The following is a 111,371-nucleotide window of genomic DNA, read 5'->3' on the forward strand; positions in this document are numbered from 1 at the left end:
CCGAGCGCACGCCTTGCGCCAGGCCGCTGACCAGCGTGGCGACGGCCTCGGCCGGATCGGCGGTCTTTTCGCCCTTCGGCCCCAACACATTGGCGACAGCATTGACGATCGCCGTGCCGACGACCACGCCGTCGGCATTGGCGCCGATGACGCGCGCCTGTTCGGCGGTCTTGACGCCGAAGCCGACGCAGACAGGCAAGTCGGTGTGACCCTTGATGCGCTTTACCGCCGACGCCACCTTGCCGGTGTCGGCGAGTGCCGCACCGGTGATGCCGGTCATCGAGACGTAGTAGACGAAGCCGGACGTGTTCTGCAGCACCTTGGGCAGGCGCTTGTCGTCGGTGGTCGGCGTCGCCAGCCGGATGAAGTTGATGCCGGCCTTCAGCGCCGGAATGCACAGTTCCTCATCCATCTCCGGCGGGAGGTCGACGACGATCAGCCCATCGATGCCGCTCGCCTTGGCGTCGACGAGGAAGCGATCGACGCCGTAGATGTAGATCGGGTTGTAGTAGCCCATCAGCACGATAGGCGTTTCGTCATCGCCGGCGCGAAAGTCGGACGCCAATTTCAGCGTCTTCACCAACGTCTGGCCGCCCTTCAGCGCGCGCAGGCCGGCAGCCTGAATCGCCGGGCCGTCGGCCATCGGGTCGGAGAACGGCATCCCCATCTCGATCACGTCGGCGCCCGCCTTGGGCAGCGCCTTCATGATCGACAGCGAAGTTTGATAGTCGGGGTCGCCACCCATGAAATAGGTGACGAGCGCCGGGCGGCCTTCGTTCCTGAGCTTCGCCATGCGGCGGTCGATGCGAGTGGTCATGTCTGGCCCTTTGGACGAATTTTGCTCATAATCAACTCCCAAATCGAAACTGTCCAAAGGGCCTAGATCTCCATACCCAGCATCGAGGCCACCGTGTGCACGTCCTTGTCGCCACGGCCGGACAGGTTGACGATGACGATCTGGTCCTTGTCCATGGCAGGCACGATCTTCATCGCGTGCGCAATGGCGTGCGCGGATTCCAGCGCCGGGATGATGCCTTCGACGCGCGTCGTCAACTTGAAGGCTTCGAGCGCCTCGTCGTCGAGGATCGGCACATATTCGACACGGCCCGCATCGCGCAGCCAGGAATGCTCCGGGCCGACGCCGGGATAATCGAGGCCTGCCGAGATCGAATGGCCGTCCATGATCTGGCCGTCGGCGTTCTGCAGGAGATAGGTGCGGTTGCCGTGCAGCACGCCTGGAGAGCCGGCATTCATCGAGGCGCAATGCTCGATGCCGTCGAGGCCGCGCCCGCCGGCCTCGATGCCGATGATGCGGACTTGCCTGTCATCGAGGAAAGGATGGAACATGCCAATGGCATTGGAACCGCCGCCGACGGCGGCGATGATGGTATCGGGCAGCCGTCCCTCCTGTTCGAGGATCTGCGCGCGTGCCTCCGTACCGATCACCGACTGGAAGTCGCGCACCAGCTCCGGATAGGGATGCGGACCGGCGGCGGTGCCGATCAAATAATAGGTGTCCTCGACATTGGTCACCCAATCACGAAGGGCTTCGTTCATGGCGTCCTTCAGCGTGCCGTGACCCGCGGTGACGGGCCGCACTTCGGCGCCGAGCAGCTTCATGCGGAAGACGTTGGGGCTCTGCCGGGCAACGTCGGTCGCGCCCATATAGACGACGCAGGGAAAGCCGAAGCGGGCGGCGACGGTGGCGGACGCCACGCCATGCTGGCCGGCGCCGGTCTCGGCGATGATGCGCTTCTTGCCCATGCGCTTGGCCAGCAGGATCTGGCCGAGGCAATTGTTGATCTTGTGCGAGCCGGTGTGGTTCAAATCCTCGCGCTTGAAATAGACTTTCGCGCCGCCAAGATGCTTCGTCAGACCTTCGGCGAAGTAGAGCTTTGACGGCCGCCCGGCATAGTGGGTGGACAGATCGGTCAGCTCGGCCCTGAAATCCGGATCGTTCTTGACCTCGTTCCAGTTTTTCTCCAGGTCGAGGATGAGGGGCATCAGCGTTTCGGCAACGAAACGTCCGCCGAAAATGCCGAACATACCCTGCTCGTCGGGTCCAGTACGGAAGGAATTGGGTGTCGCCGGCTTGTTCATCGCCGATCTCCTAGATCTGTACTTTGAGCATGTCCTTGTCGGAAACCGGTTCCCACTTTTCCGGGACATGCTCAGGGTTCGAAATTTGTTCAGGCGGCGCGGTCGTCGCGCGCGGCCCTGACGGCCCGGAAAAACTGTTCGATCAGCGCCGGATCCTTGACGCCCGGCGCACTCTCCACGCCCGAGGAAATGTCTATTCCGGGCGGATTGGCAAGGCGAAGGGCATCGCCGATGTTGGCGGCGTTGAGCCCACCGGAAAGCATGTAATCGATCCCGGCGTCAAGGCCGGCAAGGATACGCCAGTCGAAGGCGATGCCATTGCCGCCTGGCAGTTCGGAGCCCTTTGGCGGCTTGGCGTCGAACAGGAAACGGTCCGCGATGCCGGCGAACGGCCTTATCCGTTCGAGATCGGCAGCCTTGCTGAGCGGCAACGCCTTCATCACCGGCAGGCCATGGCGGACTTTCAGTTCGGCCACTCGCTCGGGGGTTTCGGAGCCGTGCAATTGCAGCATGTCGGGCCGCATCTTTTCCACGATTTCAGCGAGGAAGGCGTCATTGGCGTCGACGGTAACGGCAACCGCCAGGGCCTTGCCGCGCGCCGCTTCGCGCAGACGGCCAGCTTCGGCCGGTTCGACATAGCGCGGGCTTTTGGCGAAGAAAATGAACCCGACATGGCTGGCGCCGCCGGCCAGGGCCGCAGCCATTGCCTGATCGGTCTTCAAGCCGCAGATCTTGATGTCGAGCGCCATGGCGCGGGAATTGACATGAAAAGCGCCAAGAGTCGAGAAAAAGCATGCTGTTTGCCGGCAAGGCCAAAGGCGCTACCTATTGATGGACAGCATGCAAGGCGGGAGCACAGCCATGGCCGACCAGAGCGTTGCCGAACTGAAGCAGAAGATCGCGCAGGCGCGCGAGGTGATCGCGCATCTCATAGACAAGGCCGCCTTCAACGGCGCCGAAGCGCATCGGGCGCTGGATTATTTCGGCGGCGATGCCTTCGACCGGAACTTTCTGCCCTGGCCGCATACCGACGAAGGACTGCGCCCGGAGGAGCTGAACGCGGCGAACGATGATTGAATGCGTGGCCGGTAGCTGAAACGCCGCCGTCCGCTATCCCTATTCGAAAACGATCGCCTGCAGGGCGCCGCCGTTACGCTTCAGCCAATCCTTGCAGCGGTCCGTGTCGGGGCAGAGCTTTTCGCACAGTTTCCAGAATTTCGGGCCGTGGTTCATCTCCTTGAGATGCGCCACTTCATGCGCGACGAGGTAGTTTATGACAGGCTGCGGCGCCATCATGATGCGCCAGGAGAAGGACAGATTGCCTTCCGAGGTGCAGGAGCCCCAACGGCTGGAGGTGTCCTTGTAGCGGATCGCCTTGGCGCGCTTGCCGAGCGCCTCCGTATGCCTCACCACCAGCTTCTCGATATCCTTCTTGGCCTCGCGCTTCAAAAAATCGGCGATGCGGCGCGGCAGATGGATGCGCTCGCCATGCACGATCAGCAGCGGGCCGCGCTCGTCTCGCGATATGGTGACGGTGCCGCGCTTCGACGGTTCGTGGACAATGCGGTGCGGCACGCCGCGCACCGGGATCTTGATACCGGGCCTAACCTGCGGACGAGCCGGCACCTTGGCCAGGCGCTGCTCCAGCCAGTCCTGGTGGCGGTCGAGGAACCTGTCCACCTCGCCGCGGCGCAGGCCTGGCGGCACGGTGATGCGCAGGCCCTGCCCGCCGGAATCGATGCGCAGCGTCAGGCGCTTTGCCCTGGCGCTCTCGACGATCTTGAGCGGCAGCGTGCGCCCGGCGACACAGTATTCCCGTTCCACGGCAGGCGTGGGCTTGGGCTTCGTCAGATTGCGGAAGAACCCGATGGTCATGGCGGGACGATACGCGATTCGAGGAAAACGAATAGAACAAAAAAGAAACGGCGCCGCTCGCGCGACGCCGTTATCATACCTTGGCCCTGTCGCTGGGCCTCAGTCGTCGAGCAGGTTCGAGCCTTTGCCACGCTTGGTGGGGGTCGTTGCGGTGCTCGGGTCGGTCTTCGCCGGAGCCGTCGACTTGTTGCGGTTGGCCATGAACCGGTCGAACTCGTCCTGGTCCTTGGCGCGGCGCAATTCGCGAGCGTACTCGTCGAACTCGGTCAGCATGTCGTCGAGCTTGCGGCGTTCCTCGGCGAGGCGCTCAAGCTCCTTTTCGCGCCAATCGTCGAAAGCGACGTTGCCGGTGCGGGCGGAGCCATTGCCCCAGCGCGCGGCCTTGTCGGAACCACGGCGGCAGCCGGCGAAGATGCCGTCGGTCGCACGGTTGACGTCACGCTTGAAGCCCTCGAGCCGGTCGCCCCAGATGATGTAGGCGAGCATGGCGAAGCCGAGCGGCCAGAACACCATGAAGCCGATCACCATCAACGCGATGGTCGCCGGCGTCCAGGCCGGGCGGATCAATGCAGATGTGTTCATTTTCTCCCATTCCTTCGGTTGGAGACAGCCAGGACCGGCTGCGTGGAATCGAAATGGGAAGACGAAAACGGCGATTCAAGACAATGTCCGCCAAAACCGGACAAGGTTCTGAAATGATTATCGCTTTTTGAGCATATCGAGGAAAAGCACGACCAGCCCGGCGATCAGGCCCCAGAATGCCGCGCCGACGCCGAACAGCGTCAGCCCGGAGGCGGTGACGACGAAGGTGACGGTGGCGGCCATGCGGTTGCCTTCGTCCTTGAGCGCGATTGCCAGCGCGTTGGCGAGCGAGGCCATCAGCGCCAGGCCCGCCACCAGCACGATCAGGCTCTGCGGCAGGACGGCGAAGATCGCCACCAGCGAGGCGCCGAACATCGCGAAGATCAGATAGGCAAGCGCATAGAACGGACCCGTCTTCCACCGCTCGGCGGGGTCGGGATGAACGTCAGGTCCGGTGCAAATGGCCGCCGAGATCGCCGCCAGATTGGTGGTTCCGGCCCCGAACGGCGCCGACAAGAGCGAAAACAGGCCGGTGATACCGATCAGCGGTCCAGGTTCAGGGTGGTAGCCGGCCGCCCGCAGTACCGCCAGCCCCGACAGGTTCTGCGAGGCCATGGTGACGAGATAGAGCGGCAGCGCCAGGCCGATGATCGCCTTGGCGGTGAAATGGGGAGCAATAAACGTCAGTGTCGACAATTCGGGCGCAGGCAAGCCGCCGACACGGCCGGTGAGAAAGGCGGCAAGGCCACCGCCGACCAGCACCGCCAGTACCGACAGCGCCGGATTGAACAGCCGGATGACAAAGAACGCCGCGATCAGCGGCAGGATGAGCCAAGGATCCGCCGGAATGGCTTTCATGGCATTGATGGCGAAGGTGACGACGATGCCGGCCAGCATGCCGGAAGCGACCGAAGCCGGTATTCTCGATATCAGTCGGGTCAGCGGCCCAAACAGGCCGGTAGCGACCAACAGCACGCCCGTCACGATATAGGCTCCGACGGCCTCGCCCATCGAAAAGCCGCTCGAAGCAGCGACCAATGCCAGGCCCGGCGTCGACCAGGCGGTGATGACAGGCATTTTCGTGCGCCATGACAGCAACAGGCACTCGACCGTCATTGCCAGGCAGATCGCCGTCACACCGCTCGCCGTCTCGACCTGCGTCGCGCCGACCGCCTTGGCTGCGGCGATGACGATGGCCAGCGTGCCGCCGAAACCGACGATTGCCGCGACAAAAGCGGAGATCGGGATGGAAAGGCGCATCGTCACTTGCCTCGTCCGGCGATGTCGCCGACCGCCCGCACCAGCATGTCGAGATCTTGCGGGCGCGACAGGCGATGGTCGCCGTCGGGGATCAGCGACAGCGTGACATCGTCGGCCGGCAGCAGGGCGGCGAGCTTCAGCGCGTGGCTCGATGGCACGTCCGCATCGGCCAGCCCCTGCAAGATGTGAACCGGGCAATGCGTGTCGATCGGCCCGGTCATCACCCGGTTTTCGCGCCCGTCGTCGATCAGCGCGCGCGTGTAGACATAGGGCTCGGCGGAATAGTCCGACGGCTCCGAGAAGAACCCCTTTTCGGCGAGGTCGCGTTTCTGCGCCTCGGTCAGCACCGGCTCGATCAGGTCGCTGGTGAAATCGGGTGCCGGCGCCAGCAGCACCAGGCCGACGACGCTTGCATCGCCTGCCTTGCGCAACTCCTGCACCATGCGCAGCGCGATCCAGGCACCCATCGATGAGCCGACCAGGACCTGATCGCCCTTGGCGAAATGCCGGAAAACCGCAAGGCTTTGCGCAAGCCATTTCGAAATCGTACCGTCAGCGAAGGCGCCGCCGGATTCGCCATGGCCCGAATAGTCGTGGCGCAGGAAGGCCCGGCCTTCCCGTGCCGCCCAGTCCGACAGCGTCTCAGCCTTCGTGCCCAGCATGTCCGACTTGTAGCCGCCGAGCCAGACGATGCCGGGCGTCGAGCCACCCGCATGGCGCACGGCGATATCGGATCCATCAACATCAAGAAAGGTCGGAGCGGCGGTCATGGCTGTGGGGCGGTCCCGGTTTTTTTCACGCCTCGCTTTTGGCACGGCCAAAGGCAAGGCGGAAAGTGCTCGCGATGTTTCTTTGCTTGGCACAGGCTCGTGATCAGGTGATTTCTTGAGAACGCTGTGCTATTGACTTGCGCCGCGCGCTTCCCACATTGGCGCGTCCGCACACAGATTCATACGAACCCTGAACGAAACGGCCAAGGAGACCACGACCATTCGCAGACCTTTCAAAGCAGCGGCGCCGACCAAGGATGGGCCGCGCTCCAACCGTGACATCCGGGTTCCCCGGGTCCAGCTTATCGACGCCGAAGGCCAGAACCGCGGCGATGTTTCCATCAACGACGCATTGCTGCTCGCCGAAGAGGCCGGGCTCGATCTGGTCGAAATATCGCCCAACGCGGTGCCGCCCGTCGTAAAAATCCTCGATCTCGGAAAATTGAAATACGCCAACCAGAAGAAGGCGGCCGAGGCGCGCAAGAATCAGAAGGTCATCGAGATCAAGGAGATCAAGATGCGCCCGAATATCGACAGCCATGACTACGAGACCAAGATGAAGGCGGTCCGCCGCTTCTTCGAGGAAGGCGACAAGGTCAAGCTGACGCTGCGCTTCCGCGGCCGCGAGATGGCGCATATGGAACTCGGCATGCAGCTTCTGAACAAGGTGCGCGAGGAAGTGGCGACCATCGCCAAGGTGGAAGCCGAGCCAAAGCTCGAAGGCCGCCAGATGATGATGGTGCTGGCGCCGCGCTAAGCGGACTCCGCTCGCTTCGCAACGCGTCGTCTGCATAGTTTCCATGGTTGTCGCGGGTTCTCACCGCAAAACCGTGGACACTTTTGCGGAACCCGCTTGGATCACGATGACGTCACGCCTCGTCATCGCGCTAAAATCCGCCTGAATTGTGCTACAAGGCGTCCCGACCGCCGGCGGGACGCCTATTCCTGGCTAGAGCTGCGATCGCCGGCCAGGCTCCTCGACGATCGGATCCCAATCTTGGACACAGAATACAAACACGGGCTGGGCAACTACCAGCAGATGCGCCGGCTGGTGCTTGCCGTGCTCGTGGTGGTGCTGTTTCTGGCACTGCTGTTCGGCCAATCGACCTTCCCGCCGGACACGCCGGTGCATGAATCGATCGAGATGTTCGGCGTGCTCTTGATTTTCCTCGGCATCGTCGGGCGCCTGTGGGCGACGCTCTATATAGGCGGACGCAAGTCGTCCGAGGTGGTGACCGGCGGGCCCTACTCGATTACCCGTAATCCGCTCTACGTGTTCTCGACCGTCGCCGCCGCCGGTGTCGGCGCGCAGATCGGCTCGTTCTCCGGCATTATCCTTTTCGCGGTTCTGTGCGCCGGTGCCTTCCATATCGTCATCCTGCGCGAGGAGAAATTCCTCAAGGAAGCGCTCGGCGCACCCTATGCGGACTATCTGGCGCGCGTGCCGCGCTTCTTCCCCAAGCTTTCGCTCTATCAGGAAGGCGATACCGGCAGCTTCAAGCCGCGCCTGCTTTTGACCACACTGCTCGACGGGCTGGTGTTTCTCATAGCGCTGCCGGCTTTCGAACTGATCGACGGCGCGCAACAGTCGGGCGTGCTGCCGGTGTGGTTCACGCTGCCCTGACCGGGGACAGTGCGTCGCACGGCCTGAGGTGTTGCGCCCGCGCCGTCTTTGATCTATAGCACCGCCGTTCCAAGAAAACCGCCCGGCAGGGCATGCCGTGGCGGTTTCATTTGCTTTTCGGGCTTTGGTCGGCCCGAAGCGAACAAGAAGCGCGATCGTGCGCCAACAATACGGAGTAGCAAAATGCCCAAGATGAAGACCAAATCGGCCGCCAAGAAGCGGTTCAAGATCACAGGTACGGGTAAAGTCCTGTCGGCTGCGGCCGGCAAGCGTCACGGCATGATCAAGCGTTCCAACAAGTTCATTCGAAATGCCCGCGGCACGATGGTTCTGGCTGAACCGGATGGCAAGAAGGTCATCAAGAATTTTCTGCCGAACGGCCTCTGAGCATTCGGTCTGGACAGCGTTTTAAGGAGATCATGACATGGCACGTGTAAAGAGAGGCGTCACCGCTCACGCCAAGCACAAGAAGGTCCTGAAAGCCGCCAAGGGCTTCTATGGCCGTCGCAAGAACACCATCCGCATCGCCAAGCAGGCGGTGGAAAAGTCGCTGCAGTACGCTTACCGCGACCGCAAGAACCGCAAGCGCGCGTTCCGCGCGCTGTGGATCCAGCGCATCAATGCCGCGACTCACGAGCACGGCCTGACCTATGGCCGTTTCATCGACGGTTTGAACAAGGCCGGCATCGAGATCGATCGCAAGATCCTGTCCGACATGGCCATTCACGAGCCGCAGGCTTTCGCCGCCCTGGTCGCCAAGGCCAAGGTGGCACTCGAATATCTGAAGAACACCACGCCGAACGCTTTTGAAAGCGCTGTCGCCTAAGACCAGCGCTTCCCAAGCATTCGCAATTCTGATTATGGGGAACCCGCGCTGGCACGGCTGGCGCGGGTTTTTCTTTTATGGCTGAACTTTCACTCCGAACGTGACTTTCACGCCCAGAGTGATTTCCAACGCAGCGAGCTTGATCGTGAACGACGCAACCATTGGCCTTGATGCACTCGAAAATTCCCTGATGGCTGACATCGCTTCAGCCGCCGACGAGGCGTCGATCGAGGCCGTGCGCGTCTCAGCGCTTGGCAAAAAGGGCTCGGTCTCCGAAATGCTGAAGACGCTTGGCGCGATGAGCGCCGAGGAACGGCAGGTAAAGGGCCCGGCCATCAATGGCCTGAAGAACCGCGTCACCGACGCGCTCGCCTTGCGCAAGGCGGAACTGAAGGACGTGGCGATCGCCGCCCGGCTTGCCGCCGAAAAGGTCGACGTGACGCTGCCTGTGCGGCAGTCGCCGGCCGAGCGCGGCCGCATCCATCCGATCAGCCAGGTCATCGACGAGATCGCCGCAATCTTCGGCGATCTCGGCTTCTCGATAGCCGAAGGTCCCGATATCGAGACCGACTACTATAATTTCACCGCGCTGAATTTCCCGGAGGGCCATCCGGCGCGTGAGATGCACGACACCTTCTTCTTCCAGCCGGACGAGAAAGGCGAACGCAAGCTGTTGCGCACCCACACCTCGCCCGTGCAGATCCGCACCATGGAGAAGCAGAAGCCGCCGATCCGCATCGTCATTCCGGGCAAGACATACCGCCAGGATTCCGACGCCACCCATTCGCCGATGTTCCATCAGGTCGAGGGGCTGGTGATCGACAAGTCGGCCAACGTCGCCAATATGAAGTGGGTGCTGGAAGAGTTCTGCAAGGCCTTCTTCGAAGTGCCGCAGGTCAAGATGCGCTTCCGGCCGTCCTTCTTCCCGTTCACCGAGCCGAGCCTCGAGGTCGACATCCAGTGCGACCGCTCCAGGCCAGGCGAAGTACGCTTCGGCGAAGGCTCCGACTGGATGGAGATTCTCGGTTGCGGCATGGTGCATCCGAACGTGCTGAGGGCCGGCGGGCTCGATCCCGACGAATACCAGGGCTTTGCCTGGGGCATGGGCATCGACCGCATCGCCATGCTGAAATACGGCATGCCGGACCTGCGTGCCTTCTTCGACGCGGATGTGCGCTGGCTGTCGCATTACGGCTTCCGGCCGCTGGACATGCCGACGCTGTTCGGAGGCTTGAGCGCGTGACACCCCTGAAGACTCCTGCTGCCAGCCATTACGGAACAGCCCAATGAAATTCACCCTCTCCTGGCTCAAGGATCACCTTGAAACCGATGCCACGCTGACCGAGATCGTCGAGCGGCTGACCTCGATCGGCCTCGAGGTCGAGCATGTCGACGACAAGGCAGGGCTGAAGCCCTTCGTCATCGCCAAGGTGCTGACGGCGGTGCAGCATCCCGACGCCGACCGGCTGCGGGTGCTGACCGTCGATACCGGTGACGGCAAGCCGCCGGTGCAGGTCGTCTGTGGCGCGCCTAACGCTCGGGCCGGCCTGATCGGCGCCTTCGCGGCGCCCGGCACCTATGTGCCCGGCATCGACGTCACTTTGGCGGTCGGCAAGATCAGGGGCGTCGAAAGCCACGGCATGATGTGTTCCGAGCGCGAGCTGGAGCTGTCCGACGAACACAATGGCATTATCGACCTGCCCGAGGATGCGCCGGTCGGCACCAGCTTTGCGTCCTATGCCCATCTCGACGATCCTGTCATCGAGATCAATCTGACGCCGAACCGGCCCGATGCCACCAGCGTCTACGGCATCGCCCGGGATTTGGCGGCGAGCGGCCTCGGCCGCCTCGTCGGCGGCGCGATCATGCCGCATGTCGGCAGCGGCATGTGCCCCGTGAAGGTGACGATCGAGGCGCCGGAGCTTTGCCCGGGCTTCGCGCTCAGGCTGGTCAAGGGCGTCAAGAACGGGCCGTCGCCGAAGTGGCTGCAGCAGCGCCTGATCGCCATCGGGCTGAGGCCGATCAGTGCGCTGGTCGACATCACCAACTATGTCACCTTCGATCGCGGCCGGCCGCTGCACGTCTTCGACGCCGCCAAGGTCGCCGGCAATCTGGTCGTGCGTCGCGCCAAGGATGGCGAAAAGGTGCAGGCGCTCGATGGGCGCGAATACACGCTGACGCCGGAAATGTGCGTGATCGCCGACGATAATGGCGTCGAATCCATTGCCGGCATCATGGGCGGAGAGCATTCCGGCTGCGACGAGAACACGACGGACGTGCTGATCGAATCCGCTCTCTGGGACCCGATCACCACGGCCCGCACCGGCCGGACGCTCGGCATCATCACCGATGCACGCTATCGCTTCGAGCGTGGCGTCGACCCTGAATTCATGGTGCCGGGCGTCGAACTGGCGACCAAGCTGGTGATCGACTTCTGCGGCGGCACGCCCACGGAGATCGAGGTGGCCGGCTATGCCAGGCATCAGCCAAAAATCGTTCCCCTTCCGCTGTCGGAAGTGAAGCGGCTGACCGGCATCGAGGTGCCTAAGGCGGAGAGCCTCGACATCCTGTCGCGTCTCGGCTTCCACGTGCAGGGATCGGGCGACGTCGTCGACGTGACCGTGCCTTCCTGGCGTCCCGATGTCGACGGCAAGGCCGATCTGGTCGAGGAGGTGATGCGTATCCATGGCGTCGACAACATCGCGCCGCAGCCGCTCGGCGCGCATGACGTGGTCAACGGCAAGATCCTGACGACGCTGCAGATCCGCACCCGTGCCGCCAAGCGTTCGCTTGCCGTGCGCGGCATGATGGAGGCCGTTACCTGGTCGTTCATTCCGGCCAGGCACGCCGAACTGTTCGGCGGCGGCCAGACGGCGCTGAAACTCGCCAACCCGATCGCCGCCGACATGTCCGACATGCGGCCCTCGCTGCTGCCGGGGCTGATTTCGGCCGCGCAGCGCAATGCGGACAAGGGCATTGGCGACGTGGCGCTGTTCGAGGTCTCGGGCACCTATGAGGGCGATCGCGCCGACCAGCAGCGGCGCGTCGCCGCCGGCGTGCGCCGCGGTACGGCCAAGCTCGACGGCTCCGGCCGCAACTGGGCCGGCAATTCCGGTCCGGTCGGGGTGTTCGACGCCAAGGCCGATGCGATCGCCGCACTGGAAGCCTGCGGCGCGCCTGTCGACCGGCTGCAGATCGAGGCGGGCGGACCGGCCTGGTACCATCCCGGCCGTTCCGGCACGATCAAGCTCGGTCCGAAGACCGTGCTCGGCACGTTCGGTGAGTTCCATCCGAAGACGCTGGAAGGGCTCGATGTCTCCGGGCCGCTGTGCGGCTTCGAAGTGTTCGTCGACGCCGTGCCCGAGCCGAAGGCCAAGCCGACGAAAACCAAGCCCAGGCTGGAGCTCTCCGCCTTCCAGGCGGTGAAGCGCGACTTTGCTTTCGTCGTCGACAAGGCGGTCGAGGCCGGCACGCTTGTTCGCGCCGCACTGGCCGCCGACAAGAAGCTAATCACTGGCGTCTCGGTCTTCGATATCTTCGAGGGTGCGTCGCTCGGCGCCGACAAAAAATCGATAGCCATCGAAGTGTCGATCCAGCCGGTCGAGAAGACACTGACCGACGAGGATTTCGAGGCGCTGGCCAAGCGCATCGTCGAGAATGTCGGCAAGCAAACGGGTGGCGTGCTGCGGGGATAAAGGATTGCGGGTAGATGGCGAATCGACCTCCAAAGGGCGATGAACCATCTGCGTCATTCCGGGCTCCCGTTTGAGAAACAACGAAGAGCGTTTCTCGGCATCGTCGCGGCCGACCCGCTGCTCGCCGAAACGCTGGCACGGGTGCGCGCGTTTGCCTTGCCGGATTGGCTGGTGGTTTCCGGCGCGCTCTACAACAGCGTCTGGAACCACCTGACCGGCAAGCCGGCGGGCTACGGCATCAGGGATGTCGATCTCTTCTATTTCGACGACTCCGACCTGTCCTATGAGGCAGAGGACGCGGTGATCCGCCGGGCGGCGCGGCATTTCGAGGGACTGCCGCTGCCGGTCGAAGTGCGCAACCAGGCCCGCGTGCATCTGTGGTATCCGCAGAAGTTCGGACAGCCCTGCCCGCGTTATACGAGTGCCAGTGAGTCCGTCAGCTATTTCGCCTCGAAGACACATGCGGTCGGGGTACGCTACGACGCCGATGGGCAATTGGAGCTGGTGGCGCCGTTCGGGCTCGACGATCTCTTCTCGTTTCGCATCACGCCTAACCGGGTGATGGACAACCAGCGGACGCATGAAGTGAAGGGCGCGCGGGCGCAGGAAAACTGGCCGGAGATTACGGTGATGGCCTGGTAGGGAGAGAGGTTGGCGCGAGGCTCCCCTCTCTGTCCTGCCGGACATCTCCCCCTCAGGGGGAGATCGGCAGCTTCGGCGCTCTGCCCCTTCTCCAACGCCGACGATTGGCGAAAGCTGAAACTACATCCAATCTCCCCCTTTAAGGGGGAGATGTCCGGCAGGACAGAGAGGGGGCCTCGCACCGACCTTCGAAAAAGGGACGCCGAAGCGCCCCTTTTGCTCACCCATTCACCAGCGCCAGCAACTCCTCGGTGTAGCGCTTGCCAACCACCTTGTCCGGCGACAGCGCGTCGCCGATTGCCGCCACCTCGGCCACACTCAACTCGATCGCGGCCGCCGCCGTGTTCTGCTCTAGATGGCGGATTTTTCGGGCGCCGGGGATCGGGACGATGAAATCGCCCTGGTGCAGCACCCAGGCCAGCGCCAATTGCGCCGAGGTGACGCCTTTGTCGGCCGCCATCTTTTCCAGCGTGGCGATCACCTCGGCATTGGCGGCCATGGCATCGGCCTGGAAGCGCGGCAGGACACGGCGCCAGTCATCGTCGCTCAAGGTCTCCGGCTTGGCGATAGTGCCGGTCAGCAGGCCGCGGCCGAGCGGGCTGTAGGGCACGAAGCCAATGCCCAACTCGCGGCAGACAGCGAAGACATCGTCTTCAGGGTCGCGGCTCCACAGCGAATATTCGCTCTGCACGGCCGCGATCGGGTGCACGGCGTGTGCCCGGCGGATGGTCGCGGCGCTCGCCTCCGACAGGCCCAGCGCCCGCACCTTGCCCTCACGCACCAACTCGGCCATGGCGCCGACCGTGTCCTCGATCGGAACGTTCGGGTCGACACGGTGCTGGTAGTAGAGGTCGATGACATCGGTGCCGAGCCGCTTCAGCGACGCTTCGGCAACAGCCTTGACGTGCTCGGGGCGGCTGTCGACACCGGCCATGCGATTCATGCCGGTGCCTTCCTCCAGGATCTTGAAGCCGAATTTGGTCGCGATCGTCACCTTGCGGCGAACCGATTTCAGTGCCTTCCCCAGCAGGATCTCGTTCTCGAAGGGGCCGTAGACCTCCGCCGTGTCGAAGAAGGTGACGCCGATCTCGACGGCGCGGTGCAAGGTGGCGATCGCCTCGGCTTCCGGCTGGCCGCCATAGGCAAAGCTCATGCCCATGCAACCAAGGCCGACCGGGAAGACTTCGAGTTCAGTACCGAGTTTGCGGGTTTTCATCACGCGTCTCCTTGTTGTGATGCGGCAGAAGTAATGCCTTGCGGTCCGTTCGATAATCGGCTCTTCTTAGTACGGGTCGTTCCAAGAAATAGATCAATGAACCGAGCGCATCTCTCACAGCTTGCTGTGCTGGCAACCGTTGCCCAATGCGGCAGTTTTCGCGGTGCGGCCAGGGAATTGGCGATCGCGCCTTCGGCGGTGAGCCACGCGGTCTCCAGCCTGGAAGCACGGCTTGGCGTGCGCCTTTTGGCGCGCAGCACGCGCAGTGTCGCCCCGACAGAGGAAGGCGCGCAATTGCTGGAGCGATTGCGGCCGGCGCTGTCCGAGATCGACCTGGCGCTGGAAACAGCGGTCGAGGCGCGCGACCGACCAGCCGGCAATCTGCGGCTGACCGTGCCGCGCACGGCTGCGCATCTGACGCTGACGCCGCGGCTCGGCGCCTTTGCCGCCGCCTATCCCGAGATCGTGCTGGAGATCGTCATCGAGGACCGCTTCACCGACGTGGTCGAAGGCGGTTTCGACGCCGGCGTGCGGCTCGGCGAAAGCCTGCAGCGCGACATGATCGCGGTGCGCATCGGCCCGGATCTTCGCGGTGCCGTCGTCGGCGCGCCGTCCTATTTCGCGACGATGCCGAAACCTCGCCATCCGCGCGAGCTGGCGGACCATCGCTGCATCCGCTTCCGTTTCTCCAGCGGCGTCCTCTACCGCTGGGAATTCGAGAAGGACGGCGAGGAGATCGAAATTGCCGCGCAAGGACCCCTGATCCTCGACGAGGATCATCTGATCGCCCAGGCGGCGGTCGACGGCGCCGGGCTCGCCTTCGTCTTCGAGGACTATGTCCGCGCGCCGCTCGCCGACGGCCGGCTGATCCGCGTGCTGGAGGACTGGTGCCCGCCCTTTGAGGGATTCTTCGTCTATTACCCCAGCCGCCGCCAGATGCGGCCGGCGCTGAGGGCTTTCGTCGATTTCTCCAGGGTGAGCGGGTAGGCAACTCTCCCGCTTGGCGGCAAGGGGAAGAAACCCAGCCTGGCATTCGTTCGCCTCCCATGCAGAACATCACCAACACCACGACCCGCTATGGCTGGGCAACCATCGTCCTCCACTGGCTGATCGGCATCATCTTCATCGGCCAGTTCATACTCGGCTTCGTCATGGTCAGGACCCAGAGCCAGCGTACCGCCTTCGAATTGATCCAGCTGCATAAATCCCTGGGCTTTCTGCTGCTTGGGCTCATCATCCTGCGTATCGTCTGGCGGCTCGGCAACGCTGGGCCGCTGTTGCCGCCTTCAGTCGGCGCCCTGGAGCGCCGCTCGGCGCCGCTGGCGCATCTGGCGCTGTATGTCTTCCAGCTCGCCCTGCCTCTGTCCGGCTGGGCGCTGGTTTCGGTCTCGACGCTGGAAATCCCCAGCATGCCGTTCAACCTGTTCGTCATGCCGAACCTGCCGCTGCCCGAATCCGACGCCGCCGAAAATTTTTGGGCGTCGGCGCACTGGTATCTCGCCTATGCCGGCATCGGGATGGTTGCGCTGCATGTCTGCGCTGCCCTGCGCCACCATTTCCTGCTGCGCGACAGCGTGCTGACACGCATGATCACGCCTTCGTCAGCCGGGGAATAGAACGGGCCCTGATCTCGTTTGTGCGGTGAGGACGCGAGAGAGCGTTGCCTCCGAACAAGGAACAATCCAATGCGTGCGCGAATCCTCGGATTGGCGGCTGCGGCCGCCTGTCTTGCCATGCCCGTCTATGCGGCAGTGGTACTCGGCGATGCCGCCGGCAGCTATACGATCAGCCAGGCTGGTTCCGCGATCCGCTTCACCATCGGCAAGACCGGCGGCGGCGGCTTCGACGGCGCCTTTGCCCGCTTCAAGGGCACGATCCGCATCGAAAACGGCGATGTCGGGCGCTCGAAAGTCGACCTCACCATCTATCCGGAAAGTGTGGGCACCGGCCAGGGCCGCATCGATGCCTTCCTGCGCTCCGATGCGGTGTTCGATGCGGCCAACAGTCCCGAAATCCAGTTCCGCTCGACAAGCGTGAGCCGCACCGGTGACACGACGGCGCTCGTCACCGGCCGGCTGACGGCGCGCGGCAAGACGTTTCCGGAAAAATTCACCGCCGATCTCGACGGGTTGAAGGGCGGGACGATCAAATTCCATGTCACCGGCAAGGTGCTGCGCTCGCGCTATGGCATGGATGTCGGCACGCCGCTCTATTCCAACGTCGTCGATTTCGACATGACGCTGGTAGGGAAAAAGGGATAGGCGCGGCCTGGTTCCTCGCCCCCGCTTCGTGGGGCGGGAACAGAGCACCCGCATTGGCTTTTCCGGCGATTTCAGGCAAACCTCCTTGCCTGTAACCGACATGGAGAAGCGCGATGTTCCGATGGGGTGTGTTGTCGACGGCCAAGATCGGCCGCGAGCAATTGTTGCCGGCAATCGTCGAGGCGGAGAACGGCGTGCTGTCGGCGATCGCCAGCCGCCACCTGTCGAAGGCCAAGGCGTTGGGCGACCGCTTCGGCGCGCGCCACGCCTTCGGCTCCTATGAGGAGTTGCTCGCTTCCGACCAGGTCGACGGCGTCTATATCCCCTTGCCGACCTCGCAGCATGTCGAATGGACGGCCAAGGCCATCGAGGCCGGCAAGCATGTGCTGGTCGAAAAACCGCTGGCGCTCGACGCCAAGGACATCGCGCCCCTGATCAAGCTGCGCGATGCCAAAAAGGTGCTGGTCTGCGAAGCCTTCATGGTCATCTACCATCCGCAATGGATCAAGGTGCGTGATCTCATCGCCAGCGGCGCCATCGGCCGGCTGCGTCATGTGCAGGGCGCCTTCTCCTACTACAATGTCGATCCCAACAACATGCGCAACAAGCTCGATCTCGGCGGCGGCGCGCTGCCCGACATCGGCGTCTACCCGACCGTGTCGACGCGCTTCTCCACCGGCAAGGAGCCGCTGCGCGTACAGGCGACGATCGAGCGCGACAAGACATTCGGCACCGACATCTATTCCTCGATCCGCGCCGATTTCGGCGATTTCGAACTGTCCTTCTACCTGTCGACCCAGATGGCGGCACGCCAGGTGATGGTGTTCCACGGCGAGAAGGGTTTCATCGAAGTGTTCTCGCCCTTCAACGCCGGGCTGTACGACCATCACCGCGTCGAACTGCACAACCAGAACCACACCGAGGCGCAGGTGTTTCGCTTTCCCGGCACGCAGCAATACAGGCTCGAGGTCGAGACCTTCGCGCGGGCGGCGCAGGGCGGCAAGGAGCGGGTCTTCACGCTGGAAGAATCCGTGCTCAACCAGAAAGTCATCGACGCCATCTTCCGCGCCGGCGACACGGGCGGCTGGGAGACCGTCTGAGCCATTGTTTGACGCAATTCCCTAGGGAAAGCGCTACGCGCTTTTCCCGGGAAAACCGCCTCACACTTTTCCTGGAATTGCTGCCGGTTAACTGGAGGAAAAATGGCTGACGACGCGGATGTGATCATTGTCGGCGCCGGCCTTGCCGGGCTGGTCGCCGCCGCCGAGCTTGCCGAGGCCGGCAAGAAAATCATCATCGTCGACCAGGAGCCGGAGCAATCGCTGGGCGGCCAGGCGTTCTGGTCGTTCGGCGGGCTTTTCCTCGTCGATTCCCCGGAGCAGCGGCGCATGCGCATCCGCGACTCCCATGATCTGGCGCTCGAGGACTGGATGGGCACGGCCGCCTTCGACCGGCCGGAGGATTTCTGGCCGCGCAAATGGGCGGAGGCCTATGTCGGCTTTGCCGCCGGCGAGAAGCGCTCGTGGCTGATCGAGCGCGGGCTGAAGTTCTTTCCTGTCGTCGGCTGGGCCGAGCGCGGCGGTGGCAATGCCATCGGCCATGGCAATTCCGTGCCGCGCTTCCACATCACCTGGGGTACCGGTCCCGGCGTGATCGAGCCTTTCGTGCTGCGTGTGCGAGAAGCGCAGAGGCGCGGGCTGCTAAGCTTCAAATTCCGCCACCGGGTCAACGAGCTGACGCGGACGGGTGCGGCCGTGACCGGCGTGTGGGGCGACATCCTGCAGCCGAGCAGCGTCGAGCGCGGCCGGAAAAGCTCGCGCGAGATAGCCGGCGATTTCGAGTTGCACGCGCAAGCGGTGATCGTCGCCTCCGGCGGCATTGGCGGCAATCATCAGCTGGTGCGGGAAAACTGGCCCAAGCGGCTGAGCAACGCGCCGACGCGCATGATCACCGGCGTGCCCGACCATGTCGACGGCCGCATGCTGGCCATCACCGAAAAAGCCGGCGGCTCGATCATCAACCGCGATCGCATGTGGCACTATGTCGAGGGCATCAAGAACTGGGCCCCGATCTGGACCGATCATGCCATCCGCATCCTGCCCGGACCGTCCTCGCTGTGGCTCGATGCCCGGGGAAAACGCCTGCCGGTGCCGCTTTATCCCGGTTTCGACACGCTGGGCACGCTCAGCCACATCATGAGCACCGGCTTCGATTATTCCTGGTTCATCCTGACCCGGAAAATCATCCAGAAGGAATTCGCGCTGTCAGGCTCGGAACAGAACCCCGATCTAACGGGAAAAAGCTGGCGCCAGGTGCTCGGCCGCGCAACGTCCGGCATCCCCGGTCCCGTCAAGGCGTTCATGGAAAAGGGCGAGGATTTCATCGTCGAGGCCGATCTTTCGAAGCTGGTGGCGCGCATGAACGCGCTGGCCGGCGGCGAACCGCTGCTCGATGTGGCAGGGGTCGAGCGCGAGATCCGCGCCCGCGACATGCAGCTCGACAATCCGTTCTCCAAGGACATGCAGATCACCGCGTTGCGCGGCGCGCGCGCCTATCTCGGCGACCGGCTGATCCGCACGGCAAAGCCGCACAAGATGCTCGACCCGGCGAACGGACCGCTGATCGCGGTGCGCCTCAACATCCTGACCCGCAAGACGCTGGGCGGCCTGCAGACCGATCTCGACAGCCGCGTGCTGGGTCCCGACGGCCAGCCGGTACAAGGCCTTTATGCCGTCGGTGAAGCCGCCGGCTTCGGCGGCGGCGGCGTGCACGGCTACGCGGCGCTCGAAGGCACGTTCCTTGGTGGCTGCATCTTCTCGGGCCGCAGCGCCGGACGGGCGGCGGCACGTTCGGTGGGGTGAGATGGCGGCGTCTTGCAGGCGCTTGGCCAAGCCGATGCCATCGACCGTGCAACCAACGATCCGCAGTTTAGGGAAGATTTGGCGCGCCCGAAGAGATTCGAACTCCTGACCCCCAGATTCGTAGTCTGGTGCTCTATCCAGCTGAGCTACGGGCGCGCATCAGGCCATGTTTTCAACGGCCCCGCGATCCGATCCGAAAGACCGGCCGCGAATGTGTGCAGTTCCCTAACGACTGAATTTGCGAAAAGCAAGCCGATCCGGCAAAAGTTTTGTCGCAGGCGCTTTCCCCTGTGCAGATCAAGGTGTGCTGGGATTGAGCTCAGGCCGAGTCGAAAATGGCGGCTTCCGAGAACCGGAGCGGAGCGTACTTTTGGTACGTGAGCACCGGAAGCGCAGGAAACCACCATTTGCAGGCTGGCCTCAGCTCATTAGCAACACACCTTAAGCCGGGCGGCGCAGGCTGCCACGGGCCTGATCGAGGCGCACCGGCTGGTCGGGGATGGTGACAGCGAATGTCGTGCGCCCGCCAATCGACTCGACCAATTCCACCGTGCCGCCATGCGCGCGGATCAGTTCATGCGCGATGGCCAGGCCAAGGCCGGTGCCGCCGCTGCGCGCGGAGCCGCGGAAGGCCGCGAACAGGTTTTCGCGCGCCTTCGGCGGCAGGCCGGGGCCGGTGTCGGTGACGGCGATGCGGCTGACACTGCCCATGCGCTCGGCCGAGACCGCCAGCCGCCGCACGACGGCGCTTTCGGTGTCGGCCGCCATCGCCTGCACCGCGTTGCGGCAAAGGTTGGTGAGCACCCGGAACAGCTGGTCGGAATCGGCGTCCACCTCGAAAGCCGTCTCGACGGCGTTGATGAACTCGATGCCCTCCTCGATCGCCAGCAGGCCGTGCACGTCCTCGACAAGCTGGCGCAGCCGCACCCTGCGGCGCGAGGGCGGCGGCTCCTGCGTGCGGCCGTAGTGAAGCACGCCCTCCGAATAGGCGACGGCGCGGTCGAGGGCGCGCACCAGTTTTGGCGCGAAGGCCTGCACGGTCGGATCCTTGACCTGGCGCAGGCGGTCCGACATCAGCTGGGCCGAGGCCAGGATGTTGCGCATGTCGTGATTGATCTTCGATACGGCGAGGCCGAGGTCGGCCAGATGCTTCTGCTCGGCCAGCATCTTTTGCAGCCGCTCCTGCATCTGCGACAGTTCGCGCTCGGCCACGCCGATCTCGTCGGCGCGGTCGGCGGGGTGAATGATCCGCCCGGGATCGTCAGGGGCCTGGGAAAAGGACAGCATCGAACGCGTCATGGCGCGGATCGGGCCGATCATGATCAGGTCGATCGCGGCATAGACCAGCATGGCCGTGAACAGCGAGATCAGGAGCGAGACGAAGGCGACGTTGCGCGAATAGATGAGCATGGCCTTGCGCAGGGAGTAGTCCGGCATGATCAGCTCGAACTCCTTGTCGCTGTCGCCGACTGGTCCGAAAACCCGCAGCATCCTGTCGCCGCCGAAAAACAGCGTGTCCAGCGCGCCGGTCATGCCCTTGACCATGCCGATGCTGGCGAGATCGATGTGTTCGTCGACCTGCGGCGGCATGTCGGCCACCACCAGAAGCCGCGAGACGCCGCCGTCGCGCACCGCGATCGCCTTGGCGCCGATGGCCATCAGCACGTCGTTCTGGGCCGTGCGCGACAGCGAAGTCGGCTCGCCCTGCACCAGCACGATCGACACGGCGGCGGCCGTGCTCAGCCTCTCCTTGAGCCAGCTCAGCCTATAGCTGGCGATCCAGGGCAGGAAGATCAGCACTTCGGCCAGCAGCACGAAAACGATGGTGAGCAGCAGCAGCTTCGTCGACAAACCGCGCGACAGGGGTACCGTACGGACAGCGGCTGACGCCGTTCCGGTCCCTTCCCCTGCTTGGCTGGCTTCGCTCATGCGACTCGATCTTCACAATCACTTGATCAGCCAAGATTAGGCGATTACGGCTTTTTTGCCAATTTCTCCCTTGGTCGGAAAAATAGATGCTCCAGAAGAGGTGCGTCTTTAGCGCGCCGACGCCGGATTGACTTCCAAAACCCTTCTTTCTATAAGCCCGCTCACGCTCGGGCCATTCGTCCCGGCGCGGTTTCGATCGCGCCAAAGCCGGCCCGGCAAAGCTCCTGTTACAGAGTGACAGAATCAAGAAGGGCCGCACCCCGCGGTATTAAAACAAATGAAGCGTACCTACCAACCGTCCAAACTCGTCCGCAAACGCCGGCACGGCTTCCGTGCCCGCATGGCCACCAAGGGTGGTCGTGGCGTCGTCGCAGCTCGCCGCAACCGCGGCCGCAAGCGGCTCAGCGCCTAAGCGAGACGAGATCGTTGCCCGCAACCGGCAAGCCAGTGGGGCAAAATCCCAAGCGGCTTCTGAAACGCGCGGAATTCCTGGCCGTCCGTCGTGGTGAAAAGCGACGCGGACGGTTTTTCCTCGTCGAGGTCCTCGACCGCGGCGACGGCGGGGTACCGCGCGTGGGCTACACCGTCACCAAGAAGGTCGGCAACGCTGTTGTGCGCAACCGCGTCAGGCGGCGGCTGAAAGAGGCCGTCCGCGTCCATGCCGCAGATGACATGGTGCCCGGCAATGATTATGTCATCGTCGGGCGCGATGATGCGCTGCGCGCCCCTTCGGCCAGTTGAAGGCCGAACTCTCCCGCCGGATTCGCGGAACACGATAGGCCAAGGGCTCTCGATGGAAAACAACCGGAACTTCTTCATCACCATCGCCCTGTCGGTGCTGATCCTGGCGCTGTGGCAGTATTTTTATGTCCTGCCGCGCAGCGAGCAGCAACGCGAGGCGGCTCGCATCGAGCAGCAGCGCGTGGAAGAGCAGAAGAAGGCGGCCGAGGCGGCCAACCCGGGTGCGGCAACGCCCGCCCCGGCTCCCGGCGCCATTCCCAGCGCGCCCGGCGGCGACGTCGTTACCGCGGCCGGCCGCGACCAGGCGCTGGCGGCTTCGAAGCGCGTCAAGATCGATACGCCGAGCCTCGAGGGCTCGATCAATTTGACCGGCGCGCGCCTCGACGACCTCAAGCTCAAGCACTACACCGAGACCGTCGACAAGAATTCGCCCGAGATCGAACTGCTCAACCCGCAGGCCCTGCCGACCGGCTATTTCGCCGAGATCGGCTTTGTCGGCAACGACAAGACCGGCGCGGTGCCGGGTGCCGAAACGGTGTGGAGCGTGGACGGCAATCCGACGCTGACCCCGTCGACGCCGGTGACGCTCACCTACACCAACGACAAGGGCCTGACCTTCAAGCGCACCTTCTCCGTCGACGCCAACTACATGTTCACGGTGTCGGACACGGTGCAGAATGCCGGCTCGAGCGCGGTTTCGCTGTTCAACTATGGCCGTGTCACGCGCTACGACAAGCCGGCCGTCGCCAGCACCTATGTGCTGCATGAAGGCCTGATCGGCTTCACCGGGACGGAAGGCCTGCAGGAACACAAATACGCGTCGGTCGAGAAGGACAAGCAGTACCAGCCCGGCAAGTCGACCGACGGCTGGCTCGGCATCACCGACAAATATTGGGCCGTCACCCTGGTGCCGACCGAGAAGCAGCCGTTCCAGCCGCGCTATGCCTATTTCGAGGATGGCCGCCACCGTTATCAGTCCGACTTCCTGACCGACCCGATCAATGTCGAGGCCGGCCAGTCGGCGACCGTAGAAACCGAGGTCTTCGCCGGCGCCAAGGAAGTCGCCAAGATCAACGCCTATGCCGAAGATCGTCACATCAAGCGGTTCGATCTCCTGATCGACTGGGGCTGGTTCCACTTCATCACCAAGCCGATGTTCTGGCTGATCGACACGCTCTACAAGTTCCTCGGCAATTTCGGCCTGGCGATCCTGGCCACCACCGTCATCGTCAAGGCCATCTTCTTCCCGCTCGCCAACAAGTCCTACGCGTCGATGGCGAACATGAAGAAAGTGCAGCCGAAGATGCTCGAGATCCGCGAGAAATACGCGGACGACAAGATGAAGCAGCAGCAGGCGATGATGGAGCTGTACAAGACCGAGAAGATCAATCCGCTCGCCGGCTGCTGGCCGGTAGCGCTGCAGATCCCGGTCTTCTTCTCGCTCTACAAGGTGCTCTACATCACCATCGAGATGCGGCACGCGCCGTTCTTCGGCTGGATCCAGGATCTGGCGGCGCCCGATCCGACCTCGCTGTTCAACCTGTTCGGCCTCATTCCGGTCACCCTGCCGCACATGCTGATGATCGGCGTCTGGCCGCTGATCATGGGCGTCACCATGTTCCTGCAGATGCGCATGAACCCGACGCCGCCGGATCCGACGCAGGCCGCGATCTTCACCTGGATGCCCGTCATCTTCACCTTCATGATGGCCGGGTTCCCGGCGGGTCTGGTCATCTACTGGGCCTGGAACAATACGCTGTCGATCCTGCAGCAGGGCGTGATCATGAAGCGCCAGGGCGCCAAGATCGAGCTGTGGGACAATCTGATGGCGCTGTTCCGCAAGAAACCTTCGCCGGCCGAATAGCCGGCGCGTTCCCTCCTCAAAAGGCCCGGCTCGTCCGGGCCTTTTTGTTTGCCCAAGGCATCGCTTCACGATCCCGTGATCGGCGAAACTGCAATCACTCGAGGGGCGTGACTGCGTGTGCGTTTCCAAAGGCTATCAATCCCGATCAGCCCTCACCCGGAGGAAGACCACATGCGCTTGCCCACATTCAGGACCATCGCCATATCAGCCCTCGTCGCCGGCATGGCGATTGCCGCTCCAGCCTTTGCCAAGAACCCGAATGTCGGCGGCGCGCCGATGTACGCCACCAAGACCATTGTCGAGAACGCGGTCAAGTCGAAGGACCACACGACGCTGGTCGCAGCCGTCAAGGCCGCCGGCCTGGTCGACACGCTGCAAGGCGCCGGCCCGTTCACCGTTTTTGCCCCGACCAACGAAGCCTTCGCGGCGCTGCCGGCCGGCACGGTCGACACGCTGCTCAAGCCCGAGAACAAGGACAAGCTCACCAAGGTGCTGACCGCGCATGTCGTGGCCGGCAAGATTTCGGGCGCCGAGATGATGAAGAAGGCCAAGGCGATGGGCGGCAAATACGAGATGAAGACCGTCTCGGGCGACACGCTCACCGCCGAAGTCAAGAAGGGCAAGCTCTACATCATGGACGAGTCCGGCGGCGAGTCGAAGGTGACGATCGCCGACGTCAACCAGTCGAACGGCGTCATTCACGTCGTCAACAAGGTTCTGTTGCCGAAGTAGCGGCTCCCGGCGAAAAGGGGGCGTCGGCGGATCGTTGGGGCTTTCTCGGTCCGCCATCCCCGCCTCATGACGAGGTGCCATGTTTCTTGGGAAGCCGCATCGGCGAGGCCGGGGTCCTGTAGTCCCTCACAGGACCCCGGTTTCTTTTGGTGAGGCGCTGAGCCTCGCCGTTCGAAGCTCGACCGCTTCTGCCACATCACTCCATGACGGCGCTGTGGTCGACCTTGGCCGGCGTACCCGGCTTGCGCAGCAGGAGCACCAGCGGGATCGCCGCCAGCGACAGGATCATCATCAGCTTGAAGTCGTTCATGTAGCTGATAACAGTCGCCTGCAGCGTGACCACGCCGTCGAGCGCGGCGCGGCCGGCGGCGGTATAAGGGTTCATCGCCTTGAAGATCGCCGGATCGCCGAACGCCTGGTTGAAGGGCGTTACATAGGTGGCGATGTTGGCGTGGTTGATCTGCACATTCTGCGTCAGAAGCGCGGTGACCACCGATATGCCGACGCTGGAGCCGATGTTGCGCGACAGATTGTAGAGGCCGGTGCCTTCCGCGCGCCGCTCCGGCGCCAGCGTGGCGAAGGTGATGGTGGTCAGCGGCACGAACAGGAAGCCCAAGCCCGCCCCTGGATGAAGCCGGTGGAGATGATGGTCCACTGCGAAACATCGGGCGTCCAGCCGGTCATGTCGTACATCGCCCAGGCGGTGATCAGCAGGCCGATGAGCAGCAGCCAGCGCGTGTCGACCTTGCCGATCAGCCTGCCGACCAGGAACATGCAAGCCATCGTGCCAAGCCCGCGCGGCCCCATGACGATGCCGGCCGTCACCACGGGGTAGCCCATCAGCGTCTGCAGGTAGGGCGTCATCAGCGCCAGCGAGGCGAGATAGGTGATGCCGATGATGAAGATGAAGATCATGCCGACGGCGAAATTCCGGTCGAGGAACAGCCTTGGATTGACGAAGGTGTTGCGGGCGGTGAAGGTGTGGACGAGGAAGATGTAGAAGGCCGACGCGCAGATCAGCGCCTCGACGATGATCTCGGATGACGAGAACCAGTTGAGCTGCTCGCCGCGATCAAGAAACATCTGCAAGGCGGCGATGGTGATGCTGAGCATGCCGAAACCCAGCCAATCCAGCCTTGCCTTGAAATCCAGCTTGGTTTCCAGGACGTACAGCGACACGCCGGCGAAGGCCAGCGCGCCGATCGGCACGTTGATGTAGAACACCCAGCGCCAGCTGACATTCTCGGTCAGCCAGCCGCCGATGACCGGCCCCAGAACCGGCCCGACCATCACCGAAACGCCGAACAGCGCCATGGCGGAGCCGCGCTCTTCCACACTGTAGATATCGAGCAGGATGCTCTGTGACAGCGGCACCAGTGCTGCGCCGAACAGGCCCTGCAGCAGGCGGAAGCCGACGATCTGCGGCAGCGACTGCGCGAAGCCGCACAGCACCGAGGCAACGACGAAGCCGGTGATCGAGGTCAACAGGATGCGCTTGCGGCCGAAGCGGTTGGCAAGGTAGCCCGAAGGTGGCGTCATCACCGCCGCCGCCACGATGTAGGAGGTCAGCACCCAGTTGATCTGGTCGGCGCTGGCCGAGACGCTGCCCTGGATATAGGGCAGCGCGACATTGGCGATGGTCGTGTCCAGCGCCTGCATGATGACGGCCAGGATCACGCAGGCGGTGATGGCGCCGCGATTGGCGACCACCGGCGTGGCACCTGTCGCGGACGCGCTGGTCATGACTTTTGTCCGAACAGGCCGATGAGATTGGTGACGAAGTCCGGCAGGCCGCGTGCATGGCCCGTGTCGACGTCGACCACGGCGCTCATGCCGCCGCGCAGCGGTGGTTTGCCATCGATGCCATCGATCGTGACGCGCATCGGGATGCGCTGCACGACCTTGACCCAGTTGCCGGTGGTGTTCTGCGCCGGCAGCAGCGAGAAACTCGACGACGAGGCGGGGCTGATCGAGGCAACTTTGCCGTGCCAGACGGCACCGGGATAGGTGTCGACGCTGATCGTCGCGGTCTGTCCCGGCCGTACATAGGTGAGCTCGGTTTCCTTCGGTTCCGCCGCGATCCACAGATCAGTCGACGAGACCAGGCTGAACGCCGGCTGCGAGGCCGGCAGGTACTTGCCGACCTGCAGCGCGTCGACATTGGTGACGATGCCGTCGAACGGCGCCTTGACCACGGAATCGGCGAGGTTGCGCTGCGCATCGTCGACGCCCGACTGGGCCTGGAGGTAGAAGGGGTTCTTCTCCACCGGCTGGTTGGCGTCGCCGCCGAGCTGGGCGAGCGTGGCCTGCGCCTGCGCCTTGGCGACGGACACTTTCTGGCGCGCGGCGACGAGATCATGCTGGGCGCTGTCGAAAGACGCCTTCGAGGCGGTGGAGGTCTTGAGCAGATCCTGCTGCCGCTGGAAAGCGGCCTCGTAATAGGGAATGTCGGCCTGCGCCTGCTCGATCTGCGACAGTGACTGCTGGTAGCTCGCCTCCAGGGTCAGCACCTGGTTGCGGACGGTACCGAGCTGGGCCTGGGCGGCAGCGAGAGCGGTTTCGAAGGAGGCCGGCCGCAGGCGAAACAGCACGTCGCCCTTCTTCACCGCCTGGTTCTCATGCACGTCGATCTCCTGCACCGTGCCGGAGACGTCGGTGGAGACTCCGAGCGACTGGGCCTGGATATAGGCATTGTCGGTCGTCATCAGCTGACCGCCGGTGACATAATAATAACCGCCGACGACAAGCGCGACGGGAAGCAGGGCAAAGAGGACGGGCCGCGTCAGGCTGCGCTTCGGTTTGACCGGAACAGGAGGGGCGACGGCGGCGGGGGCCTGCCGTGGCGGCGACTCCCTGGCCGGAGCCTCGAGCGCCGCCGGCTCCAGCGCGACCGGCGCTTCCTGCTCGTCATCTTCGATGACGACACTGGCCCGCCGCTGTTCGCGCTCATTGTCGAGCTGGATAATCTGGTCGGTCCGATTCGCCGGTGTTTCGTCTCCGGCAGGCTTCTTGGGGGATGTCGATTCAGCCATGTACTTTCTCCCGGTCGACGGCTGGCTGGGTGCAAGCCGCGAGCAGATTGGATTTGATCAAGCTTAGGGTTTGCAGCAGATGCTGCTGTGTTTCGGACGAAAGGCCGGCGAAGGCCTCGTCTCGTGTTTTCTGGCCGTTGCCGCGCATGATCTCGAGCAGCGGACGGGCCCGCGGTGTCAGGTAAAGCAGCCATGCCCTGCGGTCGACGGGATCGGGCCGGCGCTCGATGAAGCCACGCGCCTCCATCTTGTCGAGCAGCCGCGCGAGCGTGATCGGCACGATCTCGATGAGGTCGGCGAGCTTGTTCTGGTGGATGCCTTCATGCAGCGAAAGGCAGGCCAACACCTGCCATTGGGCGCGGGTCAGCCCCGATGCGCGTGACCGCTGCTCGAACCGCTTGCGAAGCAGGCGCGCGACGTCGTGCAGCACGAAGCTGATATTGGGGGAAGAGGGCATGGGAGGGGGTCGGGGTCGGCTGACAACTTTCGTGAGCATGCTTATTATCATCATGCACATAATCCTGCTGGACACCCCGCGCAAGACCGTTTAAGCCCCGGGGAAGAAAAAAACGCATGGGCCACGGCATGCAAAAGCCGCCTAGCGATGGGGATTTGCCGGCAAGGATTTTCAGCGATGAATTGGATCAGGGTCACGGCCGTCACGGCTCTCGTTGGATGCCCGGGCGCCGCGGCCGCGAAGGATGCGGTCAGCTGTGGCGGCGCCGCCATGCTGGGCGGCGCGCAGCTCAACTGCAGCCATGTCGAACCCAAGGCGCCGCCGCAGTTCTGCACGTTTAGCTGGGATCTTCACAGGATGGCGGGAGATCAGAAGGTCGTCGAAGGCAGCTTCATGCTGCCGCCCGGAGCGTCGAACGTTCAGGTCTATCAGGGCAGTGGTTTCGACAGCGCGCTGTCCAACCCGATCGTTATCTGCCGCGGCAACAAATGAGCGTGGCGAGCAAGGAAGGCTCGCTCGTCAGCCGATTGGTGCTATAGGGCGGATCACGTTATTTTGACCAGGCGCGCGGATTGCGGATCCGCGTGGCTATCACTTCCTGGACGGACTTCGACATGGACGGACCCAACCCCAGCATCAAGCACCCGATCCCGATGCACACGCGCGTCGGCTTCCTGAAGCCTCTGGTGACAGAGCCGAACATCGAGATCGGCGACTTCACCTATTATGACGACCCGGACGGGCCGGACAAATTCGCCGAAAAATGTGTGCTGCATCACTATCCCTTCATCGGCGACAAGCTCATCATCGGCAAGTTCTGCGCCATCGCCGAAGGCGCGCGCTTCATCATGAACGGCGCCAACCACGCCATGTCCGGCTTCTCGACCTATCCGTTCAACATTTTCGGCCACGGCTGGGAAAAGGGTTTCGACCCCCAGACATGGTCGAAGGAAGTACGCGGCGACACGATGGTCGGCAACGATGTCTGGATCGGCATGGAGGCCGTGATCCTGCCCGGCGTGGAAATCGGCCATGGCGCCATCATCGCCGCCAAATCGGTTGTGACGCACGATGTGCCGCCCTATGCGATCGTTGCCGGCAACGCCGCGAAAGTGGTCAAGATGCGTTTCGACGACAGGACGATCCGGCGGCTGCTGGCGGTGGCATGGTGGGACTGGCCGGTGGACAAGATCGGCCGCAATCTCGACGCCATCAGGAGCGCCGATATCTCTCTTCTGGAGGCAGCAGCTTGAACGTTCCCAACAGCACCGCGATCCACACCGACCTGTTCACGCGCGGATGGATCTTCATCCGCGGCGTGCCCGCCATGAAGTTCCTGCCGCCGGAAGGGCCGCCGGAGATCGCCTTTGCCGGCCGCTCCAATGTCGGCAAGTCGTCGCTGATCAACGCCCTGGTCAACCACAAGGGGCTGGCGCGCACCTCCAACACGCCGGGGCGCACGCAGGAACTCAACTATTTCGTACCGGACGGATTTTCGGGCGAGGGCACCGACCTGCCGCCGATGGCGCTGGTCGACATGCCGGGCTACGGCTACGCCACCGCGCCCAAGGAGAAGGTCGACGAGTGGACCAAGCTGGTCTTCGACTATCTCAAAGGCCGTGTCACGCTGAAGCGGGTCTATGTGCTGATCGATGCCCGCCACGGCATCAAGGCCAAGGACGACGAGGTGCTGTCGCTGCTCGACAAGGCGGCGGTATCCTACCAGATCGTGCTGACCAAGACGGACAAGATCAAGGCCGCCGGCGTGCCGCGGCTGATCGAGGAGACGCTGCAAAAGATCAAGAAGCGTCCGGCGGCGTTTCCGTTCGTGCTGGCGACATCATCGGAAAAGGGCGAAGGCCTGGAGGAATTGCAGGCTGCCATCGTGCTCGCGGCGAATGGCGGCTAGTCGTCGTGCGCGCATACGTTGACCGCGCCCCGGCTATCGGTCAACATCGCAGTGCCGTTCGAGGGCAACCGGATGCGTATCGTTTTTCGTTGTGATCCCGCGCTTGCCGAAATGCTGCCCCGGCCGGTTCCCGCGCGTGGCGTCCTGCCTGATTGGCTCCGCAAGATGCCTCCGAAAGCCTATTCGGAAATCCATGGGCGAGAGATCAGGACAGTAAAACAGTGTCCGCCCTTCGTCGATGCCATGACACATGGCTTCATGATCCTGCTGCCATGCGATGTGACAGTTGAGAACGGGGCCTTTGAATGGCGGTGGGACATCGCCGAGCCATCAACGAAGGGCCACCCGCGTTCGCCGCTCAGCTTCCATGTCGCCGAACAGCTCGCCGGCGCACCGTTGTCGAATGGGCTGGCGGCGATAAAATTCAACAGTTTCTGGACGATCGAGCTGGAGGAAGGCTGGTCCCTGTTCGCCACCCATCCCGTCAACCGCGATGATCTTCCTTTCCGCCTGGTGACTGGTGTCGTCGATTCGGATCACTTCCAGGACGCCGGCATCAATTTCCCGGCGATTTGGATTGACCAGGATTTCTCCGGCGTGCTGGCGAAGGGCACGCCGATTGCGCAATGCTTTCCCGTGCCGCGCGCCGCGCCCGAGCTCGTTTTCGAAAGCTTCGATGTCGCGCGCAAAGCCTCCTATGAAAAACCGTCGCCGATGTTCTTGCCGAACCCGGTGTCTACCGTAAGCAGTTTCGCGTGAAACGCGCCCGCTAGAGCCCGGTCCGAGTGCTGCCGCTCCAAATGCGACCCGACCTAATTTTTGTTTTTACCAAGCACGCCCTTCAGCGTTTCGCGATCGATCCAAAGCTTGCCGTGCGGCGCTGACGCCAGGGCCATCGCGATGACGCCAAAGGTTGTGGCGCGCTGCCCGTAGGCCGTTCGATAGGCCTCGATCGCGGCGTCCATATCGCCGGCTTCCTGAAGCGCTACCCCCAGATTGACCGCCGCCTCGGCGTCGTCGGGGCGTATCTCCAGCGCTTTGCGATAGGCGGCCGCTGCCCCCACATGATCATGCAGGTCCTGCCTGACAAGGGCGAGGTCGAACCATGCCGATGCGGGCGCGCTCCCCTTTACGGCCCGCTCCAGCAAGGGTGCCGCATCGGCGGGCATTCCGTCCTCGAACAGCATGCGGCCCAGGCGCGCTGCCGCCTCCGCCGACAAGGGATCGGCAAGTGTCACCTGTCGCCATACCTCGAGCGCATGGGCCCGGTCGCCTGCCTGATCAAGCGTTCGCGCCTGCTCGATAAGCACAGCGGCGCCAGGCGCCAATTCCGCCGCGCGTGAGAGATGGAACAGTGCTTGGTCAAAATCCCGTGCCGCCCGCGCCAAGCGGCCGGCGAGCAATTGAGCTGATGCATTGTCGGCCCGGATCGCCAGACTTGCCTGAATATGGGCGCGGGCTTCCAATATCTCTCCCTTGGCGAAAAGAACGGCAGCCATAAGGTGGTTGAGGGCAGGGTCGTCAGCCGCCTCGCGAAGAGCCTCCCCGCAAAGCAGCCGTGCCTGCTCGTGGCGACCGGCGTTGAAGTCTGCCACGATGAGTCGCATCTGATTCTGGAGCTTCGGAACGCCCATCCCGTCCTGCCTTCACGCTCGCGAACGAGAACCATTCCCGCCGAATGATCGGTTCTACCCAGATCCAGACGTTGACGCTCCGCGCCTTGAGGTCAAGCCGGCCTCGGCAAAAAATCGGCCACTTGACGGCCGTTCCGGAGAGTCCTGTCAGGACGAGTGTGAGCTCTTTTCTTCCTCTGCCAGCCTTTCCGTGCCGTAGGCCTTGAGGAACATGCCGACGCCCGACCTGACAATGTGGTCGATCTCGTCCTGGGTCGGTGCCTTGGTGCGGTAGGCGAAGATGCACTGCCGGAAAAGACCGGCCAGGCACAGTTCGGTGAACTGATAGGCGGCGAGGTCGACATCGTCGATCTCGAGCAGGCCGCGCTCGATGGCGGCGTTGAGGAAGACCACCACCTTGTCATGGCCGCGCTTGGGCCCGCGTTCGTAAAAGCGCGCGCCCATGTCCGGTATCCTGTCGGAGGCGCCGATAACCGTGCGCTGCGCCTGGATGACCCTGGCCGAGGTGATCTTCATCGACAGCACCTTGCCGAACTTGACCAGCGTCTGGCGCAAATCGTCGGCGCGGTCGAGCATGTCGTACATGTTTTTGAAGATGGTGCCGCGCTCTTCCTCGATCAGCGCCTCGAACAGCTCTTCCTTGTTGGCGAAGTAGACATAGATGGTGCCCTTGGAGACACCGGCCTGGCGCGTGATGTCGTTCATCGAAGCGGCCTCGAAGCCCTTTTCGATGAAGACGCGGCGGGCTCCGTCGATGATCTGGCTGCGCTTGACCGGATCCTGTCCGGCCGCCGGGCGGCCACGGCGCAGACCATCAAGCAGATCCTCGCACTGGTCGGCTTCGGCGTTGCGCACAGTCTCCACCATAAAAGTCACACCTCGAAAATAATTCGAACCAACCGGTTCGATTGCCCCTTGATATGGTCCTCTTTACGCGCTATGTCAACGCCCAGATCGAACCGAACGGTTCAGTATTATAACTTTAGAGAGATGTCATGTCCTCGAATACGTCCGTCACCGCCGAAGTCCGCCCTTTCCCCAACGCCAAGGTTGCCCCGGCGACGGAAGCGCCCGATGTGCATGTCCAGCCAGTCGTCGCGCCGCCGCCGGAGGCTGAAGCTCCGGCCAAGAAGAAGCGCTCGGTGCGCTCCTTCCTGCTGCCGATCATCGGCCTTGCCCTTTTGAGCGGCGGCGCCTGGTACGGCTATGATTACTGGACCACGGGCCGCTTCATGATCTCCACGGACGATGCTTATGTCCAGGCCGACATGGCGTTCGTCTCGCCAAAAATTTCCGGCTATGTCGATCAGCTCCTGGTCAGCGAGAACCAGCAAGTCAAGGCCGGTGATCCGCTGCTGACGATCGATGCCGGCGACTACAAGATCGCGGTCGCCCAGGCCGAGGCGCAGATCGCCACGCTGGCCAAGACGCTCGACCGCATCGACGCGCAGACCAAGGCAGCACAGGCCTCCCTGCAGCAGGCGCAGGCGCAGAAGGTCGCCGACCAGGCCGCCGCCGACAATGCCGGCCGTGCCCAGCAGCGCGCCGCGCAACTGGTCAAGACGCATGTCGGCACGCAGGCACAGCTGGACGACGCCCAGACCGCGCTCGACCAGGCCAAGGCCGCTCTCGTCGGCGCCGACGCGCAGATCGCCGCCGCGCAGGCCAATATCGGCGTGCTCGAGGCACAGCGTGCCGAGTCGGCGAGCACGCTCGCCTCCTTGCAGCTCGGACGCGACAAGGCCGCGCGCGATCTCTCTTTTACCGTACTCAAGGCGCCGTATGACGGCGTCGTCGGCAACCGCTCCGTCGAACAGGGCGATCTGGTCAGCCCCGGCCAGAAGCTCGCCGTGGTCGTGCCGATGGACAAGCTCTACATCGTCGCCAACTTCAAGGAGACGCAGCTTGCCCGGCTGGTGCCCGGCGAAAAGGTCAACATCTCGGTCGATGCCATCGACGGCCATCCCATCCAGGGGACCGTCTCCTCGCTGGCGCCGGCGTCGGGCGCGGTGTTCTCGCTGCTGCCGCCGGAAAACGCCACCGGCAACTTCACCAAGGTGGTGCAGCGCGTGCCGGTCCGCATCGACGTGCCGGCCGATGCGCTGAAGACCGGCAAGCTGCGCGCGGGCTTGAGCGTCGTCGTCGCCGTCGACAGCCGCACGGCGCCTGCCGCGAGCACTAACTGATCGCTTTTCGGAGGGCGGCTTGGTGGCTGATTGAAGCACCGAGCCGCCCGGCCTGCCTCAACGAGGCCCCAAGGAGGGCCATGGAATGGCAACCGCTACCATCACCGCAGGATCGCCACCGGCCATGCCGGCGGTTCCCGACACGATTTCGACGCGCCGCGTCATTGCCTTCCTGGCGATGGTGTTCGGAATGTTCATGGCGATCCTGGACATCCAGATCGTCTCGGCCTCGCTGGCCGAGATCCAGGCGGGTCTCAGCGCCAGTTCCGACGAGATCCCCTGGGTGCAGACAGCCTATCTGATCGCCGAGGTGGTCATGATCCCGCTGTCGGGCTTCCTCAGTCGGATGCTGTCGACGCGCGTGCTGTTCACCGTCGCGGCCGCGGGCTTCACCGCGGCCAGCGCGCTGGCCGCGACCGCCACCAACATCGACCAGATGATCGTCTACCGCGCCGTGCAGGGCTTCATCGGCGGCGGCATGATCCCGAGCGTCTTCGCTGCCGCCTTCACCATCTTCCCGCCGTCGCGCCGCGCCATCGTCTCGCCGATGATCGGCCTGGTGGCGACGCTGGCGCCGACCATCGGCCCGACCGTCGGCGGCTATATCAGCCACGCCTTTTCATGGCACTGGCTGTTCCTGGTCAATGTCGTGCCCGGCATTCTGGTGGCGACCGCGGCCTGGTCGTTGATCGATTTCGACAAGCCCAATCTCAAGCTGTTCTCGAAGTTCGACTGGTGGGGCCTCGCCAGCATGGCCGCCTTCCTCGGTTGCATGGAGTATGTGCTGGAAGAGGGTCCGAACAATGACTGGCTGCAAGACCAGGCCGTGTTCATCTGCGCCATCATCATGACCATCGGCGCGGTGATCTTCTTCTGGCGTGTCTTCACGGCCGAGGAACCGATCGTCGACCTCAAGGCCTTCAGCAACATCAATTTCGCCTTCGGCTCGCTGTTTTCCTTCGTCATCGGCATCGGTCTCTATGGCCTGACCTATCTCTATCCGGTCTTCCTCGGGCGCATCCGCGGCTACGATTCGATGATGATCGGCGAAGCGCTGTTCGTCAGCGGCCTGGCCATGTTCTTCACCGCACCGATCTCCGGCATCCTGTCGAGCAAGATGGATCTGCGGCTGATGATGATGATCGGCTTCTTCGGCTTCGCCACCGGCACATGGTGGATGACGCACCTGACCGCCGACTGGGATTTTTATGAGTTGCTCATCCCGCAGATCCTGCGCGGCTGTTCGATGATGCTGTGCATGGTGCCGATCAACAACATCGCGCTCGGCACCTTGCCGCCGGACCGGTTGAAGAATGCATCCGGCCTGTTCAACCTCACCCGCAATCTCGGTGGTGCGGTCGGCCTTGCCCTCATCAACACCGTGCTGATCGACCGCAATGCCTTCCACTACGCAAGGCTCGCCGAGCACGTGCAGTGGGGCAGCGCGGCGGCCCAGCAGAAGCTGCAGAACATGACGCTCAACTTCGAGCAGACATCAGGCCTGGACGCCACCAGTGCGGCAATCTCCAAATTGTCGGGCATGGTCCATCAACAGGCGGCGCTGCTGTCTTTCATGGACGTGTTCTACATGCTCACGGTGCTGTTCGCGACGCTTGGCCTGTTCACCATGCTGATCAAGAAGCCGGCCGCCCCCGGTGGTGGCGGAGGCGGCGGGCACTGAAACAAAGAACCATACGCGGCAGCGGTTTCGGGAAGCTCCTCCAGTCCACGCCTGAAACTCTGACAGCGCAAAAAAACTCCGGGCCGCAAAGCCCGGAGTTTTTATTACCCTTGGTATCGTCAGGCGGTGGCGGGCTTAAAGGTCAGCGCGACGCCGTTGATGCAGTGGCGCAGGCCGGTCGGCGCCGGGCCATCATCGAAGACGTGGCCGAGATGGCCGCCGCAGCGGCGGCAATGCACTTCGGTGCGGGTCATGCCCAGCGACCGGTCCTCGGTCTTGCCGATGCCGTTGGCGATCTCCTGCCAGAAGCTCGGCCAGCCGGTGCCGGAATCGAATTTCGTCTCCGAGGGATAGACCGGCAGGTCGCAGCCGGCGCAGGCGAAGATACCCTTGCGGTGTTCGTTGAGCAGCGGGCTGGTGCCTGGATACTCGGTGCCCTCCTTGCGCAGCACGTCGAAGGCGGCCGGCGACAGGATGGCCTTCCATTCGTCGTCGGTCTTGGTGATCTCGAATTTCTCGGCGGCTTGCGCGGCCTGCGGGCTGCCCATGCGAAGCACCGTGGCTGCGGCACCGGCTACGCCGATCGCGGCGGCACCGCTCAAAAGAAAGTCGCGACGGTTCATGACCAGTTCCTCCTGTCCGTTTTGCCAAACTATACCCGCCACGCAAAAGTCAAAAGCCGGTGACGGTTGCCCCCAAACGACACTCCGCGCCGTTCACGGCTGACCGTGGAACGGCGCGGAGCAGGCGTGTCGATTGCGGATCACGGGAGCGAGACGACGCGATCGACCGAGAGCTCTTGCCTGCAGTTTCGTCCGCGGCAAGCGCCTTGTTACATTTTCGGCTCCATCACATTTTCGGGAGCAGGACCTTGTCGATGACATGGATGACGCCGTTGGACTGTTCGACATCGGCGATCGTCACATTGGCGACATTGCCGTTCTCGTCGATGACGGTGACCTTGCCGCCATCGGCCTTGAGCGACAGCTCGCAGCCGCCGACCGCCTTGACCTTGTGCGTCCCGCCGTCGGCCTTGGCCATCGCGGCCACATCCGCCCCCATCGCCTTGGCGCCGATAACGTGGCAGGCCAGGATCTTGGTGAGCTTGTCCTTGTTCTCGGGCTTGAGCAGCGTGTCGACCGTGCCGGCCGGCAGTGCCGCGAAGGCTTCGTTGGTCGGCGCGAAGACGGTGAACGGGCCGGCGCCTTGCAGCGTCTCGACCAAGCCGGCGGCCTTGACGGCGGCGACCAGCGTCGTGTGATCCTTGGAATTGACGGCGTTGTCGACGATGGTCTTGTTGGCAAACATGGCGGCGCCGCCGACCATCGGATTTTCTGCATAAGCGGCCGTGGCAAGCGCGGAGACAGCGATCGTACCGGCGAGCAAAAGGGTAGCGAATCTACGCATGATATTAGACTCCTCGGGTTTCTCTTCCCATTTTTGGGGACGCGAGGAGATACGGAACACAGATGCGTGAGTTTCAGACTATTTCTTGATTTTTAGATTTATTTGCATTGCGGAAAAATTTTCGAGCACGGCGGTTTTCCGGCTTACTGGCCTATTAGACATATGTGATGGAAGATAGACTGGATAATTTCCATCTTGGGTCACAATCCGAAGAGTCGATCAGATGCCCTTCAGATCGCCCGCGGCAACAACGGGGCCGGTCGGCTGGCCGGTCGGCGAGCCTCCGGCAGGCTCGAGGCTGACGGCCAGCACGGCGCCCTGCGCCAGTTTCCGCTGCGTGGCGGGCGAGACACCGATGTGCGCCGTCGCGCCGGCCGGGATGACGCCCATGGAGATCGGCGCGTTCTTGCCCTCGATCATCCACAGTTCGAAGTCCTTGCCGGAGGCGAGCGCACCGGAAACATGCGAAAGGCTGACTTCATGCCGTTCGGAATCATAGACGGCGAGATATTTGACGTCGCTGCCGTCGGCGGCCAGCGAGGCGACCAGTCGCGCCTGCGGCTGTTCAGCCGGTCGATTGACATAGGGAACGGCGACATAGAGCGCCAGCGCGGCAACAGCCGCCACGGCAAGACCGCGCCAGAAGGCGAGGCTGGACCACAGGCCGGCGCGCGGTTCGGCGGGCGCGGCGGCGGCGGATGAAAACAACAGGCGGTCGATCGCCGGCTTCACCGAAGCAGGTGGTTCGATCTCCGGATAGCCGGCGGCCAACGGCGAGAGGTGAACTTCCCAACCATCGACGAGCCGCGCGAACTCTGTCTCGCTGTCGATACGCCTGGATGCGATCTGCCGCTCTTCCGCCGGCAGAACGCCAAGAACGTATTCGGCGGCGAACAGGTCGTCGCCTCCACGTTCCGGTCCATTGTCCTCCGCCAGCGTCATCTTTCCAGACATTCTCTAAGTTTCATCAGGCTGCGGCGCAGCCAGGTACGCATCGTGTTCAACGGCACGCCATGGCGCTCCGCCAGTTCGGCATAGCTTTCGCCCTTGAGATAAGCGCCCCGAACGGCCGCCGCCCGATCCTTTTCCAATTCATCGAGACAGTGGTGGATGCGTTCGGTCTCATCGCCCGCCACCGCCATCGCTTCTGGTCCCGGCGCCGGATCGGCCACGTCGAGCGCGGCATCGATATCGACTGCAGGCTTGCGCCGCGCTCGGATGCGATCGATCGCATGGTTGCGCGCGATCGCCACCAGCCAGGAGATCGGGCTCAGATCGGAGACGGCAAAACGATCCGCCTTCGTCCATATCTTGACGAAGACTTCCTGCAACGCTTCTTCCGCGTCTCCCCGGTCGTTCAATACACGAAGGCACACGCCGAAAAGTTTCGCGCTGGTCTGCCGGTACAGCAGGTCGAACGCAGCCCGATCCTTCATCGAAGTCCGAACGATCAGCTTGGTGATGTCCTGCGGCGTCATGCGGGCCAAATTAGGCAATTGCGATGTATTTGCAACGCGGAAATATTCCGCACACCTAAAGTTCGGCGTCCATGCGCAGGCTGCGATTGCCAAGGGAATTGCCGCTGACTAGCTTGGCGGCAACGGGGGAGCGCGCATGTCCGTCGGACGAATCCTTTGGGAAGAAGACGCCACCGGCCTTGCCGGTCTGGTGCGCAAGGGCGAAGTGTCGGCGATCGAACTGACTGAAGCGGCAATCGCCCGCGCCGAGGCCACTCGCCCCGAAATCAATGCCACGGCCGAAACGCTCTATGACGCCGCGCGGGCGCGGGCGAAGGCCATCGACCGCTCCTTGCCGCTGGCCGGCGTCCCCTTTGCCATCAAGGATCTCGGCATTGCCATCAAGGGTGTGCCCTCGCATGGCGGCAGCCGTATTCCGGCGTGGCTGCCCGATTTCAATTCCGTGATGACCGAACGCTATCTCGCCGCCGGGCTGATCCCGATCGTCACCTCGACGTCGCCCGAGCACGGGCTGCGGCTGATGACGGAATCCAAAGCCTTCGGCATCACCCGCAATCCCTGGAATACCGGCCACACCACCGGCGGCTCATCGGGCGGTTCGGCAGCCCTGGTCGCCGCCGGCGTCGTGCCGGCGGCGCATGCGTCGGATGGCGGCGGCTCGATCCGCGTGCCTTCGGCCTGCAGCGGGCTTGTCGGTCTCAAGACCTCGCGCGGCCGTGTCCCGCTGTCGCCGCTGGTAAGCGAAAGCTGGTACGGCATGGTCGTCGATCACGCCGTCACCCGCTCGGTGCGCGACTGCGCGCTGCTGCTCGACCTGACCCATGGTCCAGATGCGCTGGCGCCTTATGCCGCGCGACCGCCAAAGGGTCCGTTCGCCGCAGCCGCGGCGCGCGATCCCGGCAAGCTCAAGCTGGCCGTCTATCGCAAGTCGCCACTTGGCCTGCCGATCTCGCCAGAGACGCTCAAGGCGCTCGACATTGCCGTGGCGCTCGCCCGCGAGGGCGGCCATACCGTCGAGGACATCGAGCTGCCCTTCATCGGCCGCGATTTCTTCGCCGATTTTTGCACGACGGTCGCCTCCGCCGTCGCCGGCTCGTTGCGGGGTGAAGCGCTGCGCGTCGGCCGCTCGGTGACGGGCGACATCGAGCGCGCCACGCGGGTGCTCGGGCGGCTGGGCGAATTGATCTCGGCCGGCGAGGTCTATGCCGGCCTGCAGCGGCTGCATGCCGCGTCGCGCCGCCTGATCGAGGACACCGCGCGCTACGATGCGGTGCTGATGCCCGTCATCGCGCACCCGCCGCTTGCCTGCGGTGCCATGGATCCCAAAGGCGCCGACGAGTTGATCGAAAACCTGCTCGACAAGCTGCGTCTCACGGCGCTGCTCAGGATCAAACCACTGTTCGGCCAGTTGATGGACAAGAGCCTTTGGTTCACGCACTGGCCCGCGATCCACAATGTCAGCGGCCAGCCGTCGATTGCGCTTCCCGTCCATGTCACGGACGCCGGCCTGCCGCTCGGCATCCAGGCCGCCGGCCGCCCGGGCGACGAGGAAACGCTTTTGTCGCTCGCCGCGCAGATGGAGAAGATCTCGGGCTGGCTGAAGCGGCGGGCGCCGCTGATGGTGCCGTCACAATGACGACACCGTGAACCGCTCGAATATGACAGCAATGCCATTTGCGGCTCGCGTTAATTCCCGCTAAGACGCCGCCGTTCTTACCTGATGCATGTCGCCCAAAAGTGCCCAGCGGTTTGGGACAACGACATGCATAAAACCAAAAGCCAGGGAACCACGCCGATGACGGACGTCGCCGCCACCGCCGAAATGCAGGCCGCCCTCTTGTCGCGCGCGCTGCCCTACATGCAGCGCTACGAGCACAAGACGGTCGTGGTGAAATATGGCGGCCACGCCATGGGCGATCTCGAACTCGGCAAGGCCTTCGCCCGCGACATCGCGCTGTTGAAGCAGTCCGGCGTCAATCCAATCGTCGTCCATGGCGGCGGCCCGCAAATCGGCGCCATGCTGAACAAGATGGGGATCGAATCCAAGTTCGAGGGCGGCCTGCGCGTCACCGACCAGAAGACGGTCGAGATCGTCGAGATGGTGTTGGCCGGGTCGATCAACAAGGAGATCGTCGCACTGATCAACGCCGAAGGCGAATGGGCGATCGGCCTGTGCGGCAAGGACGGCAACATGGTGTTCGCCGAAAAGGCGCGCAAGACCATGATCGACCCCGATTCCAACATCGAGCGCGTGCTCGATCTCGGTTTCGTCGGCGAGCCGGTCGAGGTCGACCGCACGCTCCTCGACCTGCTGGCACGCTCCGAAATGATCCCCGTGCTGGCGCCGGTGGCGCCCGGCCGTGACGGTCACACCTACAACATCAACGCCGACACTTTCGCCGGCGCCATCGCAGGCGCCTGCAAGGCCTCGCGCCTTCTGTTCCTGACCGACGTGCCGGGCGTGCTCGACAAGAACAAGAAGCTGATCGACGAGCTGACGGTCACCGAGGCGAAGGCGCTGATCAAGGATGGTACGGTCTCGGGTGGCATGATCCCCAAGGTCGAGACCTGCATCGAGGCGATCGAGCGCGGCGTCGAGGGCGTCGTCATCCTCAATGGCAAGACGCCGCATTCGGTGCTGCTCGAACTGTTCACCGAACACGGCGCTGGTACACTGATCGTTCCGTAAGGATCGATCAGCCGGCTAATCTCCTTCCCTCGGGTGCGGGCAGGCCTTCGATGACGGGCAGCGCCGGCTGGCGCGCCGGGCGCCGGACAGCCATCGATTCCTCCTCGGCGTCCTGTGGCGCGCCCCAGAATTCGGCGAGCGTCGGGCCGCCTGTCACCCGGTTGTCGGTCACCAGGAAACCCCAGACCTCACGGAACCAGACGCGGCGGCCCATTTTGGTGTACCAGCGCATCGAATGCCGCTGTTCGGGATCCCGGTGGAACAGGATGCGCGCCAGCGCCTTCGGCCGCGACTGCACCGCCAGTTCGATCAGCTTGACCGAGAAGAACAGCATCCATGGCTTGAGGCGCGTCATGTGCAGCACCTGGTGCTTGTAGTCCCACAGGCGGGCGTCCTTTTGGATGACCCTGCGATCCCGCGCGATGCGGAAGAAGGGCGTCCACCGATGCGGCGTCACATAGAGCGCCTGGATCTGGTCCGGGTCATAGGCGATGAGCTGGCGAAAGCCGCGCCACAGGTCGCGAAATCCTTCATCCTCGAAACCGGCCACCCAGGTCGCCATCGACAGGATGCCGTGCTGGCGCAGCAGCCTGATCGCCTCGCGGTCGGACGAGATGCTGCCGCCCTTGCGGATCAGTTGCAGCGTCTGCTCGTCGGTGTTTTCCATGCCGAGCAGCCAGCGGATAACACCGGCCTTGCGGTAGAGGTGCAGCATGTCGGCATCGCGCACGATGTCGTCGGCCCGCGTCGAGCCGACGATCAGAACCGGCACATTCTCGGCGATCAGGGCGTCGAGAAAGGCGCGCCAGGCCTTCTTCGAGACCGTCGGGTTCTCGTCGGCGAGGTTGATCAGCTCGACGCCATGCTCGCGGTGCAGCCAGGCGATCTCCTGCGCGAATTTTTGGGATCGCGGTGCCGCCAGCGGGTCCAGAAGCCGCGCTGGCCGCAATAGTTGCACAGATGCGGGCAGCCGCGCGAAAACTGCATGACCACGGCGCGCTTGCCGCCCCAGTAACTGTATCTACTGACGTCAATCAGTTCCCAACCGACGCGATAGGCGTCGAGGTCGGCGATGGTCATCGCCGCTTGCGTGGCGAAAGGACGGGTGAGATCGTCGCGATAGGCGATGCCGGCAACGCTTGCCGGCGGCTGGCGCATCTCCACCGCCTCGACAAGCGCCACCACGGTCGCCTCGCCCTCGCCGCGCACAATGAAGTCGAAAACGTCCGTTTCGGCCAGGATGTCGCGCCAGTGATAGGTCGGGAAAACGCCGCCATAGATGACGATCGTCGCCGGTTCGCGCGCCTTGATCATCCCGGCAATCAACAAGGCGGTCGGATGCGCCGAAGTGGATCCGGAATGGCCGATCAGGACGAAGTCGGGACAGTCCTTCAGGGCTTCCCCGACGACCGAGGCGAGCGGCATCGGTCCGAACTCGGCATCGACGAGCCGCACTTCGTGGCCGGCGTCGACCAGCGGGCCGCCGATGGCGAGCAGGCCGAGTGGCGGCAGGTGATCGTCGGGCACGCGGCTGCCGATGGCGGTGTGCGGCGGATTGATGAGGACGATTTCATGGCGGACCTCCAGGAGGTTGGCCCGCGCATGCTTGCCGGCGATCATGCCGTCCGGTTGGCCCGTTTCAGCAGTTTGCTCGCAGCTTTTCCGCAAAAACGAGTGAGCGCTGTCAGCGCCTGAGATGCGCGAGCGGCACGTGGCCGGGTCCCTTGATGTTCTGCAGCACCAGCTGGGTGTGGACGTCGCGCACGCCGTCGAGCCGCATCAGCCGATGCATGACGAAGGCGTTGAGCTCGTCGACCGACGGCACCATGACATGCAGCAGGAAATCGTGGTCGCCGGTCATCGTCCAGCACGACGACACCTCGTCCATGCGCTGCACGGCGGCAATGAAGCTCTCGGGCGAGCCGTCGCTGTGGCTGACCAGGCGCACCTGGATGAACACCTCGACCATCAGGCCGACCGCGCGGCGGCTGATCACGGCGGCAAATCCCTTGATGATGCCCGCTTCCTGCAGCGCTTCGAAGCGCCGCGCGCAGGGCGTGGTGGAGAGGCCGATCTCCTGCGCCAGCTCCGAGACGGGCTTGCGTCCGTCGCGCTGCAGGACATCGAGCATCTTGATCTCGAAATCATCGAACTGAGGCATTTTCACTCTCCTGATGTCGATTTTGAGTGAATATTATCTCGAATATGCCGCTCGATCTACGATCAAAATCAGTTTGCCTCGTCAGGTCAGGCTAGATTTCGGTTACCGCAGCCATCGATGCTTTGCGAGGGAGAAGAAATATGACGACGATGAGCGTTGCCGAATATGCCCGCGACTGCGCGGCACAAGGGTTGCGCGGCGACTATTCGGTCTGCCGCGCCGATTTCACCGTGGCACAGGGCTATGATTACAGCGCTGAGGAGCAGGCGGTCTGGCGCACGCTGTGCGACCGCCAGACCAGGCTGACGCGCAAGCTCGCCCACCATTCTTATCTCGACGGCGTGGAGAAGCTCGGCCTGCTCGACGCCATTCCCGATTTCACTGACGTCAGCGCCAGGCTGCGCAAGCTGACCGGCTGGGAGATCGTCGCCGTGCCCGGCCTCATTCCGGCCGCCCCTTTCTTCGATCATCTTGCCAACCGCCGCTTCCCAGTCACCAACTGGCTGCGCACCAGGCAGGAACTCGATTACATCGTCGAGCCGGACATGTTCCATGATTTCTTCGGCCATGTGCCGGTGCTGTCGCAGCCGGTGTTCGCCGATTTCATGCAGATGTATGGCAAGAAGGCCGGCGACATCATCGCGCTGGGCGGCGACGAGATGATCACCCGGCTCTACTGGTATACTGCCGAATACGGCCTGATGCAGGAGCCTGAGCAGCCGCTGAAGGCTTTTGGCGCCGGGCTGATGTCATCGTTTACCGAGTTGCAGTTCGCGGTCGAGAGCAAGGACGCGCACCATGTGCCGTTCGACCTGGAGACGGTGATGCGCACCGGCTACGAGATCGACAAGTTCCAGCGCGCCTATTTCGTGCTGCCGTCCTTCGACGCCTTGCGCGATGCTTTCGAGAGCGCGGATTTCGAGGCGATCGTCGCGCGTCGCAAGGGCCAACCGGCGCTCGACCCGGCAACGGTCTAGTCTTTTTCGGTTTTGGGACCTAAAGCGCGTCGCATGAATCCGTTTCGACGCGACGCGCCTTAGACGCTTTGATCCCGGTAGGCTATTGCAGGGCGGCTGGGTTCATCCACAGGAACTCCCAGACATTGCCATCAGGGTCTTCGATGTGGCGGTTGAACATGAAGCCGAGATCCTGCGCTGGATTGGGATCAGCGCGGCCGCCGGCCGCCACGCCCTTCGCGATCACCGCATTGACCTCGTCCTTGCTGTCCGTGGTGAGCGCGATCAACATCTGGCTGTCGCGCTTGGGGTTGCCGATCTGCCGCGCTGTGAACTGGCCGTAATGCTGGTGCGTCAGCAACATGACCCCAATGGAATCCGAGAACATGATCGAGCTGGCCTGGTCGTTCGAGAACTGCGGGTTCGGTGTGCCTCCGATCGCGAGATAGAAGTTGGTCGCTGCCTGCAGATCGCGCACCGGTAGATTGACGAAGATCATTTTGCTCATCGGTATAAGCCCTGCTTTCGTTGACGGGTACTAGTCAGTCTAGTACTGTAGTTGTGACTATCATCCGGGAACGGTACCGTCTAGTACTGAGCACGAGGATTCCATGGAAATCGACGGTGAGACCAGATCGGCCCGCAAGGATCGTGAAATCATCCAAGCGGCCACGGCGGCGTTCATCAGCAAGGGCTATGATGGAGCCAGCATGGAGGAGATCGCCACCAGGGCGGGAGCTTCCAAGCAGACCGTGTACAAGCATTTCACCGACAAGGAGACACTTTTCGGCGAAGTCGTCCTGTCAACCGCGACCCAGGTCAACGATATCATCGAGTCCGTGACGACACTGCTTTCAGAGGCGAAATTCATGCAGGGCGGCCTGCAGCAACTTGCTCGACGTTTGATAACGCTGCTCATGGATGAAGAGCTGTTAAAGCTGCGGCGCCTGATCATCGCCAACGCGGATCGAATGCCGCAGCTTGGCCGCAGCTGGTACGAAAAAGGTTTTGAGCGCATGCTCGCCTCGACGGCGTCCTGCTTTCAGAAGCTCACCAATCGGGGACTGATGCAAACCAGCGACCCCTATCTGGCAGCCAGCCATTTGTTTGGAATGCTTCTCTGGATCCCGATGAATGAAGCCATGTTCACTGGGCGCAATGCCCGCTCCAAGGCCGAACTTGAACGGCACGCCGATGCCTCGGTGGAGGCGTTTCTTGTCATCTATGGAGTCCAGCCGAAATAGTCCCGTTCCCTGCCGACGTTTGTTCACGGTCCGGAGCAACGATGCCCACTAATGTGCCTTTCGACCTCGAGACGGTGATGCCCGCCGCCGGACATCCCGCTATCACCTACAATGCATAGATGGTCCGGTTGAACTTCGTCTCCATCACCACATGGGAAGCGGTTTTGACGACGCCGCTGATTTCGTTCACGGCATTGACCTCCCGGTTCAGCTTCTCGAGCGTCTCGGCGGCAAGGTGGATGATCAGGTCCCACTCGCCGGTGATGGCGTAGACCGCCTGGATCGAAGGCATCGCCTTGATCTTTCTGGAGACGTCCGGATAGCTCTTGTTGTTCAGGGCGGCGAGTGTGAAACAGTGGACGGCGTTCTGGGCCACCTCCTTGGTCAGCCGCACGGTATAGCCTTCGATAATGCCACCGGCCTCCAGCTTCTGAATCCGTTCCTGCAGCGCTGTCCGCGAGACGCCGAGCTGACGTGCCAGTGACGCGACCGGCTCACGCGCATTCTTCTGCATCAGCGCGAGCAGCTGACGATCCTTCTCGGTCAATTCCACAAACAAATCCTCTCGCTTGATCCGCGCCATAACCGCCGCGATCCTATCGGCTGAACCGCCCCCGCGACAATCCAGAAGACCGGCCTAAGCGAACGGAACAAGGCGGACATCCGGCACTTTGCCGGCTCAAGGCACGCAATGACTGCGCCATCGCCATTATCCCGCATTTCGCCGGGTGGAACCCTTCTTTTTGCGACCTGACTGTCTGGGGTAACAAACGCCGGTCCATCAGGGGGAACGAGCTTCGGCTGGGGTGGGCACAAACCGAAACCAATCCGCGTTGGAGCTGTGGCCGAAGGCGCTGAGTCCGACGTTACGCATCCTGTCAGTTTCAATCACAAGGGAGGGATAACTTTGAAAAAGCTGCTCGATTTAGCCGTTCTTGCCGCCGCGACATTCGCGATCACGACGGCGGCCATGGCCGGGGAAACCCTGGACCGCGTCACATCGAAAAAGGCGATGGTCATCGCCACCAACGCGGCCTGGCCGCCACAAAGCTTTCTCAACGACAGCAACGAACTCGCCGGTTTCGACATCGATGTCTCGCGCGAGATCGGCAAGCGGCTTGGTGTCGACGTCTCGTTCGAAACGCCCGACTGGGCGACGCTGACCGGCGGGCGCTGGCAGGGACGCTACGACCTCGGCGTCGGATCGGTCACGCCGACCAAAGCCCGTTCCAAGGTGATCGACTTTGTCGGCATCTATTATTACAGCCCCTATGTCTACGTCCTGCACAAGGACAGCGGCGCGAAGTCGGTGGCCGATCTCAACGGCAAGATCATCGGCGTCGAGACGGCCACCACCTCGGAGGATTTCATCCGCCGCAAGCTCGAAATCGACGCACCCGGCCTGGCTCCTATCGAATACAAGCTGGAACCCGGCGAGGTCCGCACCTACGCGGATTCCATGCTTCCCTTCGACGATCTGCGGCTTGGCGACGGCGTGCGCCTGAATGCCGTGATCGCTCCGGAGCAGACGGCGCAGAACGCCATCAAGAACGGCTATCCCGTGAAGATCCTCGAAGGCGAGTACGCCTTCCGCGAACCGCTCGTCGTCATCGCCGAGAAGAAGGATCCCGAGTGGACCGCAAAGGTCGCGGGCATCATCACCGGGATGAAGACGGACGGCACGCTCGCCGCGCTGACCACGAAGTGGTACGGCAAGGACTACAGCGCCAAGTAAAGTCATTCCGCCGGCTGCCCCTCGGCAGCCGGCGGCGTCACCCACCAAACACACGCCCCTCACCGCAAAAGTCGTCGATGGCCTATCCGGATACCTATTACGCCCGCACCCTGACCGACCGGAAGACGAGGCCTCCGCTGCAAGGCGAGGCGCAATGTGACGTGGCCGTCGTCGGCGCCGGATTGGCCGGGCTGACGACAGCGCTGCAGCTGGCGCGCGCCGGACTGCATGTCGCCGTGCTGGAGGCCCAGCTCGTCGGTTTCGGCGCTTCGGGCCGCAATGGCGGTTTCGTCACGCCCGGCTTCGCCACCGGTGGCGACAATATCGCCGCACGTGTCGGTCGGGAGGCAGCGCGCGACCTGCACCGGCTGTCGATCGAAGGCGTCGAATTCGTGCGCGGCACCATCGAGACGCTCGCAATATCGGCCGCCCAGCCGCATGCCGGCCTGCTCAGCGTCTTGCGCTACGACGACGGTGATGCGCTGAAGGCCTATGCCGAACAGATGGCCCGCGACCATGGCTATGAACTTCGGTATCTCGAGAGGGAAGACGTCCGATCGGTGCTGAAGTCCGCCCGCTACCACCAGGGCCTGTGCGACCCGAACGCCTTTCACATCCATCCGCTCAACTATCTGCGTGGCCTGGCCGACGAGATCGAGCGGCTTGGCGGCGAGATCCATGAAAGCTCCGAGGTCGTGCAGTGCGACCTCTCCGGGCCGCAAAAGATGCTTCGCACCAGACAGGGCACGCTTCGGGCGCCCCAGATCGTGCTCGCGACCGGCGGCTATACCGGCCCAGTATTCGGCCAGCTCCATCGCGCCTTCCTCCCCATCGCGACCTATGTCATGGTTTCCGAGGCGGCTCCCCGCCTCATTGCGCAAGCCGTCGCCACGACGGACGCCGTCGGCGACAACAGGCGGGCTGGCGACTATTATCGCCTGGTCGAGAGTGGCAGCCGCCTCCTGTGGGGCGGGCGCATCACCACGCGCGCCGCTTCCGCCGACGCGTTGGCGCGCGAATTGCGCCGCGAGATGGTCGGCACCTACCCGCAGCTTGCCGGCCTCAGGACCGAACTGGCGTGGTCGGGGCTGATGTCCTATGCCCGGCATCTGATGCCCCAGATCGGCGAGTTGCAGCCAGGCGTCTGGTACTGCACCGCTTTCGGCGGCCATGGGCTCAACACCACGGCGATTGCCGGAAAAATTGTCGCCGAGGGCATTCTGGGCGCCTCGGACCGGTACCGGCAGTTCGCGCCCTTCGGACTGAGCTGGGCCGGCGGCACCGCCGGCCTGGCCGCCGCGCAGCTTACCTATTGGAAACTGCAGGCGCAGGACTGGTGGCGGGAACGCAACGCCACCGCCAAGGACAAGGTGTCGGCATGATCGGCAGGCTGATGCTCTCCCATCCAGGGCTCGCCCGCCGCGCCGCGGGCGCGCTTTTTCCGGCGCTGCTCGCCGCGGCCCTCTACGCCATGGGCATCAAGTCGAGCTGGATTGGCTCGTTGATGCCGCTTGCGTCCGACTGGCTTCAGGCCAACCCAGTCTTGTCGCGCGCCCTCTCGGCCGTATTGATCGCGCTGCTGGTGCTGGTGAATTGCAAGCTGCTTCTGCTCCTGCCCCGACGCCAGCAGATCGTCGGCGTCTGGATCGAGCTGTTCGTGCTGCTGATGCTGTTCTTCTATTCCTTCGACCTCTCCCTCGCCTTCATCGCCAGGAAAGTCGGCTTCCTGATCAGCCAGGGCGTCACCACGACGCTTTACATTTCGGCGATCTCGATCCTGATCGCGACCTTAATCGCGCTGGTCGGCGCCATCGCCAAGTTGACCGGAAACGGCATCGTTTACGGGCTGGCCACCTTCTACACATCGCTGTTTCGCGGCCTGCCGTTGCTGATGCAGATCTACATCATCTATCTCGGGTTGCCGCAGATCGGTTACGTGATCGGCGCGGTGCCGGCGGGTATCGTGGCGCTGTCGCTGTGTTACGGCGCATACATGACCGAGATCTTCCGCGCCGGCATCGAAAGCATCCCGCGCGGTCAAAGCGAAGGCGCCACGGCGCTCGGCCTGAGCCCCGGCCAGACCATGGCGCTCGTCATCCTGCCGCAGGCCATGCGCGTCATCATCCCGCCGACCGGCAATCAGTTCATCGCCATGCTGAAGGATTCCTCGCTGGTCTCCGTCGTCGGCGTCTGGGAGATCATGTATCTTGCCCGCACGATGGGCCAGACGGAGTTCCGCCATATCGAGATGCTGATTACCGCCTCGATGATTTACTGGATTCTGTCGATCGCGCTGGAATTCGGCCAGGCCTATCTCGAACGGCGCTTCGGCCGATCAGGACGCTAGGTGGTCTGACCCTCTAGATCAGCGCGGCTGCGCTGCCTCGGCCTTCAGCCGCGCTAGTTGGTCGCGCTGCAGGTCGAGCGCGGCGGTGACGAAGCGCCGAATGGTGGCAAGCTCAGCGTCACCGAACGTGGCAAAGAGCTTCTCCCCTTCTCGCGCGATGGCGCCGTAGTAGCGTGCCGACAGCTCCCGTGTTGCCTCGGTTGCCTCGATGACCACCTTGCGCCTGTCTTCGAGGCTGCGCGTGCGCGTCAAGAGCCCGCGCGCCTCTAGCCGATCGATCAGCGCGGTCACCGCGGCCGGCGTTAACCCGGTCGCGGTCGCGATCGCGCCGGCCGATTGCGGGCCGCCGTGGAGCAGTCCGATACAATGGCGCTCGGCCATGTTGAGGCCGAGTCTCGCCCCCACCGCCTCGTCATAGGCCTGCGTCGCGTCCTGCCACTGCATGATGGCAAGACCGATGGCTGTCGTCAGTTCGGCCCGATTCCCGCTTGACGAATTTACTTCGATCATCTAATTATCAATCTGTCTAACATTTAGACCATTATAGCAATATGCGGCTACGCCCCCGACAAGGCAAGAGCCGCCTCCCGGCAAGGATCTGAAAAATGAGTTTGATTCAACAGCGTACGCCTCTCTCGCACGAGGAAGAATTCAAATACGCCAAGCTCGCCATGGAATGGTATGGCTGGGGCTCTCCGATCGGCCTCGGCATCCTGCTGGTGTCGCTGGCCGCCGCCGCCGTGCTGGTCCGGATCGCCGTATACGGCTTTTGAGCCTCTGCCGGCGCCATCCTTGGCGCCGGCCCTGCTGGTCGTGGCTTGGCAGGACGACGGCTTCGTGGAGGCCGCTCAGACCGTGACCACCTTGCTCAGATGGTCGCCCAGCCGGCAGGCGAGCGCGGTGATCGTCGTCGTCGGGTTGGCTTGACCCGACGTGCAGAACACGGAAGAGCCGCCGACATAGAGATTGTCCATACCATGCACCTTGCAATTGGCGTCCACCACGCTCCTGGTGACATCCGTGCCCATGCGCGTGCCGCCCATATGATGATGGCCCGCCGTCTCTTCGTTGGTCGGATAATCCTCGCCGTTCGAGATCCAGTCGGCAATGCGCACCCGGCCCAGGTTTTTCTGGGCAAGCGTCGTGCCGAACAGCCTCAGGCCTTCGAGAAGGGTGCGTTGTTCGAGTTTCGATTTCTTCCAGTGCAGTTCGATGCGCGGCACGCCGGCATGATCGACCTCAGTCTTCGACAACTCGATCTGGTTGGAAGCCAGCGGCGCCTGTTCCCAGGCGACATAAAGCTGAGCGGCGCAACGCAGGTTCTGGTCGAGCTTGCCCGATATCCATTCCGCCATGTGCGGCGCCGTGCAGGCTAGGTCGGCGATGAGGCTCTTGACGCCCGGATAGGGCGTCTCGATCAGCCGGATGCCGAAATTCATGATCTTGAGCCGTTCCATCGCGGCAGGCATCGGCGAGAAGAAGGCCTCCTTGACGGCATCGACCTCGAACGCGCCATAGTCGGCCAGGATGGCATTGCCGCCCTCGAAGGTCGGATGCTCCATCCAGTAGCCGCCAAGCGCCGTCGCGTTCGGCACGACGCCGCCGTTGGAGCGCTGGTTCGACCACAAAAGCAGCCGTGAATTCTCCAGCCCGCCGGTGCAGACGATGAAATAGTCGGCGCTGAACAAGCCGGCGTCCTGTCCGTTGGACCATAGCTTGGCGCCGGTCACGCGTTTGCCGTCGCCGGCAAGCTCGGTGGCGTAGGTGTTGAGCACGACGGCGATGTTCTTGCTCTTGTCGAGTTCGTCGGCGAATTTTTCAGCAAACCGCACCGCCGGACTCTTGATCAACTGCACCCAGCGAATGTCGTCCGAGATCGGCACATCAGGCCGGAAATCGGGAAGGTCAAGGATAGCGCGCACTTCCGAAAGGTAGGGTTCGATGTCGGCGCGGCGGATCGGCCAGCCGGTGTCGGGTGCCCAGGCCTTCGGCTCGAAATCCAGTTTGTCGAGCACGCGGCACCAACCGGCCCAGTGATTGGAGCTGCCGCCCATGAACCGCAGCCGGGTGATGTCGAGATCGAAATAGAAATCGCCGACGGTGGTGCCGCGGTAGAAGTCCTGCGAGTCGTCGCTGAATTCCCGCGGACCGGCTTCCAGCACCACGACCGGAATGCCGGCCGCGCCAAGTTTTCTGGCGACCGTGGTGCCAGCTGGACCGGAACCAAGGATGCAGACCCTTGGCGCAAAGTTGGCGGCGCGGTACGCCTCGTAGCTGTCGAAGATCATGCAAGATCGCTCCGCTTCAGGATCCAGCCATTGACCTCGACGATCTCGTCAGAATCGGCCCGGGATGAATCGGCATGGGTGGCGTCGGCATCAGGCAGCTTGCGGAACAAGGACAGGGCAGGCAGGGCGATCAGCGCCTGCACCAGCGTGCGGCGCGACATTTTTTTGATGAGGAAACTCATGGCAGGTCTCTCGGCTAGGCTTCGATGCGCGCATGACATTCCCCGAACGGCACACACATCGTCACGGAAGCCAGTATCGTGCCAAGCATGGCATCAAGGCGGTGAAAGTGCCGACAATCGGCACAACCGGATGCAAACAGGGTTAGAAATTTCTTAACGGGCCAGGTGTGCCGGCCCGGCCTGTCATGCCGCTTCGGAAATATCGGTATCGAGGATCGTCAGGTTGCGGCCCGCATGCTTGGCCTGGTAGAGGCGCCGGTCCGCGGCGCGCATCAGCTCCGATACGTTCACATCCTCGCCGCAGACTGTGCCGCCGATGCTGACGGTCAACGGAATGGTCCGTTCATCGACCGGCCGGAAGCGAATCAGCTCGACCTCGCGGCGGATCCGCTCGGCGACGCGCTTGGCCTCCTGTTCCGTGGCTCCGGTCAGAAACGCGCCGAACTCCTCGCCGCCGATGCGGCCGAGCACGTCGCCGCTGCGCACGCCGCGCTCGATGGCGCTGGCGATCAACAGCAGCGCGTCGTCACCGGTCAAATGGCCGAAATTGTCGTTGATCGTCTTGAAATGGTCGGCGTCGATGATCAGCAGCGCGCCGCGGTCGGACTTGCGCCGGGAGCCGTCCAGCGCGGCAAAGAAGCTTTCCCGGTTGAGCATGCCGGTCATGTCGTCGCGGCTCGCCTTTTCCGCCAGGCGGCGGTGCGCGGCGGCGAGTTGGGCGTGGGCACGAGCAAGTTCGCGATGCGCGTTTTTCAGCCTGTCGCTCTGCCAAAACGTGCTGGCGCATGCGGCCCAGGCAAGGACCAGCGGACAGAGCGTCGAGGTCAGCCAGATCGTCCGGGTGATGGGGAATCCCATGGCTGGGACGATAATCAACGTCAGCATGAGAGAGGCGGCGACTGAGGCGAAAGCGATGGCGGCGGATTTGAGAATAATGCTGTTCATCGCGAACTCCCCTCAGGACTTGTCTCTGTGCCAGCAAGCCCTGAAGGCCACCTTTCCCGGATGGTTAAAATTTGAACCGTGAGGCCATTTCTGCAACCTCAACGGGCAGAAGTTGTGGATAAAGTCCCTTTCGGAATCCTTGTTTCATGCCATAAGGAGCGCATGACGACGCTTCCCGATCCCGCCCGCTTCGCCCATGTCACCGACTGGGTGTTCGACCTCGACAACACGCTCTATCCGCACCACTCTAACTTGTTCTCGCAGATCGACGTCAAGATGACCGCCTATGTCGGGGAGCTGCTGGCGCTGCCGCGCGAGGAGGCGCGCAAGCTGCAGAAGGAGCTTTATCTCGAATACGGCACGACGCTGAACGGGCTGATGACGCGCCACGGCATCGATCCCGACGACTTCCTCGAGAAGGTCCATGACATCGACTATTCGTGGCTGGTGCCCGATCCCGTTCTCGGCACCGCCATCCGGCAGCTTCCCGGTCGCAAGTTCATCTTCACCAATGGCGACCGCAGGCACGCCGAGCGCACCGCGCGCCAGCTCGGCATCCTCGACCATTTCGACGACATCTTCGATATCGTCGCCGCCGACCTCAATCCCAAGCCGGCGCGCCAGACCTACGAGAAGTTCGCCGAGCTGCACGCCGTCACCGGCCACAATGCGGTGATGTTCGAGGATCTCGCCCGCAACCTGGCCGTGCCGAAGTCATTGGGCATGACCACGGTTCTCGTGGTACCGCGCAATTTCGAACCGACCTTCTCCGAAATCTGGGAACGCGACCCGGCCAACGAGGACGACGTCGATTTCGTCACCGACGATCTCGCTACGTTCCTCACGACCATAGTCGCAAGGGAGTAGGGAAATTGGGAATTGAGGAAATGAGGAATTGAGGAATTGAGGAATTGAGGAATTGAGGAATTGAGGAATTGAGGAATTGAGGAATTGAGGAATTGAGGAATTGAGGAATTGAGGACCCAAGACTATGCCCCCTATTTCGTCCATTCTTCATTTCCCCAGTTCCTCAATTCCTCATTCCCCCAGCTTGTAGAAGCGGCTGATGATGCCCCAGGCTTCGTCGGCTGTGTCGACGAAATCGATGATGTCCTGGTCGCCCGGGCTGATGGTGCCTTGTTCGGCGAGGAAGTCGAGGTCGATCGCCCGCTTCCAGAAGGCCTTGCCGAACAGGATCACCGGCACGCGCTCCATGCGCCCGGTCTGAATCAGCGTCAGCGTCTCGAAGAACTCGTCCATCGTGCCGAAGCCGCCCGGAAACACCGCCACGGCCTTGGCGCGCATGACGAAGTGCATCTTGCGGATGGCGAAATAGTGGAAGTTGAAACAGAGTTCCGGCGTCACATAGGGGTTCGGTGCCTGCTCGTGCGGCAGCACGATGTTGAGCCCGATCGACGGCGCGCCGACATCGTCGGCGCCGCGGTTTCCCGCTTCCATCACGCCGGGCCCGCCGCCGGTCACCACGACGTATTCGCGATAGTATGACGTGGCTGACTGCTGCGAGCAGAGGCGGGCGAATTTGCGCGCCTCCTCGTAATATTTGCTGTTTTCCTCGAGGTTCTTCTTCTGCGTCTCGTTCTTGGCCGCCCAGGCTTCGCCGCCGGGCTCCGGCAGGCGCGCGCCGCCGAACAGGATCACCGTCGAGCGGATGCCGCGCTCGGCCAGGATCATTTCCGGCTTCAGCAGTTCCAGTTGCAGCCTGACCGCGCGCAGTTCGCGCCGGGTCATGAAGTCCGGATCGTTCCAGGCCAGGCGGTAGGTTTCGGCACGCGTCTGCGGCGTGTCCGGCACGCTTTTCGACCGCTCCAGATCCTCATCCGAATGCGGCAGCGGCGTCCATCCCGCCTTTTCCATGGGAGTCATCGAATCCACCCGTCCATTCCTTTACTTGCGTCGTCCCGTGACGCAGTCGCGATTGACCCCCATTGAGCCTTAACATAGGGTCCGCGCGACTTTTAAACAGGTTAAGGCGCAGCCCCTTAACAGCTTGGTAATGGAGCAAATTCATGTCGAAGCCCGATCTGGCGAGCCTCGAAAAGACCATCGACAAGGCCTTCGAGGAACGCGACGCCATTTCGACCGCGACCCGCGGCGAGGTGCGCGACGCCATCCAGTCGGCGCTCGACCTGCTCGACCGCGGCACCGCGCGCGTCGCCGAGCGGCAGGCCGACGGAAAATGGCACGTCAACCAGTGGCTGAAGAAGGCCGTGCTGCTCTCCTTCCGGCTCAATCCGATGGAGATCATCAAGGGCGGCCCCGGCGAGGCCGTGTGGTGGGACAAGGTGGCGTCCAAGTTCGACGGCTGGAGCGCTGTCGATTTCGAAAAGGCGGGCTTCCGCGCCGTGCCTTCGTCGATCGTCCGCCGTTCGGCCTATGTCGCGCCAGGCGCCGTCTTGATGCCGTCCTTCGTCAATGTCGGGGCCTATGTCGATAGCGGCACCATGGTCGATACCTGGGCTTCTGTCGGCTCCTGCGCCCAGATCGGCAAGAATGTCCACCTTTCGGGCGGCGTCGGCATCGGCGGCGTGCTGGAGCCGATGCAGGCCGGCCCCACCATCATCGAGGACAATTGCTTCATCGGGGCGCGTTCCGAAGTGGTCGAGGGCTGCATCGTGCGCGAGGGCTCGGTGCTCGGCATGGGCGTCTTCATCGGCCAGTCGACCAAGATCGTCGACCGCGCCACCGGCGAGGTCTTCTATGGCGAGGTGCCGCCGAATTCCGTCGTCGTCGCCGGATCGATGCCGGGCAAGCCGTTTCCAAACAACGAACCGGGCCCAGGTCTTTATTGCGCCGTCATCGTCAAGCGAGTCGACGCCAAGACCCGGTCCAAGACCTCGATCAACGAATTGCTGCGCGATTGATCTTTGCGCCGGTCAGGCGCACCTTCCGCCGGCGCGACGATCGGTCGCGCTGGTTCAACATGGAGGGGTGACATGGACTGGAAATATCTGCTCACAAGCTTTGAGGGTCGCATCAACCGCGCCAAGTTCTGGGCCGGCATCGGCGTATTCATCGTGATCGGCATTATCGCTTTCATTCTCGATGCGATCCTCGGCACGCGTTTCACCACCGCCAGCGGTGCCCAGATCGGCATCATCGGCATCCTCTTCGCGCTGGCATCGATCTATTTCGCGATTGCCCTCTATGCCAAACGCTGGCACGACCGCAACAAGTCGGGCTGGTGGACGCTGATCGGCCTCGTACCCGTCATCGGCGGCATCTGGCTGCTGGTCGAACTCGGCATCCTCGAAGGCACCAGGGGTGCCAATCAATATGGATCGGACCCGCTTGCCTGAAAGATCGGATCTCAACTGGCTTTTCTTCAAGACATCGGGCCGCGTCAGCCGCGCGGCCTATTTTCTCGGCGGATTGCTCGTCGCCATCATCCAGGCGTTCCCGCTGTACCGCTTCACGCTGGTGCCGGAGGGCTCGGCCGAGAGCAATATGTGGTCGTTCATCTTCTTCATCGCCTTCATCGCCTCGCTGTGGTCGAACATCGCGCTGGCGGTGAAGCGTCTGCACGACCTCGACAAGCCGGGCATTGCCGCGCTGATCCTGTTCGTGCCGGTCGTCTCGATCGTCGCCTTCCTTGTGTTGTGCCTGTTTCCAGGGCAGCCTGGGCCCAACCGCTATGGCCGGCGCACCAACGAGCCGGCTGAATCGAAGAGATAGAGAGCATGATGTCGTCCGAAAGCCGCTCCACACTTTTCGGCATCCTTGCCCTAGGGGCCCATCGGATATCTCGCCATGCGCTACCGCACGCTTGATCCGAAACTGATCATCGAAACCGCCGAGCGGCTTGAAGGCCGCGTCGCCGACCGTTTCCCGGACGCCGGGTTGCGCGGCGTCGCCGCCGAACTGGTGTCGCTGTCGCGCGATCTGGCCAAAGCCGCCAAGGCACTGGAAGCGCCGATCTGGTGGCTGCGCGGCATCATCGTCGCCGCCGTGATCGCGGGCGCGCTGATCTTCCTGTTCGTCGGCACGATCTTGCCGCTCATTCACATCTCCCAGGCCGACGACGCGGTGCAGTCGGTGCAAGGCATCGAAGCCACGATCAACATGATCATCCTCGCCGTGCTCGGTTTCCTTGCCCTGATCCGCACCGAGGAGCGCATCAAGCGCAAGCAGGTGTTTCGCCAGTTGCACGGCCTGCGTTCGCTGATCCACGTCATCGACATGCACCAGTTGACCAAGGATCCGGCGGCGCTGTCGGCCAGTTTCAAGCCGACCTCGCATTCGCCGGCCCGCATCACCAATGCCGCCGATCTCGCGCGCTATCTCGACTATTGCTCCGAAATGCTGTCGATCACCGGCAAGATCGCGGCGCTGTTCGCCCAGTCCGTCAATGACGCCGTCGTCATCGACGGCGTCAACGACATCGAGAACCTGGCGTCCAACCTGTCGCGCAAGATCTGGCAGAAGATCACGTTGATCGACGGCCGACCGGCGGCGCCAGAACCTTCTCCGGCACCAGGCCCGGCGAGCCAAGCCGCTCGGCTTCCGCCGCGCGCACCAAGGCGCTGACCCGCTGGACAGTCGGCGCCGGCGTGCCGGCTTTTTCAGCGAGCCGCAAAACAGCACCCTGCAGGTCGTCGATCTCGGTCGGCCGGCCGCGCCGCAGATCATCCCACATCGACGAACGCGCCTCGGGGTCGATCGCCAGCATGCGCCGCGCCAGGATCTCGAACAGCCAGTCGGGCAGTCTGAGCACCTTCGGCAGCAGCGCGGGGCGCAGGCCGGCGATGCGCGCCGGCTCGATGCTCGAGGCCTTCATCGCCAGCAAGGCCTCATCGATCTGGCCGGCGAGGATCAGCCGCCAGCGCCTATCGGCAAGTTCGGTTACCAGCGGCAGGCCCGACAGCGCCACCAGCGCATTGTTCAGATTCATCAGAAGCTTGCCCCACAGCACGGCCTTCATGTCGCCATGCGTTTTGACGGCGAAGCCTTCGACGTCGAGAAGGTTGGCAAGGCCGGCATTCCCATCTTCAACCATTACCTTGCCGTCGCTGGCACGGTGGACGCGCAGCGGCAGTTCGCCGTCCGGCGATTGCACGACATTGAACGGCACCATGCCGGCCAGCACCGTTTGCCGGCCAAGCGCCGCGCGCAGCCTGTCGGCATTGTCGATGCCGTTCTGCAGGCTCACCACCACGGCATCGGGACGGGCATGGGCCTTGATAAGGGCCGCCATATCCTGCGTCGCGCCGCTCTTGACGGTGACCAGGATCACATAGGCCTCCGGCAAGGCGACAGCGGGATCCACGGTGACGGCGAGCGCTTCCGGCTTGATCAGTCGATCGCGGCCTTCGAGATCGCTGACGCGCAATCCGCCCTGCCGCAGCGCTGCCTCGATGCGCGGTCGGGCGAGCAGGACAACCTGCCGCCCGGCGAGTGCCAGACAGCCGCCGGCATAACAGCCAATGCTGCCGGCGCCGGCAATGACGATCCTCTTTTTCCCGTTTGCCATCCCTTGCTCCGCATCGGTCGACTATACGACATGAAAACCATAATGTCGGCGGTATCGTCGGCCATGGGGCTGGCCCCTACGTCTGGCCGTGACAGGCCTTTCGCTTTCGACTATCGCTTTTGCCATGACGCTGCCGACCGATCCCGCCGCAAACCTCGCCTCTCTCATCCGCTGTGCCTCGGTGACACCAGCCGAAGGCGGCGCGCTGGGCGCGCTGGAGGCGATGCTGAAACCGCTCGGCTTCCTGGTCGACCGGCCGGTGTTCTCCGAGGACGGCACGCCGGATATCGAGAACCTCTATGCACGGCGCTCCGGCAACGGCCCACACCTGATGTTCGCGGGCCATACCGACGTGGTGCCCGTCGGCGACGAAGCCGCCTGGACGCACCCGCCGTTCGCCGCCGAGATCGCCAATGGCGAGATGTATGGCCGCGGCGCTGTCGACATGAAGGGCGGCATTGCCTGCTTCATCGCCGCGGTGGCGCGCCATGTCGAGGCAAATGGCGGCCCGAAGGGCTCGGTGTCGCTGCTGATCACCGGCGACGAGGAAGGGCCTGCCATCAACGGCACGGTCAAGCTGCTCGAATGGGCCGCATCCAAAGGCGAGAAATGGGACGCCTCGATCGTCGGCGAGCCGACCAATCCGGACACGCTTGGCGATATGATCAAGATCGGCCGGCGCGGCTCGATGTCTGGCAGCATCACCGTCAATGGCCACCAGGGCCATGCCGCCTATCCGCAGCTTGCCGACAATCCGGTGCGCGGCCTGATGAGCCTGGTGGATGCCTTGCTGCATCCGGTCTTCGACAAGGGCACGAAGGATTTCCAGCCGACCAATCTGGAGGTGACCTCCATCGATGTCGGCAACCCGGCCACCAATGTCATTCCCGCCAAGGCGACCGCCACCTTCAACATCCGCTTCAACGACAGCTGGACGGCCGAGACGGTCCAGGCGGAAATCCACAACCGCCTCGATCAGGCGGCGAGGCGCAAGAAGTACCGGCCCGGCAAGAAGACGCCGGTCGACTATGACCTCGTCTGGCGCGACCGGCCGAGCCATGTCTTCCTGACCCGCGACGACAGGCTGGTCGAGACGCTGAGCGGCTCGGTCGGTGCGGTGGTCGGCAAAAAGCCGGCGCTGTCCACCTCCGGCGGCACATCGGATGCGCGCTTCATCAAGGATTATTGCCCAGTGGTCGAATTCGGCCTGGTCGGCAAGACCATGCACATGGTCGACGAGCGCGTCGCCATCGCCGATCTGGAAACGCTGACGCGAATCTACCAGCGCTTCATCGACGACTGGTTCGGACAGGGCTGACCGGCATGCTTTCGGCGGACGAAACCCAAGCTTCGCTGACCGGCGCCTGGCGGCTGATGCTCGGCAAGGCCGATGGGCTGCGCCTGCTCGACCTGTCTGCCGACGGCTTCTGGAATTCGTTCTTCGCCATCATCATCGCGGCTCCGGCGCTGATCGTCGGCTGGGTCGGCATCGCCAACGAGATCGGCGATCCCGATGCCTTCGCCGGCCGCTTCTCCATGCTGGTGCGGCTGGCGACGGTCGATATCGGCTCCTGGGTGCTGCCGCTGGTCGCGCTCGCCTTGGTGGCGCCGCGCGCCGGCATTGGCGGGCGCTTCGTCCACTATGTCGTCGCCAGCAACTGGGCCTCGGCCATCACCGCCTGGCTGATGCTGCCCTCGGCGCTGATCAGGCTTTTCCTGTCATCGACAAGCCAGGTCTCGAGCCTTGTGTCGCTGCTCCTGTTTTCTCTGTCGATGGTGCTGACCTGGCGCATGACCAATGCCACGATCGCCAAGGGCGCGGCCGTCGGCACCGCCGTTTTCGTCGGCATGTTCATCGCTTCGCTGCTGGTGCTGTTCGGGCTCCAGATGCTGCTCGGCATCGCCGTGCCGGACGATATCGGGGCTCAGAGCCTCTCGGGACTCTATCCGGGGTAGAGCCCCGCTCTAGCCGGGGCAGAGTTGGTCTCTACCCGGGATAATCGACGCCTATCAGGAAAAGCCCGTCGGGCGGCGCCACCTGGCCGCAGGCGGCGCGGTCTCGCGCCTCGAGCGCGGCCTTGAGGTCGCCTGATGTCCAGCCGCCGTCGCCGACTCGCTTCAGCGAGCCGACCATGGAGCGCACCTGATTGTGCAGGAAGGACCGCGCCGAGGCTCTCACCTCGATCACGTCACCCGTTCGGCTGACATCGAGCCGCTCCAATGTCCTGACCGGGCTGTTGGCCTGGCACTGGGTGGAGCGGAAAGTGGTGAAGTCGTGCCGGCCGAGCAGGAGCTTCGCCGCCTCGTGCATGGCGGCGGCATCGAGCCGCTTCGGCACCCACCACACCTTGCCCTGTTCTAGTGCCGAAGGCGCGCGCCGATTGAGGACACGGTAGAGATAGTGCCGGCCGGTGGCCGAGAAACGGGCATCGAAATCGTCGGGAACGACTGCAGCTTTCAGGATGGCAATGCGCGCGCCCGCCGCTTGCAGGTGTGCATTGATGGCATCGCGCACCTTGTCGTCGGGCCACGCCTTGGCAAGGTCGACATGCGCCACCTGCGCGGTGGCGTGCACGCCGGCATCGGTGCGGCCGGCGGCGCGCAGCCGGACCGCCTCGCCGCAGAATTTCTCGATCGCCTGTTCGATCGCCTGCTGCACCGAAGGCTGATCGGCCTGGTGCTGCCAGCCGGCAAACAGGCTGCCGTCATATTCGATGTCGAGGCGAAAACGCGGCATGCCGGTCGGCTATACGCTCTCGCCTAGGCGGCGAGGGCGGTGAAGGCGGAGGCGTAGACCAGTCTGCCGGCTTCGGGTGCGTCGCCCCAGGCCAGCGCCTGCAGCGCCTCGCCCTGGTATTCGCTGTCGAATTTTTCAGCCCGGGCGTGACTATAGCCGAAACGACCGTAATAGGCCGGATCACCAAGCACAACGGCCAGCGTCTCGCCAGCATCCTTGAGCCGGATATGGGCCTCGCGGATCAGCGCTCCACCGATGCCGGAGCCGTGAAAAGACGGCTCCACCGCCAGCGGCGCAAGCGCCACGGCGGCAAAACTCTTGCCGCCGTTCTGCACGAACAGGCGCGAAAACAGGATGTGGCCAACGGCCTGGCCGTCTTCTTCCGCCACCAGTTCGACGACGGCATCACCGCCGGTCACCAACGCGTCGACCAGTCCGGCCTCCGCCTGCTGGCCAAAAGCGTGTTCCTCGACGAGGCGGATGGCCTCGCGGTCCCGCGGCGTCGCCGCGCGTATCGACATCATGCTCATGAGAATTTCAGTCCTTTTTCGATCTTGGCTCCGCGCAGGAATTCCGACGCGGCGGCGGGCTTTCCGCCCGCACGTTGAACTTCGACCAGCCTGATCGCGCCTTTTCCGCAGGCGACCGTCAGCCGGTCATCGAGAATTCCTCCCGACTCGCCCAAATCTTCCGAAAGCGACAGGCCTTCGGACAGCTTCGAGCGAAGCAGTTTCAGCCGTTCCATGCGGCCGCCAATTTCAATTTCGGACCAGGCGCCGGGAAAGGGCGACAGGCCACGAATGTGATTGTGGACGTCGGCCGCAGGCCGCGTCCAGTCCACGCGCGTCTCGGATTTATCGATTTTCCTGGCGTAAGTCACCCCTTCGGCCGCTTGCGCGGTAAATGTCAGGGTATTTTGTTCCAGCCGTGCCAACGCTTCCACCATCAGGGCAGCGCCAACACTCATCAATCGATCATGCAGATCGCCGGCTGTCATATCGGGGTCAATGGCGCATTTTTCAAGCAATCCCACTGGTCCGGTGTCCAGGCCCTCCTCCATGCGCATCACCATCATGCCGCTTGCCAGGTCTCCTGCCATGATGGCCCGCTGGATGGGGGCGGCGCCGCGCCAGCGCGGCAAAAGCGATGCATGGCCGTTGATGCAGCCGAGCCGGGGTGCCTCCAGAACCGCGCCGGGCAGAAGCAAACCATAGGCGACGACCACAGCGATATCGGCGCCGAGCGCAGCAAAGGCGGCCTGTTCGGCCTCGCCTTTCAACGATGCCGGCGTGCGCACCTCGATGCCCAACCGCTCGGCCTCGCGCTGCACCGGCGACGGCGTCAGCTCAAGCCCGCGCCGGCCCGCGGCGCGCGGCGGCTGCGTATAAACGGCTGCTATCTCGTGTCCAGCTTCAGCGATGGCGCGCAGAGTCGGCACCGAAAACTCCGGGGTGCCCATGAAGATGACGCGAAGGGGCATTTCCCCTATCCCACCAGTTTGCCCGGCGCCTTGTCCCTGGCGAGCTTCCTGAACTTCTTCACCACCATGTCGCGCTTCAGCTTCGAGATGTGGTCGATGAACAGCACGCCGTTGAGGTGGTCGATCTCGTGCTGCAGGCAGGTCGCCATCAGGCCCTCGGCCTCCATCTCCCGCAGTGTGCCGTCACGGTCGAGATATTTGACCCGCACCGAGGCCGGTCGTTCGACCTCGGCATAGTAATCCGGGATCGACAGGCAGCCTTCCTCGTAGACCGACCGCGCGTCGGCGCTTTCGAGGATCTCCGGGTTGATGAAGACGTGCGGCGCCGGCGTTTCGTCTTCCTTGGCAAGGTCGATCACCAGCATGCGCAGCGGTTCGCCGATCTGGATTGCCGCCAGCCCGATGCCGGGAGCGTCATACATGGTCGCCAGCATGTCGTCGGCCAGTTTGCGCAAGGGCGCGTCGACGCGCTCCACCGGCTTGGAAACCTGGCGCAGGATGGGGTCGGGAAGGATGATGAGCGGCTTGATCGGCATGGCGTTCCACCTAAGACCTCCAAGGAAAGGCGTCAACCGGTGCGCCTGAGCCTCGTTCCCGTTTTGATCTGTGCCAGCCCGCCGAATCGGCTATGCTGTCCACATGAATGATCTGAGCACCATCCTTTTGGAGCCTGTCGTACGGCTCGGCGCCTCGACAATCACGCTGGGCCACGCGCTGGCCTTCGGCGCCTTGCTGTTTCTCGGCTTGTTCGTGGCACTTGTCGTTGCGCTGTGGCGGTCGGCCAAGGCGCGCGCGGTCGCCGCCGCGGAGGCCGCCGACCATGCCCGCGACGCCGAGACCCGCATGGCTGGTATTTTGCAGTCGCAGGCGGAGATGCAGGGCCGGATGGGGGCCATCGCCGAAGTGTTCGGCGCCCGGCAGGCCGAATTGACGCAATCGATCGGCCAGCGCCTCGACGCCATGACCGGCCGCATCGGCCAGACCATGACCGAGCAGACCAAGTCCACGCATGAGAGCCTGGCGAAACTGCAGGAGCGGCTGGCGGTCATCGACACCGCGCAAGGCAACATCCAGTCGCTGGCCGGGCAGGTCGTGCAGCTGCAGGCGATCCTCTCCAACAAGCAGACGCGCGGGGCCTTCGGCCAGTCGCGCATGGAGGCGATCGTCGCCGACGGGCTGCCGCATGGGGCCTATGAATTCCAGGCGACGCTGTCGAACGGCAGCCGGCCGGACTGCCTGGTGAAAATGCCGAACGGCGCGCCGTCGCTTGCCATCGACGCCAAATTTCCGCTGGAAGCCTGGAATGCCATCCGCGCCGCCGACGGCATCGACCTGCAGAAGGTTGCGGCCCAGGCCTTTCGCCGCGACATCGAGGTCCATGTCCGCGACATTTCGGAAAAATACCTGCTCCAGGGCGAGACGCAGGACACGGCCTTCATGTTCGTGCCGTCGGAATCGGTGTTCGCCGAAATCCATGAGAATTTCGAAGCGGTCGTGCAGAAGGCGCACCGCGCCCGCGTCATCATCGTCTCGCCTTCGCTGCTGATGCTGTCGATCCAGGTCATCCAGGCGATCCTGAGGGATGCCCGCATGCGCGAGCAGGCGCATCTGATCCAGGGTGAAGTCATCAGGCTGATGGAAGACGTTCAGCGTGTCGACGAGCGGGTGCGCAAATTGCAGGGCCATTTCGGCCAGTCGGCCAAGGACATCGAAGATATCCTCGTCTCGACCTCGAAAGTGACCAAGCGCGGCCAGAAGATCGAGGCGCTGGAGTTCGGAGAAGGCGAAACCGAGGCGCCGCGTGGCGGCCCTGCCAGGGCCGAGCCCGCACCGCGCGTAGCCGATTCCAAGACCGGGCAGTTGAGGCTGCGGGTCGTCGAAGATGGAGAGTAGTCGCTCGACGCCAGAGATTAGCGAAGCGTCTATCCCATCGTCATTCTAGGGCGGAGCAAGGAGCGGAGCGACGCGCGCAGACCCCTGGAGCTGCTTCGCAGCCCAAGGAATCCATGCCGCGACCGCGGCGCGCCGCAACAGTGCAGAATTCCGTTCCGCGGCATCCTTCGGCAAGGTCGCGGCATGGATCCCCGAGTCAAGCCCGAGGATGACGAAGCGATAGGAGGCTTCGCTAATCGCAGAGGTCTTGTGGGAGCCTACTAACCCCTACTGCTCTTCTATCGTCGCCATGCCCTCGAATTCGGGCAGCCAGTGCAGCGCCGACCGGTGCCAGACCTGTCTTCTCGGGACGAGATTCTCGCGCTGACGCGCCGTGCCGACCCGGATGCCATAGACCTTCGGGCCTTCGCCAACCGACGTGGCGTAGAGATGTGACCCGCACTCGCCGCAGAAGCCTTGCGCCCGCTTGGCGCCGCTCGACCCGGTCTTGATGTAGACCTTCGGTGTGCCCTTGGTAATCCGGTATTGGTCCTCTGGCGCGCCAACTGTCACGCGAAAGGCTGTTCCGGTCAGTTGCTGGCAATCAGTGCAGTGGCAGATTCCGGTCTTCTCCGGGTCGACCTCCGCCTCGTAGGTGATGGCACCACAATGACAGCCGCCGTCAATCTTCATCGTCATTCCTCCAAATCGATCGGCTGATCTTAGCGACGCGGGGATGCGAGGCAACGGCGCGGCGCTGGTCTCAGGGCATGACCACGAAGAGGGTTTTCGGGATCATGCTCAACTTTCTTCGGACGCGGATTCGATCACCTTGCGCCGCTTTTCCCAGGTGCCCGTGGTCTGCGGCTTGACGAACAGCCGCGCGATCTCAGGCATTTCCTTCTTCAGCCGCGCCTCGATGCGTTCGACACAGGCCTCGATCTCCGGCGCCGCCAGATGGTCCTCGAATTCGATGCTCAGGGCGGCAACGATCTCTTCCGGTCCCATATGCACCGTCAGCACACCGTTCGCCCGCTGCACCGCCGGATCCTGCTGGACGATTGCCAGCACCTTCCTCTGCACCTCGGGCGAGGCCGGCTCGCCGATGAGAAGGCCCTTGCTTTCACGCGCCAGGAAGATTGCCGTCGCGCCGAGGATAAGCCCGATGCCGATCGAGGCGGCGCCGTCGAGTTCGGGCATCTCGAAAATCTCCGCCGCCAGGATGCCGGCAAAGGCGACGGTCAGGCCAAGCAGGGCGGCACTGTCTTCGAACAGCACCGTATAGACACTTGGGTCCTTGCTCGATTGCAAGGCCCGCAGCCAGCCTTGCCTGCCCTTCTGCTTGCGGAATTCCTTCAGTGCCACCAGCCAGGAGCTGCCTTCGAACAGGAAGGACAGGGCCAGAACGATATAGTTCACCTTGACGTTGGCGACCGGCTCCGGCGCCATGATGTGGATGATGCCCTCGTAGAACGACACGCCGGCGCCCAGCGCGAAGACCAACAGGGCGACGATGAAGCTCCAGAAATAGAGTTCACGGCCATGGCCGAGCGGGTGCGTGCGGTCCGCGGGGCGCGCGGCGCGGTGCATGCCGTAAAGCAGCAGGGCGCCATTGCCGGTGTCGACCAGCGAGTGCACGCCTTCCGACAGGATGGCCGAACTGCCGGTGAAAAAGGCGGCAGCGAACTTGGTCAGCGCTATTGCGAGATTGCCGGCGAGCGCCGCATAGATGACCGTTCTGGAGCCGCCGTGCCCTGCCATCGCTTCCTCGCCGTCTCCGATATTCGCGAGCTTGTGCCGGGGAGCTTAGCCGCCCGCGCGCGGAAGCTCCACACCCCTGCTCAACGCACGGCCCGTCGATCCGTTCAGGCCCTCGGCGCCGCCCGCTGGAGGCCGGAGGGGCGGGAAAGCGGTTGATACGGGTATCGGCAGGGGTGGCAGGACGGAAACAGCCCCTTGCTTAGAGACGCTTCTCTTGTTTCACTTCGCGTCCCGCAACTGGAGGAACGAATCATGGCTAAAGGTGCGATGAAGGCAGGCAAGGAAGCCCGCAAGCCGAAGAAGGATGCCAAGAAGCCCGCCGCCGCTCCGGCCCTCAAGGCGGCGCCGGTCAAGGCGATGAGGCTCAAGGAAAAGTAAGTCCCGGCAACCCGGCGCGGTGGGTTTTCACCGGCGGCATTCGACGATGCCGCCGGCACGTGTTGATCGGGCATTCGGATAGCCCTATATCGACGGCGCGGGGACGACCTCGCACTTTCCGAAAAATTCGGTCGGGACGACCCGCCATTGTCGACTGAGCATCCAAGGCCGGAAGGTCTGGATGCTTCGATGGAGCGTTGCGATGTCCTGGACTTTTCTGTTTTTTGCCGGCCTATTCGAAATCGGCTGGGCAATCGGCCTCAAATACACCGACGGATTCACCAGGCTGGTTCCGACCGTGCTCACGGTCGCGTCGATGATCGTCAGCCTCACCTTGCTCGGCCTGGCGCTGAAGGCGCTGCCTGTCGGCACCGCCTATGCGGTGTGGACAGGTATCGGCACCGTCGGCACGGCGCTGCTCGGCATCTGGCTGCTGGGCGAGCCCGCCACCGCCATCAGGCTCGGCTGCATCGCGTTGATCGTCTGCGGTATCATGGGGCTGAAATTCGCGGCCTGAACGGCCTTGGGGGCTGAAATTCGCGGCCTGAACGGCCTTGTCCGCCGGCGGACGGCATCGACCGAGCCGGTATCCAGGGATGTCGGGACTTCCGGTCGGCGACATGGACAAGCGAAAAAAGGGCCGCGCCTTGGCGCGTCCCTTGTTGGTCATCCTTCGAGGCGAGTGCGCTCTTAGCGACCCGTAAAGCCGGGAGGAGTCCTGCCGGTGCGCTGCTTGCGTGCTGCATAGCGCGCGTCGCGCTTTGCCTTTCGCTCGGCTTCATCGGCAAGCAAGCGAGCAATACGCTCGTTCTCTTCAGCCTCCCGAAGCTTGGCTTCCGCCTCCGCTGCCTCTTCCGCTGCAATGCGCGCCGCTTCGGCTGCTGCCTCACGCTCGGCCTTCTCTATCGCTTCGCGCGCCAGCTTTTCCTGCTTCAGCTTGGCCTTTTCGGCCTCGCGGATCTCACGTGCCGCAAGAATTGCCTTGCGTTCGGCCTGTCGTGCCAGCACCGCGGGATCGTCTGCTGCCGGCTTTGACTTGAAGCGCTCCAGAAGCGCCTTCTTTGCCTCGGTCGCGGCATTGCGCCGCTCGAAAATGTCTTTTTCCCTGTAGATAGCCAAGTCCACTTCCTTGAAGTCTATTCGCGAGGCTTACATACGCGCGAAAACCGGGAGTTCAAGCGCCAAAACGGTATGGCAGCCATGAAATTCCGGGATGTTGCACCCGGGAGACGCATTTCCCGCCGAAATCGACATGCACTGTTCACCAGCGACCCTCTGGCGGCGTGGCGGCCGCGTCGCTACCTCTAGCGCGATAATCAACACACTGGGATGACATCCAAATGGAACTCGGCCTCTACACTTTTGCCGATGTGAGCCCTGCGCCGGGTCCCGGCGCCATCGGCCCGCATGAGCGGCTGCGCAACTTGATCGAGGAGGTCGAACTGGCCGACCAGGTTGGCCTCGACGTCTTTGGCCTCGGTGAACACCATCGGCCCGACTATGCCGCCTCGGCGCCGGTCGTGGCTTTGGCCGCCGCGGCGGAGCGTTCGAAGCGGATCAAACTGACCAGCGCGGTCACCGTGCTCTCCTCCGACGATCCTGTGCGCGTTTTCCAGCAGTTTTCGACACTCGACCTTCTGTCCGGCGGCCGCGCCGAGATCATGGCCGGGCGCGGATCGTTCATCGAATCCTTCCCGCTGTTCGGCTACAACCTCGAAGACTATGACGAGTTGTTCGCCGAAAAGCTCGACCTTTTGCTTGCCATCCGCGATCAGGTGAAGGTCACCTGGTCGGGCAGTCTGCGTGCGCCGATCAACGATCGCGGCGTCTATCCCAGGCCCTTCCAGGACAGGCTGCCGGTATGGATCGCCATTGGCGGAACGCCGCAATCGGCCGCCCGCGCGGGCGCGCTCGGCCTGCCGCTGGCGCTTGCCATCATCGGCGGCGAACCGGCGCGCTTCGCGCCACTGTTCGACCTCTACCGTGAGGCGGCCAAGCGCGCCGGCAGCGATCCGGCAGGCTTGGCCACCAGCATCAACGTGCACGGCTTCATCGCCGAGACGACCGAGCAAGCGGCGGACGATTTCTACGGCCCGCAAGCCGAAGTGATGAACCGCATCGGCCGTGAGCGCGGCTGGGGTCCGACATCGCGCGCGCATTTCGACCAGTCGCGTGGTCCCGATGGTGCGCTGTTCGTCGGCAATCCGGAGCAGGTGGCGGAAAAGATCGTCGCCCAGCACAGGATTTTCGGCAACGACCGCTTCCTGCTGCAAATGGCGATCGGCACCATGCCGCACGCCAAGATCATGAAGGCGATCGAGCTCTATGGCACCAAGGTGGCGCCGATCGTGCGCAAGGAAACGGCGAAATCCGCGCCGGCCGTGGCGGCGCCTACGGGCCTGGATTTCTCCGGCGCCGACTCGATTGTCTGAAGGGTAAATCTTTGCATCGTGATGTCCTCTCTTCAGGGAGGGTGTAATCGCGCCGGCGATGTCTCGCCGCGCTGGCCCTGCGACCCGATGGTTGCGAAGGCTTGCTCCCGTACTAGGGCCGCCACTTGCCCCGGGCTCAATTACACCAGAGCACTCGCAGCCGAGCCCCGGTTGCGCAATCGGCGGCAGGATCCCTCGACCGCGCCGGCTATCGGAACCTTGAAGCCGTGCCAGCGTTTTCGTCTGCGGATTGCATCAGTTGTGGTGCGCCGCCGAGGGGGCCACGATGAAAGCCGAACCCGCTGCTTTGGGCGCAGGCGTTGCCGAGGCCGAGGAGTCACGTGTGGCGGCGCGCGCCGACACACGCCTGATGCGCTCGCTGCTCGTTGGCATCTTCCTGTTCATGACCATCTATGCGCTCTATTTCGCGCGCGCCTTCTTCATGCCGGTCATCCTGGCCTTCCTGCTGGCACTGACACTGACGCCGATCGTGCGGCTGCTGCGCAAGCGCGGCATTCCCGAAGTGGTTTCGGCCACGCTTCTGGTGCTTGTGTCCATCTTCGTCTTCGCGAGCGCCGGCTATGTGCTCAGCGGCCCCGTCATCGATCTCATCAACAACACGTCGTCCATCGGCCAGCAACTGACCGAACGGCTGGCGCAGTTGCGGCGGCCGCTCGAGAGGATCATGGAGATTGCGCACCAGATCGAAGGGCTGACCGAGACCTCGCAGGAACCGGGAGTGCAAAAGGTCGCGGTAGCGCAGTCAGGCTTCCTCTCGTCGGCGGCGAGCAACATCCTGTCGGCCGGAACAAGCCTGACCATCATCTTCGTGTTGTCGCTGTTCCTGCTCGCCTCGGGCACGATGTTCTACGAGAAGATCATCCAGTCCTTCGCCAGCCTCACCGAAAAGAAGCGGGCGCTGCGCGTCGTCTACGACGTCGAGCGGGAAATCTCGCACTATCTGCTCACCGTCACCATCATCAACACGGGCCTCGGTACGATCATCGGCCTCGGACTGTGGGCGCTCGGCATGCCCAATCCCCTGGTCTGGGGCGCGGCGGCCGCCCTGCTCAATTTCCTGCCTTATGTCGGGGCCATGATCACGCTTGTGCTGGTGACGGTCATCGCCCTGATCAGCTTCGACACGATCGCCTATGCGTTGTTGGCGCCTGCCTTCCTGCTGCTGTGCGACATCGTCGAAGGCCAGTTCGTGACGCCGATGGTGGTCGGGCGGCGGCTCGAGATCAACGCCGTGGCGATCTTTATCGCCATCGCATTCTGGTCATGGCTGTGGGGCTTCGTCGGCGCGCTGATTGCGGTGCCGTTGCTGGTCGTCGTCAAGGTGTTCTGCGACCATTTCGAGAGCCTTAGCCATGTCGGCAATTTTCTCGCCGCCCAACATACGGCGGTCGTGGAGGAGGACGCCGACGAACAGGACGGGACGACCGCCGCATAACCGGCGTACGGTTTGCCGCCGCGGGATCGAATCCCTATATCCGCCCGATCAGTGCCCGGTGCCCTTCCCGATGAACGACATTCCCTTCGACCTCGACGCCTATTTCGCCCGGATCGGCCATGCCGGTTCCAGGGATGTTTCGCTCGACACGCTGAAGACGCTTCATTTCCTGCATCCGCAGGCGATCCCCTTCGAGAACATGGATCCGTTTCTGGGGCGCCCGGTCCGATTGGACGCCGCATCGCTGCAAGACAAGATCGTCCTTGACGGGCGTGGCGGCTATTGCTTCGAGCACAATCTCATTTTCATGCATGCGCTGAAGGCGCTTGGCTTCGAGGTCGGCGGCCTCGCCGCGCGTGTGCTCTGGGGTCAGAGCGAGGACGCGATCACGGCGCGTGGCCACATGCTTTTGCGCGCCGAACTCGATGGCCGGACCTACATAGCCGATGTCGGCTTCGGCGGCCTGACGCTGACCGCACCGCTGCTGCTCGAGCCGGGCCTCGAACAGACGACCCCGCACGAAACGTTCCGCATCGTTGAAACCGGCGATCATTTCCGCTTGCAGGCTGCCATCGGCGGCGGCTGGCGCTCGCTGTATCGCTTCGATCTGCAGCCGCACTATGAGGTCGATTATTCCGTCACCAATTATTTTCTGTCGACCAACCCGGCATCGCATTTCCTGACCTCGGTTCTGGCGGCGCGCGCCGCGCCCGACCGGCGCTACGCGCTGCGCGGCGATCGCCTGTCGATCCATCACATCGATGGCCGCACCGAACAGAAGCAGATCGCCACTGCCACCGAACTCGCCGACACGCTGGAAGGCCAGCTCGGCATCACTATTCCCGACCGCACAGCCTTCGAGGCCCGGGTGCGCGAGAAGAAGATCGTGGAGACCAGTACATGACCGAACTTTCCGTTCTCGACCTGTCGCCGATCGTCGAAGGCAGCGATGCCTCGCAATCGCTCGCCAATTCGCTCGACCTCGCCCGCCATGCCGAGCGGCTCGGCTACAAGCGCTACTGGCTGGCCGAGCACCACAACATGCCAGGCATTGCCAGTGCGGCCACATCGGTTGTCATCGCCCATGTTGCCGGCGGCACCAAAACCATTCGTGTCGGCGCCGGCGGCATCATGCTGCCCAACCATGCGCCTCTGGTGATCGCCGAGCAGTTCGGCACGCTGGCAGCCTTGTTTCCCGGCCGCATCGACCTTGGCCTCGGCCGCGCTCCCGGCACCGACATGAACACGGCGCGGGCGCTACGCCGCAATCTCGAGGCCGGCGTCGACAATTTCCCGCAGGATGTCGTGGAGCTGATGGGTTATTTCCTGCCGGCCGAAGAAGGCCAGCGCGTGCGCGCCGTGCCTGGCGAAGGCCAGACGGTGCCGATCTGGATTCTCGGGTCGAGCCTCTACGGCGCGCAGCTCGCCGCCATGCTCGGCCTGCCCTATGCCTTCGCTTCGCATTTCGCCCCGGCGGAACTCGACCACGCGCTGGACATCTACCGCTCGCGCTTCCAGCCGTCCGAGCAGCTCGACAAGCCACATGTCATGCTCGGCCTCAATGTCTTTGCAGCGCCCACCGACGCCGAGGCACGTCTGCTGTTCACCTCGCTGCAGCAGGCCTTCGTCAATCTGCGCACCGGCAGGCCCGGAAGATTGCCGCCGCCGGTCGAGAACTATGACCGGGATCTCGATCCGATGGCCAAGACCATGCTCGGCCAGGCGCTGTCCTGCGCCGTCGTCGGCTCGCCGGAAACGGTCCGGCAAGGCATCGATGCGTTCGTACGCCGCACCGGGGCCGACGAGCTGATGGTCACCGCGCAAATCTTCGATCACGCGGCCCGCGTGCGTTCCTTCGAAATCCTGGCCGAAGCGCACAAATCGCTGTCGCAAGCGGCCTGACGTCTTGTACTTCGCCAGGTGCTTTTGCCGGTCATAATGCTCTGCTAAGTGCAGGGCATCCATCGGCAGAAGCGAGCCTTTCCGTGACACATGATCTCGACGCACGCATGCAGTTCGCCATCGATGTGGCGCGGCGCGCCGGCGAACTCGGGCTGAGGTATTTTCTCGACCTCGACAGCCTGACCATCGAGAGCAAGGGCCATCAGGACCTGGTCTCGCAAGCCGACCGCGAGGTCGAGCTGTTCATCCGCGCGGCGATCGCCGCCGACTATCCGCGGGACGGCATCGTCGGCGAGGAGCATGCCTCGGTCGCCGGTTCGACCGGCCATGTCTGGGTGATCGACCCCATCGACGGCACCGCCAATTTCGTGCGCGGCATTCCGGCCTGGTGCGTGGTGATCGCTTGCGCCCGGGATGGGGAGACGATCGTCGGCGTCATCCACGAGCCATCGACCGGCGAGACCTTCCACGGAAGGCTGGGCGGCGGCGCCTTCGTCAACGGCAGGCCTATGAGGACGAGTGCGGCGACCAGCCTTGAAGAAGGCTCGGTGGGAACCGGCTTTTCAAACCGGGCCGAGGCCGAAAACATCGCCGTGCTGATCAAGAAGATTCTCGCCGAGGGCGGCGTCTTCTTCCGCAACGCGTCAGGCGCCCTGATGCTCGCCTATGTCGCCTCGGGCCGGCTGCTCGGCTATGTCGAAGAACACATGAACGCTTGGGACTGCGTGGCCGGCATGCTGCTGATCGAGGAAGCCGGCGGCACGATCCTGAAGGCGGACCCGAAGACGGTGCTGCAGAGCGGCACGCAGGTCATCACGGGCGGCAAGGGTGTGTTTTCGAAGCTGCAGGCGCTGTGTTCCGGTGTCTTCACGCCCTGATCAGGCTCTAAATCTCGGGAAGCAGGATGTCGTTCGAAAACCGCTTCACATTTTTCGGTATCATGCTTTAGGCACTGACGCCCTGAACCGCCCCCAGCGGCCGGCATGAATTGCGGATCATCAGGCGGCCCTTGAGCACGAGCTTGCGCGGCGGCGCGTCCCGGTTGCCGGCGAGGCGGTTGAGCAGCAGATTGGCCGCCTGTTCGCCGATGGCCTGCACCGGCTGCGCCACCGTGGTCAGTTGCGGCTGGAACACGTCGGACCAGGGAAAATCGTCGAAGCAGGCGACCGAAATGTCCTCCGGACAGGACAGGCCGATGTCGCGGATCGCCTTCATGGTGCCGATCACCATCGGGTTGTTGGCCGAGAAGATCGCGCTTGGCCGGTCATGCAGCGACAGCAACTGCATGGTTGCGTTGTAGCCGTCGATCTCGTGGAAATTGCCGGAGCGAACCAGCTCCTCGGCCACCGGCAAGCCGGCGGCCTGGAGCGCCTCGCGATATCCGGTCATGCGGTCATGCATGGGTGAGATGTCCGAGGTCCCGGTGATGTAGCCGATGCGACGGTGGCCGAGATCGATCAGATAGCTGATGGCGTCGAAGACCGCCCGCTGGTTGTCGAGAACCACGGCGTCGGTGTCGACGCCCTCGCACAGGCGATCCAGCAGCACGACCGGCACATTGGCGTCGGCGACGATCCGCTCGAGGATCGCGCCGTCACCGACGCGCGCCACGATCAGCCCATCGACCATGCGGTCGAGCAGCAGCCTGATCTGCTCGTCCTGGGTGTTCAAATCCTCGTCCGTACAGCACAGCATGACGGCATAGCCGGCGCGGTCGAAGGCCTGCTGGATGACCGAGACGACAGCGGTGAAGAACGGATTGGTGATGTGCGGAACGGTCAGGCCGATGGTGCGCGTCGTGCCCATCTTCAGGCTGCGGGCGATGGCGTTGCGCTTGTAGCCGATATCGCGGATCGCCTGCTCGATGCGAGCGCTGAGTTCCGGACTCACGGTTGCGGTGCCGTTGATCAGCGCCGACACGGTGGCGACCGAGACACGCGCCGCTTCGGCCACGTGCAGCATGGTGGGCGCGGTGGATTTACGTTGATTTTTTGGCCCTGACGCTGTCATTTTCGAAACGTTTCGTCCCCCACTTGCCAGCAATACCTACGGAATCTTGCCATTTTAGGCAAGAATTGAAATGCATCAAAGTTGTGTCGCCCCATATCGGCTTGACAGGATCGAAACGTTTAGATTACCGTTCGCGAAGCTGACGAGGACGGAAGGGAGGCCGCCATTGTCATGGAACAAAGCAATTCCCTTTCCTCGGCGCGCAATGCGGCATCGGATCGCTCGGACACCGTTTTGAGCGCCGAGCATATTTCAAAGAGTTTTGGCGGCATCGCCGCGCTCGTCGATGTCGGCTTCGACCTAAGGCGCGGCGAAGTCCATGCCTTGATGGGCGAGAACGGCGCCGGCAAGTCGACGCTGATGAAGATCCTCTCCGGCGTCTATACCGGCTATGAAGGCACCGTCAGCATCGACGGAAGGCCGGTCAGCTTCGCCGGCGTGCGCGACGCCGAGGACGCGGGCATCGCCATCATCCACCAGGAGCTCAACCTGGTGCCGGAACTGAGCGTCGCCGACAACATCTTTCTCGGGCGCGAGAAGCTGATCGCGGGTCTGATCGTCGACCGCAAGGCAAGCAGCCGCGCCGCAAGCGCCCTCCTGCAGCGGCTCGGCATCGAGCTCGATCCGGACGCACGCGTCGGCGCCCTGCGTGTCGGCGAACAGCAACTGGTCGAGATCGCCAAGGCGCTGTCGATGTCGGCGCGTATGCTGATCATGGACGAGCCGACCTCGGCGCTGTCGCCGGCCGAATGCCAGCGGCTGTTCCGCATCATCGGCCAGCTTGCCGACAGCGGTGTCGCCATCATCTACATCTCGCACCGCATTGACGAGGTCATGCATCTGGCCAGCCGCGTCACCGTGTTCCGCGACGGGCGTCATGTGCTGACGCGGACGATGGCCGAGCTTGACGAAAATGCCATCATCTCGGCGATGGTCGGACGGGACCTGCTCGCATCCTCCCAGGCCGAGCGGGATCCCGGCGGCAGGATCGTGCTTTCGGTCAGCGATCTGTCGCTGTCGAAGCCCGACCGCCAGGGCTGGCGGCAGATGGTCGGCGGCGTCAGCTTCGATCTGGCCGCCGGAGAAATCCTCGGCATTGGCGGGTTGCTGGGTTCCGGCCGCACCGAGATCATGGAAGCGATCTTCGGCTCGAGCGATGGCCGTGCGGGCGGCGAGATCCGGCTCGACGGCCAGCCGGTGGATATTCGCTCACCGCGCGATGCGCGGCGGCTGGGCATCGCGCTGGTCACCGAGGACCGCAAGACGCAAGGCCTGCATCTGCAGGCCTCGATATCGGACAATGTGGCGCTGCCGCTGGTCGGCGCGCTGGCCCGCTTCGGCATCCGTTCGCTGGCCGGCGAACAGGGGCTGGCGCGGCAGGCGGTCAAGACGCTCGGCATCCGCTGCCGGGATATCGACCAGCCCGCGGGCACGCTGTCGGGCGGCAACCAGCAGAAGGTCGTCATCGGCAAATGGCTGGCGACCAGGCCGAGGGTGCTGTTGCTCGACGAGCCGACGCGCGGCATCGATGTCGGCGCCAAGCGCGAGATCTACGACCTCATCTTCCAGCTGGCGGGCGATGGCCTGGCCATCGCCGTCATCAGCTCGGAGCTGCCGGAGCTGCTGCATCTTTCCGACCGCATCCTGGTGATGGCCGATGGCCGCCAGACAGGCATTCTTTCCCGCGACGCGGCAAGCGAAGAGGCCATCATGCGCCTCGCGGCGCCGCGCCGGACCCTACCGAGACCCGCCGCATGACCGCACTGAAACTCCTGTCCCGCACCAAGCTCTACTGGGGCCTGATCGCCATCTTCCTGATCGGCGTGCTCGGCTCGCCGCTCAGTTCCAAGGGCAACAACATCTTCCTGTCCTACGGCAACCTGCTCGACGTGCTGCGCCAGGTGTCGACCACCGGGCTGATCGCCACCGGCATGACGGCGGTGATCATCACCGGCGGCATCGACCTCTCCGTCGGCTCGCTTATGGCCATCGGCACGGTGGTATGCGCGATGCTGCTGACGGTTCCGGGCGCGACGCCGGGCGTCGTGCTGGGCCTGCCGACCGTCGCCCTGGTTGCGCTGTGTCTCGGCTTCGTCGTCACACGCTTCATCTTCCTCAACGTGGAGAAGTCCCGCGCCGGCGTGGATGCCGTGGCCCGCGACGTCAGGCTGGACACCGTTCGGGGCCTGGTCACGCCGGCAATCGTCGGCATCGTCCTGTGCTGCCTTTCGCTCTGGTACCTGCTGCCGCAGATCGAGCCCAAATTCGGCGTTCTCGGCGTGCTGCTGGTGGCGCCTTGCGTGGGTCTGCTGTTCGGCGCCATCAACGGTTTCATCATCGTCGGCGGACGGCTGCAGCCCTTCATCGTCACGCTGGCGATGATGGTGACGGCGCTCGGCATCGCCCGGCTCACCGCCGGCCAGAACAATGCCGTGTTGCCGGTCTATACCGGCTCCAACGCCACCGCCGATTTCGAGCTGCTGCGCTCGCTGGTGTTCGGCGTCATCCCTATGCCCGGCCTATTCTTCCTCGGCGCCATCGTCATCTACGGCGCGGTGCTGCGCTTCACGCCGTTCGGCCGCTATGTCTATGCCATCGGCGGCAATGAGGAGGCGGCCAGGCTTTCCGGCATCGCCGCCGGCCGCGTCAAGATCGCCACTTATGCCATATCAGGACTGCTCGCCGGCATCGCCGCCGTGCTCTACGTAGCGCAGTACCGGCAAGGCAAGCCGGACGCCGGCGCCGGGCTGGAGCTCGACGCCATCGCCGCCGTGGTCATTGGCGGCACCAGCCTGATGGGCGGGCGCGGCAGCCTGACAGGCACCTTCTGCGGCGTGCTGATCTTCGGACTGCTGTCCAACATCTTGCAGCTTCACAACATCAATTCGAACCTTCAGCTGGTGCTGAAGGGGATGATCATCATCGGCACCGTGCTCGTGCAGGAGCGCAATGCCGGCGATCTCATGGCCTATCTGCGCCTGCCCGGAGCGGCGCACAAGGAAACGGCCGCCGCAAAACGGCCGTCGCAAGAGACACCGTCTCTCAATCTCGGAGGAAACAAGAAATGAAACGACGTGACATGCTGAAGCTTGCCGCATTCGGCGCGGCCCTGCTGACAGCACTGCTCTCCACCGGACATGCCTTCGCCCAGGACAAGAAGTGGAAGATCGGCTTCTCGCAGGTGACCACCATCGAGCCCTGGCGCGCCCAGTTCAACAAGGACATCATCGCCGAGGCCGCCAAGCATCCCGAAGTCGAGCTGATCATCACCGACGGCGAGGACAAGACCGAGAAGCAGGTCGCGGACGTCGAGAACCTGATCCGCCAGGAAGTCGACGCGCTCCTGGTGTCGCCGAAGGAATCGGCCGGCCTGACCGGCGTCGTGCAGCAGGCGATCGACGCCAAGATTCCGGTCTTCGTGCTCGATCGCAATGTCGACACCAAGGACTTCACCCAGTTCGTCGGCGGCGACAACAAGCTGATCGGCCGCGCGGCCGGCGAATATGCCGTCGAACTGCTCGGCGGCAAGGGCAAGGCGGCAGGCAATGTCGTCGAGATCTGGGGCGGCATGGGCACCCAGCCGGCGCATGACCGCCATGACGGTTTCCATGAATTCACCGACAAGGAACCGGGCATCAAATACCTGCTCGACCAGCAGTCGGGCGACTGGAAGCAGGACCAGGCCTATAATTTGATGGCCAACGCGCTGAAGACCAACGAGAAGATCGATCTCGTCTACGGCCATAACGACCCGATGGCCTACGGCGCCTATCTCGCCGCCAAGGATGTCGGCCGCGAGAAGGACATCAAGTTCATCGGCATCGACGGCCTGCCCAACGAAGGCGTGCAGATGGTGAACAAGGGCGAGCTGACGGCGACCTTCACCTATGTCACCCCAGGTGCGGAAGGCCTGCGCCAGGCGATCAAGTTCCTGAACGGCGAGAAGGTCGAGAAGACCATCACCTTGCCGACGCAGAAGATCACCAAGGAAAACGCCGCCCAGGTGCTGAAGGACAACGGCTTGTGAGATAGTGGAGCTTGAGGGGCCTCGGTTGGCGCAGCCCCTCATCTGCCTGCCGGCACCTTCTCCCCGTATAGTGACGGGGAGAAGGGAGCTGTGGTGAAGCCGGCGCCCTTCTGCAACGCCGGCGACTAGCGAAGCCGTCGATGACAGCGCCTTTCTCCCCGTCCCCATACGGGGAGAAATGTCCGGCAGGACAATGAGGGGCAGCGCAGACCAACCAATTCTACTCAACTCAATCGTTTCGGTGACCAGCTTCTGCAGGCTGGTAAGATCCGCATCTACGCCAGCTTGGCTAGCAGCTTCATGAAGGTGACGGCCTCCTTGGCCGTAAGGGGCGCCAGCGTTTCCCTTGTGATCTCGCGGGCCAGCGGGATCAGACGCTCGATCGCGTCGCGGCCCTCCGGCGTCAGGTTTACCAGCAGCCGCCTTTTGTCGACCTCATGCCTGGAAAGCTCGACCAGGCCACGCGCCTTCAGCCGGTCGATGACGCCTTTCACCGTCGCCGCGTCCATGGCGATCAGGGTGCCGAGCTGGTTCTGCGAAGTTTCGCCAACGTCGCGCAGCTTGGCGAGTGCCGCGAATTGCGGCGGCGTCAGATCGGCGATACGGGCGGCGAAGATCGAAACATGGCGCTGGTGCGCCTTGCGCAGGATGAAGCCGACCTGCTCCTGCAGGAGGTAGTCGTGATCGTCGGCCTCTTCGACCTCGACCAGCTTGAGCAGGTTGTCCTCGCCGCTCACCGCAGCCCGTCCCAGGCTTTTATGTCATCCGCCGCGAGGCCACCCATCCGATTGTGGACGCGCGGGCCGCAGGTCATGGCGAGGCAGAACAGGATCTCGTCAGGACGCGGACCGTCGCTGATGCCGACTTCCATGGCGTCGAAATGGCTGCGCACATAGGCGGCGTTGATATGGCCGAGCGGCACGTCGAGCTTTGAGCCGAAGGCGCCGACCTTCTTGGCCGAGGGCACGATCGCCTTGGCATCGCCCAGCCGTTCGCGCATCGCGTAGCCGCCCGGCACATGCCACAGCGCGCCATGTTCCAGCTCGCCCGCGCTGCCGACGATGGCGCCCTTGCCGTAGCCGTCGATCTGTTTGATGTCGCCGCCGAGGGCTGCGACCAGCCGGTCGGCGAGCATCAGGCCGAGCGGCTTCAGATCGTCCATGGCGCTTTGCAGATCCTCGACATAGCGCCCGGCGAACGGGTTGCTGACCACGGCCATGGCGGCGGCACGCCGGCGCGGCACCGCGGCGGCCGGTCCGCCGTCGTGGAAGATTTCTTCGCTCAGCACCGCGATCTTGCGGATCGGAAATTCAGGCATGGGCAACTTCCTCCGGTTCATGCTTGTTGGGCGCGCCGATTGCAACGGAGCCGCTGATGCGGGCCTCCCCGCCAAGAAACAGCGCCGATGCGGCAATCAGGCCGCGCCGGCGAAAATCTTCGGCGACGGCAAGGCCATTGTCCAGGGCGCGTGCCACCTCATCAGGCGCAAGCGTGCCGACGCCTTGTGTCACCAGCCGCGTGCCAAGATCGCTGTCGGGCGACAGGTCGCGTGCGGGAACGCGCTTGATGGCGGGATTGCCGGGCAGGTCCACCGCGTTGGCTATGAGCGTTGCCGCCGCATCGGCCTCCGCACCGGTCCGCGCCAGCACGGTGACCGCGTCGGCAATGCCAAGCGAGAAGGAGCGGCCACGCCAGCCGCTGGTTGCAACGCCACGCACGCCATCCTGCGCGCGGATCGTGATCCGGTCGGCCATGCCGTTGCCGGTGCCGGCGACCGCCAATCCCATCGAGCGGCCCTTGCCGATGTGCAGGGCGCTGTCGCCGCCATTGTTGACATAGGCGCGATCGAGCTTGCGTCCGGCAAGCAGCGCGGCAAGCATTTCGTCAGCTACCGACCCGGCGACGGCGGCCATCGGTGTGATGAAGCATTCCGCCAAGGGCATGACGGCCGCTTCCATGCGGCGCGCCGTCGGGCCGGCGAAGGTTCGCGGCGCCAAAAAAAATGCCGGCAGCCGCAATTCGGGAAGTTCCTCGACCAGCTCCATCAGGATCGTCTGGAAGCGCGCGACGGCCTGGACGTAGGCAGCGCGACACTCATCAGCCTCGCCAAAGGCCTCGACGATCAGGTCTATCGGCCCATGGTTGAGATGCAGCCGCTTGCCGTCCTGCAGCCAGTGCGCTTGCGGATCTTCCATCACCCCGCCCCGTTCGGACCCGCGCGGCGCAATTGCGCCAGCGGTGGCCATGGATTTTGGGTTGCGGCGCCTGTGCCGCGTCGGGGATTGAGGTATTCGCCGCCCTTGGCGACGATGTCCGCAACGCTGCGGATTTCGGCCTCGTAGCCGCCGAGCCTGATGTAATCGTCGCGACGCAGCGTGAACTCGATCGGCGCCACCAGCGCCGGCGTCGGCACATAGCCGAAGGCGCCTTCGGGAATCCTGGTGACATCGACCATCAGCGTGATGCCGCCGCCCGGCCAGACATAGACCGGCGCGCCGCCAACGGTGACATAGGTGGTCAGGCCTTGCACCGAACGGGTGAGATTGACCGGGTTTTCGGTGACGCCGGCACGCAGCGACCCGCCGGCGCCGCCGATGAACAGCACGGTGCACAAGGCCGGCTCGCAATTGTCCTCGATCAGATTGACGGATTTCCGCAGCCGTTCCGGAAACGGTTTTTCGACCGGCTTCAGGTCGTCATCGAGCTCGTAATAGGCGAACTGCTCGCCGGTGGTCGAAACCATCAGCAGCGACAGGCCCGGCCGAGCGCCCTTCTTGGCGTTCCATTCGCCGAGGATCGACAACGGATCTGAAATGCTGGTGCCGCCCCAGCCGAGGCCTGGCTCGGACACTTTGAAATAGCGGCCCGGTGTCGAGCGGCGGCCGACGATCTTGATGCCGGTATCCTGCCAGCCCAGCACCTTGCCGGCCTGGTGTTCGGAGACGACGCCGGTGATGTGATCGTCGACCACCACGACCTCGTCGACCAGCCCGCGCCATTGCGTGGCGAACATGCCGATCGTGGCCGAGCCGCAGCCGACCCGCATGCGGTGTTCCTGCTTGCCGTCGATGACGGGCGGTTTGCCGGCTTCAACGATGACCGTGGCGCCGCCGTCTATGCTGAGTTCCACCGGTTTGCGGTTGCACAAATTGAGCAGGGCGTCACAGGTGGCGCGGCCTTCCGCTTTGGAGCCGCCGGTCAGATGATGCACGCCGCCCAGCGACAGCATCTGCGAGCCATATTCGCCGGTCGTGACATGGCCGATGGCCTCGCCCTCGGCCCGCACGACAGCTGTTTCGGGTCCGATATGACGATCGGTGTCGATCTTCACCTTGACGCCGCAGTAGGAGAAGATGCCTTCGGTCACCACGGTGACGAGATCGACGCCCTCGACCTCCTGGCTGACGATGAAAGGAGCGGGCTTGTAGTCGGGATAGGTGGTGCCGGCGCCGATTGCCGTGACGAAGCGGCGGCCGGTGTTGATGAGTTCCCCATCCCATTGCTCGCCTTCGGCGACGAAGGGCACCATGGGAGCGCCGGTTTCGGCCGCGTGATCGAGGATGGTCAGCGGGTCCATGCGCACGATCCGGCCGGCGACATTGCCATAGCGGTCGCAGGCGCCGGTGCGGCCGTCGGCGATGTAGCACATGACGGGACAGGCATCGCAGCGGATCTTCTCCGCCACCAGCTTCTCGCCGGGATCATGAGTTTCGAAGCGTTCGGCAAGCTCGCTCACGCGCGTGCCTCCTTCTCACGGATGGCCGCCAGGATGCGGCTTGGCGTTGCCGGCACCTTGGTGACCAGCACGCCGGTGGCGTGGCGGATGGCGTTGAGGATCGCCGGCGCCGTCGGGATCAGCACGTGCTCGCCCAGACCCTTGGCGCCGAACGGCCCTTCGGGATCGGGCACCTCGATAAGAATGGTCTCGATCGGCGGCACGTCGCCAATGGTCGGGATGAGATAGTCGTGCAGGTTCTCGGTGCGGCCGGGGATGTATTCTTCCATCAACGCCATGCCTATGCCTTGCGCGATGCCGCCTTCGATCTGGCCCTCGACCAGCAGCGGATTGATCGCCTTGCCGACGTCGTGCGCCGCGGTAATTTTCAGCAGTTTCACCGTGCCGAGCTTCAGGTCGACCTCCAGCTCCGCGATCTGCGCGCCATAGCCATAGACCGCGTAGGGTTTGCCCTGGCCCTTGGCATCGAGGGGCAGCGTCGGCGGATCGTATGTCTCCTCGGCGCGGAAGACGAAACCGTCGGCATCCGCTTCGAGCGCGGCAAGATCGATACGGCGTGTCGCCTCGCCTTCGCGAATGACGATCGCCGCGCCATCCAGCTGAAGGGAGGCCTTGTCCGAGACATTGGCAAAGCGCAGGATTTTTTCGCGCAGGGCCCGCCCAGCCTTTTCAGCCGCCTTGCCGGTCACGAAAGTCTGCCGCGAAGCCGAAGTCTTGCCGGCGTCTGGGCTGATTGCCGTATCGGCGCTCTTCAGCTGGAATTTCTCCAGCGGCAGGCCGAGCGCGTCGGCGCAGATCTGCGTAATGACGGTGTTGGATCCCTGGCCGATATCGACGGCCCCCTGGTGCAGGATGACGTCGCCCGAGGGCGCGATGCCGACCCTAATGGTCGACGGATTGGGAAGCGAGGTGTTGCCGCAACCATACCAGCAGGAGGCGACGCCGACGCCGCGCTTTCTATCTATGCTGGTGCTGTTGAAAGTATCCGCATCGGCCGCCGCCCGCGCCCAGTGCGGCCGCAAGGCCTCGAGGCATTCGGCGATGCCGACGCCAGACTCCAAAAGTTGCCCGGTAACCGTTTCGGAGCCGTTCCGAAGGCAGTTCTTCAGGCGGAAGTCGAGCCGATCCATGCCGAGCTTGCCCGCGAGCTCGTCATAGAGCGTTTCCTGCATGATCGTCGCCTGCGGCACGCCGAAGCCACGGAAGGCGCCGGCAATCGGACCATGTGTATGGATGGCGCGGCCCTCGGCACGATAGTTGGGCGTAAGATAAGGGCCGGAGGCATGCACCGGCACGCGGTTGGCAACCGTCGGGCCCCAGCTGGCATAGGCGCCGGTGTTGAAATCGCCTTCGAAGACCATGCCGGTGACGCGACCGCCGGAGTCGGCACCAATGGTGGCCTTCATTTCAGCCGGATGGCGCTTGGTGGTCGACATCATCGATTCGTTGCGGGTGTAGGCAAGGGCCGCGGGCCGTCCCGTCTTCATGGCGACGAGGCCGATCAGAGGCTGCAGGGAAACGTCGAGCTTGGAGCCAAAGCCGCCACCGGTCGCGGTCGGCACGATGCGCACCTTGTCGACGGCAAGGCCGAGCACTTTCCCGGTGTCGTCACGGTCCATGTAGGGGGCCTGGGTGCAGGCGACGACGACAAGCGTGTCGCCGTCAACATATGCATAGCCGGCTTCCGGTTCGATATAGGCGTGCTCGACATAGGAGGTGTCGATCGCGCCGCTCGCGGTGACGGCCGCGTTGGCAAGTGCAGCCTCGGGATCGCCGCGCTCGACAAAGCCCTTGGTCAACAAATTGGCCGGGCGGTTCTGATGGATCAGCGCCGCACCTGCGGCCTGCGCGTCGCAGGGCTGGAGAACATGTGGCAGTTCGGTCCAACGGACAGGGAAATCCGACAGGTCGAGATCGAGGATCGCCTCTCGCTCGCCGGCGACCAGCGCGACCGCCTCGCCGCGAAGCCGGGCAAAGCCTTCGGCCAGCGCCGGCTGGTCGGCGAATGGGCCGATAACGCCGAAACAGTTTTTTCCCGGGATGTCGGCGGCCGTGAAAACGCCCGCGATCCCGGCATGCGCCTTGGCCCAGCCGTCGATGTCGCCGAAATCGAACTTTGCATGATAGTGCGGCGAGCGGACCACCAGCACGGCAAGCGCATCGGCCGGGAAGGAATCGCCGCCGAATTTCTCGGCGCCGGTCACCTTTGGCACGCCGTCGAGCCTGACCGGTGACGTGCCAATGGCGTAGCCTGACCGAGGCAGACGGAAATCCAGGCTCGCGGTCTGGAGGGAAGCCTCCATCACCGCAGCGATAATCTTCCGATAGCCGGTGCAGCGGCAGAGGATGCCGCCCAACGCATCCTGCACCTCGGTCTCGGTCGGCGTGGGTTTCGTGTCCAGCAGCGCGGTTGCCGCGACCAGCAGCGCCGGCGTGCAAATGCCGCATTGCGCGGCGCCATGCGCCAGGAACGAGGCTTGCAACGCCGACAGCCGGCCGTTGGCCAGTCCTTCGACCGTCGTCACCGCGGTGCCAGCGGCCGAGGCCGCCGGCATCAGGCAGGCGCAGACAGGGTCGCCGTCGACCAGCACCGTGCAGGCGCCGCAGTCGCCGGCATCGCAGCCGACCTTTGTGCCGGTCAGCCGCAATTCGTCGCGCAGTACCGAAGACAGCCTACGCAGCGGCGGCACGTTGACCGAGACAGCGGTGCCGTTGACGGCGAAGGCGATATCGGCGCGATCCATGCTCATGCGGCCACCTTGTCGCCTGCTGGCGTCTCCGTGGCCGCGAGCACGGCGCGGGCAACGATCTCGCGCACCGCGTCTAGCCTGTATTCGGCGCTGCCGCGCACATCGGCGATCGGCGACAGCTCAGTCATCGGCGCCGACCGGACCGCGGAAACAAGCCCGGCGCCCACGGCAAGCCCGCGCAGCGCCGCCTCGACACCGACAAGCCGCCTGGAGACGGCGGAACAGGAGCCGACGGCCACGGCCGCATCCGCGACAGTACCATTTTCGACAACCAGACGCGCCGCCACCATGGCGATGGAGATGACGAGATAGCGCCGGGCGCCGAGCTTGACGAAGGCCGATGTGCCGGAGGGTTTCGGCGCGCGGATGGCAGTCACCATCTCGCCGGGCTGCAAGGCGGTACGGCGGTTGCCGAGGATGAACTGCGACAAGGGCAGATGGCGTGTCGCCGCCACCGAGCGCAGTTCTACCTCAGCGTCGAGCACGAGCAGGCCCGGCACACCATCGGCGGCAGGCGAAGCGTTGCAGAGATTGCCGGCGACCGAGGCGACGTTCTGGATCTGCGCCGAGCCGACCTCCCGCGCCGCCTGTTTCAAGGCGTCAAAGGCTGGCGGCAAGGGGTGGCGGATGACATCGGTCCATGTCGTGCGCGCGCCGACGATCCAATGGCTGGCGGTTTCGACGATGCCGCGCAGCGTTGTCAGTCCGTTGATATCGAGGACATCGTCGCGAAACGGCTTGCTTCCCTGCACGGGATAGAAATCCGTGCCGCCGGCAAGAATGCGCCAGGTGCCCCCGCCAAGCAGCGCGAGTGCCTCGTCGACCGTGGTGGGTTTCGCGTAACGGATCACGCTTTCCTTCCCAACAAGATGGGGCCTTCCCCGAGATCGGCCCTCCCAAGACGTTTTGCCTGGGAATATCCTGCCGGTTTTCGATCCGGCAAATTCATTCGTATGCAAATGATATCAAGACGGCGGAATTTGTCAAAGCTAGAGTTTACGCCGGTGTCCATGTGGCTGGCATCGCCACGCATTTGTTATTCCGCTGGAGGTTGACGCGGCCCGCCATCTGGTCAAGTTTCTCCCTCCGGTCGCGCCAGCGGCTTCTTCTTTCGCCGGGCCTCTCATTTGGAGCCCGACCGCAGCCTGACAGGAAGGAAACCCCATGGCCGACGAAGCGCTCGTTGTCATCGACCTGCAGAACGATTTTTGCCCGGGCGGCGCGCTGGCCGTTGCCTGCGGCGACGAGATCGTGCCGCTGGTCAACGACATGATCCGGCGAACCGACCATGTCGTGCTGACGCAGGACTGGCACCCCGCCGGCCATTCCAGCTTTGCCTCCAGTCATCCCGGCGCGCAGCCTTTTTCGACGGTCGAAATGCCATACGGCCCGCAGACTTTGTGGCCGGACCATTGCATCCAGGGCAGTCTCGGCTCGGATTTTCACTCGGGGCTGGCTTGGACCAAGGCCGAACTCGTCATCCGCAAGGGATTTCGTCCTGCCATCGACAGTTACTCCGCCTTCTTCGAGAACGATCACGCGACGCCCACCGGGCTCGCCGGCTATCTTCGGGAACGTGGCATCGACACGCTGACCCTGGTCGGCCTGGCGACCGATTTCTGCGTCGCCTTCTCGGCGCTGGATGCGGTCAAACTGGGGTTTAGAACCACCGTCAGGCTCGATGCCTGCCGTGGCATCGATCTCAACGGATCGCTCGAGACCATGCTGGCGAGAATGCGCGATGCCGGCGTGACGCTCGAAGATCACACGTTGGACTAACCGCACCGTGGCGAGCAGAAGGGGATGCATGCCGATAGCCATCGGGGCGGCCGGCGCGATCATCGTCGCGTTGCTGTTTCCGGTATCGGCCTTCGCCGCCGAAGAGCATGGCCTGCCGGGCGCCGCCATGTCGCTGTGGTGGGCGCTGCCTTTTGCCGGACTGCTCCTGTCGATCGCCACCGGTCCGCTGCTGTTCCACCATGTCTGGGAACACCACTACGGCAAGATCGCTGCCTTGTGGGCGGCGCTGGTGATCGTGCCGCTCGCGGTCGCCTTCGGCGCTCCGGCGGCAACCGAGGCGGTGCTGCACGCGCTGCTTACCGAATACATGTCGTTCATTGTCCTGCTGTTCGCGCTCTACACGATTTCGGGCGGCATCCTGCTTGCCGGCAACATCCACGGGACACCGCTGGTCAATGCCGGACTGCTGGTCGTCGGGGCGCTGCTTGCCTCGGTGATCGGCACGACGGGCGCCTCGATGATCCTGATCCGGCCGATCCTGCGCGCCAATGACAACAGGCCTTTCAATGCCCATGTCGTCATCTTCTTCATTTTCCTGGTGTCCAACATTGGCGGCTCGCTGACGCCGCTAGGCGACCCGCCGCTGTTCGTCGGCTTCCTGCGCGGCGTCGACTTCTTCTGGATGACCACCAATCTCTGGCGCGAGACGCTGTTCGTCGTCGTAGTCGTGCTCGCCGTCTTCCTGGCGATGGACCTCATCCTGCACCGGCGCGAGGCCGGGGCACCGAAGATCAAGGATCCGACACCGGATACGAAGGTGCGCCTGCGCGGCCTGGCCAACCTCCCGCTACTGGCCGGTGTGATCGGCGCCATCCTGCTGTCAGCGGCCTGGAAGCCAGGCGTGAGCTTTTCCGTGTTCGGCGTTGGTCTCGAACTGCAGAACCTCGTGCGCGACACGATCATCCTCGCGCTGGCCCTGCTATCGCTTCCCCTCTCCTACAAGAGCCACCGCGAAGCGAACGGCTTCAACTGGGGACCGATCGCGGAAGTGGCCAAGTTGTTTGCCGGCATCTTCATCTGCATCGTTCCGGTCGTCGCCATTTTGAGAGCCGGCCATGACGGCGCGCTGGCGCCGCTGGTCGCGCTCGTCACCTCGGCGCAAGGCACGCCCAACGACCTCGCCTATTTCTGGCTGGCCGGGGCGCTGTCGTCCTTCCTCGACAATGCGCCGACCTATCTGGTGTTTTTCGAGCTGGCCGGCGGCGACCCCCAACACCTGATGACGGAGTTCGCCTCAACGCTTGCCGCGATCTCGGCGGGCGCCGTGTTCATGGGCGCCAACACCTACATCGGCAACGCGCCCAACTTCATGGTCTATGCCATTGCCAGGCATCGCGGCGTCAAGATGCCGGGCTTCTTCGGCTATATGCTGTGGTCCGGGCTGGTGCTGATCCCGACCTTTTTGATCGCGGGTTTTCTGTTCTTTGGCTGATCAGCCTACACCGACATAGCGCCTGACCGCTGACGGGTCGGCGCGCAGGGCCTCGACATCGACCGTCTCGCGGTTGCGGCCGTTCTCGATGAACGAGACCCGGTCGGCGACCGACAGCACGGCGTCGACCCGCTGCTCGACCAGGATGGTGGAGACGCCCAGTTCGCGCAGCTTCGATACAGTCTCGCGGATCTTGGCGATCATGGACGGCATCAACCCCTCTGTCGGCTCGTCGAGCAAAAGCACCTGCGGCTCGAGACAGAGCGCACGCGCCATTGCCAGCATCTGCTGCTCGCCGCCGGACAAGGTGCCGGAGCGCTGCCGCAGCCGCTGACGCAGCAGGGGAAAAGATCGAGGACGTTCTCGCGCGTCGCCTTGCCCTTGCCGCGCGCCATCAGCCCGATCTCGATGTTTTCAGCCACCGTCATCTCGGCGAACAGCCGCCTTCCCTGCGGCACGTACGCGACGCCGGCCTTCGGCACTTCGTGCGCCGGCAGGCCGGTCAATTCCCGGCCGGCGAGCTTGATCGAGCCGGCACTCGCCGGAACCAGGCCCATGATCGCTTTCAGCGTCGTCGTCTTGCCGGCGCCGTTGCGGCCGAACAGGCACAGCACCTCGCCCTTGTTCAGCACGAGATCGAGCCCGTAGAGCACCTGGACCTCGCCATAGAAGCAGTCCAGCCCCGAGATCACCAATGCATCGGTCATGGGGCCGTCCCAAGATAGGCATCCTGCACCGCGGCGTCGTCGCGGATCGTCTCCGGCGTGCCCTCGGCCAGGATCCTGCCGGCGTTGAAGACGGTGATGCGGTGGGCCAGATGCATGACCACAGGCATGTTGTGCTCGATCAGCAGCACCGTGGCGCTCTTGGCGATGTCGCGTACCAGCTCGACGAAATTGTCGATCTCGCTGTCGGCGAGGCCTTGCGTCGGCTCGTCGAGGATCAGCAGGCGCGGTTTCAGCGCCAGGCCCATCGCCACTTCGAGCAACCGCTGATGCCCGTAGGACAATTGCCCGGCCGGCATATGGGCGCGGCCAGCCAGCCCGGTGCGTTCGAGCGCCGACATGACGCCGGCGCGCACCGCACCCTTCGAGCGGCCGTCGCTCAGCGTGCGCTGCACGGGCAGCGCGACATTGTCATAGGCGCTCAGGTTGGCGAAGACGCTGGTGATCTGGAACGTGTAGGCGATGCCCTGGCGGACCCTGACATAGGCCGGCAGGCCGGTGATGTCGGCGCCGTCGAAGAGGATCGCCCCCGAAGATGGCCGAATGCGGCCGCTGACCAGGCTGACGAAAGTGGTCTTGCCTGCCCCATTGGGGCCGATGACGGCGCGGATTTCTCCGGACATCAAGGTGAAGTCGACGCTGTCGACGGCGCGCAGACCGCCGAAATTGCGTGACAGACCCTTGGTGGTCAAAAGCGGCGTCATGGCAGCCATCCGAGCCAGCGCTGGCGGATGCTGCCGAGAATGCCCTTGGGAAAGAACAGCACCAGCAGGATCAGCGCAACGCCGACGATCAGCAGATAGGCCGATGTGTAGCCGCTGGTGACGTCGATGACATAATACATGAACAGCGTGCCGATCAGCGGTCCGAGCGTCGTGGCGGCACCCCCGAGCAGCACCCACAGCAGCGGCAGGATCGAGTATTGCACCGAGGCGAAGCTCGAGCCGACATAGCCGAACAGCAGCGCGTAGGCGGCGCCGGACGCCGCGCAGATCGTGCCGGAGACGACGACGGCGGCGAGCTTGTTGGAGAAGGTGTCGTAGCCCAGCATCTTCGTGCGTTCTTCGTTCTCGCGGATGGCAACCAGCACCCGGCCATAGCGGGACCGGACGATGGCGAGCGTGACGAGCAGCACGAGCGAGAACAAGCCGAGGGCCATCATGTAGCGCACGGTCGGATTGGTGAGGTCGAGCGAGGTTGCGCCGAAAGCGAGGACACGCGCCGGCTGCGGCACGACCATGCCCTGGTCACCCCGGTCCAAGCCGCGAAATAGAGGATGGCGAGATAAAACACCTGGGCGAACATCATGGTGACGATCATGAAAGCGACACCCGTGGTGCGCAGGGCCAGAAGGCCAATGATCAGGGAGAGGACGGCACCACAACCGAGACCAGCGGCGAATGCCGCCGGCACGCTCCAGCCGAGTTGGATGATGCCGAGCCCGGCGCCATAGAGCCCGGCGCCGAAGAACATGGCGTGGCCCAAACTGAGCAGGCCGACATAGCCGAACAGCATGTTGTAGCCCATGGCGAAGACCGCCAGCACCATGATGCGGGCGAGCAGGCCGTGATAGTACTCCGGCAAAAGGAAGCTCAGCACGAAGAGCAGGGCGATGACGCCGAGATGCAGCGCGTAGGCCTTTGCCGGCGAAGCTTCGCTCATCGCGATGCCGTCCCGAACAGGCCTTGCGGCCGGAACACCAGCACCATGGCGACCAGCAGCGTGGCGATGATCTTGGCCAAGGTCGGCGAAAAGAACATCGAGATGATGCCGTCGGACAGGCCGATCAGCACGGCGGCGACGACGGTGCCGCGCAGCGAGCCGAGGCCGCCGATAATGACGACGATGAAGGACAAAAGTAGCGGGTCCTGTCCCATCAGGTAGTGTGCCTGGCTGATTGGCACGATCAGCACCGCGGCGATCGCCGCCAGCATGGCGCCGAGCGCGAAGACGCCGCCATAGACGCGGCCGACCGGAACGCCGAAGGCCTGCGCCGTCTCGCTGTCATACTGCGTGGCGCGCATGACCAGGCCGATCTTCGTGCGCGTCAGCACCAGCCATGTCGCGATCAACAGGACAGCGGATGCGGCGATGATCGACAGCTTGTAGCCGGAATAGCCGAACCACGGCAGAAGGATGCGGTAGCTGAAGGGCGGCCCCACCGGCCGCGCTTCGGGACCATAGAAAGTCAACGCCAACTGCTGGATGATGTAGAGCATGCCGATGGTGGCGACGATGGTGGCTTCAGGGTTGTAATTCAGCCGGCGCAGCACCAGCCGTTCGGCGACCAGCGCGATGGCGCCGACGATCAGCGGCGCGATCACCAGCGCCGCCAGGAAGCCGAGCGCGGGGTGGCCGCCGATCGCCGTGGTGATCGCCCAGGCAAGCACGGCGCCGAGCATGAAGAACTCGCCATGGGCGACGTTGACGACACGCATGACGCCGAACACCAGCGACAAGCCCAGCGCCGTCAGCGCCAGCACGGCCGAGGTGACGAGGCCTTCGAGGGTTGCAAGGAGGAGGTGGGGTCCGAAGTGCATTGATTACACGCTTGATAGGGCGGCGCGAAACGCCCCCCTCTGGCCTGCAGGACAGAGGGGGGTAGGCCGAAGGGCACTGTGCTTAAAAAACCAAGCCTACAGCGCCTGCGTCGTGTAATCCCCTTCGGCCTCGTAAAGCCCGTCCTCGATCTTGGTCTTGTGCACGACCTTGAGTTTGCCGCCTTCGACCTTGGAGATGTTCTGGATGCCGAAGCACTGATGGATCTTGCCGTTGAAGGTTTTTGGCCCTTGCGGATGCTCAGGCCCTTCGGCGAATTCTTTCAGCGCTTCGGTCGCCTCGACCAGCTTGGCGCGGTCTTCCGGTCCCTTGTAGCCGGCGTCTTCCATCGCCTTCTTGACGACGTAGAGCGTTTCCCAGCAGCCGAACATGTGCGCGGCGGTGGAGACGTCCTTGGGGTCGCCGACGGCGGCGCCATTGTCGTCGATGCCAACGGCGGCGCGATAGGCTTTCTGCGCTTCGGTATCATCAGGCTGGGCGTAGCGCGGTGAGCCTTCCCAGAAATGGCTGCCATCGAGGAACTCCAGTCCGGGGCTGTTGATGTCGGTGGCTTCGAGCGAATCGATGAAGCCGAACAGCTGCGGCCGGTTGGAGCCATAGAATTCGCCGAGTTCCTTGACGAAGGTAAGCACCGCCGGTCCGACCATGACATGGTAGATGACCTCGGTCTCGGCCGGGATCTGCGGGAAATATTTGGTGAAGGACGATTCCGTCGGTGGGATGGCGATCTGCGCAATCACCTCGGCGCCTTGCGCCTTCAGCGCCGGCGGCAGGTAGTCGCGATGGTCGTAGCCGAAGGCGAAATCGGGGAATATCTGCGTCACCTTCTTGCCGGCATTGGCCGCGATCCACGGCGCCATCGACTGGATCTGGCTCTTCACGTCGGTGATGCCGGGCTGGAAGACGTAACGGTTGAGCTTGGTCGAGGCGACGTGGTGGCCTTCGCTGACGACGAAATAAGGGATCTTGGCTTCGCCGGCGGCGGGTGCCGAGCCGATGACGACATGCGAGAACAGCGTGCCGAAGACGATGTCGGTCTTGTGCTGCGTGGCGAACTTGCCGACCACCTCGGCGCCGCGACCAGGATCGGTACCGTCATCCTCGATGATGACCTCGACCTGACGACCGTTGATGCCGCCGGCGGCATTGATCGCCTTGATCGCGGCGGCGGTGGTCTTCTCATACCAGCGGCCATAGGCGGCGCCGATGCCGGTTCGGTGCGATTGGAAACCGATCTTGATCGGCGCCGAGCTTTGCGCCTGGGAATAGCGGACAAAGCCGGGCGCCATGGCGAGGCCGGCGCCGGCGGCGAGACCCTTCAGCGCATTGCGGCGGGTAAGTGTGGTTTTGGAGAGGTCGAAAAATCCGTTCTTGTCAGTCACGTTCGTTCCCCTGTTTTTGCGTTTTGACCAACGGTAAGGCGGCTCGAACATCCTCGGCAAGAGGATGCAAAATTGCATGTGTACAAACTAAATCACCAAAGGCTTGGCCTGGCAAGCGAGCTTTCCGTGGGGCAAGCCCACACGGGATGGCTTGTCTCATCCGACCGTCGGCGTGGCAAGCAGCCAAAGACCGAAAATGGTGTAGGCGATCATCAAAACAGTGAGCGGAAACTGGCTGAGCGCGGCGCGGGCGGGCTGGGGATGCAAACGCCAGGCAAGGCCGTGGGCGACGAGAACCGCCAGCACATGGCCAAGGATGATGGCGCCGGCCTGGACATTCCACAGCCACCATGCGGAGCCGGCGCCGGCAACGACGCCGGCTTCGACTTGCATGTCGGCGGTGCCGAACAGGTTCCAGCCCCTGGCAAAGGGATCGGATAGCGCGGCGATCGCATACTGGCCGCCGACCAGTAGCGCCGTCAGATAGTGCGCGACATGATAGGCGAGCGCGATCGGCACGATCGACCACACCAGCAGTCCCGCCGACTGGGCGAGAGGACGGTCGCCGCGGGCAAGACGCTGGCCGAGGACGACGGCAAACAGGAACACTCCCGCGAGCAGCACCAATGTCAGGACAAGGCCAAAGCTGCCGCTGCCGATTTCCGCCGTGCGGCCGGGAAATTCCAGTGGATTGATGCCGAACAGGCCGAGCCAGAAGAAGGTTTTCGACAGGCCGTCGAACGAGACCGAGGACAGAGCGAGCAGCAGGAAAGCGATGCCGCTTACCGGCAAGGGCTCGGCCGTGAGCAGCTTGGCGCCCGGCCAGCACAGCGCAAGCCGGCCGTCATCGTCGCGCGCGAACGGCGCGAAGCGCGCCACCATCGAGAAGAAGATGCCGAGGAATTCGCCGCTGCGGCTCCACTTGTTGTAGCCGAACACCAGCATGGCGATGAGGGTAACCAGCCAATAGAGGCCGGCGGCAAAGGCAAGCCGTGCCGGATCGTCCGGCGCCGGATCGATGAGTTCGAACCAGGCGAAGGCCAGGAACAGGATGACGGCCGGCCAGCAGCCAAGCCATTGCGGAAGTTGCCTGGCGACCTGATCGCCTCTGCCCGTCAGGCGGGACAGCAGCCGCCACGGGCCGTACCACGGGTTGAGCCACGACCAGAGATCGCCGAACACCCCTTGCAGCAGGGTCAGCCCGGCCCAGAGCAGCGTCCATACGACCAAAGGCAGCGGATTGGAGAGCGGGTCGCGGCTGCCGATGAAGCCGGCGGTAACGAGAATTACAAAGCCGGCAAAGGATATCAGGCTGATAGTGGTCCGGGCGCTATCACTGAACGTGAAAAGCGGCAGGCGCCGACGCCAGAAACGGTCGAGGGTGTCGGGCGGCAGCAGGGCAAGGACAAGGAAGCTGACTGCCACCGCGAACGCGCCACCGATCAGGTAGTAGCCAGTCGAGAGGAGGAGGACGTGGCCACGATCGGAGGCGTGGGCGAAGGCTGGTGTGGGGACCAAGGCAGAGAAGACAGTCGCGAGGCCGCGAAGGTAGCGCGATACTGCTTGGCACCCTTCCTCTCCCCCGTCGATCGGGGGAGAGGTGTCGAGCGCAGTTCGACGGAGTGGGGGTCGACCCTGGCGCGGATCAAGACAATGCTTGCACGCGATCCTCTCTCCTATGTTGGTTGCGGCGGTTTTTAGGTGGTTCCCCACTCCGTCGCCGCTTCGCGGCCCCACCTCTCCCCCCTCCGGAGGGAGAGGAAAGGAGCCTCTGCGGGGGAGATGTCCGGCAGGACAGAGGGGGCGTGACGGAACTCGAACTATCCAAGAGTCCGCCCACCCCTCACACCTTGACCAGTTGCTCCACGCGATCCTTAGCGCCAAAAATCCGCAAATACCGCTCGATCTCCTTGAGATCGCCGGTCGCCTTGGCCGGGTTGTCGGACAGTTTCACCGCCGGCCTGCCATTGGCCTCGGTCACCTTGCAGACCAGCGATATGGCATCGAGGCTGTTGGTCTCCGTCGGCGCGCAGCCTTCGAAATCATTGGTCAGGTTGGTGCCCCAGCCGAAGGACATGCGCACCTTGCCTTTGAAGTGGCGGTAGGTTTCCTCGATTGTTTCCACCTCGAGCCCGTCGGAGAAGATCAGCAGCTTCTGCCTGGGGTCCTTGCCCTTCTCGCGCCACCAGTCGATGATTTTCTCGCCGCCCTCGATCGGCGGCGCGCTGTCGGGACGGAAGCCCGTCCAGTCGGCGACCCAGTCCGGCGCATCGCGCAGGAAGGAAGCGGTGCCGAAGGCGTCGGGCAGCACGATCAGCAGATTGCCGCCATAGTAACGCTGCCAATCCTGCAGCACCTTGTAGGGTGACTGCTTCAGCTCTTTTTCCGAATTGGCGAGTGCCGCAAACACCATCGGCAGTTCATGCGCGTTGGTGCCGAGCGCTTCGAGGTCGTTGTCCATGGCCAGAAGCACATTGGAGGTGCCGGTGAAGGCTTCGCCGATGCCTTCCTTCAGCGCCTCGACGCACCAGCGCTGCCACAGGAAGGAATGGCGCCGCCGGGTGCCGAAATCGGAAATGCGGATGCCGGGCAGCGCCTTCAGCCGTTCGGTCTTGGCCCACATCTTGGCCTTGGCGCGGGCATAGAGCACGTCGAGCGCGAACGGCCCGAACGACCGCAAAGCAGCACGCGAACGCAATTCATTGATGATGGCGAGCGCGGGAATCTCCCAGAGCGTGGTGTACATCCAAGGGCCGGAGAAGGAGAGTTCGTACTGGCCGTCATGCCTGGAGAGCTCATAGTCGGGCAGCCGGAAGCCTTCCAGCCAGGCAAGGAATTCCGGTTCGAAAATCTGCTTGCGGCCGTAGAAATTGTTGCCGCCGAGCCAGATCATCTCCTTCTTGGAGAAGCGCAGCGTGCGGGCATGGTCGAGTTGTTCGCGCAACTCGCCTTCGTCGATCTCGTCGGCGAGCCGAACCGAGGTGGTGCGGTTGATCAGCGTAAAAGTGGCATCGACCTTGGGATACATGCCCCAGATCATCTGCAGCATCAAAAGCTTGTAGAAGTCGGTGTCGAGCAGGCTGCGCACGATCGGGTCGAGCTTCCAGGTGTGGTTGTAGACGCGCCGCGCAATATCGGTCCTGGCCATGTCTCGTTACCGCCTTCGCTGCCCTGCCACCACAATAGCGACAGGCCTCATAGCATCGAATTGACCAAAACGCTGCCCGCTTTCACACTGGCCCGACAAAAAGAAAGCCCTGCGTGCGGCTACGAGGGTTTGCCGCCCATCACCTTGAGCGCGGGACGTTTGCGGCGGGTGACGAGGCGGCCCGCCACCGGGGCGTCGGCGCGGCCGTCATCCCCGCCTTCTCGGCGAACAGCCAGTCCATGAACACCTGCACGATCGGTGTCGCCCGCATTTCGTTGCGGCAAACAACGTAGAAATCATCGACCGCCGGCACCGACAGGCTGAACGGAGCGACCAGCATGCCCCTGGCCAGCAGCGCGCTTGCCGTCACCGAGTCGCCCAGCGCCACGCCATGGCCGTGCACCGCGGCTTCCGCCGTCATGCGCGCATCGCCGAGATGATGGCGCCGGCCGCGTTCCAGGTCCAGCGCGTCGGCGGCGGCCAGCCAGGTGTGCCACTCGCGGCCATCGTCACCATGCAGCAAGACATGGTCGGCGAGATCGCGAACATTGCGGATCGGCCGGTTGTTGATCAGCGTCGGGCTGACCACGGGGAACAGTTCCAGGCCCGACCATCTGCGCATCCAGCAATCGGTCCAGCTGCCATCGCCATAGTGCACGCAAACATCGATATGCGGCGCCCGGATGTCCCTGGGGTCGTTGGAGGGAATGAGCGTCAGCTGGATATCGGGATATTGCGCGGTGAAGCTGCCCAGCCTCGGCGTCATCCACAAAAGCAGCAGCGCCGGCACGCAGGACACCGAGAGCGCGCCGCTGCTCGCCGGCCGTGTCAGCCGCTGCGTGGCGGCGGCGATGCCGTCGAAGGCCGTCGACACCGCCGGCAAAAGTTCGGCGCCATGCGGGGTCAGCTTGACCCGCTGGCCGACCCGTTCGAACAGCTTGACGCCGAGCGATTGCTCCAGCGCCTTGATCTGGTGGCTAACGGCGCCATGCGTGACATTCAGCTCACTCGCCGCTTTGGTCAGCGAGGCATGGCGCGCCGTTGCCTCGAAGGCGCGTAGCGGGTTGAGAGGTGGCAGGCGCTTGGCCATGGATGCCCGGCTTCATTGTGAGATTTTCTCACAGAAACCACCCTAACAATATCAATTGCTTTTTCAATGCGGCTGCCGGACACTTTTGCCTGGAACAACATCAAGACGTGAAATCTGCATGCAGCCAGCGGGACAGCGGCCCGGCCGGATGACGGTCGGTTCGCCCGAGATCACCGACGGCCACACTGCATCACTTGAGGAGGAGCGGATATGGGATACGATCGCGGCAAGCTCGACGCGCTGCGTCGCAAATATGGCGAGAGCCATGGCGGCGAGATGTTCGACCCGAAATTCCGCAAGGTCGCCGACAAGATCTTTTCCAAGAGCGGCACGCGGCTGGCCCCTTATGCCGGCATCCCGACCTTCCTCACCGCGCCCTATCGCGAAATCGCGGCCGAAAACCCCGACTTTGGCGACCTACAGGTGGCGATCATCGGCGTGCCGATGGATCTTGGCGTCACCAACCGGCCGGGCTCGCGCTTCGGGCCGCGCGCGTTGCGGGCCATCGAGCGCATCGGCCCCTACAATCATGTGCTGGAATGCGCGCCGACGCATGAGCTCAGGGTCGCCGACATCGGCGACGTTCCGTTCCAGAGCCGCTACAGGCTTGAGACCAGCCATGAGGATATCGAGCGGCGCATCAACCAGATCGTCGACGCCGGTGTCATCCCGCTGTCGGTTGGTGGCGATCACTCGATCACACACCCGATCCTGAAGGCGGTCGGCAAGAAGGCGCCGGTCGGGCTCATCCACATCGACGCCCACTGCGACACCAGCGGCCTGTTCGACCTGACCAAATTCCACCACGGTGGCCCGTTCCGCAACGCGGTGCTCGACGGCGTGCTTGATCCGACGCGCACCATCCAGATCGGCATACGCGGCGCGGCCGAGTATCTGTGGGAGTTCACCTACGAGTCCGGGATGACCGTGGTCCATGCCGAGGAGGTGACCGGTCTCGGCATTCCCGCCATCATCGAGAAGGCGCGCAAGATCGTTGGCGAAGGCCCGACCTATGTGTCCTTCGACATCGACAGCGTCGATCCGGCCTTCGCGCCGGGCACCGGCACGCCGGAAGTCGGCGGGCTGACCACGCGCGAAGTGCTCGAATTGCTGCGCGGCCTGAAAGGCCTCAACATCGTCGGTGGCGACGTCGTCGAGGTGGCGCCGCAATACGACGCCACCACCAACACCGCGCATGCAGGCGCGCAGGTGCTGTTCGAGATCCTGAGCCTGATGGTGTTCAGCCCGGCCCTCGCCGGCAAGGGAGCCTGACGGCCGGAAAGCAAAGGCGGCCGCCGCGCTGGAGCCGGCGGCCGACCCAAACAATCAAAAGCATCCAGAAGGGGAATGACAATGACAATCCGATCGACATTCAAATCATCCATCGCCGCCGTCCTGGTACTGGGCGCGGCAGGTCTCGGCCTCGCCACGCAGGCGGCCAAGGCAGACGCGCTGGCCGATATCACCAAGGCCGGCACCATCAATGTCGGCGTCTTCGCCGACTTCCCGCCCTTCTCCTCGGCCAGTGCCGACATGAGCCTCAAGGGCTATGACATGGACGTCGCGCAGTACATCGCCGACACGCTCAAGGTGAAGCTCAACCCCGTGGCCGTCACCGGCCAGAACCGCATCCCTTACCTCAATGACCACCGCGTCGATATCCTGATGAGCGTCGGCTACTCGAAGGAACGCGAGCAGGTGATCGACTTCGCCGCTGCCTACGCGCCGTACTACATCGCGGTGATCGGTCCGGCGGCGATGTCGGTGAAGGGCAAGGAAGACCTTGCCGGCAAATCGATCGCCGTCAATCGTGGCACGCTGGAAGATACCTCGCTCACCGAGGCAGCGCCCGCTTCTGCCGACATCAAGCGCTTCGACAACTACAATTCGGTCATCCAGGCCTTCATTTCCGGCCAGACTCAGTTGATGGTCGTCGGCAACGATGTCGGCGCCCAGGTTCTGGCCAAACAGGACGTGCTGAAGCCGGAGCAGAAGTTCCAGCTTCTGACCTCGCCCTCGCATATCGGCCTCAACAAGAATGAAGATGCCCTCAAGAAGGCGATCAACGATGCCGTCGCCAAGATGCTGGCTGACGGCAAGCTGGATGAAAGCTCGAAGGCCTGGCTGAAGACGCCGCTCAACCCCGACAACCTCAAGGATTGAGCTGCCGTGGCCTTCGGCTGGCTTCCAGGTGCCGTGGGCGACATCGCCCACGGCGCCGCCACGACGATCCTTTTGATCGCCGTGACAACGCTGGCGGGAACGCTGCTCAGCATTCTGGGCGCCGCCGGACGGCGAAACGGCCCCGCGCTGCTGCGCGGTGCCATTGCCTGGTATGTCGAGGTGATGCGCAACACGCCGTTCCTGGTGCAGCTGTTCTTCATCTTCTTCGGCCTGCCGAGCCTCGGCATCAGGCTCGACCCGATCCTGGCCGCCATGCTGGCGATGACGCTCAACATGGCGGCCTACACGATCGAGATCGTCGGCGCCGGGCTTGACGCCGTGCCGCACGGGCAGACGGAGGCGGCCCTGGCGCTTGGACTGCGGCCGCGCCAGGTGTTCATCAAGATCGTGCTGCCGCAGGCGCTCAAGATCATCTATCCCGCGCTGACCAGCCAGATCGTCATCATGATGCTGGAATCCGCCGTTGTGTCGCAGATCGCGGTGCGTGAGCTGACCTATGAGGCCGACATGCTGCAGGCGCGCACTTTTCGCTCGTTCGAGACCTATTTCGTCGTGACGCTGGTCTATCTCGTCCTGTCGATGGCCTTGCGGCGCCTTCTGGTGACAGGCGGGCGCCGCGCGCTCGGAGCTGGCGTGTCATGATCGAGTTCACGCTGTGGGACATCGTGCGAAACCTTCTGCTCGCCGCCCGCTGGACGGTGCTTTTGTCGCTGGCCGCCTTCGTCGGCGGCGCGCTGGTCGGAATGGCGGTGCTGTTCTTCAGGATCGCCAAGAACAAGTGGAGCCGGCGCCTTGCCTCGGGCTACATCGCCCTGTTCCAGGGAACGCCGCTTCTGATGCAGCTCTTCCTGATGTTCTTCGGCCTGCCGATGCTCGGCCTGCGCATCGAGCCCTGGACGGCTGCTGTGCTCGGCCTGACCTTCTTCGCCAGCGCCTATCTAGCCGAGATCTGGCGCTCCGGTGTCGATGCGCTGCCGCTTGGCCAATGGGATGCCGGAGCCAGCCTCGGCCTGCACTATCTGCAGGAGCTGCGGCTGATCATCCTGCCGCAGGCGTTCGCGATCACCCGCGCGCCGACGGTCGGCTTCCTGGTGCAGCTGATCAAATCGACCGCACTGACCTCGATCATCGGCTTCGAGGAATTGGTGCGAACTTCGAATGCCATCAACAATGCCACTTTCGAGCCGTTCAAGGTCTACGGACTGGTGGCGCTGATCTTCTTCGTCATGTGCTTTCCACTGACGCAATATGCGCGCAGACTTGAGAAGCGGGCGTCGGCGAACTGAGCCGCGAGCACGTTGCGTTGGCCAACATCGACGGCGACCACAAACTCACGGCGACTGGCGTTCGAATGCCCTGCGAGGAGGGCAGAACCGTTCGCACGTCCTCACGGACGAACGCGGATGATCGTCTTCCCGGTGCGTCGCTCGGTCGGGTTGAAGGCGGCGACGGCATCGTTGAGGGTCGAGACGTTGCCGATGTTCGTCCGCAGTCGTCCGTCCCGCACCCGCTGGACGATCTCGCTCAATTGGGCACGATCGGACTCGACAACGAAGTCAACCGCCAGGCCGTCGGCGGGCCGCGCCTCCGCCGGTCCAACGACGGTCACCAGCGTTCCGCCGGCTCGAACCAGGCCTGCGGACCGCTTTTGGATGCCGCCGCCGATGACGTCAAACACCAGGTCGACTCCGCCAATGTCTTCCAGGGCGTCGTTGTCGAGGTCGACAAACTCGTTGGCGCCGAAGTCGAGCGCCTTCTGACGGTCGGCGGCGCGGCCGGTGCCGATGACATAGGCGCCGGCCTCTCGTGCGAGTTGCGTCACCATCGAACCGACCGCGCCGGCCGCACCGTGCGCGAGGACGCTCTGGCCCGCCTGGAGGCGGCCATGCTGGAATAGGCCCTGCCACGCGGTAAGGCCCGAGATCGGCAGGCTCGCGCCCACCGTGAAGTCGACGTCGCCAGGCAGCGGCGCAAGGTTGCGTGCCTCCATGGCTATATACTCCGCCAGGGTGCCGTCGCGATGCCAGTCGGCAAGGCCGAAGACTCTCTGCCCTACCGACAGTCCCGTTGTGCCGTAGCCGAGAGCGATGACAATTCCGGCCAGTTCGTGCCCAAGGATTGACGGTGTTCGGTCAAGGCCGCGGCGGTCGGCCCAGGTCGAGGGCCACGCCAGTTCAGTCGGGACGAATCCCGACGCATGAACCTGAACGACGACGTCGTTTATCGCTGGCTGCGGCTCGGGCCGCTCCACCAGCTTCATCCCGGCCATTCCCGCAGCCTGATCCGTCACCACAATTGCCTTCATGACAGTTTTCTCCTCGGTCATTGTCTCTTGGTGGAGATGTTGCCGCGTTGGAATGCCCGTTCAACATCTCATGCCAGGGCTATCGCTTGCGAACGCCCGTGGGCCGATCTGAAGGCGTCGTTTCGTTAGCGGCAATGGTAGGGCATGACGGCCAGCTGGCAACCGGGCCGCCTAGTTCAATGCCCGAACGCCAGCGACGGCGCGATGCGGTCGCGCCTAAGCCAGCGTGCCAGAAGCAGCGCCGCCACCACGGCCAGTCCGCCGGACAGGCCGATCCAGATGCCGACGCCGTGGAAGCCGAAATGGAAGGCGAGCAGCACGCCGAGCGGCAGGCCGACGCCCCAATAGCCGATCGCGGCATAGATCATCGGCACCTTGGTGTCGTGCAGGCCGCGCAGCATGCCGGCGGCAACCGCCTGCGCGCCGTCGAAGACCTGGAACAGGGCGGCAAACACCAGGAACGACACGGCAAGCGCCATCACCCTGGCATTGGCGGGATTGCCCAGGTCGATGAAGGCGCTGATCAGGAGATGCGGCCAAAACACCATCACCAGCCCCATCAGCGCCATGAACGAGACGCCGATGACGAAGGCTGTCCAGCCGGCACGCGACACGCCCTCGGGATTGCCGGCGCCATGCGCGAGCCCGACCCGCACCGTCACCGCCTGGTTGAGGCCGAGCGGCACCATGAAGGAGATCGAGGCGATCTGGATGGCGATGGCGTGCGCAGCCAGCGAATCGGCGTCGATCAGGCCCATCAGCAGGGCCGCGGCGTTGAAGATCGTCACCTCGAAGGCAAGGATGCCGGCAATCGGCAGGCCGAGCCGCAGCAGTCCCTTGAAGCGCGGCCAGTCGGACCGCCAGAAGCGGCCGAACAGATGGTAGCGCCGGAACTTCTTCTCCCACATCACCACGACAGCCATGCCGACGAACATCAGCGTGCTGGACAGCGAGGTAGCAAGGCCAGAGCCGGCGATGCCCATGGCCGGAAATCCCAGATTGCCGAACATGAACACCCAGTTGGCAAACACGTTGAAAGCCACGGCGACGAAGACGATGACCAGCGCCCAGCCCGGCCGCTCCAACGCCGAGATGAACGAACGCAGCACGATGTAGCCGTAGAAGGGCAGCACCGCCCATTCCAGCCAGCGCAGGTAGATGCCGGCCTGACGCGCCAGCGCGGGCTCCTGCCCCATGGCCAGCAGGATGGCCTCGCCGTGCCACAGCACCAGCCAGATCGGGATCGCGATCAGGATCGCCAGCCAGAGGCCCTGACGCACGGTGCGGCGCAGATCGCGCACGGAATAGCGACGGCGGCCAAGCTCGGTGGCCATCATCGGTGAGGTCGCCAGCATCAGGCCGAGGCCGAAGATCAGCGGCATGAAATAGAGGTTGGCGCCAAGCGCACCGCTGGCCAGCGTGTCTGCGCCAAGGCGCCCCATCATCATGACGTCGGTGGCGGTCATCGCCGTCTGGCCGAGATTGGTCAGCACCATCGGCCAGGCCAGCGCCAGCGTCGCCCTGATTTCCTGACGCCAAAGATTTTCCGGCGCGCGAGCGCCGGTTTCGATCGCGGACATTGTCCTGCTCTTTCAAGGTTGCGGCGCATCGGCAAAGAGCCGGAAGCCGCATTGCAAACGGCAAAACCTTCGGTTCCGCAGCGTTTGCGCCGTCTATTGAACGAAATGCGACATGAAGGCAAGGGAGGAGGCCCGGGAACAGATTGAGCCAGCGCCATTGCCGGGGAACCGCCTCGTTCCCATACCGGCCAGGGGCTGCTACGGATCAGACATCGGCAACCGGCAGATGTGGGAGGCAGGATGGCGTTCAGACGCAGAAAGAACACGGCAGCAATCCCGCGCACGGCGCCTTCCTTCGAGCATATCGTCACCGAGGCGAGCGACAGTTTCCTGTGGCGGCTGGACGACTATCCCTGGGAGCGCAATGTCTGGAATTTTCATCCCGAGTACGAGATCCATCTGCTCAGGAAATCGTCCGGCGTCGTGCTGGTCGGCGACCATATAGGCGAGTTCGGGCCGGGCTACCTCACCATCGTCGGCGGCGGCCTGCCGCATGACTGGGTCACCGCGGTGCAGCCCGGCGAGTTGATCGAGGGCCGCGACATCGTGCTGCAATTCGACCCCGAGCGGCTGCGCGGATCGGCCGGCATGCTGCCCGAACTGCGCGAACTGGAGCCGTTCCTGGAACGGTCGCTGCGCGGCATCGTCTTCCATGGCCGGGCGGCCCTCGACGGAGCCGCACTCATGGAGCGCATGGGCACGGTGCAAGGGTTGGCCCGGTTCTGCCTGTTCCTCGAACTGGTGGATCTGCTGGCCAGGACCGACGAGTACGAGCTTCTGTCATCGCCGGACTTCCAGCCGGTTCTCGACGCCGCTTCGCTCGACATCATCCAGCGCACGCTGACCTACCTGTTCCAGCATTTCGCCGAGGACCTGAAGCTGCCTGATGTGGCCGAGCTGGCCGGCATGAGCGAGAGCACCTTCTCGCGCTTCTTCCAGAAGAACACCGGCAATTCCTTCAGCGACCATCTTGCCAAGCTCAGGCTGTGGCAGGCCTGCAAGCTCCTGGCCGATACAGATGTCCCGATCACCGACATCTGCTTCCAGGTCGGCTACATGAACATCTCCAACTTCAACCGCGCCTTCCTGCGCAAGCACAAGATGACGCCGTCCTCCTATCGCAAGCTGTCGCGACAGCGGCTGGCGATGCGCGCATAAGCGCATCCTCAATCATCGTTTTGGACCAGATCGATACTCGTGTGACAGGCTCCCCGTAGGGAGGCCGGTTTTTGCGTTGCACAATGCATAAAAGTACAGGTTTGCTGCACCGGGGCTTCTAGCGCGTTCTCTTGCAACTCCTCATTTTGGCGATGGGTGGAGATTGCCTGGGCGACGGTGAGGGTCGCTTAGCCCGAGGATTTCTGCTTCCCGCGGGTGTTCCTGGAGGAGAAAAACAATGACACCACATAGGCTCGCTGCGAGCTTGAGCGCAGCTTTCGTGCTTTCCGCTACCGTTTCAACCATTGCCCTGGCACAGGCGCCGGTCTGCTCGGCACCGGTCAAGGTGCTGGCGCAGCCGCGCGACGGCCTGACGCTTCTGGAGGACTCCAAGGCCGAGTTCGAGAAGCTTGCCGGCGCGAGCTTCAAGATCGATTATCTCAATGAAAACGATCGCCGCGCCAAGTCGCGCGCCGATGCCTCCACCGTCGGCAACTACAACGTCTACTATGTTGACGAAGCCAATGTGGCGCTGTTTGCTTCGTCGAAGTGGATCGTGCCGCTGACCGATTATTACCCGGCTGACTATGACTATGCCGACTTCGACCCCGGCCGTCAGAAGGTTGCCACCTATGACGGCAAGGTCTGGTTCGCGCCGCTGACCGGCGGCGGCGACCTGATGGTCTACCGCAAGGACGTGCTGGAGGCCGCCGGCATCCAGCCGCCGAAAACGCTGGACGAGCTGATCGCAGATGTGCCGAAGCTGACCAACGCCGACAAGGGCATGTACGGCATCGCGCTGCGCGGCGCGCGCGGGTCGGGCGCCAATGTCTGGCGCTGGATGCCGTTCTTCAAGGCCAATGGCGGCAAGTGGTTCGACGGTGACAAGCCGGCCTTCAACTCGGACGCCGCCGTCAAGGCAACCGAGACCTATCTCAAACTGTTCAAGGATTCCGCTCCCGGCACGCAGACCGGCAGTTGGGATGAATCGACCGGCGCCTTCCTGTCGGGCCAGGTCGCGATCCTGGTCGAATCGACGCCGCTTTCGGGCATGGCGGTCGATCCGAAGACCTCGCAGGTGGTCGGCAAGATCGGCTTCCTGCCGCCACCCTCGCCGCTTCCCGGCGGCGGTTACGGCCATGGCCTCGCCATCGCGGCAAAAGCCAACGCCGACGACGCTTCGAAGAAATGCGCCGGCCTGTTCATCGCCTGGGCTACGTCGAAGGAAAACGAGAAGCGCCGGCTCGACGCCCACCAGTTCGGTGAGCTGAACCGCACCAGCATCCTGTCCAGCAAGGAGTTCGCCGATATCTACGGCGCCGATCTCGGCCAGGCGCTGGCCGAAACCGGCAAGGTGACGGCTGTCAACTTCTGGCAGGACCCGCGCTGGCCTGATCTCGGCGACCGCTGGGGCATCATCCTCGAGGAGCTGATTGCCGGCACACGGACCGACGTCAAGGGAAGCCTCAACGAGCTCGAAACCTATGCCAATGAGCTGGTGAAGAAATAGCCCCCTCCCTCTTGCGGCGCGCGGTCCCAGGCATTCCCGGAAATGCCGGGACCTGTGCGTCGCAGGAGGGCTTGCCTTTCCCTGAAACATCCGAGCGACGGTTCCGCCACGCCGGACATTCGAGACACAGCAAGGCCTGAGATCAATGCCTCGACGTTCATCCCTGCCGGTCACCTTTGTCGTGCCGACGCTGGTCATTCTGCTGATCCTGTCGATGGTGCCGACGCTCTACGCGATCATCATCGCCTTGCAGAACCGTGAGCTGAGCTCGACGGCCTATTCCTGGGTCTGGTTCTCGAATTTTGTCGACCTGTTCTCCGACCGCCGCTTCCTCAATGCCGTCTGGGTATCGGTGAAGTGGGAGGTCGTCACCGTCGTCGCGACGATGGTGGTGGCCATCGGGCTCGGCGTGCTGATGTTCGAGGCCGCCTCGCCGCGCATGCGCAACTTCTATTGCCTGCTGTTCATCATCCCGGTGCTGTTGCCGCGCGTCTCGGCGGCCTTCGTCTGGAAGTTCGCCTATCATCCGCTCTACGGCATCGCCACCTACCCTTATCGCCTGCTGACCGGCGGGCTGATCTTCGACCCGCTGTCCAAGCCGTCGACGGCTTTGTTCGCGGTCGCTTCGGTCGATGTCTGGCAGTGGGGCCTGTTCTTCGCCGTCATCGTGCTGAAGCTGCTGGAGACCTTGCCGCCGCAGCCGATCGAGGCCGCAAGGCTCGACCATGCCAAACGCTGGCAGATCCACGCCTATGTCACCTTGCCGATGCTGAAGGCGCCGCTGATCAGCCTGATGTTCGTCAAGATGATCGAGTCGCTGCGCTCCTTCGACCTGATCTATGTGATGACCCGCGGCGGGCCGGGCGTGGCGACCGAAACGCTCGACATGTACGCCTTCTCGCAAGGCTTCATCGAATCCGGCAAGGTCTCCTATGCCTCGGCCATGGCGGTGCTGATGATGATCGCCACCGTCATCACCTTCACCATGCTGTGGAAGCGGGTGCAGGCATGAAGCCCGGCCGCATCATAGCCAGGGCCATCCTGGCCTTCGCCGGCTTCATCGCGGTCTTCCCGCTGCTGTGGACGGCGCTCAACTCGCTGAAGAACAGCGTCGACATCATCACCCGTGTGCCACGCCTGGTGTTTACGCCGACGCTTGCCAACATCAGCTACATCCTTGGCCGCGACAGCGTCCTCACCGGCCTCTACAATTCGGTCGTCGCTTGCGGCACAGCCGTGCTGATCGGCGTCGTGCTCGGCCTGCCTGCGGCTTACGCGGTGGCCCGCTATCCCAACCGCTGGGCCGGCGACATCCAGTTCTTCGTGCTGTCGCTGCGCTTCCTGCCGCCGGTGGCGGTGGCGATCCCGCTGATGGTGATCTGGCTGCAGCTCGGCCTCTACGACACTTTGCCGGCTTTGATCGTCACCTACTCGCTGCTCACCATCTCGGTGATCATGTGGCTCGCCATTCCAGCCTTCCAGGGCGTGCCGAAGGAGATCGAGGAAGCCGCCTTCGTCGATGGCTACGGCGCCTACGCGGTGTTCTGGCGGATCGCGCTGCCGGTCGCGGCCCGCTCGCTGATCGGCGCGGTCGCCTTCAGCTTCGTGCTGGTCTGGAACGAATTCCTGATCGCGCTGATGCTGTCGAGCTCCAACGCCAAGACCTTGCCGATCGTCGCCTCCGAACTGTCCCAGCAAGGCATGAACGTACCGTGGGGCATTCTCAACGCCTCGGTCGTGCTCCTGTCGCTGCCGCCGCTGTTGTTCCTCGGCGTGCTCAGCGGTTTCCTGAATTCCGTTTTCCGGCAAAAAAGAGTTGAAGTGAGGACGACCCGATGCGGGCTTTGGTACTTGAGAAAAAAGGCGAACTGTCGCTGCGCGAGATCGCGTTGCCGCTCGATGTCGGACCCGACGATGTCAAGATCGCAATCCACACGGTCGGCGTCTGCGGCAGCGACGTGCACTACTATACCCATGGTGCCATCGGCAGCTATGTCGTGCGGGCGCCGATGGTGCTCGGCCACGAGGCCGCGGGCACAATCGTCGAGGTCGGCGCCAATGTCAGGAGTCTGAAGGTCGGCGACCGCGTTTGCATGGAGCCCGGCGTGCCGAACCTGTCGTCGCGCGCGACGAAGCTCGGCATCTACAACGTCGACCCAGATGTCACTTTCTGGGCGACCCCGCCGGTACACGGCATCCTTGCTCCCTATGCCGTGCACCCGGCCGCTTTCACCTACAGGCTGCCGGACAATGTCTCCTTCGCCGAGGGCGCGATGGTCGAGCCCTTCGCCATCGGCATGCAGGCGGCAAGCCGTGCCCGCATCGTCCCGGGCGATGTCGCCGTCGTCATCGGCTGCGGCCCGATCGGTATCATGATCGCGCTTGCCGCCCTTGCCGGCGGTTGCTCGAAAGTGCTGATCTCCGATTTTTCCGCGCCCAAACTGAAGATCGCCGCGCAGTATGCCGGCATCGTGCCGGTCAATATCGGCGAGCAGTCGCTGGTCGATGCCGTCACCGCCGCGACCGACTATTGGGGCGCCGACATCGTCTTCGAGGCGAGCGGCAGCCCCAAGGCTTTCGCCGACCTGTTCGACGTCGTGCGGCCAGGCGGCGCGGTGGTGCTGGTCGGGCTGCCGGTGGAGCCGGTGGCCCTCAACGTGCCGGCGGCGATCTCGAAGGAAGTGCGCATCGAAACGGTGTTCCGCTACGCCAACATCTTCGATCGCGCCTTGCAGCTCATCGCCTCCGGCAAGGTCGATCTCAAGCCGCTGATCACCGGCACCTATGATTTCGCCGACAGCATCAAGGCGTTCGAACGGGCGGCCGAAGGCAACCCGCAGGACGTCAAGCTGCAGATCCTGCTTACCGGCGAAAAGGGCTGACCATGTCCGCGATCGTTTGCTCCCATGTCGACAAGGCCTATGGCGCCACCACGGTGATCCGCGATCTCAACCTCTCGATCGAGGAACACGAATTCGTCGTTTTCCTCGGCCCGTCCGGCTGCGGCAAGTCGACCTTGCTCAGGATGCTGGCGGGGCTGGAGGAGATCAGCGGCGGCGAGGTCTCGATCGGCGGCAAGGTGGTCAACGACCTGGAACCGGGCGATCGCGGCATCGCCATGGTGTTCCAGAACTACGCGCTCTATCCGCATATGACGATCTTCGACAACATCGCCTTCGGGCTGCGGCGCCAGAAGGTGCCGGCGCCCGAAATCCGCAAGCGGGTCGAAGCGGTGTCGAGGACGCTCGGGCTTGATCCCTATCTCGGCCGCAAGCCGGCCGAACTCTCCGGCGGCCAGCAGCAGCGCGTGGCGATCGCCCGGGCCATGATCAAGACGCCCAAGGTGTTCCTTTTCGACGAGCCGTTGTCCAATCTGGACGCCAAATTGCGCAACCATATGCGCGTCGAGATCGCGCGGCTGCACCAATCGCTGAAGACCACCACCGTCTACGTCACCCACGACCAGCTGGAGGCAATGACGCTCGCCGACCGTATCGTGCTGCTCAAGGATGGTATCATCGAGCAGATCGGCTCGCCTGCGGAGATCTACGGCCGGCCGGGCAATATGTTCGTGGCCGGCTTCATCGGCACGCCGAACATGAATTTCATCGAGGTGACGGTCGGCAGGGCGGCGAACGGCTGGACGCTAACCGGCGCCGGAACAGTGCTTTCGATAGACGGGGCGGGCTTTCATCTCCAGCTCGGCGATCGCGCCGTGCTGGGCATCCGCCCCCCGGACCTGAAGACAGCGAGTGACGGCGCCGCCGGCATATTGCAAGGCGCCGCCGATCTCATCGAATTCCACGGCAATGACGCGCTGGTGACATTCGGCTCTGGTGGCAAGGAGATCAGCGCACTGGTTCCGGCACGCGAATGCCCGGTGCTGCATGCCCCTGTCCGCTATACATTCGAGGAGGAAGCGATCCACCTGTTCGACGCGACATCGGGCGCGTCCCTGCGCAGGCAATAGCGCGAAAGTAACCGTTTCACCGTTTCATGAAAACGGCGAACCGCTCTAACTCTTTGTTTCGACGCAATTCCTGACGGAAACCGCTCACACTTTCCTGGAATTGCTCTAGCGGATCGCGTCAAGCATCTGCCGCTGCCGATGCATTTCCAGGAAAATCCGGTAATCGCGATCGAAGCGGGCGCCTGCCGCCGGGTTGGCGGCGCGTGTCTTGCCGCCCTGCTGCATGGCAAGGCAGGCGGCGTTGAGATCAGGAAAAAGCCCGGCGGCGGTCGCCGCCACCATGCCAGTACCGAGCAGCACCGCCTCGTCGGCCAGCGGCTCGACCACCGTGCAGCCGGTGGCGTCGGCGTAGAGCTCCATCAAGAGCGGGTTCTTGGTGTGGCCGCCGGTGACATGCAGTGTGTCGATCAGGTAGCCGTTCTCGTTCAGCGCCTCCAGCACATGGCGCACGCCGAGCGCAATGCCGACGGCGGTACGCCAGTAGAGCTTGCACAGACTGTCGAAGGACGAATCCAGCGTCAGACCGCTGATGACGCCGACCGCGTGCGGATCAGCGAGCGGCGAGCGGTTGCCATGGAAATCCGGCAGCACGTGCAGCCGGCCGGCAAGGCCCTCGCCCTCGGCGGCGCGCAGTTCGCCGACGCGCGCGGCGATCCTGGCATGCATGGCCGCGTTCGGCTCGCCGCCGGCGCCATGCCAGCGGATGATGTGGTCGAGCAGCGCGCCGGTTGCCGACTGGCCACCCTCGGACAGCCACAGCTTCGGAAGGGCGGCGCCGTAGTACGGCCCCCAGACGCCGGCGAAAGGCTGCGGGTCGGGCGACATCGCCATGACGCAGCTCGATGTGCCGGCGATCAGCGCCAGATGGCGGCCGATATTGTGGTCGTCGCCGGCAAAGCCGCCAAGCACGCCAAGCGCGCCGGCATAGGCATCGATGACGCCTGCGCCGACGCGGCAGTTTTCGGTCAGGCCGAGTTCTGCCGCTGCCCGCGCCGTCAGCGAGCCGATGTAGGCACCGACCGGGCTGGCCCGTTCTGGCAGATTGCCGTGGTCAAAAAGATCGTCGAGGCCGACGAGTTCGAAGAAATCGCGTTGCCACGCGTTTTCCTCGTGCGCCAGGTAGGTCCATTTGGCGGTCAGCGTGCATTGCGAGCGCGCCAGCGAGCCGGTCGCCTGCCAGGTCAGGTAAT

108 protein-coding genes, 1 tRNA gene and 6 pseudogenes (2 of these 115 only partly in view) are annotated in these 111,371 nt (G+C 63.8%); 61 read left to right on the top strand and 54 right to left on the bottom strand.

Going from position 1 to position 111,371, the window contains the following annotated elements:
• The 3 genes from trpA to EJ077_RS28335 all read right to left on the bottom strand — a co-directional run.
• A protein-coding gene (gene trpA, locus EJ077_RS28325; protein WP_208698031.1) for a tryptophan synthase subunit alpha crosses the window boundary here: on the bottom strand, positions 1-817 show its 5' portion. The gene continues 23 nt to the left of window position 1, outside the view; 817 of the gene's 840 nt are visible here — the first part of the coding sequence; it begins with the start codon at positions 815-817; its stop codon lies beyond the left edge, outside the window.
• A gap of 62 nt (positions 818-879) precedes the next feature.
• A complete protein-coding gene (gene trpB / locus EJ077_RS28330; RefSeq protein WP_208698033.1) occupies positions 880-2,100 on the bottom strand; it encodes a tryptophan synthase subunit beta in 1,221 nt (406 codons plus the stop codon).
• An 89-nt stretch (positions 2,101-2,189) separates the two neighbouring features.
• The gene (locus EJ077_RS28335) at positions 2,190-2,849 is read right to left on the bottom strand and encodes a phosphoribosylanthranilate isomerase (protein WP_208698035.1); all 660 of its coding nucleotides are present in this window, start codon (positions 2,847-2,849) and stop codon (positions 2,190-2,192) included.
• Positions 2,850-2,961: 112 nt separating this feature from the next.
• Between EJ077_RS28335 and EJ077_RS28340 the strand changes: the two genes are divergently transcribed.
• Complete coding sequence (locus EJ077_RS28340; RefSeq protein WP_208698037.1) at positions 2,962-3,177, top strand: hypothetical protein; 216 nt, start codon at positions 2,962-2,964, stop codon at positions 3,175-3,177.
• A 39-nt stretch (positions 3,178-3,216) separates the two neighbouring features.
• Here the strand turns inward: EJ077_RS28340 and EJ077_RS28345 are convergent, their stop codons facing one another.
• From EJ077_RS28345 to EJ077_RS28360, 4 genes are all read right to left on the bottom strand, one after another.
• The gene (locus EJ077_RS28345) at positions 3,217-3,975 is read right to left on the bottom strand and encodes a M48 family metallopeptidase (RefSeq protein ID WP_127873325.1); all 759 of its coding nucleotides are present in this window, start codon (positions 3,973-3,975) and stop codon (positions 3,217-3,219) included.
• A 99-nt stretch (positions 3,976-4,074) separates the two neighbouring features.
• Entirely contained in the window at positions 4,075-4,557 is a 483-nt protein-coding gene (locus EJ077_RS28350; RefSeq protein WP_208698039.1) for a DUF2852 domain-containing protein, read from the bottom strand.
• A 117-nt stretch (positions 4,558-4,674) separates the two neighbouring features.
• Positions 4,675-5,817: a benzoate/H(+) symporter BenE family transporter gene (locus EJ077_RS28355; RefSeq protein ID WP_208703150.1), complete on the bottom strand. Its 1,143-nt coding sequence runs from the start codon at positions 5,815-5,817 to the stop codon at positions 4,675-4,677.
• A 2-nt stretch (positions 5,818-5,819) separates the two neighbouring features.
• Entirely contained in the window at positions 5,820-6,587 is a 768-nt protein-coding gene (locus tag EJ077_RS28360) for an alpha/beta hydrolase (protein WP_208698041.1), read from the bottom strand.
• Positions 6,588-6,807: 220 nt separating this feature from the next.
• Here EJ077_RS28360 and infC point away from each other — a divergent pair, with 220 nt between their 5' ends.
• From infC to EJ077_RS28395, 7 genes are all read left to right on the top strand, one after another.
• Positions 6,808-7,344: a translation initiation factor IF-3 gene (gene infC / locus EJ077_RS28365; protein WP_010912915.1), complete on the top strand. Its 537-nt coding sequence runs from the start codon at positions 6,808-6,810 to the stop codon at positions 7,342-7,344.
• A 240-nt stretch (positions 7,345-7,584) separates the two neighbouring features.
• Positions 7,585-8,211, top strand: coding sequence for a methyltransferase family protein (locus EJ077_RS28370; RefSeq protein WP_208698043.1), 627 nt, complete (start codon positions 7,585-7,587; stop codon positions 8,209-8,211).
• 183 nt (positions 8,212-8,394) lie between these two features.
• Positions 8,395-8,598, top strand: a complete 204-nt coding sequence (gene rpmI, locus EJ077_RS28375; protein ID WP_006201248.1) for a 50S ribosomal protein L35 — start codon at positions 8,395-8,397, stop codon at positions 8,596-8,598.
• A gap of 37 nt (positions 8,599-8,635) precedes the next feature.
• On the top strand, positions 8,636-9,037 hold the full coding sequence (rplT, locus tag EJ077_RS28380) for a 50S ribosomal protein L20 (protein WP_208698046.1): 402 nt from the start codon (positions 8,636-8,638) through the stop codon (positions 9,035-9,037).
• Positions 9,038-9,227: 190 nt separating this feature from the next.
• Positions 9,228-10,280: a phenylalanine--tRNA ligase subunit alpha gene (gene pheS / locus EJ077_RS28385; RefSeq protein ID WP_245458811.1), complete on the top strand. Its 1,053-nt coding sequence runs from the start codon at positions 9,228-9,230 to the stop codon at positions 10,278-10,280.
• 43 nt (positions 10,281-10,323) lie between these two features.
• Complete coding sequence (pheT, locus tag EJ077_RS28390) at positions 10,324-12,732, top strand: phenylalanine--tRNA ligase subunit beta (protein ID WP_208698050.1); 2,409 nt, start codon at positions 10,324-10,326, stop codon at positions 12,730-12,732.
• A gap of 39 nt (positions 12,733-12,771) precedes the next feature.
• Complete coding sequence (locus EJ077_RS28395) at positions 12,772-13,374, top strand: nucleotidyltransferase family protein (RefSeq protein WP_208698052.1); 603 nt, start codon at positions 12,772-12,774, stop codon at positions 13,372-13,374.
• 220 nt (positions 13,375-13,594) lie between these two features.
• On the opposite strand, the gene EJ077_RS28400 is transcribed toward EJ077_RS28395, so the two are convergent.
• Positions 13,595-14,590 (bottom strand): aldo/keto reductase, encoded by a 996-nt coding sequence (locus EJ077_RS28400; protein WP_208698054.1) that lies wholly within the window; start codon positions 14,588-14,590, stop codon positions 13,595-13,597.
• Between the two features lie 96 nt (positions 14,591-14,686).
• On the opposite strand from EJ077_RS28400, the gene EJ077_RS28405 reads away from it, so the two are divergent.
• The 5 genes from EJ077_RS28405 (at position 14,687) to EJ077_RS28425 (ending at position 19,712) form a co-directional block, all read left to right on the top strand.
• On the top strand, positions 14,687-15,577 hold the full coding sequence (locus EJ077_RS28405; protein ID WP_208698056.1) for a LysR family transcriptional regulator: 891 nt from the start codon (positions 14,687-14,689) through the stop codon (positions 15,575-15,577).
• Between the two features lie 59 nt (positions 15,578-15,636).
• Positions 15,637-16,206, top strand: coding sequence for a cytochrome b (locus tag EJ077_RS28410; RefSeq protein ID WP_208698058.1), 570 nt, complete (start codon positions 15,637-15,639; stop codon positions 16,204-16,206).
• Between the two features lie 69 nt (positions 16,207-16,275).
• Positions 16,276-16,851: a YceI family protein gene (locus EJ077_RS28415; RefSeq protein ID WP_208698060.1), complete on the top strand. Its 576-nt coding sequence runs from the start codon at positions 16,276-16,278 to the stop codon at positions 16,849-16,851.
• A 113-nt stretch (positions 16,852-16,964) separates the two neighbouring features.
• Entirely contained in the window at positions 16,965-17,951 is a 987-nt protein-coding gene (locus EJ077_RS28420; protein ID WP_208698062.1) for a Gfo/Idh/MocA family protein, read from the top strand.
• Between the two features lie 102 nt (positions 17,952-18,053).
• Positions 18,054-19,712: an FAD-binding dehydrogenase gene (locus EJ077_RS28425; RefSeq protein WP_208698064.1), complete on the top strand. Its 1,659-nt coding sequence runs from the start codon at positions 18,054-18,056 to the stop codon at positions 19,710-19,712.
• A 79-nt stretch (positions 19,713-19,791) separates the two neighbouring features.
• Here the strand turns inward: EJ077_RS28425 and EJ077_RS28430 are convergent.
• Both EJ077_RS28430 and EJ077_RS28435 read right to left on the bottom strand, forming a co-directional pair.
• Positions 19,792-19,868 (bottom strand) — tRNA-Arg (locus EJ077_RS28430).
• 285 nt (positions 19,869-20,153) lie between these two features.
• Entirely contained in the window at positions 20,154-21,641 is a 1,488-nt protein-coding gene (locus EJ077_RS28435) for a sensor histidine kinase (RefSeq protein WP_208698066.1), read from the bottom strand.
• Between the two features lie 277 nt (positions 21,642-21,918).
• On the opposite strand from EJ077_RS28435, the gene rpmH reads away from it, so the two are divergent.
• The 4 genes and pseudogenes from rpmH to EJ077_RS28455 all read left to right on the top strand — a co-directional run bounded on the left by rpmH (position 21,919) and on the right by EJ077_RS28455 (position 24,978).
• The gene (gene rpmH, locus EJ077_RS28440; protein ID WP_008833937.1) at positions 21,919-22,053 is read left to right on the top strand and encodes a 50S ribosomal protein L34; all 135 of its coding nucleotides are present in this window, start codon (positions 21,919-21,921) and stop codon (positions 22,051-22,053) included.
• Between the two features lie 14 nt (positions 22,054-22,067).
• Positions 22,068-22,420: pseudogene (rnpA, locus tag EJ077_RS28445) on the top strand (ribonuclease P protein component).
• A 14-nt stretch (positions 22,421-22,434) separates the two neighbouring features.
• The gene (gene yidC, locus EJ077_RS28450) at positions 22,435-24,246 is read left to right on the top strand and encodes a membrane protein insertase YidC (protein ID WP_208698068.1); all 1,812 of its coding nucleotides are present in this window, start codon (positions 22,435-22,437) and stop codon (positions 24,244-24,246) included.
• A 171-nt stretch (positions 24,247-24,417) separates the two neighbouring features.
• Positions 24,418-24,978 (top strand): fasciclin domain-containing protein, encoded by a 561-nt coding sequence (locus EJ077_RS28455; RefSeq protein WP_208698070.1) that lies wholly within the window; start codon positions 24,418-24,420, stop codon positions 24,976-24,978.
• Between the two features lie 196 nt (positions 24,979-25,174).
• Here EJ077_RS28455 and EJ077_RS28460 read toward each other — a convergent pair.
• From EJ077_RS28460 to EJ077_RS28470, 3 genes and pseudogenes are all read right to left on the bottom strand, one after another.
• A pseudogene (locus EJ077_RS28460) lies at positions 25,175-26,721 on the bottom strand (DHA2 family efflux MFS transporter permease subunit).
• Positions 26,718-28,010: an HlyD family secretion protein gene (locus tag EJ077_RS28465; protein WP_208698072.1), complete on the bottom strand. Its 1,293-nt coding sequence runs from the start codon at positions 28,008-28,010 to the stop codon at positions 26,718-26,720. Before EJ077_RS28465 ends, EJ077_RS28460 begins: the two are co-directional and overlap by 4 nt.
• Complete coding sequence (locus EJ077_RS28470; protein ID WP_208703151.1) at positions 28,003-28,467, bottom strand: MarR family winged helix-turn-helix transcriptional regulator; 465 nt, start codon at positions 28,465-28,467, stop codon at positions 28,003-28,005. The genes EJ077_RS28465 and EJ077_RS28470 overlap by 8 nt, the downstream gene beginning before the upstream one ends.
• Before the next feature lie 177 nt (positions 28,468-28,644).
• Between EJ077_RS28470 and EJ077_RS28475 the strand changes: the two genes are divergently transcribed.
• From EJ077_RS28475 to EJ077_RS28490, 4 genes are all read left to right on the top strand, one after another.
• Entirely contained in the window at positions 28,645-28,959 is a 315-nt protein-coding gene (locus EJ077_RS28475; protein ID WP_208698074.1) for a hypothetical protein, read from the top strand.
• 122 nt (positions 28,960-29,081) lie between these two features.
• Complete coding sequence (locus tag EJ077_RS28480; RefSeq protein WP_208703152.1) at positions 29,082-29,720, top strand: CatB-related O-acetyltransferase; 639 nt, start codon at positions 29,082-29,084, stop codon at positions 29,718-29,720.
• A gap of 74 nt (positions 29,721-29,794) precedes the next feature.
• Positions 29,795-30,376, top strand: a complete 582-nt coding sequence (gene yihA, locus EJ077_RS28485; RefSeq protein WP_245458812.1) for a ribosome biogenesis GTP-binding protein YihA/YsxC — start codon at positions 29,795-29,797, stop codon at positions 30,374-30,376.
• Positions 30,377-30,427: 51 nt separating this feature from the next.
• Entirely contained in the window at positions 30,428-31,135 is a 708-nt protein-coding gene (locus EJ077_RS28490) for a hypothetical protein (RefSeq protein ID WP_245458573.1), read from the top strand.
• Positions 31,136-31,188: 53 nt separating this feature from the next.
• Here EJ077_RS28490 and EJ077_RS28495 read toward each other — a convergent pair whose 3' ends face one another.
• A complete protein-coding gene (locus EJ077_RS28495) occupies positions 31,189-32,010 on the bottom strand; it encodes a tetratricopeptide repeat protein (protein WP_245458574.1) in 822 nt (273 codons plus the stop codon).
• Between the two features lie 147 nt (positions 32,011-32,157).
• Positions 32,158-32,877, bottom strand: coding sequence for a TetR/AcrR family transcriptional regulator (locus tag EJ077_RS28500; protein ID WP_208698077.1), 720 nt, complete (start codon positions 32,875-32,877; stop codon positions 32,158-32,160).
• A gap of 128 nt (positions 32,878-33,005) precedes the next feature.
• On the opposite strand from EJ077_RS28500, the gene EJ077_RS28505 reads away from it, so the two are divergent.
• Together EJ077_RS28505 and EJ077_RS28510 are read left to right on the top strand one after the other, a co-directional pair.
• Positions 33,006-34,196 carry an HlyD family secretion protein gene (locus EJ077_RS28505; protein ID WP_208698079.1) on the top strand — a complete coding sequence of 397 codons (1,191 nt, stop codon included), beginning with the start codon at positions 33,006-33,008 and terminating at the stop codon, positions 34,194-34,196.
• 124 nt (positions 34,197-34,320) lie between these two features.
• Positions 34,321-35,877 (top strand): DHA2 family efflux MFS transporter permease subunit, encoded by a 1,557-nt coding sequence (locus EJ077_RS28510; protein WP_245458813.1) that lies wholly within the window; start codon positions 34,321-34,323, stop codon positions 35,875-35,877.
• Positions 35,878-35,996: 119 nt separating this feature from the next.
• Here the strand turns inward: EJ077_RS28510 and msrB are convergent, their stop codons facing one another.
• The 4 genes from msrB to EJ077_RS28530 form a co-directional block, all read right to left on the bottom strand.
• Entirely contained in the window at positions 35,997-36,500 is a 504-nt protein-coding gene (gene msrB / locus EJ077_RS28515; protein ID WP_208698083.1) for a peptide-methionine (R)-S-oxide reductase MsrB, read from the bottom strand.
• 226 nt (positions 36,501-36,726) lie between these two features.
• Positions 36,727-37,284: a fasciclin domain-containing protein gene (locus EJ077_RS28520; RefSeq protein WP_208698085.1), complete on the bottom strand. Its 558-nt coding sequence runs from the start codon at positions 37,282-37,284 to the stop codon at positions 36,727-36,729.
• A gap of 219 nt (positions 37,285-37,503) precedes the next feature.
• Positions 37,504-38,226, bottom strand: coding sequence for an anti-sigma factor (locus EJ077_RS28525; protein ID WP_208703155.1), 723 nt, complete (start codon positions 38,224-38,226; stop codon positions 37,504-37,506).
• Positions 38,223-38,762: a sigma-70 family RNA polymerase sigma factor gene (locus EJ077_RS28530; RefSeq protein WP_208703154.1), complete on the bottom strand. Its 540-nt coding sequence runs from the start codon at positions 38,760-38,762 to the stop codon at positions 38,223-38,225. The genes EJ077_RS28525 and EJ077_RS28530 overlap by 4 nt, the downstream gene beginning before the upstream one ends.
• Before the next feature lie 136 nt (positions 38,763-38,898).
• Between EJ077_RS28530 and EJ077_RS28535 the strand changes: the two genes are divergently transcribed.
• Both EJ077_RS28535 and argB read left to right on the top strand, forming a co-directional pair.
• A complete protein-coding gene (locus EJ077_RS28535; RefSeq protein ID WP_208698087.1) occupies positions 38,899-40,398 on the top strand; it encodes an amidase in 1,500 nt (499 codons plus the stop codon).
• 159 nt (positions 40,399-40,557) lie between these two features.
• Positions 40,558-41,451 (top strand): acetylglutamate kinase, encoded by an 894-nt coding sequence (argB, locus tag EJ077_RS28540; RefSeq protein WP_208703156.1) that lies wholly within the window; start codon positions 40,558-40,560, stop codon positions 41,449-41,451.
• A gap of 7 nt (positions 41,452-41,458) precedes the next feature.
• Here argB and bchE read toward each other — a convergent pair.
• Both bchE and EJ077_RS28550 read right to left on the bottom strand, forming a co-directional pair.
• Positions 41,459-43,071 (bottom strand): annotated as a pseudogene (bchE, locus tag EJ077_RS28545) (magnesium-protoporphyrin IX monomethyl ester anaerobic oxidative cyclase).
• Positions 43,072-43,135: 64 nt separating this feature from the next.
• On the bottom strand, positions 43,136-43,612 hold the full coding sequence (locus EJ077_RS28550; protein WP_127296467.1) for an Lrp/AsnC family transcriptional regulator: 477 nt from the start codon (positions 43,610-43,612) through the stop codon (positions 43,136-43,138).
• 140 nt (positions 43,613-43,752) lie between these two features.
• Here EJ077_RS28550 and phhA point away from each other — a divergent pair, with 140 nt between their 5' ends.
• Positions 43,753-44,589: a phenylalanine 4-monooxygenase gene (phhA, locus tag EJ077_RS28555; RefSeq protein WP_208698089.1), complete on the top strand. Its 837-nt coding sequence runs from the start codon at positions 43,753-43,755 to the stop codon at positions 44,587-44,589.
• A gap of 82 nt (positions 44,590-44,671) precedes the next feature.
• Here the strand turns inward: phhA and EJ077_RS28560 are convergent, their stop codons facing one another.
• Positions 44,672-45,076, bottom strand: a complete 405-nt coding sequence (locus EJ077_RS28560; protein WP_208698091.1) for a VOC family protein — start codon at positions 45,074-45,076, stop codon at positions 44,672-44,674.
• Positions 45,077-45,179: 103 nt separating this feature from the next.
• Between EJ077_RS28560 and EJ077_RS28565 the strand changes: the two genes are divergently transcribed.
• Positions 45,180-45,812 carry a TetR/AcrR family transcriptional regulator gene (locus EJ077_RS28565; RefSeq protein ID WP_208698093.1) on the top strand — a complete coding sequence of 211 codons (633 nt, stop codon included), beginning with the start codon at positions 45,180-45,182 and terminating at the stop codon, positions 45,810-45,812.
• A 106-nt stretch (positions 45,813-45,918) separates the two neighbouring features.
• Here EJ077_RS28565 and EJ077_RS28570 read toward each other — a convergent pair whose 3' ends face one another.
• Positions 45,919-46,395, bottom strand: coding sequence for an Lrp/AsnC family transcriptional regulator (locus tag EJ077_RS28570; RefSeq protein ID WP_208698095.1), 477 nt, complete (start codon positions 46,393-46,395; stop codon positions 45,919-45,921).
• Between the two features lie 387 nt (positions 46,396-46,782).
• Here EJ077_RS28570 and EJ077_RS28575 point away from each other — a divergent pair, with 387 nt between their 5' ends.
• From EJ077_RS28575 to EJ077_RS28585, 3 genes are all read left to right on the top strand, one after another.
• Positions 46,783-47,547, top strand: a complete 765-nt coding sequence (locus tag EJ077_RS28575) for a transporter substrate-binding domain-containing protein (protein ID WP_245458814.1) — start codon at positions 46,783-46,785, stop codon at positions 47,545-47,547.
• 77 nt (positions 47,548-47,624) lie between these two features.
• Positions 47,625-48,929 carry an NAD(P)/FAD-dependent oxidoreductase gene (locus tag EJ077_RS28580; protein WP_208698098.1) on the top strand — a complete coding sequence of 435 codons (1,305 nt, stop codon included), beginning with the start codon at positions 47,625-47,627 and terminating at the stop codon, positions 48,927-48,929.
• Complete coding sequence (locus tag EJ077_RS28585; RefSeq protein ID WP_208698099.1) at positions 48,926-49,894, top strand: amino acid ABC transporter permease; 969 nt, start codon at positions 48,926-48,928, stop codon at positions 49,892-49,894. The genes EJ077_RS28580 and EJ077_RS28585 overlap by 4 nt, the downstream gene beginning before the upstream one ends.
• 18 nt (positions 49,895-49,912) lie before the next feature.
• Here EJ077_RS28585 and EJ077_RS28590 read toward each other — a convergent pair whose 3' ends face one another.
• Positions 49,913-50,404 (bottom strand): MarR family winged helix-turn-helix transcriptional regulator, encoded by a 492-nt coding sequence (locus tag EJ077_RS28590; protein ID WP_208698100.1) that lies wholly within the window; start codon positions 50,402-50,404, stop codon positions 49,913-49,915.
• 95 nt (positions 50,405-50,499) lie between these two features.
• Here EJ077_RS28590 and EJ077_RS28595 point away from each other — a divergent pair, with 95 nt between their 5' ends.
• Positions 50,500-50,667: a hypothetical protein gene (locus EJ077_RS28595; protein ID WP_167531521.1), complete on the top strand. Its 168-nt coding sequence runs from the start codon at positions 50,500-50,502 to the stop codon at positions 50,665-50,667.
• Positions 50,668-50,742: 75 nt separating this feature from the next.
• On the opposite strand, the gene EJ077_RS28600 is transcribed toward EJ077_RS28595, so the two are convergent.
• The 3 genes from EJ077_RS28600 to EJ077_RS28610 form a co-directional block, all read right to left on the bottom strand.
• Complete coding sequence (locus tag EJ077_RS28600) at positions 50,743-52,182, bottom strand: GMC oxidoreductase (protein WP_208698101.1); 1,440 nt, start codon at positions 52,180-52,182, stop codon at positions 50,743-50,745.
• Positions 52,179-52,364: a hypothetical protein gene (locus EJ077_RS28605; RefSeq protein WP_208698102.1), complete on the bottom strand. Its 186-nt coding sequence runs from the start codon at positions 52,362-52,364 to the stop codon at positions 52,179-52,181. The genes EJ077_RS28600 and EJ077_RS28605 overlap by 4 nt, the downstream gene beginning before the upstream one ends.
• Positions 52,365-52,547: 183 nt before the next feature.
• Positions 52,548-53,309 carry a GGDEF domain-containing protein gene (locus EJ077_RS28610; RefSeq protein WP_208698103.1) on the bottom strand — a complete coding sequence of 254 codons (762 nt, stop codon included), beginning with the start codon at positions 53,307-53,309 and terminating at the stop codon, positions 52,548-52,550.
• A 162-nt stretch (positions 53,310-53,471) separates the two neighbouring features.
• Between EJ077_RS28610 and EJ077_RS28615 the strand changes: the two genes are divergently transcribed.
• A complete protein-coding gene (locus tag EJ077_RS28615) occupies positions 53,472-54,176 on the top strand; it encodes a pyrimidine 5'-nucleotidase (protein WP_135862578.1) in 705 nt (234 codons plus the stop codon).
• Between the two features lie 171 nt (positions 54,177-54,347).
• Here EJ077_RS28615 and EJ077_RS28620 read toward each other — a convergent pair whose 3' ends face one another.
• Entirely contained in the window at positions 54,348-55,193 is an 846-nt protein-coding gene (locus EJ077_RS28620; RefSeq protein ID WP_208698104.1) for an LOG family protein, read from the bottom strand.
• A 143-nt stretch (positions 55,194-55,336) separates the two neighbouring features.
• On the opposite strand from EJ077_RS28620, the gene dapD reads away from it, so the two are divergent.
• From dapD to EJ077_RS28640, 4 genes are all read left to right on the top strand, one after another.
• On the top strand, positions 55,337-56,191 hold the full coding sequence (gene dapD, locus EJ077_RS28625) for a 2,3,4,5-tetrahydropyridine-2,6-dicarboxylate N-succinyltransferase (protein ID WP_135930151.1): 855 nt from the start codon (positions 55,337-55,339) through the stop codon (positions 56,189-56,191).
• A gap of 72 nt (positions 56,192-56,263) precedes the next feature.
• Positions 56,264-56,626, top strand: coding sequence for a DUF805 domain-containing protein (locus EJ077_RS28630; protein WP_208698106.1), 363 nt, complete (start codon positions 56,264-56,266; stop codon positions 56,624-56,626).
• Positions 56,619-57,002 (top strand): DUF805 domain-containing protein, encoded by a 384-nt coding sequence (locus EJ077_RS28635; protein ID WP_245458575.1) that lies wholly within the window; start codon positions 56,619-56,621, stop codon positions 57,000-57,002. Before EJ077_RS28630 ends, EJ077_RS28635 begins: the two co-directional genes overlap by 8 nt.
• Positions 57,003-57,077: 75 nt before the next feature.
• Positions 57,078-57,854 (top strand): hypothetical protein, encoded by a 777-nt coding sequence (locus EJ077_RS28640; RefSeq protein WP_127873293.1) that lies wholly within the window; start codon positions 57,078-57,080, stop codon positions 57,852-57,854.
• Here EJ077_RS28640 and EJ077_RS28645 read toward each other — a convergent pair.
• Entirely contained in the window at positions 57,754-58,797 is a 1,044-nt protein-coding gene (locus EJ077_RS28645) for a 2-dehydropantoate 2-reductase (RefSeq protein WP_208698108.1), read from the bottom strand. The genes EJ077_RS28640 and EJ077_RS28645 overlap by 101 nt on opposite strands.
• A 124-nt stretch (positions 58,798-58,921) precedes the next feature.
• Between EJ077_RS28645 and dapE the strand changes: the two genes are divergently transcribed.
• Both dapE and EJ077_RS28655 read left to right on the top strand, forming a co-directional pair.
• Positions 58,922-60,115, top strand: coding sequence for a succinyl-diaminopimelate desuccinylase (gene dapE / locus EJ077_RS28650; RefSeq protein ID WP_208698110.1), 1,194 nt, complete (start codon positions 58,922-58,924; stop codon positions 60,113-60,115).
• Between the two features lie 5 nt (positions 60,116-60,120).
• The gene (locus EJ077_RS28655; RefSeq protein ID WP_208698112.1) at positions 60,121-60,753 is read left to right on the top strand and encodes a transporter; all 633 of its coding nucleotides are present in this window, start codon (positions 60,121-60,123) and stop codon (positions 60,751-60,753) included.
• Between the two features lie 31 nt (positions 60,754-60,784).
• On the opposite strand, the gene truA is transcribed toward EJ077_RS28655, so the two are convergent.
• Genes truA through def form a run of 4 tightly spaced genes read right to left on the bottom strand, consistent with a single transcriptional unit; the run spans position 60,785 to position 63,550 of the window.
• Entirely contained in the window at positions 60,785-61,534 is a 750-nt protein-coding gene (gene truA, locus EJ077_RS28660; protein WP_208698114.1) for a tRNA pseudouridine(38-40) synthase TruA, read from the bottom strand.
• A 23-nt stretch (positions 61,535-61,557) separates the two neighbouring features.
• Positions 61,558-62,064, bottom strand: a complete 507-nt coding sequence (locus EJ077_RS28665) for a GNAT family N-acetyltransferase (protein WP_127280837.1) — start codon at positions 62,062-62,064, stop codon at positions 61,558-61,560.
• Positions 62,061-63,014 (bottom strand): methionyl-tRNA formyltransferase, encoded by a 954-nt coding sequence (gene fmt / locus EJ077_RS28670; protein ID WP_208698116.1) that lies wholly within the window; start codon positions 63,012-63,014, stop codon positions 62,061-62,063. The genes EJ077_RS28665 and fmt overlap by 4 nt, the downstream gene beginning before the upstream one ends.
• Positions 63,015-63,019: 5 nt before the next feature.
• Positions 63,020-63,550, bottom strand: coding sequence for a peptide deformylase (gene def / locus EJ077_RS28675; protein ID WP_208698118.1), 531 nt, complete (start codon positions 63,548-63,550; stop codon positions 63,020-63,022).
• Between the two features lie 103 nt (positions 63,551-63,653).
• On the opposite strand from def, the gene EJ077_RS28680 reads away from it, so the two are divergent.
• Positions 63,654-64,907 (top strand): DNA recombination protein RmuC, encoded by a 1,254-nt coding sequence (locus EJ077_RS28680; RefSeq protein WP_208698120.1) that lies wholly within the window; start codon positions 63,654-63,656, stop codon positions 64,905-64,907.
• Positions 64,908-65,174: 267 nt separating this feature from the next.
• On the opposite strand, the gene EJ077_RS28685 is transcribed toward EJ077_RS28680, so the two are convergent.
• Complete coding sequence (locus EJ077_RS28685; RefSeq protein WP_208698122.1) at positions 65,175-65,579, bottom strand: GFA family protein; 405 nt, start codon at positions 65,577-65,579, stop codon at positions 65,175-65,177.
• A gap of 108 nt (positions 65,580-65,687) precedes the next feature.
• Positions 65,688-66,647 (bottom strand): cation diffusion facilitator family transporter, encoded by a 960-nt coding sequence (locus tag EJ077_RS28690; RefSeq protein ID WP_208698124.1) that lies wholly within the window; start codon positions 66,645-66,647, stop codon positions 65,688-65,690.
• A 252-nt stretch (positions 66,648-66,899) separates the two neighbouring features.
• Between EJ077_RS28690 and EJ077_RS32655 the strand changes: the two genes are divergently transcribed.
• Both EJ077_RS32655 and sugE read left to right on the top strand, forming a co-directional pair.
• On the top strand, positions 66,900-67,025 hold the full coding sequence (locus EJ077_RS32655; RefSeq protein WP_137931536.1) for a hypothetical protein: 126 nt from the start codon (positions 66,900-66,902) through the stop codon (positions 67,023-67,025).
• A 202-nt stretch (positions 67,026-67,227) separates the two neighbouring features.
• A complete protein-coding gene (gene sugE, locus EJ077_RS28695) occupies positions 67,228-67,542 on the top strand; it encodes a quaternary ammonium compound efflux SMR transporter SugE (RefSeq protein ID WP_127278272.1) in 315 nt (104 codons plus the stop codon).
• A 173-nt stretch (positions 67,543-67,715) separates the two neighbouring features.
• On the opposite strand, the gene EJ077_RS28700 is transcribed toward sugE, so the two are convergent.
• Positions 67,716-68,144, bottom strand: coding sequence for a DUF6481 family protein (locus EJ077_RS28700; protein WP_127873285.1), 429 nt, complete (start codon positions 68,142-68,144; stop codon positions 67,716-67,718).
• Between the two features lie 221 nt (positions 68,145-68,365).
• On the opposite strand from EJ077_RS28700, the gene EJ077_RS28705 reads away from it, so the two are divergent.
• The 5 genes from EJ077_RS28705 (at position 68,366) to EJ077_RS28725 (ending at position 73,693) form a co-directional block, all read left to right on the top strand.
• Entirely contained in the window at positions 68,366-69,457 is a 1,092-nt protein-coding gene (locus EJ077_RS28705) for an LLM class flavin-dependent oxidoreductase (RefSeq protein WP_208698126.1), read from the top strand.
• A 286-nt stretch (positions 69,458-69,743) separates the two neighbouring features.
• A complete protein-coding gene (locus EJ077_RS28710; protein ID WP_208698128.1) occupies positions 69,744-70,913 on the top strand; it encodes an AI-2E family transporter in 1,170 nt (389 codons plus the stop codon).
• Between the two features lie 70 nt (positions 70,914-70,983).
• Positions 70,984-71,817: an arylamine N-acetyltransferase family protein gene (locus EJ077_RS28715; RefSeq protein ID WP_208698130.1), complete on the top strand. Its 834-nt coding sequence runs from the start codon at positions 70,984-70,986 to the stop codon at positions 71,815-71,817.
• Complete coding sequence (locus EJ077_RS28720; protein WP_208698132.1) at positions 71,814-72,815, top strand: LLM class flavin-dependent oxidoreductase; 1,002 nt, start codon at positions 71,814-71,816, stop codon at positions 72,813-72,815. Before EJ077_RS28715 ends, EJ077_RS28720 begins: the two co-directional genes overlap by 4 nt.
• An 83-nt stretch (positions 72,816-72,898) precedes the next feature.
• A complete protein-coding gene (locus EJ077_RS28725) occupies positions 72,899-73,693 on the top strand; it encodes an inositol monophosphatase family protein (protein ID WP_208698133.1) in 795 nt (264 codons plus the stop codon).
• A 67-nt stretch (positions 73,694-73,760) separates the two neighbouring features.
• On the opposite strand, the gene EJ077_RS28730 is transcribed toward EJ077_RS28725, so the two are convergent.
• Positions 73,761-74,777 (bottom strand): LacI family DNA-binding transcriptional regulator, encoded by a 1,017-nt coding sequence (locus EJ077_RS28730; RefSeq protein WP_208698134.1) that lies wholly within the window; start codon positions 74,775-74,777, stop codon positions 73,761-73,763.
• 219 nt (positions 74,778-74,996) lie between these two features.
• Here EJ077_RS28730 and EJ077_RS28735 point away from each other — a divergent pair, with 219 nt between their 5' ends.
• The 3 genes from EJ077_RS28735 to EJ077_RS28745 are packed head-to-tail and all read left to right on the top strand — an operon-like array spanning position 74,997 to position 78,852.
• Positions 74,997-76,583: a sugar ABC transporter ATP-binding protein gene (locus EJ077_RS28735; RefSeq protein WP_208698135.1), complete on the top strand. Its 1,587-nt coding sequence runs from the start codon at positions 74,997-74,999 to the stop codon at positions 76,581-76,583.
• Positions 76,580-77,893 carry an ABC transporter permease gene (locus tag EJ077_RS28740; RefSeq protein WP_208698136.1) on the top strand — a complete coding sequence of 438 codons (1,314 nt, stop codon included), beginning with the start codon at positions 76,580-76,582 and terminating at the stop codon, positions 77,891-77,893. The genes EJ077_RS28735 and EJ077_RS28740 overlap by 4 nt, the downstream gene beginning before the upstream one ends.
• Entirely contained in the window at positions 77,890-78,852 is a 963-nt protein-coding gene (locus tag EJ077_RS28745) for a substrate-binding domain-containing protein (protein WP_208698137.1), read from the top strand. Before EJ077_RS28740 ends, EJ077_RS28745 begins: the two co-directional genes overlap by 4 nt.
• 275 nt (positions 78,853-79,127) lie before the next feature.
• Here the strand turns inward: EJ077_RS28745 and EJ077_RS28750 are convergent, their stop codons facing one another.
• From EJ077_RS28750 to EJ077_RS28775, 6 genes are read right to left on the bottom strand one after another with little or no spacing between them, the layout of a single operon-like run.
• Positions 79,128-79,589: a MarR family winged helix-turn-helix transcriptional regulator gene (locus EJ077_RS28750; protein WP_208698138.1), complete on the bottom strand. Its 462-nt coding sequence runs from the start codon at positions 79,587-79,589 to the stop codon at positions 79,128-79,130.
• Positions 79,586-80,170 carry an amino acid synthesis family protein gene (locus tag EJ077_RS28755; RefSeq protein WP_208698139.1) on the bottom strand — a complete coding sequence of 195 codons (585 nt, stop codon included), beginning with the start codon at positions 80,168-80,170 and terminating at the stop codon, positions 79,586-79,588. The genes EJ077_RS28750 and EJ077_RS28755 overlap by 4 nt, the downstream gene beginning before the upstream one ends.
• Complete coding sequence (locus EJ077_RS28760) at positions 80,163-81,047, bottom strand: UPF0280 family protein (RefSeq protein WP_208698141.1); 885 nt, start codon at positions 81,045-81,047, stop codon at positions 80,163-80,165. Before EJ077_RS28760 ends, EJ077_RS28755 begins: the two co-directional genes overlap by 8 nt.
• Positions 81,047-82,588 carry a 6-hydroxynicotinate reductase gene (locus EJ077_RS28765; RefSeq protein ID WP_208698143.1) on the bottom strand — a complete coding sequence of 514 codons (1,542 nt, stop codon included), beginning with the start codon at positions 82,586-82,588 and terminating at the stop codon, positions 81,047-81,049. The genes EJ077_RS28760 and EJ077_RS28765 overlap by 1 nt, the downstream gene beginning before the upstream one ends.
• Positions 82,585-85,332, bottom strand: a complete 2,748-nt coding sequence (locus tag EJ077_RS28770) for a molybdopterin-dependent oxidoreductase (protein WP_208703157.1) — start codon at positions 85,330-85,332, stop codon at positions 82,585-82,587. Before EJ077_RS28770 ends, EJ077_RS28765 begins: the two co-directional genes overlap by 4 nt.
• A 2-nt stretch (positions 85,333-85,334) precedes the next feature.
• Positions 85,335-86,189 carry an FAD binding domain-containing protein gene (locus tag EJ077_RS28775; protein WP_208698145.1) on the bottom strand — a complete coding sequence of 285 codons (855 nt, stop codon included), beginning with the start codon at positions 86,187-86,189 and terminating at the stop codon, positions 85,335-85,337.
• A 313-nt stretch (positions 86,190-86,502) separates the two neighbouring features.
• Between EJ077_RS28775 and pncA the strand changes: the two genes are divergently transcribed.
• Together pncA and EJ077_RS28785 are read left to right on the top strand one after the other, a co-directional pair.
• Positions 86,503-87,117 carry a bifunctional nicotinamidase/pyrazinamidase gene (pncA, locus tag EJ077_RS28780; protein WP_208698147.1) on the top strand — a complete coding sequence of 205 codons (615 nt, stop codon included), beginning with the start codon at positions 86,503-86,505 and terminating at the stop codon, positions 87,115-87,117.
• Between the two features lie 28 nt (positions 87,118-87,145).
• Positions 87,146-88,570, top strand: a complete 1,425-nt coding sequence (locus tag EJ077_RS28785) for a sodium:proton antiporter (RefSeq protein WP_208698149.1) — start codon at positions 87,146-87,148, stop codon at positions 88,568-88,570.
• Here EJ077_RS28785 and EJ077_RS28790 read toward each other — a convergent pair.
• The 8 genes and pseudogenes from EJ077_RS28790 to gcvA form a co-directional block, all read right to left on the bottom strand.
• Positions 88,571-89,277 (bottom strand): annotated as a pseudogene (locus tag EJ077_RS28790) (ABC transporter ATP-binding protein). It abuts the gene before it with no gap.
• Positions 89,274-89,999: an ABC transporter ATP-binding protein gene (locus EJ077_RS28795; RefSeq protein WP_208698151.1), complete on the bottom strand. Its 726-nt coding sequence runs from the start codon at positions 89,997-89,999 to the stop codon at positions 89,274-89,276. Before EJ077_RS28795 ends, EJ077_RS28790 begins: the two are co-directional and overlap by 4 nt.
• A pseudogene (locus EJ077_RS28800) lies at positions 89,996-90,957 on the bottom strand (branched-chain amino acid ABC transporter permease). The gene EJ077_RS28795 and the pseudogene EJ077_RS28800 overlap by 4 nt, the downstream one beginning before the upstream one ends.
• Positions 90,954-91,835, bottom strand: coding sequence for a branched-chain amino acid ABC transporter permease (locus EJ077_RS28805; protein ID WP_208698153.1), 882 nt, complete (start codon positions 91,833-91,835; stop codon positions 90,954-90,956). The pseudogene EJ077_RS28800 and the gene EJ077_RS28805 overlap by 4 nt, the downstream one beginning before the upstream one ends.
• 96 nt (positions 91,836-91,931) lie before the next feature.
• Positions 91,932-93,236: an ABC transporter substrate-binding protein gene (locus EJ077_RS28810; RefSeq protein WP_208698155.1), complete on the bottom strand. Its 1,305-nt coding sequence runs from the start codon at positions 93,234-93,236 to the stop codon at positions 91,932-91,934.
• Between the two features lie 156 nt (positions 93,237-93,392).
• Positions 93,393-94,754: a hypothetical protein gene (locus EJ077_RS28815; RefSeq protein WP_208698156.1), complete on the bottom strand. Its 1,362-nt coding sequence runs from the start codon at positions 94,752-94,754 to the stop codon at positions 93,393-93,395.
• 325 nt (positions 94,755-95,079) lie between these two features.
• Positions 95,080-96,384, bottom strand: a complete 1,305-nt coding sequence (pncB, locus tag EJ077_RS28820; RefSeq protein ID WP_208698158.1) for a nicotinate phosphoribosyltransferase — start codon at positions 96,382-96,384, stop codon at positions 95,080-95,082.
• Between the two features lie 139 nt (positions 96,385-96,523).
• Entirely contained in the window at positions 96,524-97,474 is a 951-nt protein-coding gene (gene gcvA / locus EJ077_RS28825; RefSeq protein ID WP_208698160.1) for a transcriptional regulator GcvA, read from the bottom strand.
• Between the two features lie 210 nt (positions 97,475-97,684).
• On the opposite strand from gcvA, the gene speB reads away from it, so the two are divergent.
• From speB to EJ077_RS28845, 4 genes are all read left to right on the top strand, one after another.
• A complete protein-coding gene (speB, locus tag EJ077_RS28830) occupies positions 97,685-98,746 on the top strand; it encodes an agmatinase (protein WP_208698162.1) in 1,062 nt (353 codons plus the stop codon).
• An 81-nt stretch (positions 98,747-98,827) separates the two neighbouring features.
• Positions 98,828-99,637 (top strand): transporter substrate-binding domain-containing protein, encoded by an 810-nt coding sequence (locus tag EJ077_RS28835; protein WP_208698163.1) that lies wholly within the window; start codon positions 98,828-98,830, stop codon positions 99,635-99,637.
• 6 nt (positions 99,638-99,643) lie between these two features.
• A complete protein-coding gene (locus tag EJ077_RS28840) occupies positions 99,644-100,300 on the top strand; it encodes an amino acid ABC transporter permease (RefSeq protein ID WP_208698165.1) in 657 nt (218 codons plus the stop codon).
• The gene (locus tag EJ077_RS28845) at positions 100,297-100,944 is read left to right on the top strand and encodes an amino acid ABC transporter permease (protein ID WP_208698167.1); all 648 of its coding nucleotides are present in this window, start codon (positions 100,297-100,299) and stop codon (positions 100,942-100,944) included. Before EJ077_RS28840 ends, EJ077_RS28845 begins: the two co-directional genes overlap by 4 nt.
• Positions 100,945-101,045: 101 nt before the next feature.
• Here the strand turns inward: EJ077_RS28845 and EJ077_RS28850 are convergent, their stop codons facing one another.
• Positions 101,046-101,963, bottom strand: coding sequence for an NADP-dependent oxidoreductase (locus EJ077_RS28850; RefSeq protein WP_208698169.1), 918 nt, complete (start codon positions 101,961-101,963; stop codon positions 101,046-101,048).
• A gap of 176 nt (positions 101,964-102,139) precedes the next feature.
• Positions 102,140-103,543, bottom strand: coding sequence for an MATE family efflux transporter (locus EJ077_RS28855; protein ID WP_208698171.1), 1,404 nt, complete (start codon positions 103,541-103,543; stop codon positions 102,140-102,142).
• 240 nt (positions 103,544-103,783) lie between these two features.
• Between EJ077_RS28855 and EJ077_RS28860 the strand changes: the two genes are divergently transcribed.
• The 6 genes and pseudogenes from EJ077_RS28860 (at position 103,784) to EJ077_RS28885 (ending at position 110,181) form a co-directional block, all read left to right on the top strand.
• A complete protein-coding gene (locus EJ077_RS28860; protein ID WP_208698173.1) occupies positions 103,784-104,701 on the top strand; it encodes an AraC family transcriptional regulator in 918 nt (305 codons plus the stop codon).
• 238 nt (positions 104,702-104,939) lie between these two features.
• On the top strand, positions 104,940-106,211 hold the full coding sequence (locus EJ077_RS28865; protein WP_208698175.1) for an ABC transporter substrate-binding protein: 1,272 nt from the start codon (positions 104,940-104,942) through the stop codon (positions 106,209-106,211).
• Between the two features lie 145 nt (positions 106,212-106,356).
• On the top strand, positions 106,357-107,223 hold the full coding sequence (locus tag EJ077_RS28870; protein WP_208698177.1) for a carbohydrate ABC transporter permease: 867 nt from the start codon (positions 106,357-106,359) through the stop codon (positions 107,221-107,223).
• Positions 107,220-108,026, top strand: a pseudogene (locus tag EJ077_RS28875) (carbohydrate ABC transporter permease); the annotation flags it as partial. The gene EJ077_RS28870 and the pseudogene EJ077_RS28875, both read left to right, overlap by 4 nt.
• A 20-nt stretch (positions 108,027-108,046) precedes the next feature.
• Positions 108,047-109,093 carry an NAD(P)-dependent alcohol dehydrogenase gene (locus tag EJ077_RS28880; RefSeq protein ID WP_208698179.1) on the top strand — a complete coding sequence of 349 codons (1,047 nt, stop codon included), beginning with the start codon at positions 108,047-108,049 and terminating at the stop codon, positions 109,091-109,093.
• Positions 109,094-109,095: 2 nt separating this feature from the next.
• Complete coding sequence (locus tag EJ077_RS28885; protein WP_208698181.1) at positions 109,096-110,181, top strand: ABC transporter ATP-binding protein; 1,086 nt, start codon at positions 109,096-109,098, stop codon at positions 110,179-110,181.
• 105 nt (positions 110,182-110,286) lie between these two features.
• Here EJ077_RS28885 and EJ077_RS28890 read toward each other — a convergent pair whose 3' ends face one another.
• Positions 110,287-111,371, bottom strand: partial view of an FGGY-family carbohydrate kinase gene (locus EJ077_RS28890; RefSeq protein ID WP_208698183.1) — the 3' portion only. Its footprint extends 502 nt past the window's final position; the window shows 1,085 of its 1,587 coding nt (coding positions 503-1,587); its start codon lies beyond the right edge, outside the window; its stop codon occupies positions 110,287-110,289.

The sequence above is a fragment of the Mesorhizobium sp. M8A.F.Ca.ET.057.01.1.1 genome, assembly GCF_003952565.1.
Classification (GTDB): Bacteria; Pseudomonadota; Alphaproteobacteria; order Rhizobiales; family Rhizobiaceae; genus Mesorhizobium.

Bases quoted from the DNA above. Each gene is read 5' to 3' on its own strand.
- EJ077_RS28740 (WP_208698136.1), top strand. From the start codon at position 76,580: ATGACCGCACTGAAACTCCTGTCCCGCACCAAGCTCTACTGGGGCCTG.
- EJ077_RS28880 (WP_208698179.1), top strand. From the start codon at position 108,047: ATGCGGGCTTTGGTACTTGAGAAAAAAGGCGAACTGTCGCTGCGCGAG.
- EJ077_RS28655 (WP_208698112.1), top strand. From the start codon at position 60,121: ATGCTTTCGGCGGACGAAACCCAAGCTTCGCTGACCGGCGCCTGGCGG.
- EJ077_RS28715 (WP_208698130.1), top strand. From the start codon at position 70,984: ATGAACGACATTCCCTTCGACCTCGACGCCTATTTCGCCCGGATCGGC.
- pheT (WP_208698050.1), top strand. From the start codon at position 10,324: ATGAAATTCACCCTCTCCTGGCTCAAGGATCACCTTGAAACCGATGCC.
- EJ077_RS28770 (WP_208703157.1), bottom strand. From the start codon at position 85,332: ATGGATCGCGCCGATATCGCCTTCGCCGTCAACGGCACCGCTGTCTCG.
- EJ077_RS28500 (WP_208698077.1), bottom strand. From the start codon at position 32,877: ATGGTGGAGACTGTGCGCAACGCCGAAGCCGACCAGTGCGAGGATCTG.
- trpB (WP_208698033.1), bottom strand. From the start codon at position 2,100: ATGAACAAGCCGGCGACACCCAATTCCTTCCGTACTGGACCCGACGAG.
- EJ077_RS28505 (WP_208698079.1), top strand. From the start codon at position 33,006: ATGTCCTCGAATACGTCCGTCACCGCCGAAGTCCGCCCTTTCCCCAAC.
- rpmI (WP_006201248.1), top strand. From the start codon at position 8,395: ATGCCCAAGATGAAGACCAAATCGGCCGCCAAGAAGCGGTTCAAGATC.
- EJ077_RS28435 (WP_208698066.1), bottom strand. From the start codon at position 21,641: ATGAGCGAAGCCAGCCAAGCAGGGGAAGGGACCGGAACGGCGTCAGCC.
- msrB (WP_208698083.1), bottom strand. From the start codon at position 36,500: ATGAACCGTCGCGACTTTCTTTTGAGCGGTGCCGCCGCGATCGGCGTA.
- EJ077_RS28595 (WP_167531521.1), top strand. From the start codon at position 50,500: ATGAGTTTGATTCAACAGCGTACGCCTCTCTCGCACGAGGAAGAATTC.
- sugE (WP_127278272.1), top strand. From the start codon at position 67,228: ATGTCCTGGACTTTTCTGTTTTTTGCCGGCCTATTCGAAATCGGCTGG.
- argB (WP_208703156.1), top strand. From the start codon at position 40,558: ATGACGGACGTCGCCGCCACCGCCGAAATGCAGGCCGCCCTCTTGTCG.
- EJ077_RS28745 (WP_208698137.1), top strand. From the start codon at position 77,890: ATGAAACGACGTGACATGCTGAAGCTTGCCGCATTCGGCGCGGCCCTG.
- rpmH (WP_008833937.1), top strand. From the start codon at position 21,919: ATGAAGCGTACCTACCAACCGTCCAAACTCGTCCGCAAACGCCGGCAC.
- EJ077_RS28465 (WP_208698072.1), bottom strand. From the start codon at position 28,010: ATGGCTGAATCGACATCCCCCAAGAAGCCTGCCGGAGACGAAACACCG.
- EJ077_RS28565 (WP_208698093.1), top strand. From the start codon at position 45,180: ATGGAAATCGACGGTGAGACCAGATCGGCCCGCAAGGATCGTGAAATC.
- EJ077_RS28785 (WP_208698149.1), top strand. From the start codon at position 87,146: ATGCCGATAGCCATCGGGGCGGCCGGCGCGATCATCGTCGCGTTGCTG.
- EJ077_RS28805 (WP_208698153.1), bottom strand. From the start codon at position 91,835: ATGCACTTCGGACCCCACCTCCTCCTTGCAACCCTCGAAGGCCTCGTC.
- EJ077_RS32655 (WP_137931536.1), top strand. From the start codon at position 66,900: ATGGCTAAAGGTGCGATGAAGGCAGGCAAGGAAGCCCGCAAGCCGAAG.
- yihA (WP_245458812.1), top strand. From the start codon at position 29,795: ATGAAGTTCCTGCCGCCGGAAGGGCCGCCGGAGATCGCCTTTGCCGGC.
- EJ077_RS28605 (WP_208698102.1), bottom strand. From the start codon at position 52,364: ATGAGTTTCCTCATCAAAAAAATGTCGCGCCGCACGCTGGTGCAGGCG.
- EJ077_RS28405 (WP_208698056.1), top strand. From the start codon at position 14,687: ATGAACCGAGCGCATCTCTCACAGCTTGCTGTGCTGGCAACCGTTGCC.
- EJ077_RS28470 (WP_208703151.1), bottom strand. From the start codon at position 28,467: ATGCCCTCTTCCCCCAATATCAGCTTCGTGCTGCACGACGTCGCGCGC.
- EJ077_RS28610 (WP_208698103.1), bottom strand. From the start codon at position 53,309: ATGAACAGCATTATTCTCAAATCCGCCGCCATCGCTTTCGCCTCAGTC.
- EJ077_RS28855 (WP_208698171.1), bottom strand. From the start codon at position 103,543: ATGTCCGCGATCGAAACCGGCGCTCGCGCGCCGGAAAATCTTTGGCGT.
- EJ077_RS28570 (WP_208698095.1), bottom strand. From the start codon at position 46,395: ATGGCGCGGATCAAGCGAGAGGATTTGTTTGTGGAATTGACCGAGAAG.
- dapD (WP_135930151.1), top strand. From the start codon at position 55,337: ATGTCGAAGCCCGATCTGGCGAGCCTCGAAAAGACCATCGACAAGGCC.
- EJ077_RS28705 (WP_208698126.1), top strand. From the start codon at position 68,366: ATGGAACTCGGCCTCTACACTTTTGCCGATGTGAGCCCTGCGCCGGGT.
- EJ077_RS28585 (WP_208698099.1), top strand. From the start codon at position 48,926: ATGATCGGCAGGCTGATGCTCTCCCATCCAGGGCTCGCCCGCCGCGCC.
- EJ077_RS28735 (WP_208698135.1), top strand. From the start codon at position 74,997: ATGGAACAAAGCAATTCCCTTTCCTCGGCGCGCAATGCGGCATCGGAT.
- EJ077_RS28495 (WP_245458574.1), bottom strand. From the start codon at position 32,010: ATGGGCGTTCCGAAGCTCCAGAATCAGATGCGACTCATCGTGGCAGAC.
- EJ077_RS28680 (WP_208698120.1), top strand. From the start codon at position 63,654: ATGAATGATCTGAGCACCATCCTTTTGGAGCCTGTCGTACGGCTCGGC.
- EJ077_RS28340 (WP_208698037.1), top strand. From the start codon at position 2,962: ATGGCCGACCAGAGCGTTGCCGAACTGAAGCAGAAGATCGCGCAGGCG.
- EJ077_RS28580 (WP_208698098.1), top strand. From the start codon at position 47,625: ATGGCCTATCCGGATACCTATTACGCCCGCACCCTGACCGACCGGAAG.
- EJ077_RS28630 (WP_208698106.1), top strand. From the start codon at position 56,264: ATGGACTGGAAATATCTGCTCACAAGCTTTGAGGGTCGCATCAACCGC.
- EJ077_RS28420 (WP_208698062.1), top strand. From the start codon at position 16,965: ATGTTCCGATGGGGTGTGTTGTCGACGGCCAAGATCGGCCGCGAGCAA.
- EJ077_RS28345 (WP_127873325.1), bottom strand. From the start codon at position 3,975: ATGACCATCGGGTTCTTCCGCAATCTGACGAAGCCCAAGCCCACGCCT.
- EJ077_RS28730 (WP_208698134.1), bottom strand. From the start codon at position 74,777: ATGCTGCACGTGGCCGAAGCGGCGCGTGTCTCGGTCGCCACCGTGTCG.
- EJ077_RS28530 (WP_208703154.1), bottom strand. From the start codon at position 38,762: ATGACGCCGCAGGACATCACCAAGCTGATCGTTCGGACTTCGATGAAG.
- EJ077_RS28845 (WP_208698167.1), top strand. From the start codon at position 100,297: ATGATCGAGTTCACGCTGTGGGACATCGTGCGAAACCTTCTGCTCGCC.
- EJ077_RS28860 (WP_208698173.1), top strand. From the start codon at position 103,784: ATGGCGTTCAGACGCAGAAAGAACACGGCAGCAATCCCGCGCACGGCG.
- EJ077_RS28720 (WP_208698132.1), top strand. From the start codon at position 71,814: ATGACCGAACTTTCCGTTCTCGACCTGTCGCCGATCGTCGAAGGCAGC.
- EJ077_RS28615 (WP_135862578.1), top strand. From the start codon at position 53,472: ATGACGACGCTTCCCGATCCCGCCCGCTTCGCCCATGTCACCGACTGG.
- truA (WP_208698114.1), bottom strand. From the start codon at position 61,534: ATGCCGCGTTTTCGCCTCGACATCGAATATGACGGCAGCCTGTTTGCC.
- EJ077_RS28575 (WP_245458814.1), top strand. From the start codon at position 46,783: ATGGCCGGGGAAACCCTGGACCGCGTCACATCGAAAAAGGCGATGGTC.
- EJ077_RS28685 (WP_208698122.1), bottom strand. From the start codon at position 65,579: ATGAAGATTGACGGCGGCTGTCATTGTGGTGCCATCACCTACGAGGCG.
- EJ077_RS28455 (WP_208698070.1), top strand. From the start codon at position 24,418: ATGCGCTTGCCCACATTCAGGACCATCGCCATATCAGCCCTCGTCGCC.
- pheS (WP_245458811.1), top strand. From the start codon at position 9,228: ATGGCTGACATCGCTTCAGCCGCCGACGAGGCGTCGATCGAGGCCGTG.
- dapE (WP_208698110.1), top strand. From the start codon at position 58,922: ATGACGCTGCCGACCGATCCCGCCGCAAACCTCGCCTCTCTCATCCGC.
- EJ077_RS28355 (WP_208703150.1), bottom strand. From the start codon at position 5,817: ATGCGCCTTTCCATCCCGATCTCCGCTTTTGTCGCGGCAATCGTCGGT.
- EJ077_RS28640 (WP_127873293.1), top strand. From the start codon at position 57,078: ATGCGCTACCGCACGCTTGATCCGAAACTGATCATCGAAACCGCCGAG.
- EJ077_RS28755 (WP_208698139.1), bottom strand. From the start codon at position 80,170: ATGCCTGAATTTCCGATCCGCAAGATCGCGGTGCTGAGCGAAGAAATC.
- speB (WP_208698162.1), top strand. From the start codon at position 97,685: ATGGGATACGATCGCGGCAAGCTCGACGCGCTGCGTCGCAAATATGGC.
- EJ077_RS28400 (WP_208698054.1), bottom strand. From the start codon at position 14,590: ATGAAAACCCGCAAACTCGGTACTGAACTCGAAGTCTTCCCGGTCGGC.
- rplT (WP_208698046.1), top strand. From the start codon at position 8,636: ATGGCACGTGTAAAGAGAGGCGTCACCGCTCACGCCAAGCACAAGAAG.
- def (WP_208698118.1), bottom strand. From the start codon at position 63,550: ATGCCGATCAAGCCGCTCATCATCCTTCCCGACCCCATCCTGCGCCAG.
- EJ077_RS28395 (WP_208698052.1), top strand. From the start codon at position 12,772: ATGAACCATCTGCGTCATTCCGGGCTCCCGTTTGAGAAACAACGAAGA.
- pncB (WP_208698158.1), bottom strand. From the start codon at position 96,384: ATGGCCAGGACCGATATTGCGCGGCGCGTCTACAACCACACCTGGAAG.
- EJ077_RS28710 (WP_208698128.1), top strand. From the start codon at position 69,744: ATGAAAGCCGAACCCGCTGCTTTGGGCGCAGGCGTTGCCGAGGCCGAG.
- EJ077_RS28665 (WP_127280837.1), bottom strand. From the start codon at position 62,064: ATGAGCATGATGTCGATACGCGCGGCGACGCCGCGGGACCGCGAGGCC.
- EJ077_RS28870 (WP_208698177.1), top strand. From the start codon at position 106,357: ATGCCTCGACGTTCATCCCTGCCGGTCACCTTTGTCGTGCCGACGCTG.
- EJ077_RS28795 (WP_208698151.1), bottom strand. From the start codon at position 89,999: ATGACGCCGCTTTTGACCACCAAGGGTCTGTCACGCAATTTCGGCGGT.
- EJ077_RS28535 (WP_208698087.1), top strand. From the start codon at position 38,899: ATGTCCGTCGGACGAATCCTTTGGGAAGAAGACGCCACCGGCCTTGCC.
- EJ077_RS28560 (WP_208698091.1), bottom strand. From the start codon at position 45,076: ATGAGCAAAATGATCTTCGTCAATCTACCGGTGCGCGATCTGCAGGCA.
- EJ077_RS28520 (WP_208698085.1), bottom strand. From the start codon at position 37,284: ATGCGTAGATTCGCTACCCTTTTGCTCGCCGGTACGATCGCTGTCTCC.
- EJ077_RS28415 (WP_208698060.1), top strand. From the start codon at position 16,276: ATGCGTGCGCGAATCCTCGGATTGGCGGCTGCGGCCGCCTGTCTTGCC.
- EJ077_RS28480 (WP_208703152.1), top strand. From the start codon at position 29,082: ATGGACGGACCCAACCCCAGCATCAAGCACCCGATCCCGATGCACACG.
- EJ077_RS28335 (WP_208698035.1), bottom strand. From the start codon at position 2,849: ATGGCGCTCGACATCAAGATCTGCGGCTTGAAGACCGATCAGGCAATG.
- EJ077_RS28410 (WP_208698058.1), top strand. From the start codon at position 15,637: ATGCAGAACATCACCAACACCACGACCCGCTATGGCTGGGCAACCATC.
- phhA (WP_208698089.1), top strand. From the start codon at position 43,753: ATGACGACGATGAGCGTTGCCGAATATGCCCGCGACTGCGCGGCACAA.
- EJ077_RS28475 (WP_208698074.1), top strand. From the start codon at position 28,645: ATGAATTGGATCAGGGTCACGGCCGTCACGGCTCTCGTTGGATGCCCG.
- EJ077_RS28360 (WP_208698041.1), bottom strand. From the start codon at position 6,587: ATGACCGCCGCTCCGACCTTTCTTGATGTTGATGGATCCGATATCGCC.
- EJ077_RS28600 (WP_208698101.1), bottom strand. From the start codon at position 52,182: ATGATCTTCGACAGCTACGAGGCGTACCGCGCCGCCAACTTTGCGCCA.
- gcvA (WP_208698160.1), bottom strand. From the start codon at position 97,474: ATGGCCAAGCGCCTGCCACCTCTCAACCCGCTACGCGCCTTCGAGGCA.
- EJ077_RS28865 (WP_208698175.1), top strand. From the start codon at position 104,940: ATGACACCACATAGGCTCGCTGCGAGCTTGAGCGCAGCTTTCGTGCTT.
- pncA (WP_208698147.1), top strand. From the start codon at position 86,503: ATGGCCGACGAAGCGCTCGTTGTCATCGACCTGCAGAACGATTTTTGC.
- EJ077_RS28850 (WP_208698169.1), bottom strand. From the start codon at position 101,963: ATGAAGGCAATTGTGGTGACGGATCAGGCTGCGGGAATGGCCGGGATG.
- EJ077_RS28645 (WP_208698108.1), bottom strand. From the start codon at position 58,797: ATGGCAAACGGGAAAAAGAGGATCGTCATTGCCGGCGCCGGCAGCATT.
- fmt (WP_208698116.1), bottom strand. From the start codon at position 63,014: ATGCCCCTTCGCGTCATCTTCATGGGCACCCCGGAGTTTTCGGTGCCG.
- EJ077_RS28835 (WP_208698163.1), top strand. From the start codon at position 98,828: ATGACAATCCGATCGACATTCAAATCATCCATCGCCGCCGTCCTGGTA.
- EJ077_RS28425 (WP_208698064.1), top strand. From the start codon at position 18,054: ATGGCTGACGACGCGGATGTGATCATTGTCGGCGCCGGCCTTGCCGGG.
- EJ077_RS28590 (WP_208698100.1), bottom strand. From the start codon at position 50,404: ATGATCGAAGTAAATTCGTCAAGCGGGAATCGGGCCGAACTGACGACA.
- EJ077_RS28760 (WP_208698141.1), bottom strand. From the start codon at position 81,047: ATGGAAGATCCGCAAGCGCACTGGCTGCAGGACGGCAAGCGGCTGCAT.
- EJ077_RS28550 (WP_127296467.1), bottom strand. From the start codon at position 43,612: ATGCCTCAGTTCGATGATTTCGAGATCAAGATGCTCGATGTCCTGCAG.
- yidC (WP_208698068.1), top strand. From the start codon at position 22,435: ATGGAAAACAACCGGAACTTCTTCATCACCATCGCCCTGTCGGTGCTG.
- EJ077_RS28350 (WP_208698039.1), bottom strand. From the start codon at position 4,557: ATGAACACATCTGCATTGATCCGCCCGGCCTGGACGCCGGCGACCATC.
- EJ077_RS28690 (WP_208698124.1), bottom strand. From the start codon at position 66,647: ATGGCAGGGCACGGCGGCTCCAGAACGGTCATCTATGCGGCGCTCGCC.
- EJ077_RS28510 (WP_245458813.1), top strand. From the start codon at position 34,321: ATGCCGGCGGTTCCCGACACGATTTCGACGCGCCGCGTCATTGCCTTC.
- EJ077_RS28620 (WP_208698104.1), bottom strand. From the start codon at position 55,193: ATGACTCCCATGGAAAAGGCGGGATGGACGCCGCTGCCGCATTCGGAT.
- EJ077_RS28885 (WP_208698181.1), top strand. From the start codon at position 109,096: ATGTCCGCGATCGTTTGCTCCCATGTCGACAAGGCCTATGGCGCCACC.
- EJ077_RS28525 (WP_208703155.1), bottom strand. From the start codon at position 38,226: ATGACGCTGGCGGAGGACAATGGACCGGAACGTGGAGGCGACGACCTG.